General features: G+C 65.7%; 95 protein-coding genes, 1 tRNA gene, 3 pseudogenes and 1 riboswitch (2 of these 100 running past the window's edge). Of the genes and pseudogenes, 45 read left to right on the top strand and 54 right to left on the bottom strand.

The features are described 5' to 3' along the window. Both PKKP23_RS10815 and PKKP23_RS10810 read right to left on the bottom strand, forming a co-directional pair. Positions 1 to 1070, bottom strand: partial view of a beta-galactosidase gene (locus PKKP23_RS10815; protein ID WP_126876861.1) — the 5' portion only. Its footprint begins 937 nt before the window's first position; the window shows 1070 of its 2007 coding nt (coding positions 1–1070); it begins with the start codon at positions 1068 to 1070; the stop codon falls past the left edge of the window. Positions 1071 to 1158: 88 nt separating this feature from the next. Then, positions 1159 to 2334, bottom strand: a complete 1176-nt coding sequence (locus tag PKKP23_RS10810) for an ABC transporter ATP-binding protein (protein WP_126876860.1) — start codon at positions 2332 to 2334, stop codon at positions 1159 to 1161. Between the two features lie 191 nt (positions 2335 to 2525). Between PKKP23_RS10810 and PKKP23_RS10805 the strand changes: the two genes are divergently transcribed. The 5 genes from PKKP23_RS10805 to PKKP23_RS10785 all read left to right on the top strand — a co-directional run bounded on the left by PKKP23_RS10805 (position 2526) and on the right by PKKP23_RS10785 (position 6142). Then, positions 2526 to 3596, top strand: a complete 1071-nt coding sequence (locus PKKP23_RS10805) for a LacI family DNA-binding transcriptional regulator (RefSeq protein WP_126876859.1) — start codon at positions 2526 to 2528, stop codon at positions 3594 to 3596. A 256-nt stretch (positions 3597 to 3852) separates the two neighbouring features. Continuing rightward, complete coding sequence (locus PKKP23_RS10800; protein WP_126876909.1) at positions 3853 to 4113, top strand: YXWGXW repeat-containing protein; 261 nt, start codon at positions 3853 to 3855, stop codon at positions 4111 to 4113. 440 nt (positions 4114 to 4553) lie between these two features. Continuing rightward, complete coding sequence (locus PKKP23_RS10795; protein WP_126876908.1) at positions 4554 to 5138, top strand: RNA polymerase sigma factor; 585 nt, start codon at positions 4554 to 4556, stop codon at positions 5136 to 5138. A 9-nt stretch (positions 5139 to 5147) separates the two neighbouring features. After that, positions 5148 to 5600: a hypothetical protein gene (locus PKKP23_RS10790; protein ID WP_126876858.1), complete on the top strand. Its 453-nt coding sequence runs from the start codon at positions 5148 to 5150 to the stop codon at positions 5598 to 5600. Continuing rightward, the gene (locus PKKP23_RS10785) at positions 5597 to 6142 is read left to right on the top strand and encodes a periplasmic heavy metal sensor (RefSeq protein ID WP_126876857.1); all 546 of its coding nucleotides are present in this window, start codon (positions 5597 to 5599) and stop codon (positions 6140 to 6142) included. The genes PKKP23_RS10790 and PKKP23_RS10785 overlap by 4 nt, the downstream gene beginning before the upstream one ends. Before the next feature lie 96 nt (positions 6143 to 6238). Here the strand turns inward: PKKP23_RS10785 and PKKP23_RS10780 are convergent, their stop codons facing one another. Both PKKP23_RS10780 and PKKP23_RS10775 read right to left on the bottom strand, forming a co-directional pair. After that, complete coding sequence (locus PKKP23_RS10780) at positions 6239 to 8893, bottom strand: penicillin-binding protein 1A (RefSeq protein ID WP_420873213.1); 2655 nt, start codon at positions 8891 to 8893, stop codon at positions 6239 to 6241. Positions 8894 to 9025: 132 nt separating this feature from the next. Further along, on the bottom strand, positions 9026 to 9427 hold the full coding sequence (locus PKKP23_RS10775; protein ID WP_126876855.1) for a GFA family protein: 402 nt from the start codon (positions 9425 to 9427) through the stop codon (positions 9026 to 9028). 262 nt (positions 9428 to 9689) lie between these two features. On the opposite strand from PKKP23_RS10775, the gene PKKP23_RS10770 reads away from it, so the two are divergent. From PKKP23_RS10770 to PKKP23_RS10760, 3 genes are all read left to right on the top strand, one after another. Continuing rightward, positions 9690 to 11261, top strand: coding sequence for a DUF1800 domain-containing protein (locus tag PKKP23_RS10770; RefSeq protein ID WP_126876854.1), 1572 nt, complete (start codon positions 9690 to 9692; stop codon positions 11259 to 11261). A gap of 5 nt (positions 11262 to 11266) precedes the next feature. Beyond that, positions 11267 to 12439: a DUF1501 domain-containing protein gene (locus PKKP23_RS10765; protein ID WP_126876853.1), complete on the top strand. Its 1173-nt coding sequence runs from the start codon at positions 11267 to 11269 to the stop codon at positions 12437 to 12439. Between the two features lie 124 nt (positions 12440 to 12563). Beyond that, positions 12564 to 12803, top strand: coding sequence for a YXWGXW repeat-containing protein (locus tag PKKP23_RS10760; RefSeq protein ID WP_126876907.1), 240 nt, complete (start codon positions 12564 to 12566; stop codon positions 12801 to 12803). Positions 12804 to 12911: 108 nt separating this feature from the next. Here PKKP23_RS10760 and PKKP23_RS10755 read toward each other — a convergent pair. Further along, positions 12912 to 15564 (bottom strand): annotated as a pseudogene (locus tag PKKP23_RS10755) (penicillin acylase family protein). Between the two features lie 34 nt (positions 15565 to 15598). Beyond that, positions 15599 to 15865 (bottom strand): hypothetical protein, encoded by a 267-nt coding sequence (locus PKKP23_RS10750; RefSeq protein ID WP_017772951.1) that lies wholly within the window; start codon positions 15863 to 15865, stop codon positions 15599 to 15601. A gap of 353 nt (positions 15866 to 16218) precedes the next feature. Between PKKP23_RS10750 and PKKP23_RS10745 the strand changes: the two genes are divergently transcribed. Beyond that, positions 16219 to 16656: a carboxymuconolactone decarboxylase family protein gene (locus PKKP23_RS10745; RefSeq protein ID WP_126876852.1), complete on the top strand. Its 438-nt coding sequence runs from the start codon at positions 16219 to 16221 to the stop codon at positions 16654 to 16656. Positions 16657 to 16781: 125 nt separating this feature from the next. On the opposite strand, the gene PKKP23_RS10740 is transcribed toward PKKP23_RS10745, so the two are convergent. Both PKKP23_RS10740 and PKKP23_RS10735 read right to left on the bottom strand, forming a co-directional pair. Further along, entirely contained in the window at positions 16782 to 17414 is a 633-nt protein-coding gene (locus tag PKKP23_RS10740) for a hypothetical protein (RefSeq protein WP_126876851.1), read from the bottom strand. A gap of 240 nt (positions 17415 to 17654) precedes the next feature. Next, positions 17655 to 18035: a DUF5594 family protein gene (locus PKKP23_RS10735; protein ID WP_126876850.1), complete on the bottom strand. Its 381-nt coding sequence runs from the start codon at positions 18033 to 18035 to the stop codon at positions 17655 to 17657. Positions 18036 to 18445: 410 nt separating this feature from the next. Between PKKP23_RS10735 and PKKP23_RS10730 the strand changes: the two genes are divergently transcribed. Both PKKP23_RS10730 and PKKP23_RS10725 read left to right on the top strand, forming a co-directional pair. Further along, entirely contained in the window at positions 18446 to 18910 is a 465-nt protein-coding gene (locus PKKP23_RS10730; RefSeq protein ID WP_126876849.1) for a VOC family protein, read from the top strand. 177 nt (positions 18911 to 19087) lie between these two features. Further along, a complete protein-coding gene (locus tag PKKP23_RS10725) occupies positions 19088 to 19564 on the top strand; it encodes a VOC family protein (RefSeq protein ID WP_126876848.1) in 477 nt (158 codons plus the stop codon). Between the two features lie 70 nt (positions 19565 to 19634). Here PKKP23_RS10725 and PKKP23_RS10720 read toward each other — a convergent pair whose 3' ends face one another. The 9 genes from PKKP23_RS10720 to rarD all read right to left on the bottom strand — a co-directional run bounded on the left by PKKP23_RS10720 (position 19635) and on the right by rarD (position 29052). Further along, the gene (locus tag PKKP23_RS10720) at positions 19635 to 20075 is read right to left on the bottom strand and encodes a copper chaperone PCu(A)C (RefSeq protein WP_176048923.1); all 441 of its coding nucleotides are present in this window, start codon (positions 20073 to 20075) and stop codon (positions 19635 to 19637) included. Positions 20076 to 20204: 129 nt separating this feature from the next. Then, positions 20205 to 22388 (bottom strand): TonB-dependent receptor family protein, encoded by a 2184-nt coding sequence (locus tag PKKP23_RS10715; RefSeq protein WP_420873217.1) that lies wholly within the window; start codon positions 22386 to 22388, stop codon positions 20205 to 20207. Then, complete coding sequence (locus PKKP23_RS10710; protein ID WP_126876847.1) at positions 22385 to 22957, bottom strand: YcnI family protein; 573 nt, start codon at positions 22955 to 22957, stop codon at positions 22385 to 22387. The genes PKKP23_RS10715 and PKKP23_RS10710 overlap by 4 nt, the downstream gene beginning before the upstream one ends. A gap of 136 nt (positions 22958 to 23093) precedes the next feature. Beyond that, positions 23094 to 23690, bottom strand: coding sequence for a DUF2946 domain-containing protein (locus tag PKKP23_RS10705; protein ID WP_126876846.1), 597 nt, complete (start codon positions 23688 to 23690; stop codon positions 23094 to 23096). A 65-nt stretch (positions 23691 to 23755) separates the two neighbouring features. After that, the gene (copC, locus tag PKKP23_RS10700) at positions 23756 to 24118 is read right to left on the bottom strand and encodes a copper homeostasis periplasmic binding protein CopC (RefSeq protein ID WP_026121066.1); all 363 of its coding nucleotides are present in this window, start codon (positions 24116 to 24118) and stop codon (positions 23756 to 23758) included. Positions 24119 to 24411: 293 nt separating this feature from the next. Further along, positions 24412 to 24831: a DUF2946 domain-containing protein gene (locus PKKP23_RS10695; protein WP_126876903.1), complete on the bottom strand. Its 420-nt coding sequence runs from the start codon at positions 24829 to 24831 to the stop codon at positions 24412 to 24414. Positions 24832 to 24992: 161 nt separating this feature from the next. Beyond that, complete coding sequence (locus tag PKKP23_RS10690) at positions 24993 to 27245, bottom strand: xanthine dehydrogenase family protein molybdopterin-binding subunit (RefSeq protein ID WP_205703001.1); 2253 nt, start codon at positions 27243 to 27245, stop codon at positions 24993 to 24995. A 226-nt stretch (positions 27246 to 27471) separates the two neighbouring features. Continuing rightward, a complete protein-coding gene (locus tag PKKP23_RS10685; protein ID WP_126876845.1) occupies positions 27472 to 27930 on the bottom strand; it encodes a (2Fe-2S)-binding protein in 459 nt (152 codons plus the stop codon). A gap of 231 nt (positions 27931 to 28161) precedes the next feature. Continuing rightward, positions 28162 to 29052 (bottom strand): EamA family transporter RarD, encoded by an 891-nt coding sequence (gene rarD / locus PKKP23_RS10680; RefSeq protein ID WP_017772937.1) that lies wholly within the window; start codon positions 29050 to 29052, stop codon positions 28162 to 28164. A 230-nt stretch (positions 29053 to 29282) separates the two neighbouring features. Here rarD and PKKP23_RS10675 point away from each other — a divergent pair, with 230 nt between their 5' ends. Further along, entirely contained in the window at positions 29283 to 30071 is a 789-nt protein-coding gene (locus PKKP23_RS10675) for a sulfite exporter TauE/SafE family protein (protein ID WP_017772936.1), read from the top strand. A gap of 103 nt (positions 30072 to 30174) precedes the next feature. Here the strand turns inward: PKKP23_RS10675 and PKKP23_RS10670 are convergent, their stop codons facing one another. The 5 genes from PKKP23_RS10670 to PKKP23_RS10650 all read right to left on the bottom strand — a co-directional run bounded on the left by PKKP23_RS10670 (position 30175) and on the right by PKKP23_RS10650 (position 36203). Then, entirely contained in the window at positions 30175 to 30420 is a 246-nt protein-coding gene (locus PKKP23_RS10670; RefSeq protein WP_017772935.1) for a hypothetical protein, read from the bottom strand. A gap of 275 nt (positions 30421 to 30695) precedes the next feature. Next, complete coding sequence (locus PKKP23_RS10665) at positions 30696 to 32762, bottom strand: D-(-)-3-hydroxybutyrate oligomer hydrolase (RefSeq protein WP_126876901.1); 2067 nt, start codon at positions 32760 to 32762, stop codon at positions 30696 to 30698. 706 nt (positions 32763 to 33468) lie between these two features. Beyond that, positions 33469 to 34170, bottom strand: coding sequence for a Vgb family protein (locus tag PKKP23_RS10660; RefSeq protein ID WP_126876844.1), 702 nt, complete (start codon positions 34168 to 34170; stop codon positions 33469 to 33471). 86 nt (positions 34171 to 34256) lie between these two features. Continuing rightward, entirely contained in the window at positions 34257 to 35495 is a 1239-nt protein-coding gene (locus PKKP23_RS10655) for a helix-turn-helix domain-containing protein (RefSeq protein ID WP_126876843.1), read from the bottom strand. 348 nt (positions 35496 to 35843) lie between these two features. Further along, complete coding sequence (locus tag PKKP23_RS10650; RefSeq protein WP_126876842.1) at positions 35844 to 36203, bottom strand: BON domain-containing protein; 360 nt, start codon at positions 36201 to 36203, stop codon at positions 35844 to 35846. Positions 36204 to 36974: 771 nt separating this feature from the next. Between PKKP23_RS10650 and PKKP23_RS10645 the strand changes: the two genes are divergently transcribed. The 3 genes from PKKP23_RS10645 to PKKP23_RS10635 all read left to right on the top strand — a co-directional run bounded on the left by PKKP23_RS10645 (position 36975) and on the right by PKKP23_RS10635 (position 40615). Beyond that, on the top strand, positions 36975 to 38657 hold the full coding sequence (locus PKKP23_RS10645; RefSeq protein WP_126876841.1) for a TAXI family TRAP transporter solute-binding subunit: 1683 nt from the start codon (positions 36975 to 36977) through the stop codon (positions 38655 to 38657). A 157-nt stretch (positions 38658 to 38814) separates the two neighbouring features. Continuing rightward, positions 38815 to 39489 (top strand): 2-hydroxychromene-2-carboxylate isomerase, encoded by a 675-nt coding sequence (locus PKKP23_RS10640; RefSeq protein WP_126876840.1) that lies wholly within the window; start codon positions 38815 to 38817, stop codon positions 39487 to 39489. A gap of 151 nt (positions 39490 to 39640) precedes the next feature. Further along, positions 39641 to 40615, top strand: coding sequence for a LysR family transcriptional regulator (locus PKKP23_RS10635; protein ID WP_126876839.1), 975 nt, complete (start codon positions 39641 to 39643; stop codon positions 40613 to 40615). Here the strand turns inward: PKKP23_RS10635 and xdhC are convergent. From xdhC to xdhA, 3 genes are all read right to left on the bottom strand, one after another. Next, entirely contained in the window at positions 40554 to 41096 is a 543-nt protein-coding gene (gene xdhC, locus PKKP23_RS10630) for a xanthine dehydrogenase accessory protein XdhC (protein WP_126876900.1), read from the bottom strand. The genes PKKP23_RS10635 and xdhC overlap by 62 nt on opposite strands. 107 nt (positions 41097 to 41203) lie before the next feature. After that, positions 41204 to 43612 carry a xanthine dehydrogenase molybdopterin binding subunit gene (xdhB, locus tag PKKP23_RS10625; RefSeq protein ID WP_126876838.1) on the bottom strand — a complete coding sequence of 803 codons (2409 nt, stop codon included), beginning with the start codon at positions 43610 to 43612 and terminating at the stop codon, positions 41204 to 41206. Between the two features lie 96 nt (positions 43613 to 43708). Further along, positions 43709 to 45250 carry a xanthine dehydrogenase small subunit gene (gene xdhA, locus PKKP23_RS10620; RefSeq protein ID WP_126876837.1) on the bottom strand — a complete coding sequence of 514 codons (1542 nt, stop codon included), beginning with the start codon at positions 45248 to 45250 and terminating at the stop codon, positions 43709 to 43711. A gap of 319 nt (positions 45251 to 45569) precedes the next feature. Here xdhA and PKKP23_RS10615 point away from each other — a divergent pair, with 319 nt between their 5' ends. Further along, entirely contained in the window at positions 45570 to 46781 is a 1212-nt protein-coding gene (locus PKKP23_RS10615; protein WP_017772923.1) for an MFS transporter, read from the top strand. 24 nt (positions 46782 to 46805) lie between these two features. Here PKKP23_RS10615 and PKKP23_RS10610 read toward each other — a convergent pair whose 3' ends face one another. After that, the gene (locus tag PKKP23_RS10610; RefSeq protein WP_126876836.1) at positions 46806 to 48035 is read right to left on the bottom strand and encodes a pyridoxal-phosphate-dependent aminotransferase family protein; all 1230 of its coding nucleotides are present in this window, start codon (positions 48033 to 48035) and stop codon (positions 46806 to 46808) included. A 326-nt stretch (positions 48036 to 48361) separates the two neighbouring features. Here PKKP23_RS10610 and PKKP23_RS10605 point away from each other — a divergent pair, with 326 nt between their 5' ends. Further along, entirely contained in the window at positions 48362 to 49369 is a 1008-nt protein-coding gene (locus tag PKKP23_RS10605) for a 2-hydroxyacid dehydrogenase (RefSeq protein WP_017772921.1), read from the top strand. Here PKKP23_RS10605 and PKKP23_RS10600 read toward each other — a convergent pair. Further along, on the bottom strand, positions 49354 to 49875 hold the full coding sequence (locus tag PKKP23_RS10600) for a plasmid fertility inhibition factor family protein (RefSeq protein WP_126876835.1): 522 nt from the start codon (positions 49873 to 49875) through the stop codon (positions 49354 to 49356). The genes PKKP23_RS10605 and PKKP23_RS10600 overlap by 16 nt on opposite strands. 282 nt (positions 49876 to 50157) lie before the next feature. Between PKKP23_RS10600 and PKKP23_RS10595 the strand changes: the two genes are divergently transcribed. From PKKP23_RS10595 to PKKP23_RS10585, 3 genes are all read left to right on the top strand, one after another. Continuing rightward, positions 50158 to 50967, top strand: a complete 810-nt coding sequence (locus tag PKKP23_RS10595) for a crotonase/enoyl-CoA hydratase family protein (RefSeq protein WP_126876834.1) — start codon at positions 50158 to 50160, stop codon at positions 50965 to 50967. A 266-nt stretch (positions 50968 to 51233) separates the two neighbouring features. Further along, a complete protein-coding gene (locus tag PKKP23_RS10590; RefSeq protein WP_126876833.1) occupies positions 51234 to 52415 on the top strand; it encodes an MFS transporter in 1182 nt (393 codons plus the stop codon). A gap of 54 nt (positions 52416 to 52469) precedes the next feature. Next, the gene (locus PKKP23_RS10585; protein WP_126876832.1) at positions 52470 to 53627 is read left to right on the top strand and encodes an MFS transporter; all 1158 of its coding nucleotides are present in this window, start codon (positions 52470 to 52472) and stop codon (positions 53625 to 53627) included. A gap of 143 nt (positions 53628 to 53770) precedes the next feature. On the opposite strand, the gene fahA is transcribed toward PKKP23_RS10585, so the two are convergent. From fahA to PKKP23_RS10570, 3 genes are all read right to left on the bottom strand, one after another. Next, entirely contained in the window at positions 53771 to 55129 is a 1359-nt protein-coding gene (gene fahA, locus PKKP23_RS10580; protein ID WP_161978094.1) for a fumarylacetoacetase, read from the bottom strand. Then, positions 55126 to 56454, bottom strand: a complete 1329-nt coding sequence (hmgA, locus tag PKKP23_RS10575; protein WP_126876830.1) for a homogentisate 1,2-dioxygenase — start codon at positions 56452 to 56454, stop codon at positions 55126 to 55128. Before hmgA ends, fahA begins: the two co-directional genes overlap by 4 nt. 100 nt (positions 56455 to 56554) lie before the next feature. Continuing rightward, positions 56555 to 57940, bottom strand: a complete 1386-nt coding sequence (locus PKKP23_RS10570) for an MFS transporter (RefSeq protein ID WP_017772914.1) — start codon at positions 57938 to 57940, stop codon at positions 56555 to 56557. Between the two features lie 309 nt (positions 57941 to 58249). Here PKKP23_RS10570 and PKKP23_RS10565 point away from each other — a divergent pair, with 309 nt between their 5' ends. Then, positions 58250 to 59080, top strand: a complete 831-nt coding sequence (locus PKKP23_RS10565) for an EAL domain-containing protein (protein WP_126876899.1) — start codon at positions 58250 to 58252, stop codon at positions 59078 to 59080. A gap of 154 nt (positions 59081 to 59234) precedes the next feature. On the opposite strand, the gene PKKP23_RS10560 is transcribed toward PKKP23_RS10565, so the two are convergent. Next, positions 59235 to 60035: an IclR family transcriptional regulator gene (locus PKKP23_RS10560; protein ID WP_126876829.1), complete on the bottom strand. Its 801-nt coding sequence runs from the start codon at positions 60033 to 60035 to the stop codon at positions 59235 to 59237. Between the two features lie 171 nt (positions 60036 to 60206). Here PKKP23_RS10560 and PKKP23_RS10555 point away from each other — a divergent pair, with 171 nt between their 5' ends. Further along, positions 60207 to 61397 (top strand): acyl-CoA dehydrogenase, encoded by a 1191-nt coding sequence (locus PKKP23_RS10555; protein WP_126876828.1) that lies wholly within the window; start codon positions 60207 to 60209, stop codon positions 61395 to 61397. 156 nt (positions 61398 to 61553) lie between these two features. Here the strand turns inward: PKKP23_RS10555 and PKKP23_RS10550 are convergent, their stop codons facing one another. After that, positions 61554 to 62192, bottom strand: a complete 639-nt coding sequence (locus PKKP23_RS10550) for a peroxiredoxin (RefSeq protein WP_126876827.1) — start codon at positions 62190 to 62192, stop codon at positions 61554 to 61556. Between the two features lie 325 nt (positions 62193 to 62517). Between PKKP23_RS10550 and PKKP23_RS10545 the strand changes: the two genes are divergently transcribed. The 3 genes from PKKP23_RS10545 to PKKP23_RS10535 all read left to right on the top strand — a co-directional run bounded on the left by PKKP23_RS10545 (position 62518) and on the right by PKKP23_RS10535 (position 63959). Further along, positions 62518 to 62820 (top strand): ElaB/YgaM/YqjD family protein, encoded by a 303-nt coding sequence (locus PKKP23_RS10545; protein WP_026121058.1) that lies wholly within the window; start codon positions 62518 to 62520, stop codon positions 62818 to 62820. 114 nt (positions 62821 to 62934) lie between these two features. After that, positions 62935 to 63321 (top strand): phage holin family protein, encoded by a 387-nt coding sequence (locus tag PKKP23_RS10540; protein WP_017772908.1) that lies wholly within the window; start codon positions 62935 to 62937, stop codon positions 63319 to 63321. A gap of 176 nt (positions 63322 to 63497) precedes the next feature. Next, a complete protein-coding gene (locus PKKP23_RS10535) occupies positions 63498 to 63959 on the top strand; it encodes a DUF3318 domain-containing protein (protein ID WP_126876826.1) in 462 nt (153 codons plus the stop codon). A gap of 136 nt (positions 63960 to 64095) precedes the next feature. Here the strand turns inward: PKKP23_RS10535 and PKKP23_RS10530 are convergent, their stop codons facing one another. From PKKP23_RS10530 to glyA, 7 genes are all read right to left on the bottom strand, one after another. Beyond that, positions 64096 to 64527, bottom strand: coding sequence for a type IV pilin protein (locus PKKP23_RS10530; RefSeq protein ID WP_126876825.1), 432 nt, complete (start codon positions 64525 to 64527; stop codon positions 64096 to 64098). A gap of 18 nt (positions 64528 to 64545) precedes the next feature. Next, the gene (locus tag PKKP23_RS10525) at positions 64546 to 65145 is read right to left on the bottom strand and encodes a pilus assembly PilX family protein (protein WP_240658883.1); all 600 of its coding nucleotides are present in this window, start codon (positions 65143 to 65145) and stop codon (positions 64546 to 64548) included. Further along, positions 65142 to 65993, bottom strand: coding sequence for a PilW family protein (locus PKKP23_RS10520; RefSeq protein ID WP_126876824.1), 852 nt, complete (start codon positions 65991 to 65993; stop codon positions 65142 to 65144). The genes PKKP23_RS10525 and PKKP23_RS10520 overlap by 4 nt, the downstream gene beginning before the upstream one ends. Before the next feature lie 8 nt (positions 65994 to 66001). Then, on the bottom strand, positions 66002 to 66436 hold the full coding sequence (locus tag PKKP23_RS10515) for a type IV pilus modification PilV family protein (protein ID WP_240658882.1): 435 nt from the start codon (positions 66434 to 66436) through the stop codon (positions 66002 to 66004). Then, positions 66433 to 66993, bottom strand: coding sequence for a GspH/FimT family protein (locus PKKP23_RS10510; RefSeq protein ID WP_126876822.1), 561 nt, complete (start codon positions 66991 to 66993; stop codon positions 66433 to 66435). Before PKKP23_RS10510 ends, PKKP23_RS10515 begins: the two co-directional genes overlap by 4 nt. A gap of 177 nt (positions 66994 to 67170) precedes the next feature. After that, positions 67171 to 67662: a transcriptional regulator NrdR gene (gene nrdR, locus PKKP23_RS10505; protein ID WP_017772901.1), complete on the bottom strand. Its 492-nt coding sequence runs from the start codon at positions 67660 to 67662 to the stop codon at positions 67171 to 67173. A gap of 6 nt (positions 67663 to 67668) precedes the next feature. Next, positions 67669 to 68916, bottom strand: coding sequence for a serine hydroxymethyltransferase (glyA, locus tag PKKP23_RS10500; RefSeq protein ID WP_114809115.1), 1248 nt, complete (start codon positions 68914 to 68916; stop codon positions 67669 to 67671). A 161-nt stretch (positions 68917 to 69077) separates the two neighbouring features. Continuing rightward, a riboswitch (ZMP/ZTP riboswitch) is annotated at positions 69078 to 69178 on the bottom strand. 172 nt (positions 69179 to 69350) lie between these two features. On the opposite strand from glyA, the gene ydfG reads away from it, so the two are divergent. The 9 genes from ydfG (at position 69351) to PKKP23_RS10450 (ending at position 76003) form a co-directional block, all read left to right on the top strand. Then, a complete protein-coding gene (gene ydfG, locus PKKP23_RS10490; RefSeq protein WP_126876821.1) occupies positions 69351 to 70097 on the top strand; it encodes a bifunctional NADP-dependent 3-hydroxy acid dehydrogenase/3-hydroxypropionate dehydrogenase YdfG in 747 nt (248 codons plus the stop codon). A 115-nt stretch (positions 70098 to 70212) separates the two neighbouring features. Next, the gene (ybgC, locus tag PKKP23_RS10485; RefSeq protein WP_126876897.1) at positions 70213 to 70692 is read left to right on the top strand and encodes a tol-pal system-associated acyl-CoA thioesterase; all 480 of its coding nucleotides are present in this window, start codon (positions 70213 to 70215) and stop codon (positions 70690 to 70692) included. A 155-nt stretch (positions 70693 to 70847) separates the two neighbouring features. Beyond that, entirely contained in the window at positions 70848 to 71525 is a 678-nt protein-coding gene (gene tolQ / locus PKKP23_RS10480) for a protein TolQ (protein ID WP_017772897.1), read from the top strand. Positions 71526 to 71541: 16 nt separating this feature from the next. Continuing rightward, positions 71542 to 71994 carry a protein TolR gene (tolR, locus tag PKKP23_RS10475; protein ID WP_017772896.1) on the top strand — a complete coding sequence of 151 codons (453 nt, stop codon included), beginning with the start codon at positions 71542 to 71544 and terminating at the stop codon, positions 71992 to 71994. Further along, positions 71991 to 73004, top strand: coding sequence for a cell envelope integrity protein TolA (tolA, locus tag PKKP23_RS10470; RefSeq protein WP_126876820.1), 1014 nt, complete (start codon positions 71991 to 71993; stop codon positions 73002 to 73004). The genes tolR and tolA overlap by 4 nt, the downstream gene beginning before the upstream one ends. A 109-nt stretch (positions 73005 to 73113) precedes the next feature. Continuing rightward, a complete protein-coding gene (gene tolB / locus PKKP23_RS10465) occupies positions 73114 to 74406 on the top strand; it encodes a Tol-Pal system beta propeller repeat protein TolB (protein WP_026121052.1) in 1293 nt (430 codons plus the stop codon). Positions 74407 to 74423: 17 nt separating this feature from the next. Further along, positions 74424 to 74936, top strand: a complete 513-nt coding sequence (gene pal, locus PKKP23_RS10460; RefSeq protein ID WP_017772893.1) for a peptidoglycan-associated lipoprotein Pal — start codon at positions 74424 to 74426, stop codon at positions 74934 to 74936. A 24-nt stretch (positions 74937 to 74960) separates the two neighbouring features. Next, positions 74961 to 75710, top strand: a complete 750-nt coding sequence (gene ybgF, locus PKKP23_RS10455; RefSeq protein ID WP_026121051.1) for a tol-pal system protein YbgF — start codon at positions 74961 to 74963, stop codon at positions 75708 to 75710. Positions 75711 to 75927: 217 nt separating this feature from the next. Then, positions 75928 to 76003: transfer RNA gene (locus tag PKKP23_RS10450), tRNA-Lys, on the top strand. 389 nt (positions 76004 to 76392) lie between these two features. Here the strand turns inward: PKKP23_RS10450 and PKKP23_RS34985 are convergent. Then, positions 76393 to 76611 (bottom strand): annotated as a pseudogene (locus PKKP23_RS34985) (aminotransferase class III-fold pyridoxal phosphate-dependent enzyme); the annotation flags it as partial. 359 nt (positions 76612 to 76970) lie between these two features. On the opposite strand from PKKP23_RS34985, the gene speB reads away from it, so the two are divergent. The 6 genes from speB (at position 76971) to PKKP23_RS10410 (ending at position 82356) form a co-directional block, all read left to right on the top strand. After that, complete coding sequence (gene speB / locus PKKP23_RS10435) at positions 76971 to 77963, top strand: agmatinase (protein WP_126876819.1); 993 nt, start codon at positions 76971 to 76973, stop codon at positions 77961 to 77963. Positions 77964 to 78023: 60 nt separating this feature from the next. Further along, complete coding sequence (locus tag PKKP23_RS10430) at positions 78024 to 78920, top strand: LysR family transcriptional regulator (protein WP_126876818.1); 897 nt, start codon at positions 78024 to 78026, stop codon at positions 78918 to 78920. Between the two features lie 346 nt (positions 78921 to 79266). After that, the gene (locus PKKP23_RS10425; RefSeq protein ID WP_126876817.1) at positions 79267 to 80124 is read left to right on the top strand and encodes a transporter substrate-binding domain-containing protein; all 858 of its coding nucleotides are present in this window, start codon (positions 79267 to 79269) and stop codon (positions 80122 to 80124) included. 49 nt (positions 80125 to 80173) lie between these two features. Beyond that, positions 80174 to 80836: an amino acid ABC transporter permease gene (locus PKKP23_RS10420; protein ID WP_126876816.1), complete on the top strand. Its 663-nt coding sequence runs from the start codon at positions 80174 to 80176 to the stop codon at positions 80834 to 80836. A gap of 21 nt (positions 80837 to 80857) precedes the next feature. Further along, positions 80858 to 81511 (top strand): amino acid ABC transporter permease, encoded by a 654-nt coding sequence (locus tag PKKP23_RS10415; RefSeq protein ID WP_126876815.1) that lies wholly within the window; start codon positions 80858 to 80860, stop codon positions 81509 to 81511. After that, positions 81508 to 82356: an amino acid ABC transporter ATP-binding protein gene (locus PKKP23_RS10410; RefSeq protein WP_126876814.1), complete on the top strand. Its 849-nt coding sequence runs from the start codon at positions 81508 to 81510 to the stop codon at positions 82354 to 82356. Before PKKP23_RS10415 ends, PKKP23_RS10410 begins: the two co-directional genes overlap by 4 nt. Before the next feature lie 267 nt (positions 82357 to 82623). Here the strand turns inward: PKKP23_RS10410 and PKKP23_RS10405 are convergent, their stop codons facing one another. The 8 genes and pseudogenes from PKKP23_RS10405 to PKKP23_RS10365 all read right to left on the bottom strand — a co-directional run bounded on the left by PKKP23_RS10405 (position 82624) and on the right by PKKP23_RS10365 (position 100787). Further along, positions 82624 to 84588 carry an SPFH domain-containing protein gene (locus PKKP23_RS10405; protein WP_126876813.1) on the bottom strand — a complete coding sequence of 655 codons (1965 nt, stop codon included), beginning with the start codon at positions 84586 to 84588 and terminating at the stop codon, positions 82624 to 82626. 117 nt (positions 84589 to 84705) lie between these two features. Then, positions 84706 to 86136 carry a hypothetical protein gene (locus PKKP23_RS10400; protein ID WP_126876812.1) on the bottom strand — a complete coding sequence of 477 codons (1431 nt, stop codon included), beginning with the start codon at positions 86134 to 86136 and terminating at the stop codon, positions 84706 to 84708. 81 nt (positions 86137 to 86217) lie between these two features. Next, complete coding sequence (locus PKKP23_RS10395; RefSeq protein WP_126876811.1) at positions 86218 to 87087, bottom strand: peptidylprolyl isomerase; 870 nt, start codon at positions 87085 to 87087, stop codon at positions 86218 to 86220. Between the two features lie 10 nt (positions 87088 to 87097). Next, the gene (locus PKKP23_RS10390) at positions 87098 to 88888 is read right to left on the bottom strand and encodes a ShlB/FhaC/HecB family hemolysin secretion/activation protein (RefSeq protein ID WP_126876896.1); all 1791 of its coding nucleotides are present in this window, start codon (positions 88886 to 88888) and stop codon (positions 87098 to 87100) included. A 62-nt stretch (positions 88889 to 88950) separates the two neighbouring features. Next, on the bottom strand, positions 88951 to 91032 hold the full coding sequence (locus tag PKKP23_RS10385) for a two-partner secretion domain-containing protein (protein ID WP_240658876.1): 2082 nt from the start codon (positions 91030 to 91032) through the stop codon (positions 88951 to 88953). 66 nt (positions 91033 to 91098) lie between these two features. Next, positions 91099 to 91505: pseudogene (locus PKKP23_RS34980) on the bottom strand (contact-dependent growth inhibition system immunity protein). Positions 91506 to 91749: 244 nt separating this feature from the next. Next, a complete protein-coding gene (locus PKKP23_RS10370) occupies positions 91750 to 92352 on the bottom strand; it encodes a hypothetical protein (protein WP_126876808.1) in 603 nt (200 codons plus the stop codon). A gap of 17 nt (positions 92353 to 92369) precedes the next feature. After that, positions 92370 to 100787, bottom strand: a complete 8418-nt coding sequence (locus tag PKKP23_RS10365; protein ID WP_126876894.1) for a two-partner secretion domain-containing protein — start codon at positions 100785 to 100787, stop codon at positions 92370 to 92372. Between the two features lie 474 nt (positions 100788 to 101261). Here PKKP23_RS10365 and PKKP23_RS10360 point away from each other — a divergent pair, with 474 nt between their 5' ends. The 5 genes from PKKP23_RS10360 (at position 101262) to PKKP23_RS10340 (ending at position 108223) form a co-directional block, all read left to right on the top strand. After that, entirely contained in the window at positions 101262 to 101477 is a 216-nt protein-coding gene (locus PKKP23_RS10360; RefSeq protein ID WP_126876807.1) for a hypothetical protein, read from the top strand. A 759-nt stretch (positions 101478 to 102236) separates the two neighbouring features. Then, positions 102237 to 102749 (top strand): hypothetical protein, encoded by a 513-nt coding sequence (locus tag PKKP23_RS10355; protein WP_126876806.1) that lies wholly within the window; start codon positions 102237 to 102239, stop codon positions 102747 to 102749. A gap of 215 nt (positions 102750 to 102964) precedes the next feature. Then, entirely contained in the window at positions 102965 to 104335 is a 1371-nt protein-coding gene (locus PKKP23_RS10350) for a UDP-glucose dehydrogenase family protein (RefSeq protein ID WP_126876805.1), read from the top strand. A 447-nt stretch (positions 104336 to 104782) separates the two neighbouring features. After that, positions 104783 to 106792 (top strand): hypothetical protein, encoded by a 2010-nt coding sequence (locus PKKP23_RS10345; RefSeq protein WP_126876804.1) that lies wholly within the window; start codon positions 104783 to 104785, stop codon positions 106790 to 106792. A 39-nt stretch (positions 106793 to 106831) separates the two neighbouring features. Then, the gene (locus PKKP23_RS10340) at positions 106832 to 108223 is read left to right on the top strand and encodes an O-antigen ligase family protein (RefSeq protein ID WP_126876803.1); all 1392 of its coding nucleotides are present in this window, start codon (positions 106832 to 106834) and stop codon (positions 108221 to 108223) included. Positions 108224 to 108328: 105 nt separating this feature from the next. On the opposite strand, the gene PKKP23_RS10335 is transcribed toward PKKP23_RS10340, so the two are convergent. The 6 genes from PKKP23_RS10335 to rfbA all read right to left on the bottom strand — a co-directional run. Beyond that, a complete protein-coding gene (locus PKKP23_RS10335; RefSeq protein ID WP_126876802.1) occupies positions 108329 to 108907 on the bottom strand; it encodes a hypothetical protein in 579 nt (192 codons plus the stop codon). A 189-nt stretch (positions 108908 to 109096) separates the two neighbouring features. Continuing rightward, a complete protein-coding gene (locus PKKP23_RS10330; protein WP_161978092.1) occupies positions 109097 to 111358 on the bottom strand; it encodes a polysaccharide biosynthesis tyrosine autokinase in 2262 nt (753 codons plus the stop codon). A 13-nt stretch (positions 111359 to 111371) separates the two neighbouring features. Further along, the gene (locus tag PKKP23_RS10325; protein ID WP_017772886.1) at positions 111372 to 111836 is read right to left on the bottom strand and encodes an arsenate reductase/protein-tyrosine-phosphatase family protein; all 465 of its coding nucleotides are present in this window, start codon (positions 111834 to 111836) and stop codon (positions 111372 to 111374) included. After that, entirely contained in the window at positions 111833 to 113062 is a 1230-nt protein-coding gene (locus tag PKKP23_RS10320) for a polysaccharide biosynthesis/export family protein (protein ID WP_126876800.1), read from the bottom strand. The genes PKKP23_RS10325 and PKKP23_RS10320 overlap by 4 nt, the downstream gene beginning before the upstream one ends. 66 nt (positions 113063 to 113128) lie before the next feature. Continuing rightward, complete coding sequence (gene rfbC / locus PKKP23_RS10315) at positions 113129 to 113677, bottom strand: dTDP-4-dehydrorhamnose 3,5-epimerase (protein WP_017772884.1); 549 nt, start codon at positions 113675 to 113677, stop codon at positions 113129 to 113131. Beyond that, positions 113674 to 114491, bottom strand: partial view of a glucose-1-phosphate thymidylyltransferase RfbA gene (gene rfbA, locus PKKP23_RS10310; RefSeq protein ID WP_126876799.1) — the 3' portion only. The gene runs 94 nt beyond the window's last position; only the last 818 of its 912 coding nucleotides appear in the window; its start codon lies beyond the right edge, outside the window — the gene reads right to left on this strand; its stop codon occupies positions 113674 to 113676. The genes rfbC and rfbA overlap by 4 nt, the downstream gene beginning before the upstream one ends.

Below are 114491 nucleotides of genomic sequence, written 5' to 3'. Positions count from 1 at the left end.
GGCGCCTGGCGCCAGCGGAAGTACGACACGCAGCCCGCGCCGTGCGCAAAGGCTTCCCAGCTCCAGAGGCGCACCATGCCCGGCAGCGGTGCGGGGTTCCACTGCGCCCAGTTCACGGGACCGGGCTGCTGCTCCATCACCCAGAACGGCAGCTTCGACATGCCGCGATACACGTCGTGATTGAACGACGCGAAATCGGGATGCCCCGTGCGCAGCCAGCGCGCCTTCAGTTCCGGCGCGAACCACAGTTCTTCGAGCGCGCCGAGCGGATAGCTGTCCCACGTCGCGACGTCGAGGTCCGCGGCCACCTTGTAGTGATCGAACTCCGTGAAGAGCTGCATGAAGTTGTGCGCAACGGGCCGCCCCGGCGAATGCGCACGGATGATCTCCACCTGCATGCGGTTGTAGCGCGCCACTTCGTCCGACGCGAAACGGCGATAGTCGAGCCGGTGCGACGGATGCGCTTCGGTGACCGTACCGATGGGCGCGTCGATCTCGTCGAAGCTGCGGTACTCCATGCTCCAGAACACGGTGCCCCAGGCGCGGTTCAATGCGTCGACGGTGCCGTAGCGCGCGCGCAGCCACTCGCGAAAACGCGCCACCGCAGCAGGCGAATAGCTGACCACGGTCTGGTGGCAACCAAACTCGTTGTCGGTTTGCCAGTACGCCACGGCGGGATGCTTGCCGTAGCGCTCGGCCACCGCCGTGCAGATGCGCTGCGACGCTTCGTAGTACGACGGCGACGAGAAATCGTAGTGACGGCGCGAACCGAAGCCGCGCACGCGACCATCGGCGCCTACGGGCAGGATGTCGGGGTGCCGGTCGATGAGCCACTTCGGCGGCGTTGCCGTGGGCGTGCACATCACGACCTGCAGGCCCGCTTTGCCGAGCACGTCCACGGCGCGGTCGAGCCAGCCCCAGTCGTATTCGCCGGGGCTCGGCTCCATGCGGCTCCAGGCGAACTCGGCGATTCGCACCTGGCTGATGCCGAGCGCCTTCATGCGACGGGCGTCGTCTTCCCACATCGATTCGGGCCAGTGTTCCGGGTAATAGCAGACTCCAAGGCGCATTGCGTTTGTCTCCTGGGTGTTCTGTGTGCTGGTTGGCAGGTGTGTGCGTGCGGGACGATCAGGGACGGTGAGGGACAGTGCGGCGCGGCTAGGCCACGTGCTCGGCGGTCTGGAGCAGCGGCACGGCGCGGCCGTCTTCGGTGAACAGGTGGCAGGCGGCGGCACTGGCTCGGAACGTGACGCGATGACCGCGGTCGATCTGCGCGCCGCCCGGCACCTTCGCGATCAGCACGTCGCCGCCGGGCTGGTCGAGATGCACGTAGCTGTGCTCGCCCAGGCGCTCCACGAGCACGACGCCGCGTGTGAGCGTGACGCCTTGCACGTCATGACCGGCTTCATTGCCCGCAGCGGACTCGCCCAGCGCAAGTTCGAGATGCTCGGGACGCACGCCGAACGTGACCGGCTGGCCTGGCTGCAAAGCACTGCCGTCTACGGCCACGCTCACGCGTTCGCCCGTGTGCGCGAGCGCGACGGTGACACCTTGCGGGCCGATGCCGGCGACGGTGCCCGGCAGGAAATTCATGCGCGGCGAGCCGATGAAGCCCGCCACGAAGCGGCTGGCGGGACGGTGATACAGCTCGAGCGGCGCGCCGCTCTGCGCGATGCTGCCGTAGCGCTCGGCGTCGGCGCCCGCGTGCAGCAGCACGACGCGGTCGGCGAGCGTCATGGCTTCGATCTGATCGTGCGTCACGTACACCACGCTCGCCTTCGCGAACTGCCGGTGCAGACGCGCGATCTCGATACGCGTCTGGCCGCGCAGCGTGGCATCGAGATTGGAAAGCGGCTCGTCGAACAGGAACACGCCGGGCTCGCGCACGATCGCGCGGCCAATCGCCACGCGCTGACGCTGGCCGCCCGAAAGCTCCCTCGGACGGCGTTGCAGCAAGGCGTCGAGCTGGAGAATGCGCGCGGCTTCGTTGACCTTGCGGGCAATCTCGTCTTTCGGCGTCTTCGCGATCTTGAGACCGAAGGCCATGTTCTCGAACACGGTCATGTGCGGAAAGAGCGCGTAGCTCTGGAACACCATGGCCACGCCGCGCTGGGCCGCGGGCACGTCGTTGACGACACGCCCGCCGATCCACACCTCGCCGTCCGTCGCGTCCTCCAGGCCCGCGATCACGCGCAGCAGCGTGGACTTGCCGCAGCCCGACGGCCCGAGGAACACGCAGAACTCGTTTTCGCCAATGTCCAGATCGACATCGCGAATGACGGGCGCCGCGCCGTCATAGGCCTTGCGCACGCCTCTCAACGAAATGCTCGCCATTGCATCGACTCCGTGATTTAATCGCTCGAAGTCGGAGATTAAGCGCTTAATCAACCGTCCGAAAAAAATTGACCGCGGGTGCGATCAATGGCCGGCTGTTGTCTCCGATATCGTTTTTGGGTGGAGCAATAGTGCCGTCCAAACAGCGATGACGCAAACATTGAACAGGCGTCCCAGATAATGGAAGCCCCATGCCCACACTCAGCGAAGTCGCACGCCACGCAGGCGTGACGCCCGCCACTGTCTCCAACGTGCTGCGCAGCCGGGGCCGCGTGGGCGAAGAAACGCGCCGGCGCGTACTGGAAGCCGTGGAGGCGCTCGGCTACCGGCCGCATCTGGCAGCGCGCGCGCTGGCCGAAGGCCGCGCGCCCACCATCGCGCTGATGGTGTCGAGCATCGCGAACCCGTTCTATCCCGAGTTCGCGCTCGCCGTGGAGCGCGCGGCGCGCGCGAGCGGCCACTTCCTCATCATCTGCAACACGAATGAGGATCCGCTGGTGGGCCGCGCGTACCTGGAGCAGATCGCAGGCACGCTCTCCGAGGGCGTGCTCGTCACCAATGCGAACCTCGACTTCGCCGACCTGCGCCTGACCGAAGCGCGCGGCGCGCCCGTCGTGCTCTGCATGTGGGAGCGGCCGAACGAGCCGCCCGGTCTGCCCTGCGTGGCTGTCGATTTCCGCCTGGCCGGGCAACTGGCGGGCGCGCATCTGATCGAGCTGGGGCACCAGCGCATCGGCGTGATCGTGGGCAGCAAGGTCTCGGGCATTCACGCGGCCCGCTACGACGGCTTCGTGGATGCCGCGCGCGCCGCCGGCATCGAAGTGCCCGCGGCGCACGTGCGCCAGGCCGCGGACACGGTCCACGGCGGCTATACGGCTACGCGCGATCTGCTCGAAGGCGACCCGTCCATCACGGCGATCTTCGCCACCAACGACCTGCCCGCGCTGGGCGCCATGCAAGCCGCGGCGGACCTCGGGCTCGAGGTGCCGCGCGACCTCTCGGTGGTGGGCATCACGGACATCCTGCCGGCGCGCGAATCGCGGCCCGCTTTGACGACCGTCGCCGTGCCCACGGTGGAAGCGGCGGAACTGGCGGTCACGCTGCTGCGCGAGTTGATCGAAGGCGCGCCGCGCGAGGTGATAACGGGAACCGACCAGGCCGGCACCGACCAGCCCGCGCCGCGCATGTGTCTTGCCTCGGCGCCGAAGCTCGTCGTGCGGGCCTCCACGGCGCCGCCGCGCGTGGCGTCATTCATCGCGTAATTCGCCGTAACGCCCGCGCGCGACGGATTCCCGCCCGGCGCCCGTTCAAACAGAAACGGAACCCATCCGCTGTCTTGAACGGGAGAAACCTCTTATGAAGTTCCTTGGCGTCCTTCGAGCGCTTTGCGCCACACGTTTTGCCGCACGTTTTGCCGCACGGTCCGCCACGCGTTCCAGTGCACGCTCCACTGCAAGTTTTCCTGCACGCGTTCCTGCACGCTCGGCAGGCCACGTCCGCCTCGCCGCCGCGGCCGCCATCCTGCTGGTCGCCCCGGCCGCCTTCGCGCAGGCCGTCATCATCGCGCCGGTCGCGCCGCCGCCTCCGCGCGTGGAGGTCATGCCGGCGCCGCGGGTCGGCTACGTCTGGGACCAGGGCCGCTGGCGCTGGGCGCACGGCCAGTACGTCTGGGTGCCCGGCCACTGGCAACCCGTGCGCGTGGGGTATCGGTGGGTGCCGGGCCACTGGGTGCGGCGCGGGCCGAACTGGCGCTGGGTGGAAGGACATTGGGCGCGTTGAAGTCTCTCGCCCTTCGACGGACGCAGTTATCCGATCAAGCGAACCCGCCCAACGCGAATGGTGAAGCCATGAAGACACTTCTGATCCTGACGCTCGCCGCGGCCACGCTCGCCGGCTGTGTGGTCGTGCCCGCGCGGCCCGCGTATTACCGTCCCGCGGTCGTCGTATATTGACGACCGAACGGGGCACACGCCGCTGCCGAAGCAATGCAGGTCGAAACCGAAACGCCCGCACGTTCGCCGCTTGCGCCCCGCGCAGCGCAGACGCAAGCCATGCCGCGTGCCGGCACCGCCAACGGACCATCCGATCCGCAGGGAGCCACTCCAGGTGAAAACGATTCGTGCCCGCAGACACGCTTCGGCGACCTCACGGGCTCAACGCCGGACCGCACGGAACAACGCCCCTTGAGCGAAAAGCGACCGTCGAGCGAAGAGCGGCCCTTGAGCGTAGCGGGCCGCTTCGATACGCGTGACCCTGAACGCGACCCCGACGCGGACCTCCTTGCGCGGGTCGGCCGGGAAGAGCCTGCGGCCGTGCGCGCCCTCGTAGCCCGCAAGCTGCCGCGGCTGCTTGCGCTCGCCACCCGCATGCTGGGCGACCGCACAGAAGCCGAGGACGTCGCGCAGGAAGCGTTCGTGCGCATCTGGAAGCAGGCGCCGCGCTGGCGCGAAGGCGAGGCGCGCTTCGACACGTGGCTGCACCGCGTCGCGATGAACCTCTGCTACGACCGGCTGCGCGGCCATCGCGAGGACCCCGTGGACGAGATACCGGACGAGCCCGATCCCGCTCCGCTGCCCGACGCGCGGCTCGAAGCGCGTGCGCGCGACGCGCGCGTGCAGGCCGCGCTGGCGGCGCTGCCGCCGCGCCAGCGCGAGGCGCTCGTGCTCAACTACTACCAGGAACTCTCGAACATCGAGGCAGCGGCCGTGATGGGCATTTCGGTCGATGCGCTGGAGAGCCTGCTGGCGCGCGCACGGCGCAACCTGCGCGCACAACTGGCCGGCAGCGGCCCCGAAACAACGTGAGGACATGCCATGACACCTGAGAGATTCCGGGCCATCGTCGAGGCATACGGCGCCGAGCCGCGCCGCTGGCCCGCAAGCGAACGCGCCGACGCGCAAGCCTGGGCCGACAGACACCGTGCCGAAGCGGATGCGCTGCTCGCGAAGCAGTCGAGCCTCGACACGTGGCTCGAAAGCCACCTCGTCGCGCCGCCGGACCACGCGCTTTACGAACGCGTGATGGCCTCCGCGCCTGCGGCCTCGGCTGCGGGCAGTCGAAAACGCGGGCGGCCGCGCTTCTTCTGGCAGCGCTCGCCACTCTGGTGGTCGGGCGCCGCGATTGCGGGCGTGGGGCTCGCGGGCGGGCTGGCCGGCGCGTTCGCCGTGTCGTTCTTCCTCGTGACAGGCGAGCCCATGCACGAAGCGAGCGGGCCTTCCATGACGACGAGTTTCGGCGGATCGTCCGCGGACTGGAGCGGCGAATGAGCGAGCGGTCCTGGAAATTGACGCTGGTGGGCTCGCTCGTGCTCAACGCGTTCCTGCTGGGCGCGATTGGCGGCGGCGCGATTCAATGGTTCAGCACGCGCGGCGAAACCCACGCGGCAGCACGCGTGCAACCCCCGACGGCGCTGCGCTTTGCCGCGAACGAACTGTCGCCCGAGCGTCAGCAGCAGTTTCTCGATGCGTTGAAGCGCGCGCGGCGCGAAGGCCGCGACTTCGCACTCGAAGGCCGCGAAGCGCGGCATCAGGTGCTGGAACTGCTCGCGGCACCGCAACTGGATCGGCCGGCACTCGACGCCGCCCTCGCCCGCACGCGCGCCGCGGACACTGCGCTGCGCACCCACATCGAGCAAGGCGTGGCCGACTTCGCCGCGACGCTCACGCCCGACGAGCGCGCGAAGTTCGCCGAAGGACTCAAGCGCCGTGGGCAATGGCGGCTACCGCTGCAGCAGCAGAAGGCTCAGCAGCAGAGTGAACAAGGCAGCGAACAAGGCAAGGCGCAGGAAGGGCAGGCGGCCAGCGAGTGAAGTGGCCTTTCAGCCCTTGGGCTGCTTGCTTCTGACTACCGCTGCGTATTGGCCAGCCCCAAGCCAGGGCAGGCGCGCTCGCGAGACTCAGTGCCCCTACTGACTCTGCCCCTGCGCCGCTTCGCCGCTTGTGCCTGAACTCGAGCCTGAGCCTGAGCCCGCGCCCGCTCCGGCGCCAGGCTCCGTCACATCGGGTGTAGGCGTCGGCGACGACGGCGGCTGCTCCGACGGCAACGCGCCCGGCGCACGAATGATGGGCGGCACGCCGAACGGGAACGTCGGTGCGCCCGCACCCGACGCAGCCACGGCGCCGGAAGCCGCAACAGCCCCCGAAGCCGGCACGGCCGAAGCCGCCGTCGATGTCGAAGCAGCGGATGCAGCCGAGGCAGCCGAAGCGGCCACCGCGCCAGAAGCCCCGGATGCCCCGGACACCTCCGACGCCGGCACCGCCCGTGGCGGCGTCCGCTTCACCGGCGCCACCACTTCCGTCTTCTTCGTCGACGGGAACAGATGCTCGATCCACGCACGCAGCTTCTCGCGGAACACGTCGAACCAGCCCGGCTGCACCTCGGTCGTGAACTTCGCACGCGTATCGACGATGCGAGTGGACAGCGCCCGCGAAAAGAAGTCGCCGACAATCGGCAACGCGCTGTGGGCGCCCTGCCCCCAGTAGTCGCTGCGCAGCGTCACGCGTCCGTCGTCGAAGCCTACCCACGCGCCCGCCACCAGTTGCGGATGCATCAAGATGAACCAGCCGTCCGTGTTGCCCTGGGTGGTGCCGGTCTTGCCCGCCACGTCGGCGCGAATGCCGAAGCGCGTGCGAATCGCCGAGCCTGTGCCGCGGTTCACCACGTCGCGCATCACGTCGATGAGCGTCTTGTCCGCGGCCTCGGGCAGCGCCTGCTCCGGCGAGGCCGGCTCGAATTCGGCCAGCACGTTGCCGTCGTGATCTTCGATGCGCGTAACCATGCGCGGCTCGTGATAGGCACCGTCGTCGGCGATGGTCGCGTAGGCCGACACCATCTCCTTGAGCGTGACCGGGCTCGTGCCGAGCGCGAGCGACGGCACCGTTTCGAGCCGGCTGTCTCGCACGCCCATGGCGCGTGCGAGACGCGCCACGCGCTCCGGTCCCACCGTCTGCATCAACTGCGCGGTGATGCGGTTGCGCGAGTACGCGATCGCGTCGCGCAGCGTCATGGGACGGCCGGTTGGCGGCACGTCGTCGTCGGGGCGCCAGACCTCGCCGCCTGCTAGCGGGATCTCGACGGGCTGGTCGATGAAGGTGTCGGTCGGTTTTGCGCCCTGTTCGAACGCGGCGCCGTAGACGAACGGCTTGAACGTGGAACCCGGCTGGCGGCGCGCCTGCTGCACGTGATCGAAGGGCTCGTCGGTGAAGTCGCGGCTGCCCACCCACGCCTTGATCTGGCCGTTGCGCGGGTCGATGGCGAGAAAGGCCGCTTCGATACGCGTCTTGTCCTTGCACAGACCGCGCATGAACGAGCGGTCCGCGGCGAGTTGCTTGAGCGCCGCTTCGTCGGTCTGCCCGGCGTCGCGCGCGGCGCGATAGTCGGGGCTCTCGCGCATGAAGGCGCGGAACGGGTCGCTGCCGGCCGAGCAGCCGTCGCGTCCGCTCCATGCGCCGTTCGCGATGCCCTGCAACTGGTTGCCTTGCCGCGCGAGCGCCTGGGTCGCCATGGCCTGCAGGCGCGAATCGATCGTGGTGCGCACCACGAGGCCGTCCGAATAGACGTTGTAGTCGTTGCGGTCGGCCCACGCGATCAGCCACTTGCGCAACTGCTGCGCGAAATGCGGCGCGGGGCCGGGCGGCTCGGTCTGCCGCTCGAAGTCGACACGCAGCGGTTTGCGTTTCAGGCTCTGGAACGCGGCGGGGCTCAGCTTGCCGTACTTCACCATCTGCGCGAGCACGGTGTTGCGCCGCTCCAGCGCGCGCTCGGGGTTCAGCACGGGGTTGTAGTAGCTGTTGCCCTTGAGCATGCCCGTGAGCGTGGCGGCGTCGAGCACGTCCAGTTCACTCGCCGATTTGTTGAAGTAGGTGCGCGCGGCCATCTCCACGCCGTAGGCGTTGTAGAGGAACGGCACCGTGTTCAGATAGGTTTCGAGAATCTGGCTCTTGCTGTAGACCGCTTCGATCTTGAACGCAGTGATGGCTTCCTTGAGCTTGCGCGTGAGCGTGGGCGCGCGGCCAATCTGGTCGGGATAGAGATTGCGCGCCAGTTGCTGCGTGATGGTGGAGCCCCCCTGGCGGTCGCCCGAAAACGTGTGCAGCGCCGCGGACGCCGTGCGCCGCCAGTCGAGCCCGTGGTGCTCGTAGAAGCGGTGGTCCTCGGTCGAAATGAGCGCATCCACCATGTGCGGCGAAATCTCGGCGAGCGGTACCCACTCGCGGTTGGATGGCTTGAACTCGGCGAGCAGCTTGCCGTCGGCGGAGAGAATCTGCGCGGGCTGGTCCACGCGAGCCTTGCGGATGTCGCTGATGCTCGGCGTGAACGGAATCAGCACGAGCACGTAGAGCGCGAAGAGCGCGGGCACGGCGGCCACCGCGAGGGCCACGCCGCGACGCGTGGGATACCGCAGATGGAACCACGCGGCACCGGCCAGAAAGCGCACCGTGGCGAGTGCACGGGCGGCCAGCGGCGCCGCAACGGACCTCGTCTTCGTCACGGCAGGCTTGGCGTGGGCCAACCAGCGAGCGCAGCGCTCGCGGACAAGGGAAACGAATCGGCGGTTCACGCGGGAAGGGGAGCGGCTGGAAAAGCGTGCATCGTACCAAAAGTGTCAAACGGGGCGGGGTGTGCGGCTGGACGTGCGGCTGGATGCGCGGCGGGAGCCGGTGGCGCGCGGCATGTTCGCGCCAGACCGCGCTCAGCCGTCTGTGGCGTCCTGCGGATAGCGCGGCAGGCCATCGGCCACCACGACCCACGGCAAGCTGTCCGACGTCCACGTGTGATGCATCGGCGGCACCCGCGCAGGCGCATCGAGGCTGCAGGTGGCGACGTCGATTTCATCGGGAAAGTCGCGGTGCTGGTAAGTGAGCGACGTGCCGCATTCGGGGCAGAAGGTGCGCAGCACCGGCTCGCTCGACGCATAGCGCTTCGGCTCGCCGCTCACGAAACGGAACGCCGTGCGCGGCACGCTGAACCAGGCAACGACGGGCGCGGCCGCCACGCGTCGGCAATCGGCGCAATGGCAGACAGTGGAATCGAAGGGCTCGCCGTGCACTTCGTAGCGGACCTGTCCGCAATGGCAACCGCCTCTGAGCAGCATGGTTCCTCCTGGCTTTCGCGTTGAAGAGCGCCCCGCGCCGTGTGGCTCAGCGCGCGTGCCTTGCATTATAGAAACGCTTGCTGGGGGCCGATTGGGGCCCATCGGGTGCGGTTAGGCCCGATTGGTGTGGTTAGGCCTGGTTGGCAGGCACGGGCGGCTGCGCCCGATCCGCTTTTTTTGGGCCGACCGCGCCGACGAGCGACGGATTCCCACCGCGAGCGCCGTTCAAGAGACATCGCAGTCATCGCACGAGGGACTCCGCATGGTCACGTCCTCCGCTTTCAATGCCGCCCCCGCCACGGAGGCCGCCGCCATCGCGCTCAACCGCTTCGGCCTGGGCGCGCGGCCCGGCGACGCGCCGCCGCGCGAGCCGAAGGCGTGGCTCGTCGAACAGCTGAGCGCTTATCAGCCGATGCCGGCCGCGTGGTCGGGGCTGCCCTCGTCGGTGGCGCTCGCGACGGACTTCGCACAGCGGCGCGAGCAGGTGGTCGCGGCGCGCAAGGCAGCGGAGTTCGCTAACGCGTCGAATACGAAAGCCGGCGGCGTGCCGCCGCAAGCGGCGGACGAGCAGGCCCAAGGCCGCGCGGGTCGCGGCAACGCCAGCGACATGACCCTCAATGCGGCCACGAATGCGCCTCCCACCGCCCCGCTCGCCGACAAACAGCAAGCGGAAAAGGCCCTGCGCGCCGACGTGGTGAGCGCCTACCGCGCCGCCGTCAACGCGCGCGTGACGAGCGCGCTCGTCACGCCGACGCCCTTCGTCGAACGGCTCGTGCACTTCTGGGCCAACCACTTCGCGGTGTCGACAGAAAAGCCCGCGGTCGCCGTGCTTGCCGGCGCCTTCGAGGCCGAAGCGATCCGCCCGCACGTGCTGGGCCGCTTCGAAGACATGCTAGTCGCCGTCGAGCGGCATCCCGCGATGCAGGTTTTTCTCGACCAGACGCGCTCGGTGGGTCCCGACAGCCTCGCCGCGATGCGCGCCGACGCGCGCGACCCCACGCACAAGCGCGGCCTCAACGAGAACCTGGCGCGCGAGATCATGGAACTGCACACGTTCGGCGTGCGCAGCGGCTACACGCAGCAGGACGTGACCGAGTTCGCCCGCGCACTCACGGGCTGGAGCGTGGCGGGCGTACGCCCGAACCCGCGCATGGCGCCCGCCCAGCCGGGCACGTTCGTGTTTCGCACCGCGCTGCACGAGCCGGGCACGCGCACCGTGATGGGCCGCAGCTACAGCGAACCCGGCGAACAGCAGGCGCTCGCGATCCTGCACGACCTCGCCGCATCGCCCGCCACCGCGCGGCACATCGCGGGAAAACTCGCGCGCCACTTCGTGGCGGACAACCCGCCGCCTGCCGTCGTCGATCGCCTCGCGAATGCGTTCATGCAAAGCGGCGGCGACTTGCCCACGGTCTACCGCGCGCTGATCGACTCGCCCGAGGCCTGGTCGCGCCATGCCGCGAAATTCAAGTCGCCGTGGGAGTGGGCCGTTTCGGCCATGCGCGGACTCGGCTGGCAAGACCTCGGCGCCTTCCAGGCCGCGCCGCTGCTCACGCAGCTGGGCGAGCCTGTCTGGCGGCCCGGCTCGCCAGCAGGCTACGACGACATCGCGGCAAGCTGGGCCGCGCCCGACGCGCTCGTGCGCCGCGTCGAAGCCGCGCAACGGTTCGCGGCGCACGCGAGCCCCGACCTTGACCTTGACCCGCGCACGCTCGGCCAGCAGCTTTTCGCGGGCACGTTGAGCGAACCCACGGCGCTCGCCGTCTCGCGTGCGGAAAGCACGTCCACGGCGATCGCGCTGCTGCTCGTCTCACCCGACTTCCAACGGAGATGACCGCTATGCTCACTCGCCGCCGCTTCATGCGCCTTGCCGCCGCCGGCGCAGGCGCGATCCTCGTCGCGCCGCGCATCGCGTTCGCGAGCGTCGCGACCGACCGCCGCTTCGTGTTCGTGATCCAGCGCGGCGCCGCCGACGGCCTGCACATCGTCGTGCCCTACGCCGACCCCGCGTATGCCGCGCTGCGCGGCGCGCTCGCCGTGGATGCGTCCACGGCCACGAAGCTCGACGGCACGTTCGCGCTGCATCCGTCGCTCGTGCAGACCGCGCAGATGTACGCCGCCAAAGAAGCGCTGTTCGTGCACGCCGTGGCCTCGCCCTATCGCGACCGCTCGCACTTCGACGGACAGAACGTGCTGGAAACGGGCGGCAGCGCGCCGTACCAGGTGAAGGACGGCTGGCTCAATCGACTCGTCGGCCTGCTGCCGCCTTCGCGGGCAAACGGGCACGCGAGCGCGATTGCGTTTGCGCCCACCGTGCCCGCGGCGCTGCGCGGCAAAGCCGACGTGACGTCCTACGCACCTTCGGCCTTGCCGCCCGCGCCCGACGATCTGCTCACGCGCGTCTCGCAGCTTTACGAGCACGACGCGCAACTTCATCCGCTATGGCAGGAAGCCATGACCGCGCGCGGACTCGCGGGCGACGCGAGCGCCCGCCAGGATCCGGCGAGCCTCGGCAAGCTCGCGGCCAGTTTTCTGGGCCGCGACGACGGCCCGCGCATCGCGATGATCGAGACCGGCGGCTGGGACACGCACAGCGCGCAAAACCCGCGCCTCGCCAATCAGCTGAAGGCGCTCGACACGATGCTCGCCGCGCTGCGCGACGGGCTCGGTGCGCAGTGGGCGAAGACCACCGTGGTGGTGGCCACCGAGTTCGGCCGCACCGCCGCGACCAACGGCACGGCGGGCACGGACCACGGCACGGCGTCCGTGGCCATGCTGATGGGCGGCGCCGTGGCGGGCGGACGCGTGGTGGCCGACTGGCCCGGGCTGCGTCCGAACGATCTCTACGAAGCACGCGACCTTAAACCGACCGCGTCGCTCGATGCGTTGATTGCGGGCGCGGCGGCGGAGAGTCTGCGGCTCGATCCCGAGCGGACGGCGCGCACGCTATTCGCGCAGAGCGGTGCGGGTTCGCTCGCGCAGCGGCCGATGACAGGGTTGATTCGCGCGTGATGCGTCTGCGGCGTTGCTTTGGCGTTGCTTTGCCGTTTTTTTGGCAGCTCATGCCGTGTCTGTGCCGCGCCTGTGCCGTGTCGGTAACTCGATTCACCACAACCTCAAACAAAGGGAGCTCATGATGAAAAGAACCTTCGGAACGTTCGGCCTTGGCGGTCTTCAGACGATGTCAGCGGCGTTGGCGTGCGCCGCGCTGCTTTCAGCGTGCATCGTGGAACCGGCGCGACCGCCGCGGCCCGAGCCGATGGTCGAAGTGGTGCCCGCTGCGCCGGGGCCGGCGTATCACTGGGTCAAAGGACACTACCGGTGGGAAGGCAACCACTGGCAGTGGGTGCCGGGGCATTGGGTGGGGGGGTATTGAGGGGAGCGAGCCGGCCGTGAATTACGGCTTGAACTCAAGCCTGGGGTCATAGCCTGGGCCTACAGCCCGGCCTCACAAGCTGGCTCGCGGCCCTGCTCTCAGCGCGGATCATGGCCCCGTCAACACCAACCGATGCACCGTCTCCCCTGGCAAGAACGGCACCGCCTCACCCCGCACCCACGCCTCATGCCCCGCAAGAAAGTACGGCGACAGCGGGTGCCCCGACTGCCCGCCCGGCATGTCGAAGATGCCGTCCTGCTCGCGTCCCGGCGAGACGATCATGCGCTCCGATGCCCCGAACGACGGCGCCTGCACGCGCGGCATGTTGATGTCGCCGGGCAGCGGATCGTGTGGCGCGCCAAGCGCGCCGCGCACCCACGGCAGCCACGCGGGAACGAGCCGCGCGAACGGATGCTCGATGGACGCGCGATTGCGCTCGCCCCAGCGGGCGTTATCGACCGTCGTGCCTTTCGGCAGTTCGCCGATCGCGTGGTCGATGCGATCGAGCACGAACGCGCGCCAGTTCGTCTCGTCATCGGGCACCCAGGCGTGGTTCGCGGCGAGCGTCTCCATCACGGGCGCGTAGCGCGAACTCGCCATGCGGTAGCTCCATTGCGGCGCAGAGCCTGGCAGTCTGTCGGCGAAACTCGCGGCGAAACTCGCGGCAAGACTCGCATCGAGCTTGCCGAACCAGCCTTCGTACATCGAAAAGAAAAACCCGCGCACGAGCCGGTAGCCGACGGCGTCGGCATCGGCGCGGCCGTTCCACTGTTCGAGCTGGCGACGAAAAGCGGCGCGCTGCGGATGGTCCTTCAACGCATCGGCATCCAGCGCGTCGAGCGCCACGCGGCGCCAGCGTTCGATCCACCGTGCGCGGTCGTCGGTCTGGATAGCGAGCAGGTCGCGCTCCGTGGCGTGCGGCAGCGCGAGCAGGTCGTCGCGAATCTGCGCGGCACGCGCGCCAGGATCCGCGCCCGCGTCGCCAATGCGGCGCTGCTCGTCGAGCGGCAGCGCGCGATTGTTGGCTGTCCATAACCGCCCGAGCGACGGATCGATTCGCGCGGGATACGCGTCGGGCGGCAGGTAGCCCTGCCAGCCCACGTAGGTGGACGACTTGAACGGCAGGTCGCTTGCCGCGGCGCCGGACGACGTCGCTTCATGCCGCGGCAGCGGTCCCGCAAGCGTCCAGCCGATGCTGCCGTGCGCATCCGCCACCATGATGTTCTGTGTGGGAATGCCGCTGGTTTGCGCGACGTGCAGCGCGTCGGCCACGTTCTGCGCGTCTTCGAGTGCTTGCAGGTGCAGGTTGACCGCCTCGCGGTCGTGCGCGACCCAGCGCAGCGCGTATGCGTGCGTGCCGACTACCCACTCCGGTCCCCAGTGCGTTTCGATAACCGGCAGATCGACAGGCGCGCCGCCCTTCACGTCGATACGTTCGTGGACCACCGTCGCGCGCGCCCAGCCGCCGGGCACGCGGTAGCGCAGCGGGTCGGCCGGATCGCGTTCGAGATCGATGAGGTCGATGAAACGTCCGTAGCTGTTCGTGAAGCCCCACGCGACGTGCCCGTTGCTGCCCGCAATCACGAGCGGCGCGCCCGGCAGGCTCACGCCGACGACGCGGTGCAGCGTGCCTTTGCTGCTCTTCGCGGCGTTGGCCTCCTTTGCGGCCGGCCATTGCAGCGCCACGCGGTACCAGATATTCGGCAGCGAAAGGCCAAGGTGCATGTCGCTCGCGAGAATCGCGCCGCCGTGTGTGCTGGCCGCACTGTGTGCACCATCGACCACCCAGCCGTTGCTGCCCACCGCGCCGCTTTCCGCTACGAGCGGATCGTCGAGCGAGGCCAACGCTCGCGCGTTGGAGGGTTGGATGGTCGTCGAGGTCTGCGAAGCCTGCGAGGCTTTCGAAGTCTGCAGCGCCTGCGAGGCTTTCGCGGTCTGCGCAGACCGCAGCCAGTCCGGCCGCGTGGATGGCACAGCGGGCGCTGCGAGAGAATCCGCAGCCGCAGCCGGCGCCGACGCCGCATCGAAAGGCGCGTCCCACTGGCTCGCCTCGGGCAGCAGGAACGCGAACAGGTCGGGCGGCACGCGCTCGCGCAGCGCGGCGCGCGCGAGAATGCGGCGCGCCTCCTGCAGTTGCAGATCGAGGTACATCGCGTAGACGACGAGCGCCGTGTCTTCGGGCCGCCACGCCGCGGGCCGCGTGCCGCGTGCCGAGCAGCCAGTATTCGGGCGGCCGCGACGCGAGCGACGAGAGACCGTCGTTCACGCCCGCGGTGTAGCGGTCGATCAGTTCGCGTTCCGCAAGCGGCGCTGCTTCCACCAGTCTGCGTGCATGCTCGCGAAACCGATGAAGCCGGTTGCGCCGATCGAGATCGAGCGCGGCGGGGCCCACGAGCGCACTCATTTCACCGGCCGCCACGCGACGCAGCAGATCCATCTGGAAGAAGCGATCCTGCGCTTGCACGAAGCCGGTCGCGTAAGCCACGTCGCCACGGTTACGGCCTGTGATGGTGGGCACGCCGAGTGCGTCGCGCTCGATGGTGACGGGCGCGGTGAGCGCTGCCGTGCGATTGGCCTGCCAGGCGCCGTCAAGCTGCGGCAAGCTCGCGCGCAGCACGAGCCAGCCCGCCACCGCGACGCTCGCTACGAGGGCTGCAATGAGCACGACTGCAGCCACGAGCGTCGTGCGCCAGCGCGACCGACGCCAACACCGCACCGGCGACGCATCGCGCCGCTGCGAGGACGTGTCGAGATCGGTCATCGGCGAGCGCGCAGTGAGCGCACCAAAGCAGCCGTCAAAGATCCGCGGGCGAAAGCGTGATGCGTGCGCCTGGCACCGTCGCGCGGCTCTGCACGGCGCGCAGAATGCGCGGCCGGTTCAATTCGAAGGCGAGCTTGAGCTGGTGATCGCTTTCGTTGCGCGCGCCCAGTTGCCCGCAGACCGTCTCCACCGGCAGCGCGAACGCCTGGTAGCCCCAGCCGAAGCCGTAGGCGGAGAACCACACGGTGGCGTTGTCGGAGAGGATGGGCAACGTGACGTCGGTGCAGGAAGGCGTGTTCATAGCGTTGACCTGTTGTAGCGGGAACGGGTGGCGAAATGGCCGAAAGGTGGCACGGCGGGAAAGATCCCGCGCGCAGTCTCGCACAATGAGATGACAAAAGCAGACGCGCGGCGGTGCGGCCTTGCGGCGACGCAGGGATTTCCGGTTCGCCCGGCAGGTTTTCGAATCTCTGCGCAGCGGACGGCATGGTCCAAAGTGGTTACCTGAAAATACCAAAAATCGGATATTCACCGAAGCCACTCCGGCGCCTAACCTTGGCTCTGTCGCGCTACCGGCAGTCCACATCGAGGCTCGCCGTCACGCCGAACCGCAGTCTCAAACCTCAACCCGATGCGCACTCACGGAGAATCGTCATGCAAGCTCGTCTCGACTTCTACAAAGCCAGCCCCAACGCCGTCAAAGCCATGCTCGGACTCGAAGAGCGTATCGCGCGCTCGTCGCTGGAAAAGCCGCTGGCCGAACTCGTGCGCCTGCGCGCTTCGCAGATCAACGGCTGCGCCTTCTGCGTAGACATGCACACCACGGACGCGCGCAAAGGCGGCGAATCCGAACGTCGGCTCGCCACGGTGGTGGCGTGGCGCGAGACGCCGTTCTTCACCGAACGCGAACGCGCGGCGCTCGAATGGACCGAAGCGCTCACCCTCGTCTCGCACGACCGCGTGCCCGACGCGGTGTGGGAGGCCGTGAAGCCGCACTTCACGGAGGAAGAACTGACCGACCTCACCTTGCTCGTCACGGCCATCAACGGCTGGAACCGCTTCGCTATCGCGTTTCGCAAGATGCCCGAATGAGGCGGCGGGCCGAGCCGGGCCGGAATGCGCCGATAAGCGTTTGTCTATCCGGCGCGGCGGACTGATTCGGGCCGCCTGCTTCGGGCTGACGGATTCAACGCCTGTTGATGCGGGCGCGAACCCGCTCAGATAAGAAGCGAAATGATCCCGCCGACGGTGACGGCCGCGGCCAGCCACCGGCCCGCGCTGTAGTAGCTGTCCTTCTGCTCGGATTGCTGCTCGGGGCTTTCGAGCCCCAGCGTGCCGTAGGTGAACGACTTGATCGGCGATGACGATTGGGCCGGCTTGCCCGTGGATGCATCGGTCGATGGATCGGTGGATGCATCGGTGGACTGGCTCGCCGGGAGGTCGTGGTTGGACGCCGCGCGGGTGGTCTGTGCGTCGCCGCTTTGCGGGTCCGCTGTGGCTTCGTTGCCGGCTTCATTACCTGCCTCATTGCCTGCTTCGCCGCTTGCGTGTGGGCTGCCAAGCTGCGCGTTCGCATCTTGCGTACTGGCTGCCGGGGTCTCGCTGGCGAGGCGCCCGGACGCGCCGTACAACGGCGAATCGTCGGTGCGCCGCGCCGGTTCGCCCAGCCGCACTTTCACACCGGTTTCGGAGGAAGCGGGCGCATCGGCACCGGATGCGCCCGCGTTCGCCGCGTTAGCCGAGCTGACACGCGCCGCCGCATCCGTCTGCTGTCCACCGCCCTGCTTCGCCGACGCCGCGCGATAGAACGCCGGATCGACGGCCTCGCCGCCCGAACCGGAAACCTGCATGGCTGAGTCCTCCCATCGTCGTTGATGCGCTCTCCCGCAGAGCGCCGCAGAGCGCCCGGCGCAGGCGCCATCACGAGCCGGGCAGTTGCTATATCGACCGCTCGCGCGCGGGCTTGACGGCCGGTAACGCGCGGGAAGAATTGGGAAAGGGACCGGGAAGAGACTGCCGACTGCGGCGCAACGGCGGTCGACCCAACGCAGCGCGAGTCGCCGCGCAGAACCACTGCCACACGCGGCGCGTCAAGGCTCGAAGTCGAGCCCGCCAATCAGAATGTGCGGTTCGCCCTGGCTGCGCGACGAAAGATCGACCTCGCGCGCGGCTTCCCACGCGTGCATCTTGCGGGGAATGGCATCCAGATAGCAGTCGAAGCGGGCTTCGCCGTCGGACTCCATGAGACGCAGAATTTCGTCGCTGTCCCACGTCAGCGAAAGGTCGAGCGGATGCGCGTACACATGCCGATGCTCCCCCGGATGGCCCGTGAGCCGCACGCGCGTGGGGTGCCCGCGGCCCTCGCGAGGAATGACCTCGATCGTCACCGCGTCGCCCACAAGATGCCCCAGCCGTTCCACGATACGCGGGACAAAGGCCCGCTCGAACCGGTCCGCCGCTTCGTTGTCCATGCGTGAACTGCTCCGTCGAATGTCGCTGTCCTGATGTTGGAAATGCTTAATGGTGCCGCGTGGTGCGAGGATGGTGCCGGCAGCGGCGCCCCGCAAGCACGGTGCCCATGTCGCACGCAGGAAGAGAAACGCAATGTACACCGCCATGTGCCGGCGCGGCGTCGGTATGTGCGAACAGCGCCGCGAGTCATCGCGGCCGCTCCAACGCTCCGCCGCTCCGGCACGAAGCCATGCAAGCCGATACGAAGCTGCCGCCCGCCAAACCACCCGCGACGCGAAAAAATCCCGCTGCAGTTGTCGATTCCGCGCCAGCCCGTTCGTCGTCGCTACGAGACGGCTGCAAGACGTGCAATACGTCCGATACGTCCTCTATGCCGCTCGCCCGCGCGAACATTCCCAAGGAGCCCACCATGTCCAGTTCTGCTGTGAATCCCATCCCGCCCGGCATGCACACCGTCACGCCGCACCTCATCTGCGAGGGCGCCGCCGAGGCCATCGAGTTCTACAAGAAGGCGTTCGGCGCCGTAGAGGCGTTCCGGCTCGACGGGCCGAACGGCAAGATCGCGCACGCGTGCATCCGCATCGGCGACTCGTCGGTCATGCTGGTGGATACGCAGCCCGGCTGCTCTGACAGCCCGGTTTCGCTAAAAGGCTCGCCCGTCACGATCCATCTGTACGTGGAAGACGCGGACGCCGTGATGGACCGCGCCGCCGCCGCGGGCGCGAAAGTCACCATGCCCGCGGCCGACATGTTCTGGGGCGACCGCTACGGCCGGCTCGAAGATCCGTTCGGACACCAATGGTCCGTTGCGACGCACAAGCGCGACCTCACGCCCGAGCAGATCCGCGAAGGGATGATGAAAGCGTTCGGCTGAAGACAGCCGGTCAATCGACGCAAACGCATCGCCGCACGCGCGCCTGCCCCTGACCGGTAACCGACACCCGATACCCGGTACACGGCAACGCGACGCGTGCTTCGCCCTCCAGCCACGCGCCTCGCGCGGCAAGGCGCCCTCGCGCCTGCCCGCAGGCCCTTCACGAAGGGATCCACCATGCAAAAGATCGCCCCGTTCCTGTGGTTCAACGGTCAGGCCGAAGAGGCCGCGAATCTCTACACCTCGATCTTCAGGAATTCGCGCATCACGGAAATACAGCGCTACGGCGAAGCGGGACCGGGCGAAACAGGATCGGTGATGTCCGTGTCGTTCGAACTGGAAGGTCAGGCGTTCATCGCGCTCAACGGCGGGCCGGCGTTCACGTTCTCGCCGGCCATCTCGTTCTTCGTGCACTGCGAGACGCAGGACGAAGTCGACGCGCTATGGACAAAGCTCGGCGAAGACGGTGGAGAGCCCCGGCAGTGCGGCTGGATCAGCGACCGCTTCGGCGTGACGTGGCAGATCGTGCCCACCGCGCTCGGCAGAATGCTGCGCGACAAAGATGCCGGGAAGTCGAAGCGCGTCATGCAGGCGATGCTGAAGATGGTGAAGCTCGACATCGCCGCACTGGAAGCGGCGTACGAAGGGCGCTGAACGCCGCACGTTTCGCACGGCGCAGCGCCCGTTTCATCCGCTCCTCAGAAGCGACAGAAGCTCCCCAGGGCTACCGCGCCGGCTGCCCTGCATACGAAGCCGGCTTCACGTCACACGTGGCGCTCGCGTGCGAACCGTCGGCGAAGTTGAACGTCATCGGGATGCGGCTGCCGGGCACAGGCGGCTTCACCGGCTGTTCGAGCATCACGTGGTACCCCTTCGGCGCGAACACGAGTTCGCCGTGCGCGGGTACCTCGGCGGAGTCGATGGCCACCATCGTCGACGTGCTGCCGTTCGATTCCGTCCGGTGCAGCATCGCCATGCCGAACGCGGGTGTGGCCACGCCGGTCAGAGACGCGGCCGCGTCGCCGCTGTTCTTCAGCGTGAAGTAGCCCGACGACGGCACCGAGGCCGGCATCGCGCGAACCCAGCAGCCGCTCACCTCGACCTGCGAGGCGGCCTGCCCCGCGGCCTGTGCGCCTGTCATTGCACCTGTCATTGCCCCTGTCATTGCGACTGCCAGACAGCATGCGAGCGCCACCTTGCGCGCGAACACCGCGCCGTTGCTCATCCTCTTTGAAGCCTTCATACCTGCCCTCCTCGTTCACGATTGAAGTGATGGAACCCATGGAAAAACGCGTCAAAACGCGTAGCGCATGCCGGCGAAGACACTGCGTCCTTCGCCGGGATAAAAGATCGCAAGACTCGATGCCGTGCGGGCGTCGGCCACCGTGCTGATGTCGCTCACGTAGCGCTTGTTCGTGAGGTTGCGTGCGTCGACGAACACGGACACGCCATTGCGAAAGTCGTAGCCCGCGTTGAGGCCCACGAGCGTGTAGCCCGGCACGCGCAGCGTGTTGGCGTCGTCGGCCCACGCGCCGGCGGGCACCCAGTCCACCGTGGCGGCCATGTGAAAACCATCGGGCCGTGCGTAGCCGAGCGATGCGCGCAGCACGTTCACGGGCACGCCCGCGATGCGGTTCGAGCCGTACTGCGGGTCGTTCCTGAAACGGAAGTCGCTGTAATTCCACAGCCCCGAGAGCGTGATGCGATCGCCCGCGCCGGATCGCACGATATCGCGCAGCAGATCCACGGACGCCGCCGCCTCCACGCCTTGCAGCACGGTGCGATTCGCGTTGAAGGTGGACGCGGGAATGTCGGGGTTCGTCGTGTACTGCAGCAGTTGATCGCGCACCATCGACCGATACGCCGTGAGGTCCCAGCTCACGCGTCCGCTGCTGCCGCGCGTACCGATCTCGAGCGTCCACGCGTGCTGCGCCGCGAGCGGCGTGAACTGCGTGGTGCGGCTGAACGTCTGCGTGAGGTCGGTGAAGTCGGGCACGTCCTGGCTGCGCGTGATATCGACGAACGCCTGAATATCGCGCCGCGGTTGCCAGAGCAGACCCAGCTTCGGATTCGCGCCGCTGTAGCTCTGGCTCGCCGACTTGTAGGTGGGATCAGCCGCGAGCCCGCCGTGGTCGATGTACTGGCGCACGTCGTGCAAGAACTTCACGCCCGTCATGAGCGCAAGCGTGGGCAGGAAGAACAGCCGGTTCTCGACGTAAGCCTCGTAGTTGTACGCGCGCTGCGTGGAATCGAGCGTCTGCGTGCCGCGATTGCCGTTCACGTTCACATACTGCTTCGCCTGCGTATTGCCGCCGAACACGCGCGCCCCCGCGATCACGTCGTCGCGCATGCCGGCCACCTCCAGCGTGGCCGTGTAGCGCGGCGCGAAGCCGTAGGTCCAGCCGTCCTGGTCGATCACCTGGAAGATGGGGTGATAGAGGCTCTTGTGGATAGCCCACGTATCGAAGTCGAGCTGCCCCACATCGAGCTTCACCGTCGTGCGGTTCGCAATGCGTTCGGTGCGCGTGTTGCGCGCCTGGTCGCCTGCAATGGCGCTCGCGGCGGCCTTCGTGGGATTGTTCAATGCGTCCGTGAGCGAGAGCGTGCCGGGCAGCTTCTGGTCCACGACATAGGCGCCCAGGTAGAAGCGCGTCTCCACGCGCGGGCTGAAGCGGTAGCCCACGTTCGCATTGAACTGCTCGTACTGCCCACGCTCGTGAGCGCGAAAACCATCGGCATGATTCACCGAAAACGTCGCGAGGAAATCGAGCGGCCCGATCACGCGCGAGAACTGGGCGCTCGTGCGCAGCGTGCCGTAGCTGCCGCCTTCGAGCCGCACGATGTTCGGCGCAAGCGCGGTGTAGGCCGTGGGCGTGAGAAAGTCGATGGCGCCGCCCAGCGTGGACGAGCCATACGCAAGCCCGTTGCCGCCCTTGTAGACCTCCACCGACTGCAGCGCGAGCGGATCGATCTGGTAGTAGTCGCCGCTGCCGTCTGCGAGATTAGTCGGTATGCCATCCTGAAGAATTTCGAGTCCGCGCGTGTGATACGAACGCGCGATGCCCGAGCCGCGAATGGAGAGCCTCAGCTCCTGCCCGTAGCGGTTCTGCACGAACACGCCGGGCACGTCCTTCAGCACGTCGCGCAGCGTGAAGGCGTAGGTGTTCGCGTACGTGCTGCTATCGACGAAGCCGACTGAGCCCGCCGTTTCGAAGAGCGTGCGGCGTTGCTCTTCGACGGTGGACGAAGTGAGCGATTTCGAGGCGCTGTCGCGCACGACGATGACCGGCAAGACGTTTGTGGCAGGCGCGTCCGTCGTGGCAGTCGTGGCGGTCGTGGTGGCCAGAGGCTGCGCGGCTTGCGCGAAGGCGTGGCTCGCGAGCATGGCCGCAAGGCCCGGCAATAGGCGCCGAGGTTGGAATGTGTAGCCCATGATGGTCTCTTTGTGCGGTTGTTCCTGGGGTGCCCAGTGCCTCAGTGCTCGTGCACGTGCGCAGCGGGTTCGGGCGCCGTCACGCGCACGAACGGCGCGGGGCTGCGCAGCGCATGCGGGTCCGCGCCTTCTGCAGGAATCTCGGTCCATGCGCGGCTGCCGCGCTCGCAGGTCTGCTCGACAGGGAAGAACAACGTGCGGCCCGGCGTGGCGGGCAGTTTCATGACGAGGCCGAAGCGGTCGTAGAAGGCATCGGGCAGCGGGCCGCCGCGCCACTCCACGGACTGCACCGTGCTCGTGATGACGGCGCCGTTCTCGCCCGCAAGCGGCGGATCGACGGGGCGCGTCGCGATGCGCACGGTCCAGCCCGGTTTCATCTGCGGCTTCACGGAGGTCACGCCCTCCGGAATCGTCACGCGGATGGCGACGGTGGCAGCGCCGTCGCAACCGTGCGGCACCTTGAGCGAGGTTTCGAAGTACGAGCCGGCCACGCCTTCGTTGGGCGCGGTGGTGATGTGGGCAGCGGCGCGCCCGGCGACGGACGCGAGCGCGACGAGAAGGGAAACGGCGAGCGCGCGACGGCGCGGCGCACGGCCGTTGAAAGCGATGAGCATGACGGTTGTCCTTGAAGAACGAGATCGAATGACGTGGCCGGCGTTCGTCGCGGCGCGTTGCGCGTGAACGTGAGCGCAGGGAAGCGTCGAAGGACGAAGCAGGCCGCTAAATCGGGTTCGGCGTGTTCAGTGCCGTTCAGGCAACCGTCTGCGGGGGGCCGCGCGGCGTGGCAAGCGCGAAGCGCGGCAAGGGCAGCACGTGCCGCACGCGAAGTGCGAGGACTCGCTGCGAAGCGACGAGCGACACGACGGCGACGAACGCCGCGCCGCCAATGGGCGGCGCGTGCGCGAGCAGATTGCAGTAGCCGCACGCCTTCGCGTGATGATCGTCGTGAGAAGGCGAATGGGGGCCGAGAACGGAATCGCGTGCGGGCTCGTATAGAGGCGATGCGCGAGCCTCGAGCGGCAGCGCGGCGTTGTGCGCGGAGCACAGCGCCGCGCGAAGTTGCGCGCGCACGTCGGCTGGCGCCGACGCGGGCGCAACCGGCTGCGTCGGCAGCAGCTGCGTGACCACGGGCGCGACGATCGCCAGCCACATGGCGAGCAGCCCGACCCAGGCTGTGAGCCGGGCGCGATGCGCGCGCCGCCGGGCACGCGGCGGCTGATCGCAGCGGCCTGACGACTTGGTTCGCCTTGCTCGCTGCTGCCACACGCGCAGCGTCGACGCGCGCGGCCACACAGGCGCCACCCAAGCCGCCGACATCGCGTCGAGCAAGCCGCGCAGGCTAGCCATTCCGGCAAGCCTGAGCGACCCCAAGCACACGCACGCGCATGGCGTTCATCGGCGTCACTTCGCCGTCACTTCACCGTGAACGTGTAACGGCCCTGCGTGCGATGGCCGTCGGCCGCCAGAGCGATCCATGCCACGCTGTACTGGCCCGGCGCGAGCTCACGCAGCGCGACGGTCATGCGCTTGTGGTTCGCCGCATCCACCGCCGATTTGGCGGCGGCCACGCTCTGGCCGTGCGCGTCGGTGACGTCGATGGAACTGAAGGCGGGTTCGAGCGCGTCGTCGAAGACGATCACGACTTCGTGAGGCGCCGCGACGGTGGCGCCGGCAGCCGGCGTCTGCTGCTTCGGATGTGCGTGCGCGTAGGCGAACTGGGCGAGGACGAGCGCGAAGGCGGCAACCAGGCCGCGGGCGAAGAAAGCGGTTTTCATGATGAACCTGAGGTCGAAACGATTGAACGGAAAGCGGAAAGCGAACCGATATCGCCGCGCGAGCCGCCAGGCGCGATGCCATCGCGCAGGCGAAGGCATCGCGTGGGCCTGCCGTGCCCGCATCGCATATCGGGTCGCGAGCCGCTGTGCCCGCACGAAGGCAGACCGACAGAAGCTCACGCGTCCCAGCGAGACAAGGCACCGGCGGCAAGCCGCACGAGGCGATATCGAACGAAAACGAAAGAATGCGAACGAAACCCGACGGCGAAAAACAAGCCGACGAATTCAGTCGATCACGAGAAGAGAGGAGGGGCGCGAGGCTGCGCGGCAGTGAGCGCGAACGCCCGGCGCAGACTTTCGAAGCGGGTGGCGACGCGGTGCGCGATGGCGCGCACGGTGAGCACGAACATGGCCTGCGCGGTGGGCAGGGCCGGCGTGTGAGCAAAGAAGCCGCAGTACCCGCATGCCTGCAGATGGGCGAAGAGGCCGTGCGAAGCGGAATGCGTGGACGAGTCGGGCAGCAGCGCCGTGCTCTCCGGCGTCGCCTGCGTCGAGCACAACGCGAGATCGAAGGCCCGCGTGTGCGCTTCGCTGCTGAACTCCATGCGGCCGGCCGCGGCCCGCATCTGCGAGATGGCAGGCGCGAGCGTCAGCATCAGGATTGCAAGCAATCCGAGCAGACAGCCGGTTTTCCGCTGGAGGCGATTGAGCATGCTGGCGAGGGAAGGCATACGGAGAAGCGATCCGCCGTGCGGCGAATCGATCAGCCGCGATTATGCCATCCGCCCGCCGGCGCTGCCCGGGCCTTCCTGGTTCGAGCCTTCCTGGTTCGAGTCTTTTGCGGCGCCCGCCTCCCGGCTCGCGCCGGTTGCGCTCAGGTCTTCACGAGCGGCGTGCGCACAGGCAACTCGCGAATACGAACGCCGGTGGCCGCCGCGAGCGCATTCGCCACCGCGGGCGCGACGGGCGGCACGCCGGGTTCGCCCACGCCCGTGGGCGCTTCCGCCGAAGGCACGATATGCACCTCCACCGCCGGCATTTCGTCGATGCGCAGCATCCGGTAGTTGTGGAAGTTCGACTGCTCGACCTCGCCGCCGTTGAGCGTGATCGCGCCGTAGAGCGTCATGGCGAGCCCGAAGCCGATGCCGCCTTCCATCTGCGCACGCACCACGTCTGGATTGATGGCGACGCCGCAGTCCACGGCGCACACCACGCGGTTCACCTTGAAGGTGCCGTCGGACTTCACCGTGACTTCGGCCACCTGCGCGACGTAGGTGTTGAACGCCTTTTGCAGCGCGATGCCGCGTCCGCGCCGCTCGCCCGCTGCACCCAGCGCAAGCGGCTGGTCCCAGTTGGCCGCTTTCGCTACCGCGTCGAGCACGCCCCGCTCGCGCGGGCTTTCCGTCAGCAACGCGCGGCGGAATTGATACGGGTCCTTGCCGGCTGCGTGCGCGGCTTCGTCGATCAGCGTCTCGGTTGCGAAAGCCGTGTGCGTGTGGCCCACGGAGCGGTACCACTGCACCGGCACCGTGACGTCCTCGGGAATGCGCTGCTCCACGCGCAGGTTCGGAATGGCATAGGGCAGATCCGCCGCGCCTTCGACGATCGTGCCGTCGATACCGTTCTGGATGAACGCCTCCAGCCCCGAGCCCTTCAGGAAAGACTGGCACACGATGCGGTGATGCCAGCCCGTCAGCTCGCCGCTGCTGCTCACGGCCGCGCGCAGACGATGCACGTTGAACGGGCGATAGCTGCCCGCGCGCATGTCGTCCTCGCGCATCCACACGAGCTTGATGGGCGCTTTCACGCCCTGCTGCTGCGCGGCCTTCACGATGGCCGCGGTTTCGCAGAGATAGTCCGAGGTCGGGTTTGCGCGCCGCCCGAAGCTGCCGCCCGCATAGACCTGGTTGATCACCACCTGCTCGGGCGCGAGGCCCAGCACGCGCGCCACGTTGATCTGGTCCATGGTCTGCCATTGCTCGCCGTTCCAGATCTCGCAGCGGTTCTTCGTGACGTGCATCGCGCAGTTCATCGGCTCCATCGACGCATGGGCCAGATACGGAAACACGTAGTCGGCCTCGATGATCTTCGCGCCGCCCTCCGGCTGCAGTGCGCGGTCCACGTCGCCGCGTTTGGCCGCGACATCCGCGGGCTGGCCCGCGAGTTCGCGGTAGTGCGCGAGCATCTGCTGCGTGCCCATCGTGAACGCGTGGCTCTCGTCCCACTCGACACGCAGCGCGTCGCGGCCCTGACGCGCAATCCAGGTGTTCGCCGCGAGCACCGCCACGCCGGGCGCGCTGTGGCCCGTGCCCGGATACTGCACCACCGCCACCACGCCGCGAATGGCGCGCGCCTTGCTCGCATCCACGTGCTTCACCGTGGCGCCGAACTTCGGCGGACGCGCCACGCTCGCCACCAGCATGCCGGGCAGCTTCACGTCCTGAGTGAAGACGGCTGTGCCGTTCACCTTGGCCGGCGAGTCTTTGCGATGCACGCCGGTCTTGCCGATCAGCGTGAACTGCGACGGGTCTTTGAGCGGCACGTCGGCGGGCGGCGTGACCTTCGCCGCGGCGGCGGCCAGTTCGCCGAAACCGGCGCTGCGGCCCGACGCGGCGTGCGAGACCACACCCTCGCGCACGGTGATGCTCGACGCCGGCACGTTCCAGCGCTCGGCCGCCGCGCTCACGAGCATGGCGCGCGCGGTCGCGCCGGCCTTGCGCATCTGCTGCCACGACGCGGCCATTGCCGTGCTGCCGCCCGTGCCCTGGAACTTCATCTTGCCGAAGGCGAGGTTGCTGTAGCGCTCACGGTCCGCGGGCGCGGCCACCACCTTCACCTTGCTCCAGTCGGCATCGAGTTCTTCCGCGGCGAGCGTGGCGAGACCGGTGAAGGTGCCCTGCCCCATCTCGAGATGCTTCGATACGACGCTCACCGTGCCGTCCGTATCGATGCGAATGAAGGCGTTGGGCACGAAGGCGGCGTGGCTGGCGGCTGCGTTGGCGGCGGCGTTGACTGCCGTTGCGGATGCGGCGGCTGCGGCCTTCGGCGTCGCGGCGCCTGCGGCAGTTGCGGCGCCGGCGAGCGGCGCGAGACACACGCCCAGCGCGAGGCCGCCCGCCTGCTTCATGAAGCCGCGGCGGCTCACGTTGAGCACGACGCCAGGCGCGGCATCGGCGGCGTCTACGGTTGCATGGGAAATGGTGGCAAGGCTCGCGTCGCGCGCGGCCAGATGCCGGGGGTTATCGCGTTTCATCGTCGTCCCCTACGGATGGGCTGCTTCGTTCGTTCGGATGCTCGTTCAGCGGTTCGCTTCGCGGCGTATCGAGTTCGAGCACGAGGCTCGATCACGCGGTTCAGCCCAGCGTGCCCGCCGCCTCGTGGATCGCCGCGCGAATGCGCACGTAAGTCGCGCAGCGGCAGACGTTGCCGTTCATCGCGGCGTCAATGTCGGCGTCGGTCGGCCGCTCGTTCTGCGCAAGCAGCGCGCTCGCGCTCATGATCTGGCCGGACTGGCAGTAGCCGCACTGCACGACGTCGATCTTCTGCCAGGCCTCCTGCACGGCCTTGCCGGCCGGCGTGGCGCCAATGGCTTCGATGGTGGTGATGTGGCGGCCGTCGGCGGCGCTCACGGGCGTCACGCACGAGCGGATGGGCGCGCCGTCCAGATGCACCGTGCATGCGCCGCACAGCGCCATGCCGCAGCCGAATTTGGTGCCGGTGAGGCCGGCTTCGTCACGCAGATACCAGAGAAGCGGCATCGCGGGGTCGCCCTCGAAAGTGCGAGGTTGGTCGTTGACGATGAGATGGATCATGACCGCTCCTGTGGGTGGACCGTATGAGCAACGCATGCGGCGCGCTCGTTGTCTCGCGGATTGTGTCGCGGGCTATCTCGCGAGTTGTGTCGCGGGTTGTGTCGTTATGCGATGAAGCGCATCAGGATTGCGCATTTCGACGCGCATTGCCAGCGCGCAGCTTCGCATCCACAGGAACAGGCATGAAATACACAGAATCAGGCTAGGGCCGGTTCACATCGGGCACAGACTCTAGGGCGTGCTGCGCTGCGGCCGCCGCCACGTGGCCTGCCACAGCCCTTCGAGCGAATAGACGGCGAGCGCGAACCAGATCGCGCCGTAGCCGATCAGTTGCACGCGGCCGAAGGGTTCGCCATACAGCAGCACGCCGAGCAGCAGTTGCAGCGTGGGCGTCACGTACTGGATGAGACCGAGCATTGAAAACGGAATGCGCCGCGCGCCCGCCGCGAAGAGCAGCAGCGGAATCGCCGTGATGGGACCGGCCGCCGCGAGCAGCAGTTGCACGCCGAACGGCGCGGCGGCGAAGCCGTTGGCGCCGCGCGAGGCAAGCCACAGCAGATACAGCAGCGCCACCGGAAAGAGCAGGATGGTCTCCAGCGTCAGGCCTTCCAGCGCGCCGAGCTTCGCCGTCTTGCGCAAGAGCCCATAGCCCGCGAACGTGAAGCCGAGCGCGAGGCTGATCCATGGCGGATGCCCGTTCTGCCACGTGAGCCACACCACGCCCACGCCCGCGATCGCCACGGCGAGCCACTGCCCGCGACGCAGCCGCTCGCCGAGAAACACGAGGCCGAACAGCACGTTGATGAGCGGATTGATGAAGTAGCCAAGGCTCGCGTCCACGATATGGTCGGCGTTCACGGCCCAGATATAGATGCCCCAGTTCGCCGAGAGCAGCACCGCACTCGCCGCGAAGCGCGCGACGAGCGGCCGGTCGCGCAGCACGGGCCCGAGCCAGCGCCACTGCTGCCGCACGGTGAGCACGGCCACGAGAAAGAGCAGCGACCACGCCATGCGGTGCGCGAGCATTTCGAGCGCGCCGATCTGATGCAGCGTCTTGAAGTAGACCGGAAAGAGGCCCCAGAGCGTGAAGGCGAGCAGTGCGTAGAGAATGCCGGGATTCATTGATTGTTATGTGGGTGCGAGAGGCGGGCAGTGGCAAAGACAGGCGCGGCGCGATACGGTGCCAGGCGCCTTTGGAGGCAGCTGCGCCCGTTTTTGCGACAATATCGGATTTTGCCGTCCGCACCGGCTGCTGTCCATGAAGGCCCGGGCAGCTCGTCCCCTCCGGGGGAAGCCTCGCGCAAGCCTCACAACCGGGAACGCCCAAGGAAGCCGCAAAGGTCCACCCAGCGATGTCATTACCTCATATCGACCTGCTCTACTCGCTCTCCGGCCTTTGCGTCGGCTTTCTCGTCGGCCTGACAGGCGTGGGCGGGGGTTCGCTGATGACGCCGATTCTCGTGCTGCTGTTCGGCATTCATCCGGCGGCGGCGGTGGGCACCGACCTGCTCTACGCATCGGCGACGAAAACGGCGGGCACGCTCGTGCACGGGCTCAAGGGATCGGTGGACTGGCTCGTGACGCTGCGGCTCGCCGCGGGCAGCGTGCCGGCGGCCACGATCACGCTGCTCCTGCTGCATCGCTACGGCATGGATACGCCGCACGGCAGCCAACTGATCCAGATGGTGCTGGGCGCGGCGCTCCTCATCACGGCGACGGCGCTCGTGTTCCGCCCACAGCTCGCCGCGTTCGCGGCACGGCATCGCAAGGAGCAGACGCAGGCGCGCACCATGACGCTCACCATCGTGACGGGCGCGGTGCTGGGGGCGCTGGTGACGCTCACGTCGGTAGGCGCGGGCGCGATCGGCGTGACGGTGCTGTTGCTGCTCTATCCCGCGCTGCCTGTCTCGCGCATCGTGGGCTCGGACATCGCGCACGCAGTGCCGCTCACGCTGCTTGCAGGCGCGGGACACTGGCTGCTGGGGTCGGTGAACTGGTCGCTGCTGCTCTCGCTGCTGACGGGGTCGCTGCCGGGCATCGTGATTGGCAGCCTGCTCGCTTCGCGTGCGCCCGAAGCGCTGCTGCGCAATCTGCTCGCGGCCACACTCACGCTCGTGGGCGTGCGGCTGGTGCTGGCCTGATCGCCAGCCTCGATTAGCCTCGGGTCAGCCCGAACGCCTGCCGTCTCGGCAAGGCGATCTCAACGTTCAGCTTTCGTCCGGCGAGCGCTCTGGCGCCCGCTGTTCAGCGGAAGAACCGGCAGTTCAGGTCGGTTTCGAACTGGCGCACCCACTGCCCGCCGGTATCCATTCGATACGACTGCGCCCAGCCGCCGCGGCGCACGGTCACGAGCGACCCATGCGCGGCGTCGAACGGATCTTCGTCGCCCGTCACGTCGAAGTGCGCCGGCGCGAAGCCGTGCCGCGCGCACACCAGCTCGAAAGCGGCCCGGTCGCCGATGGGCAGGTCGGTGTAGGTCAGGTGTCTCATTTCGCTCACCTCGCGCTCGCCTCGCGTTCTCGTGTGCACGTCGCTGCTGCCGGCAGCGTTCCCGACGCGCACCCGCACACGCTACACCGCCGACAGGGAAAGTTGTGTGTCAGCACGCACACTGAGCTTTCGGTGAAACGACGTTGCAGCCGCGTTGAACCTTCGCTGAATCTTCGCCGTGCCCTCGCTGAACCCTCGCTGAACCCTCGCTGAATCGTCGCCGGGCCATATCTAGCCCGGCATCGCGGGCGCGTCCCCTGAACACGCGCCCCGCCTTACTGCGGCACGTTCACCACGCCGCCGTTCACGCTGATCACGTTCGCGCCCGGGTCCGCCGCAATCGCCGGCAGATTGGCCGTGGTGAGCGCCGGCGCCTGGCCCGGCGTGCCGCCGCGCGGCACCGTGCGCACCACCTGCGACGGCGGCAGCGGCGCGCCGCTCTTCAGATGGTTCCACATGAGATTCAGCGCCTGCAGGTTGTAGTAGTGCACGGGAATGAAGCGCGTATCGAAGCCCGCGATGGGCAGGGACGCGTCGAAGTGCTGGCCGTTCGTCACTTCGTAGAACGAGAGCTGGCTGCGTTTGCCTTCCGCGAAACTGTTCTGCGCGAGGTACGCGCGCGAGGCGTGGTTCACGGGCACGAGCGCGTCGCTGCGTCCCTGCACGATGATGGCCGGCTTGCCGTGCAGGTCGCCGTTCACGCGGATCGCCGCCACGCTCGCGGCCATCGTCGCGTTGCCGTTGGTCCAGAGTTGCCGCAGACAAAGCGCGCCGGTATAGCTCGCGTCCGAGGTGGCGAGCCGGTGGTCCGCGGCGCCCGCACTGCCGTTGTTGTAGACGAGGTTGATGCCGTCTGTGGGCGGCACGCCGTTGCCGAGGCCGAAGACGGTGGACATCGGCGAGACGGCCGGCGCCACGCCCGCCGCACCCGTCGCGCCGGTCGCACTCGTGGCGCCGAAGCTGAAGGCGCAGAGGTTGTCGGTGACGCTCGCGCGCGTGTACGCGTTCGCGTAGGTCACGGCCACCGCGGGCACCGCCTGCGAGTCCCACATGGGCGCCTGCAGGAAATCGGAGTCGCTCTCGTAGCCCGCTGCGTGCAGTTGCGCGAGTGCGCTCGCGGCCTGGCTTTGCAGATCGCCGCCGCTGATCACGCCGCCCGCCGCAAGCGAAGCGCAGCGCGCCGAGCGGATCGACTGCGTGGTGGCAAGCGGCAAGCCGCTCAGATACGGCGCCGTGGCCAGCTGGCTCGCGGCCGCCGCGCACGGCTCGAGCAGGTTCGCGAGCGTCATGTAGTCGGCAAGCGGCTTGCCTGCCGCACTGATCGGCGCGCCGCCTTCCTGCACCTGCGTGCCCGCGTTCATGGCCACGTTGACCTGCGGTTCGCCCACCACGACCGCGGTAATCCAGCCCTGCGTGTCTTCTTCGGCGGCCTCGATCGACGCGCCCCCGCCATTGCTCACGGACGCCGCAATCGTCGTCACGCTGCCCGGCTGGTAGCGCACGCCGTGCTGCGAGCCGGCGACCACCGGCGCGAACTGCTGGTTGAGCGCCCAGTAGGCGAACTGCACGGCTTCGAGCGTGTCCTTGCCCCAGCTCTGTTCGGGGTTCTGCTGCGAATGCGCGTGCTTGAAGGCGTAGCGGTACGGGAACGTCTGGTTGAAGGTGGCGAGCGTCGCGGCCGGCACGTTCGCGGTGAAGAGACTCAACCGCCCCGCGGCGCTTGCGCTCGCCACGGTGCCGTCGATGAGCGTGACCGTATCGGTCGCGAGTTCATGGGCGCCGTTGCCCGTGCCCTTGTCGGTGTAGGCCACGGCGCAGCCGCGCTTGAGGCCCCACTCGCCCGCCGCCGAGATCGCGCCATACACGCCGCGCGAGCCCGACGACGTGGCCGTGACGATGCACGGATGGTTGGCGTCGAAGCTCGCGGGCACCTGCACGAGAAGGCTCACGTTTTGCGTGCCGCTGCCGTCGTCGGCGTAGGCGAGGTATTCGGTGCCGGCGATCTTGCCTTCGCCGAGCGTGTCGTTGCCGTTCAGGTCGACGTTGGGCCCCCAGAAGCGTCCGTAGCCGCCGTTCGCCGACATATCGACGAGCGCGCGGTAGTTCGACCAGATCGCGAGGCGCCGCAGCTCCGCGGCGGTGGGGCTCGACGGATTCGCGAACGCGGGCGCCGTGGACGAGCCGATGCCCGTCTTGCCGAGACCGGCGGTGAGCAGGTCGTCGGTGTTGCCGTCGTAGCTCGTGATGCGCACGCTGCCCGCCACGAAGGCGGGCAGCGCGTTGGTCTGCGGACCCGAGCTGCCGCTGCTCGTGCCGTGGCACGCCGCGAGCGCGGCGAGCATCCATGCTGCGTAGGTGAAACGCGGCGCAAAGGTCGGTCGGAACGGCAAGGTGCGTGTCATCGTCGTCTCCATGCTCGAAGGTTTGTTGTGTCTTCTATGCTCTTCTATCCGGAACGCCATGCCAGCAGGCCGACGCGGGAATGCACGTTCTGCGCCTACGAGGAGCCGCGGTATTCATACGGCATGCGCCACGCGGCGCAGACGCGAGACCACGGGCGTGACCGTCGGACTCGCGCGCGAGCGCGGGCGCGCGGTCGTGCGTTGCGGGTGGCTTCGGTGTGCGTTTTACGCGCGGTCCTTGCGCGTTCGTCCCGATTCGTAGACGACGTTGTCTACGTCAGGCGACCGGGAACGCAAAGAAGTGCTGACGACGCCGGCAACGACGTCTACGAGTATGGACACGGGCCTTGCGGCAGCCAAGGACATTGCGCGAAGAGCCGCACGGCGTACGGCGAAGCGCAAGAACAGAGGGAGCATCGCCGATTTGAAGCGATGCAGATCAATACCCGCCGAAACGCCGCCGGAACCGAAGTTCGGCGGCGCGAGAAACGTGGAACGTGGGACGTGTTGAGGCGGTGCGCGGGGACCGCGGCGTCTGTCCGGTAGCGGGTTACCTGGGCGCTCGTAGGCCAAGAGCCAGCAGCGCGGCCAACTGTTCACCAACGCACCTGTTCGCCCGACATCCCATCCGACATCCCATCCGGCATCACTCCGAAGTCGTGCCCGACGTTACCCCGGACGTTACCGCCGCCCCCGTACCCGCGGTCGCCGCATCCCGACGCGGCCGCTGCACGACCCTCACCTTCCCGCTCGATCCGCCGCCGCAGAAGAACTGGCCCGCGCCGTCCGATTCGATGCCCGACAGGCTCACGCCCGCCGGCATCGCGATGCTTTCCAGCACCTCGCCCGTGGCCGGGTCGATGCGGCGCAGTTCGCTCTCTTCGCCTTCCCATGTGCCGTGCCACAGTTCGGCATCCACCCAGGTCACGCCCGTCACGAAACGGTCGGACTGGATCGTGCGCAGGATCGCGCCGGTCTGCGAATCGATCTGATGGATCTTGCGCTCCTGGTACTGTCCGACCCACAACGTGCCCTCGGCCCAGGCGAGCCCGGAGTCGCGTCCGCCGCCAGGCGCCGGAATGGTAGCCAGCACGCGGCCGCTCACGCGATCCACCTTCTGGATGCGGTCGCCCGCAATCTGGAACAGATGCCGGCCGTCGAAGGCCGTGCCCGCGTGGGCTTTGACGTCGAACGTTTCGACGATCTCGCCGCTCGCGGGATCGAACGCGTTCAGCGATTCGCCCGCGCCGAACCAGACGCGCTGGCCGTCGTACGTGAGTCCGTGTATGCGTTCGATGCCCGGGAAAGGACCGTATTCGCGAAGAATGACTGCTGCCGTGGGTTTCATGAGGGTGTCCTCGGTTCGTTGACCGCCGCGTCGCTCAGGGACTGTCGTCGTTGCAGGCCGGTCAGGTGTGGATGGGTGAAGCCATCCTACTCACCGGGCAGCGGAGCGGGGAGTAACAAGACCGTCGTGAATCCGGGCATGGGCGGGGTCGTCCAGCGGCGCGCGCGGCCGTGGCCGAACCATTGCACCTTGCCGGCGGCCGCGAGCGTTTCCAGCGCGCGCTGCACCGTGCGCTGGCTCGCGCCCAGCGCCAACGCGAGGGCCGAACTCGACCACGCTTCACCGTCGGCGAGGCAGGCGAGCACCGCCGCGTGCTGCTCGTCGAACGGCTGCGCGAGCACAACGGCTTCGCGCGCGTCGCGCGGCACGAGGGCAAAACCGCGCGGGGTCGCCGTGATGTCGGCAAGCGCTCGCAGCGCGGCGCGAAGCCGGCCCATTTCCACGCGCAGCCGGGCGCGGTACGACTCGTCCGCGCGCTTCGCACGAAACGCGCGCGCGACGAGGGCGTCGCGCGGCACGTCGTCGGGCCACGCTTCGGCCAGCGCGCGGGCCAGCATGAAGAGCACCGGGCGCCTGGCGAGCGACACCACCGTATGCGGATCACGCACGGCGTGACGGCAGGCGTCGATCACGAGCGCATCCGACTTGAGCAGCGCCTCGACCTCGTCGGGCATCAAGAGCCGCTGCTCGCCGCGCACGACGAGGCGCGCAGCCGGCGTATCGAGCACCCGCGCGGCACACTCCACTTCGGCAACCAACGCCGGGATGCCGGCGTCGCGCGCCGCCTGCGTGGCGCGAGCAAGCGCCATGCGAGCGGCTTGCGTCTGAAGACGCCGCATCGCGAGCCCCGCCACGACGAGTTCGTGAGCCACCCTCGCGGCCGGGGGCAGCGACGGAATGCCGCCTGGGTCGCGTACGCCGAGCACGCCGAGCACGCGTTCGGCATCGTCGAGGCGGCCAGTCAGCAGCAGACGCCGCGCCTCCAGATAGCGGGCATGCGCGGCGTTCGCATAGTCGCCGTGCGCGTCGAGCGTCGCGCGTGCGGCGTCGAGCGGCTTCGCCGGCCAGCCGAGGTCGCGCGAAGCAAGCGCGATCTCGGCCTCGGCGACGATGCACCGCGCACGCGCCACGGCTTCGCGCGGCCCGAAGGCACGCGCGGCGCTGCGCACCAGCGCTCTCGCACGCACGAGGTCGCCCAGCTGCGCCATCGCAATGCCGCGCAGTGCAAGCGCCGGGGCGTCGTTGCGCAGCGCGACGCAGTTGAGCGCGCGAAGCGGGTCGCCTGCCGCAAGCGCGTGCGCCGCGGCGGCGATTAGCGAATCCATTGGAATGCCGCCACGCTTGTCACTCCGTGGGTTTCAAGGACGAGGCGAATCTTGGGGAAAAGCCCGGGGCAATCTATCACGCGCGTTCATTCACGCGGCATGCCTGCGCGCATCACACATCACGCGTCAACGCACATGCACCGGTGGCAAGACAGGGAGTTGAAAAGCAGAACCGAAAGACAAAACCAAACCGGGGCGTGACGGCATGCATGCCGACACGCCCGGCGTGCCGGGCAGACGAAGCAGCACGGCACACGACCGACCCTCCAGCGACACGCAGAAACTGCGCGCCGCCGTCCCGCTATCTGGCACGACAGCGGCGGAAAGACCGGCCGGCCGAAACGAGGCTTACTGCTGAACCTTCGTCAGCTTGTTGGTGACCGAGGTCACGCCCGGCACCGACTTCGCGACTTCTTCGGCCTTCGCAATCTGGCTTTCGTCGGGCACCGAGCCCGTCAGCGTGATGGCACCGCCGCGCGAGCGCACCGTGATGTTCGACACGTCGACGCCCTGCGACTTCGAAAGCGCCTTGCGCACCGTATAGCCGAGCTTGCGGTCCGCCTTCTTCGTCGCCTTCTTGGCAGCCGGCGCCGACATGGACGCGTCACCGCCCGCAGCCGCCGCATCGCTCGACTGCGCGTACGCGCTGCACGCAATCGTCATGCACAGCGCAACGCCCAGCGACTTCAGCAAATTGACCGATTTCATGATTTCTCCTTTTTTCACCGCGGATAGGACCGCTTGTGCCCGTTGGCCGGTCTGGCAGCCGCGATGCGGCTACCGGCTGCGGGGCAGGCGGCTTCGTTACGACTTCCGGCGGCCGTGCGCCACGCGCGCGACGAGGCGGCGCAGCGGGCGACGGCCGGCTATGGCTTCGAACACGGTGTGCGAGAGACGGAAGGCAAAGGCTGCGGCAGCGTGAAGCTGTGCACCGCGAGCCTTGCCGTCACGGGGCTGCAGCGCGCCAGATCTTCGTGGCGTGGACCGGCTGCGCGAGTTGCGCCCTCTGGTTGTGACGGCGACCCACAATTTAGCCTGGACGCGCACGAAGCGCAAAGGATTTAGCGAAGCACCGCAAACGGTTGCGATGCCGCGTGGGAGCGGCATTCCGGGGGGCTTGGGGCGAACATCGTGCGAACTTCGGGCGAACTTCGGACCCTTGCCGGCGCGAGCCTCGCCACACTGCCGGAGCAGACTCCTGGCCTGCCCAGCGCGCTTTCACCTTTGGTAACACCTTTGAGGGCGCAAGCATCCGCCGCAAGCGACGCCGTGCCGCGAATCTCATGTACCATCGGCCCGGTATGTGGCCGCGGCATGGCGGATACAGCGCCTGTACGTCGTGCCGTCAATGCACGCCCGCCGTCCGGCCGGCGCGTTCTGCGTGGCGGCGCCGACGCCGCGAGGCAGAACGCGCCGGCAGCTCGATCCGGTGAAGTCCGCAAGCTCCGTTAAACGTCTGCTGTATCCCGCTCGTCCTACATGAAGTTACGCTCCGGCCGCAAACGTCCTCGCCTCGTCGCCCGCTTCGTTGCCATTTCATGGCGCGATCTGGCGGTGTCGTTCGGACCGATCCTGCTGGTGAGCGCGGCCGCCATCTGGGTCGCCGTGCGGCTCATCCAGCCCGCCCCGCCCGACACGCTCACCATCAGCGCCGGCCCCGCAGGCAGTTCGTTCTGGACCGCGGCGCAGAAGTACAAGACGATCCTTGCGCGCAACGGCATCAAGCTCAATGTGCTGGTCTCCGAAGGGTCCGCGGACAACCTCAAGCGCCTCACCGACCCCGCGAGCCACGTCGACGTCGCCTTCGTGCAGGACGGCATTGCGGGCAACGCCGGCAGCGCCAATGGTCCCGACGGTGCGAGCAGCGCCAGCAGTGCAAGCAGCGCCAGCAGTGCGAGTGACGTGAGCGGTGCAAGCGGAGCGAGCAGTACCAGCGGCACGAACGGCAACAGCGCCCTGGAAGGCCTCAACTCGCTCGGCAGCGTCGCCTACGTGCCGCTCGCCATCTTCTATCACGGGCCCACGGTCGCGCGGCTCTCGCAGTTCAAGGGTGAACGCATTGCGATTGGCGCCGAAGGCAGCGGCACGCGCCAGCTCGCGTTGGCGCTGCTGAAAGCAAACGGCATCGAACCCAACGGACCCACAAAGCTCCTGCCCCTCTCCGGTGAAGAGGCGGCGCAGGCGCTCGTGGCGGGCAAGATCGATGCCGCGTTTCTTGCCGGAGATTCCGCCCAGCCGCCCGTGATGGGCCGGCTTTACCGCACGCCCGGCGTGCAGTTCTTCGACTTCGCCCAGGCCGACGCCTACACGCGGCGCTTTCCGTATCTGACGCGTGTGGACATTCCCGCAGGCGCGTTCGACCTCGGCAAAAACCTGCCGGCGACCACCATCCATCTGCTCGCGCCCACGGTGGAGCTTGTCGCACGCGATTCGCTGCATCCCGCGCTCTCGGACCTGCTCATCGAAGCGGCGAAGGAAGTGCACGGCAAGGCGTCCATCATGCAGCGCGCGGGCGAGTTCCCCGCCCCGCGCGCGCAGGACTTCCCCGTCAGCGACGACGCCGCGCGCTACTACAAGTCGGGCAAGAGCTTCCTGTACCGCACGCTGCCGTTCTGGCTCGCGAGCCTCGCGGACCGGCTCATCGTGCTGCTGGTGCCGATCATCGTCGTGCTGATTCCGGGGCTGCGGCTCGTGCCGTCGCTCTATGCGTGGCGGGTGCGCTCGCGCATCTACCGGTGGTACGGCGCGCTCATCGCCATCGAGCGCGGCGCCCTGAACGAGAACTCCACGCACGAGCGCCGTAAGCTGCTCGACCGGCTCGACGCCATCGAGGAATCGGTCAACGCGATGAAGATGCCGCTCGCCTATGCGGACCAGTTCTATGTGTTGCGCGAACATATCGGCTTCGTGCGCTCGCGGCTCGCGCACGAGCGCGGCTTGGCGGCGAACGACGAAGCGGAAGAAGCAGGGGAAGCGGCGGAAGCGAACGAAGCGGCCACGTCGGCCAACGCCAACGCCACCGACGCCGACGCCGACACGACAGCACAACCAGCCGACACAGCAGAAGCAGACGACGCCAACGAACCGGATGAAAGCGACCGCGGCAGCAGCGACGCGCAGCGAGCCGGGGAACGCAACGGGCACAAGCACGCCGGCACATGAAGGCGCCTGAGCAAGCCAGCGCATGAGCACCGCGAAGCCGCGAACCCCGCGCACGCACCGTGCACCTGCACAGACCTTTGCGTAACATCCAAACGATAATCGACGGGCAAGCGCCGAGCGGCGGCCGCATCGAATACGGAAAACCGGGAGAGACACAATGAACAACCAGGACATCAACATCAACGGCGTCGACGTGCGGCAGCCCCTATGGTTTTACGACTTCGTCTCGCCGTTCTCCTATCTCCTGCTCGAGCAGCACGACAAGTGGCCCGGTTTCGACTTCGTCCTCACGCCGGTTCTGCTTTCCGAGTTGTACCGTCACTGGAATCAGACCAGCGTCTACGAGATCCCGGCCAAGCGCATCTTCACCTACCGCCACGCGCTCTTTCGCGCGGAGCAGCTCGGCATTCCGTTTCGCATGCCGGCGGCGCACCCGTTCGATTCGATCAAGCCGATGCTGCTCGCCATCGCGGCGGGCGGCGACCTCGCCTGCGTGCGTGAGATCTTCCGCTTCATCTGGCGCGACGGACGCGACCCGTCGAGCGACGAAGGCTTCGAGGCGCTCTGCGACCGCGTGGGCATTTCGCACGGCACGTCGCTGATCGAGCGCGAGGAAGTGCGCGCGCAACTGCGCCGCAATACGTCCGACGCGATCCAGATGGGCGTGTTCGGCGTGCCCACGTTCTGGCTCAACAAGCAGCTTTTCTGGGGCGAAGACGCGCTGCCCATGGTGCTCTACTGCGCCCGCACGCCGAACTGGCTCGACTCCGCCGAGGTCAAGCGCATCAGCAATCTGCCCTCGGGACTGCCGGAAGGCCGCATCCGCAAGTAGCGGGCAATCGCAACGGCGCGCGAGCGTGGCACACCCATGAGCCGTGATGCCCGCCATACCGCGTCCGCTATGGCGGCCGTGCACGATGGGGCCTAAGGTTATGGACGTCGCGCCCGCCGCGCCCCGCCGGCGCCTCTTTGCCCGAACCGACATGGACCCGAACGCCGCTTCCCTCGATATCTGGCTCGTGCGCGTGCTGCGCACGCTGCTGGTCGAGCGCAGCGTCACACAGGCCGCGCTGCGGCTGAACCAGACGCAGCCCGCCATCAGCTCGGCGCTGCGCAAGCTGCGCGAAATACTCGGCGACCCGATTCTGGTGCGCGGCAAGGCCGGCATGGTGCCCACCGAATACGGCGCGTCGCTGCTGCCGCACGCGCAGCGCGTGCTGCGCGACGTGGACTTCGTCGCCACGCCGCACGGCGACTTCGATCCGGCGCGCTCGCGTCGCGCGTTTCGTATCGCGGCCCCCGACTATCTCAACGACTTCTTCATGCCCACGGTGATCGCGCGCTTTCGCGACGCGGCGCCGTACGCGCGGCTCGAAATCCACTCGCTGAGCCCCACGCTCGACCACGAAGCCGCGCTCGATGCCGGCGAACTCGATCTCGTGATCGGCAACTGGCCGAAGCCCGACGCGCGCTTCGCACGCAGCGACCTGTTTCAGGACACGGTGGTGTGCATGATGCGCGCCGACCATCCGCTGGCCCGTGCGCCGCTGACGCGCGAGGCGTATCTGAACGCGGCCCATCTCGCGCCCACGCATTACACGGGCGCGAAGGCGAGCGTCATCGACGTGGGCCTCGCGAAGGCAGGCGCGGCACGCCGCGTGGTGGCGACGCTGCCCTACTTCGGGCTTGTGCCGCAGGCGCTTCTGCAGTCGGATCTGATTTTCACGACGACGCGTCGTTTCGCGCTGCACTACGCGAGCCTGCTGCCGCTCGCGGTGCTCGATGCGCCCATCGCGTTTGCGCGCATCAAGTGCTATCAGCTCTGGCACCCGCAGCCGGATCGGCCGAGCGATCTCGAATGGCTGCGCGCGCTGATGGCCGAAGTGTCGGACTCGCTTACTGCGCCGCGTAATGTGCGACAAGCAGTGCGACAGGCGGTGCGGCAGGGAGTGCGGTGACGGGTGTAGAGGCGGGTTTAGCAGCGGCCTCGCAACGCACCTGCATGAGCTGGGCGCACACGGCTACCGCAATGGAAGCCGGCGCCTTGTCCACGATGCCCGGCACGCCGATGGGACAGACGATCTCCGCGAGCCGCGCGGGGTCCAGCCCGCGCGCGACGAGGCGCCGCTCGAACTTCACGCGCTTGGTCTTCGAACCGATCAGCCCGAACCACGCAACGTCGCGGCGTTTCATGATGCGTTCGGTCAGCGTGAAGTCGAGCGCGTGGTTGTGCGTCATCACGATGAAGTACGCGCCCGCCGGCGCGCGATCGACGATGACCTCGGGCGTATCCGTGGCTTCCACCTGAACGTTGCCCGGCACCTCGTCGGGAAAGCACTCGTCGCGCTCGTCCACCCACTGCACGACGCACGGCAAGTGGCCGAGCAGCGTGACAAGCGCATGCCCCACGTGGCCCGCGCCGAACAGCACGATGTGCATGGGCGGCGTGGGCAAAGATGGGCTCGCTGCCACGCTCGGGCTCCCGGCATGCGGCGAAGGAAGATGACTCGGACTCATGGTGCTGTGCTCCCTCGTACTGCCTCGCGTTACACCGCTTCGTGCGGCGCGTCTGCGGCGCTTTCGCTTGCCGCGCTCGCCACGCTTGCCACTGCACCGCCGCGCACGGCCCGCACCGCCTTGAGAATTTCCTCTGCCGTGGCCGGCGCGTTGAGCGGCGGATTCGTCTTGTAGTCGTCCACGGCGGCCACCGCATCGCGAATCGCGAAGAACACCGAGAACGGCAGCAGCAGCGGCGGCTCGCCCACCGCCTTCGACCGATGGATGCTTTCTTCGGCGTTGCGGTTCTTGAAGAGCTGCACGCGGAAATCGGCGGGCATGTCGTTCACGGTGGGAATCTTGTAGGTGGACGGCGCGTGCGTCATGAGCTTGCCGTCGGGCTTCCACCAGAGTTCCTCGGTGGTGAGCCAGCCCATGCCTTGCACGAACGCGCCCTCCACCTGGCCGACGTCGATGGCGGGATTCAGCGACGCACCCACGTCGTGCAGCGCATCGGCGCGCAGCACGCGCATTTCGCCCGTGAGCGTGTCGATCACCACCTCGGAGACTGCGGCGCCATACGCGTAGTAGAAGAACGGCCGCCCCTGGAGCTTCGCCTGGTCCCAATGCAGTTTCGGCGTGGCGTAGAAGCCGTCCGACCACAGCTGCACGCGCGCAAGGTACGCCTTCGCCACCACGTCGTCGAAGGGCAGCACGGACTCGCCCACCACGATGGTGTCGTTGGCGAAGCACACGTCGGCGGCGCTCACGCTGCCCGCGCCGTAGCGCTCCGCGGCAAAGGCCGCGAGCCGCGCGCGCAACTGATGCGCGGCGTCCTGCGCGGCCTTGCCGTTCAGATCGGAACCGGTGGACGCCGCTGTCGCCGACGTGTTCGCCACCTTGCTGGTATCGGTCGCCGTCACGCGCACGCGCGCGAAGCTCACGCCGAGTTCGTGCGCCACCACCTGCGCGACCTTCGTGTTGAGCCCCTGGCCCATCTCGGTGCCGCCGTGATTCACGAGCACCGATCCATCCGTATAGATGTGGACGAGCGCGCCGGCCTGATTGAAATGCGTGACGTTGAACGCAATGCCGAACTTCACGGGCGTGAGCGCAATGCCTTTCTTCAGTACCGCGTTGCGCGCGTTGAACGCCCGCACGGCTTCGCGTCGCGCACGGTAGTCGCTCGACGCCGCGAGTTCGTCGATCAATTCGTGGATGACGTTGTCTTCCACGGTCTGGCCATACGGCGTCACGTTGTTGTGCGTCTTGCCGTAGAGATTGCGGCGGCGCACGTCGAGCGGATCGAGGCCGAGATTGCGCGCCACGTCGTCGATGATGTATTCGATGGCGAATGCGCCTTGCGGTCCGCCGAAGCCGCGGAATGCCGTATTCGACTGCGTGTTGGTCTTGCCGCAGAAGCCCGCGATGGAGACGTCCGGCAGCCAGTACGCGTTATCGAAGTGGCAGACGGCGCGCGTCATCACGGGACCGGAGAGGTCCGCCGAAAAGCCGCAGCGCGAGGTCATGTCCACGGCCACGCCTTCGATCAGGCCGTCGTCGCCGTAGCCCGCTTCGTAGGTGTAGTGGAAGTCGTGGCGCTTGCCCGTGATCATCATGTCGTCGTCGCGATCCGGGCGCAGCTTCACGGGGCACAGCAGCTTCCATGCGGCAAGCGCCGCGCAGCACGCGAACAGCCCCGACTGCGATTCCTTGCCGCCGAAGCCGCCGCCCATGCGCCGGCACTCCACGAGCACGTTGTGCGACGGCACGCCGAGCAGGTGCGCCACGAGGTGCTGCATTTCGCTCGGATGCTGCGTGGAGCACCACACATGCATGCCGTCGTCGTCTTTCGGCACGGCGTAGGCGATCTGCCCTTCCAGATAGAACTGCTCCTGGCCGCCCAGCGTCATCTCGCCCGCCACGTGATGCGCGGCGCGCGCGATCTTCGCGCCCGAGTCGCCGCGCGCGAGCTTCATCGGCGGCACGACGTACTGCTGCGCCGCGCGCGCCTGCTGCGCGGTGAGCACGGCAGGCAGTTCCTCGTAAACGACTTCCGCGCGGCGCGCGGCAAGACGCGCGGCTTCGTGCGACGTGGCCACCACGATGAACATGGGCTGGCCCGCGTACTGCACGACGCCGTCGGCCAGCACCGGATCGTCGTGGACAATCGGGCCGCAGTCGTTCACGCCGGGGATGTCTTCGGCCGTGAACACGGCCACCACGCCGGGCGTCGCGCGCACCTTGTCGAGCGACATCGAAACGATCTTCGCGTGCGCCTTTTCCGAAAGCCCGAGCGCCGCGTGCAGCGTGCCGGCCACGAGCGGAATGTCGTCGGTGTAGGTGGCGCGGCCGCTCACGTGCAGATGTGCGGACTCGTGCGGACGCGAGACGTGGACCTGCGCGAATTCCGCGAGATCGGCGGGCTCCTTCAGGAACGGTTCGGCTTGCTGGTTCATTTGGTGAATCTCCGTATCCCGGGATAGCTGTCGGTTTGTTGGGTGCGGGTGGGGTTGGGCACGCGACGGGTTGAACGGTGGTTTTCCCACTACGCTTCAGGCCACCCCTTCGGCCGCGCCTTCCGCCACGACCGCGCGCACGTCCAGCGCGCACTTCGGCAGCGGATCGTGCGGCCGCGTTTCGAGCCAGAAGCGGTACAGCGTGTTCTTCGCGGCTTCGAGCCGGTAGTCGCTCGTCGCGCGCATGTCGGTGAGCGGCGCGTAGTCTTCGGCGAGCGCGAGCATCGCGGCCTGCGCGGTGGCTTCGTGCCACTGGGCATCCGCGAGCACCCCTTCCGCCCGCGCGGCGCGCTTCGGCGTAGCCGCCATGCCGCCGAACGCGACGCGCGGCTCGCGAATCGTGTCGCCGTCCGCGATGAAGGCGAACGCGGCGCACACCGCGGAGATGTCGGAGTCGAAGCGCTTCGAGAGCTTGTAGGTGCGAAACCGCAGATCGCGCCGCGCGCCCGTACGCGTGGGCACCTTGAGCGCGGCCACGAATTCGTGCGCGGCCATGTCCTTCTTTTGATACGCGAGGTACAGGTCTTCGAGCGGCAGCTCGCGCGTCACGCTGCCGCCGCGCAACACCACGCGCGCGCCGAGGGCGATGAGTCCCGGCATCGAATCGCCGATGGGCGAGCCGTTCGCCACGTTGCCGCCCAGCGTGCCCGCGTTGCGGATGGGCAGCGACGCGAAACGCAGCCACATCTCCGTGAGCTCGGGGTAATGCTTTGCGAGTTCGGCATAGGCGCGCTCAAGGGTCGCGCCCGCGCCGATCTCGATCCATTCCTCGGACACCGCCATGCGCTGCATCTCGCCCACCTGCCCCACGTAGACCACGTCGCCCAGCTCGCGCATCTGCTTGGTGACCCACAGGCCGACGTCCGTGCTGCCGGCGAGAATCCGCGCCTCGGGCCGTGCGGCCTTGATCTGTGCGAGGGCGTCGACGGTGCGCGGCGCGTCGAACCGCTGGCCCGCGTGTTCGTACTCGAAGGTTTGCGTGCGCGCGATGAAAGCAAGCGTGCGCGCAAGCGCGGCTGCATCGACGGGCGCCTTCGGCGGGTCGGCTTCGAACATGCGTTCGGCCGCCTCGATGATGGGGCGATACCCCGTGCAGCGGCAGAGATTGCCCGTGAGCGCGTTGGCGATTTCGTCGCGCGTGGGCACGGTGGCCTCTGCGGTTCGCGCGGCACACGCGGCCTGCTCGTGGCCGTGCTTCTCGTAAAGCGCCCACATCGACATGACGAAGCCCGGCGTGCAGAAACCGCATTGCGAGCCGTGGCAATCCACCATGGCCTGCTGCACGGGGTGCAGCGAGCCGTCGGGCTGGCGCAGGTCTTCCACGGTGAAGAGCGCCTTGCCGTCGAGCGTAGGCAGGAACTGGATGCAGGCGTTGACCGCCTTGAACGCCACGCCGCCCGCGCCGTCCGGCTCGCCGATCACGACCGTGCAGGCGCCGCAGTCGCCCTCGGCGCAGCCTTCCTTGGTGCCGGTGCAGCGCGCGTCTTCGCGCAGGTACTGGAGAACGGTGCGGGTGACCGGCGCGTCGCTGACTTCGCGAATGGCGTTGCGGTGATAGAAGCGGATCGGCTGACTCATATTTCGTGGCTCGTCGAATGGACCTGGTCGGGCAGACCCGGTCGGGCAGACCCGGTCGGGCAGACTGGGCAGGCAGGCGCCGCTGCTTGCGGGGGACGGTTCGAACGCTATCACCGTCAATATTGGCAACCCATAGCGGCAGGAGCATGGGCGGCATATCGCGGCACCGATAAGTGCGCCGATAGGCGATTCATGGGCGGGCGCAGGCGCGGCAAAGGTTCCGGGATCAGGGGGAAAAATAAAAAGGGCACGCCTGCAAGAGAACCGGTTCCATGTGACAATCACGCCTTTGCGCCGTTTTCAACCCCTCGTTTTCCCCATGTCCACCGATTCAGCGCGTCCTCGCAGCGAGTTTGCCACGACCCTGCGGATCATTCCGGTCGTCTCTTTCACCTTCCTCTGCTACCTGACCATCGGCATTCCGCTCGCGGTGCTGCCCGGCTACGTGCACGACGACCTCGGGTTCAGCACGATCCTCGCGGGCGCCGCCATCAGCGTCCAGTATTTCGCGACGCTCGCTTCCCGGCCGCTCGCGGGGCGCTCGGCGGACACGCTGGGGCCGAAGAAGACGGTGTCGATCGGGCTGATCGGCTGCGGCACGAGCGGCGCGCTGCTGTTGCTCGCCGTGCTCGCGGGACACTGGCCCGCGGTGAGCCTCACGCTACTCGTGCTGAGCCGCCTCGTGCTCGGCTTCGGCGAAAGCCTGGTGGGCACGGGCGCGATTCTGTGGGGCATCGGGCGCGTGGGCACGACCAACAACGCGCGCGTGATTTCGTGGAACGGCATTGCCACCTACGGCGCGCTGGCGCTCGGTGCGCCGCTCGGCGTGGCCATTGCGCACACCGTGGGGTTCTGGTCGCTCGGCCTCGTCGTGATCGCGCTGGCGGCGCTGGGCTACGCGCTGGCCCGGCCGATGGCAACCGTGCCGATCGTGCACGGCGAGCGCATGTCGTACCGCAGCGTCTTCACGCGCGTGCTGCCGCACGGTCTGGGGCTCGCGTTGGGGTCGGCGGGCTTCGGCTCCATCGCGACCTTCATCACGCTCTTCTACGCCGCGAAGCACTGGCCGAACGCGGCGCTCTCGCTCACGGTGTTCGGCACGCTCTTCATCGGCGCACGGCTGCTGTTCGCCAACACCATCAAGACCTATGGCGGCTTTCGCGTCGCCATCGTCTCGTTCTCGTGCGAATGCTTAGGGCTTGTGCTGCTGTGGCTCGCGCCCGTGCCGCACGTCGCGCTCGTGGGCGCGGCGCTCACCGGCTTCGGCTTCGCGCTGATTTTCCCGGCGCTCGGCGTGGAAGCCGTGGCGCTCGTGCCGCCCGCGAGCCGCGGCGCCGCGCTCTCGGCGTACTCGGTGTTTCTCGATCTCTCGCTTGGCGTGACAGGACCGCTCGCGGGCTACGTGGCGGGCGAGTTCGGCTATGCGACGGTGTATCTGTTCGCGGCGCTCGCAGCCGCCGGCGGCGTGGCACTGGCGGCGATGCTCAACTCGCGCAACGCCAAGGTGCCGAACGCGCCGGCTGCCACCTGACGTTGCCACCTGAAGCACGCCCGTTTATTGGCGCGCCGCTGTCCGCGCGCTTCCCGACAGCGACTTCTCCAGCGCCGCGACGCCCGCGGGCAGATCCACGGGCGCGCCCAGTTCCATCATCGTGCGGCCCAGCGCGTGCAGCGTCCTGAACAGGTTGTGCTCGCGGCACTGCTCGCCCATCTGGCCGATCCGCACGATGGGCAGGCCGAACGAACCCGAAATCTCCACCTGATGCTGGCGTGAGATGTACGCGCAGATGTCGCCGGGGCTCAGGCCCTGCGGCACCTCGATACCCACCACCGAACTCAGCCGGCACGCCGCGGGCGTGTACAGGTTGAGCCCCAACGCGGTCACGCCTTCCTGCAGCGCCACGGAACATTTGTGGTGACGCGCGAAGCGCTTCTCCAGCGTCTCCGCACAGACCAGCCGCAACGCCTCGTGCAACGCGAGCACACCCGAGACCGGCGCCGTGTAGTGATAGCCCGCGTTGTGCCAGAAGTTTTCCGCGAGCGATGCGTCGAGGCACCAGTGCGTGTTCGGCGTGTCGCGGCCCTTCATGCGCTGCCAGGCGGCCTCGGAGAATGCGATCAACGAGACGCCCGGGATCGACGACAGGCCCTTCTGGCCGCCCGTGATGACGGCGTCGATGCCCCACGCGTCCATCTCGAGCGGCATCGTGCTCAGCGTGCAGACGGCGTCGACGATCACCAGCGCGCCCTGCGCCTTCGCGAGCGCGGCGACGTCTTTGAGATGCCGGTTCCACACCGTGTTCGAAGTCTCGCCCTGCACGATCGTGACGATCTCGGGCCGTTCGCGGCGCAGCGCCGCTTCCACCTGTTCGAGCGACACGATCTCGCGATCGGGCACATCGAGCGTCGCAACCTGCGCGCCGACGCGGCGGCCCATTTCGGCCATCCGCGCGCTGAAGAAGCCGTTCTGGATGGCCAGCATGCGCGTGCCGCTCCAGGCGAGGTTGCAGATGGCCATTTCCATCGCGGCGGAGCCGGGGCCCGCCACGCCCAGCACCCACTTGGAGCGCGTCTGGAAAACGTAGCGCGCCATCGTCTTCACCTGGTCCACCACCTTCGCCATCGTGCCGCCCAGATGGTTGATGACGATGGCGTTGGCCTTGGCGACGGCCGCCGGAATCGGCACGGGACCGGCGCCCATCATCAGAAGCGGCTCTTCGGGAAGGATGGCGTCGAGCGATTCGACGTCGGGACACGGTACGGAAGACGATGACGGAGTAGACATGATGTTGGCGATGGGGAGATGAAGCGCTGCGGGTTGAAGCAGACGACCGAAAACAACCGGAGCAAAAGATGATTCTCCCATTGCCGGGATAGCGCAAGCTTTTCGGCCGTGCGCCGCCCGTTCGCGCAAGAACCGCATGCGCGCCCTGCCCGGCGTCGCGGCGTCCGCGTTTGCATTCGCGCGACAACGCTGGCACGCTCGCCATCGCTGTCCGAGGCGCGGGTGCGCCTGCCTCGGACAGCTTCATACCGCCGACACCGACCCGCCATCGCGCCTGCCCTGCCCGCCGGCACGGCGCGACGATCTCACCCAGCCGGAGCATCACGATGCGCATGATCCTCTTCAGCAGCCGCCAGTACGACATCGATACCTTCAACGTGGCGAACGCGGCCAACGCCGCCTTCGGCTTCGATCTTCACTTCCAGGAGTCGCACCTCGACGCGGACACTGCCGTGCTCGCGCGCGGCTTCGACGCGGTGTGCCCATTCGTCAACGACACACTCGACGCCGCCGTGCTCGAACGGCTGCACGAAGGCGGCGCGCGCTTCATCGCGCTGCGCTCGGCGGGCTTCAATCATGTGGATCTGGCGGCGGCCGCGCGTCTGCAACTGCCCGTGGCGCGCGTGCCCGCGTACTCGCCCTATGCCGTGGCCGAACACGCGGTGGGGCTGATTCTTGCGCTGAACCGCCGGCTGCCGCGCGCCGTGGCGCGCACGCGCGAAGGCGACTTCTCGCTGCACGGGCTACTCGGCTTCGACCTGCACGGCAAGACGGTGGGCGTGATCGGCACGGGCATGATCGGTCGCGTGTTCGGCCGCATCATGGCGGGCTTCGGCATGCGCGTGCTCGCCTATGACCCCGGCACGCCCGCCGCCGACCTGCTCGCGCTCGGCGCGCAATACGTGCCGCTCGACACGCTGCTGGCCGAAGCGGACGTGGTGAGCCTGCACTGTCCGCTGCTGCCCTCCACGCATCATCTGATCGACGAAGCCGCCATCGCGAAGATGAAGCGCGGCGCCATGCTCATCAACACGAGCCGCGGCGGACTGGTGGAAAGCAACGCGCTGATCGGCGCGTTGAAGAGCGGCCAGTTGGGCCACCTGGGGCTCGACGTCTATGAGGAAGAAGGCGGCCTCTTCTTCGAAGACCATTCGAACCGCCCGCTGCAAGACGACGTGCTCGCGCGCCTTCTGATGTTTCCGAACGTGATCGTCACGGCGCACCAGGCGTTCTTCACGCGCGAGGCCATGGACGAAATCGCCCGCACCACGCTCGCCAACCTCGCGGCGTGGCGCGACGGCGAGCCGCGCAACCTCGTTCAGCTGCCGGCCTGACCGTACAGCACGAGTTCCGGTGCGGGCTCGGGCAAGCCGCAATACTCGCGCAGCAGCCTGGCCTCGCGCTCGTGCACCTCGACGGGCAGCCACTCGGCGCCGGCATCGGCGAGATAGCGCGCACGGTGCTGGCCGTTGCGAAACGCCACCACGCCCACGTGCTCTACGCCGATCCAGCCGAGAAAGCCCGGCGAGCGGCGCCGCGTGACGGTCACGTAGGGCATCTCCGGAATGCGCTCGTTGTCCGGATCGAGGAACTCGCGGATGCCCCGCTCCTTACCCACGTGCCACTCGTGCACGGGCTTGAGCACATAGTCGGTGTCGTCACGGTCCGCGCACTGCAGCAGCTTGCGCACGTCGACGATCACCACCTCGTGGCGCGAACCGTCCGACGTGAACACGCGCTTCAGACGCACGTAGTCGTAGTGCCGGTGATTGGCCAGAGGAATGGTCCAGAGCGGCTCGGTGAAGCCGCGCGGCACAGCACTCGAATCGGACATGAGCATGACAAGACCAGAACCAGAGATCAGAACTATTCCAACGACGATCGCCCCAGGGGTGATTTCAATTCTCGCCGCACACGCGGCCACGGCCGCCGCAGCTTCGCGGCCTCAAAAAAGCGCCTAAGCTACGAGCGGCCGGTGAAACGCGTGTGACACGCAAGGCATGCCTGCGCAAGCTCGCACGCGCCTTCGCGAAGCCCATGCGAGGTGCATGGGAGCCGCAACGCAAGCAAAGATGCACCGTAGAAGCAAGACGCATACCGCAGTCCATACATGGAGAACGGCATGATCTGCGAAACCTTCAGCGAATACGTGCGAATCGAAGCGACCGATGCAGTGGCCACGATCGTGCTGGACCGTCCCGCGCGCCGCAACGCGGTGGACCGTCCGACCGCCGAGGCGCTCGCCGCCGCGTTTCGCCGCTTCGAGGCAAATGCCGCCTGGCACGTGGCGGTGCTATTCGGCGCAGGCGGCACGTTCTGCGCCGGCGCGGATCTCACGGCGCTCGCCGACGACGCGCGCCGCAACGAGATTCATGCCGACGGCAGCGGCCCCGGCCCGATGGGGCCCACGCGCATGACGCGCTCGAAGCCCGTCATCGCCGCGATTACCGGCTACGCGGTGGCGGGCGGGCTCGAACTGGCGGTCATGTGCGACTTGCGCGTGGTGGAGGCCGACGCAGTGCTCGGCGTGTTCTGCCGGCGTGTGGGCATTCCGCTGATCGATGGCGGGACGGTACGACTGCCGCGGCTCATCGGGCTCTCCCGCGCGCTCGATCTGATCCTGACCGGCAGGGCCATCCACGCCGATGAAGCGCTCGCGTTCGGGCTGGCGAATCGCGTCGTGCCGAAAGGCGAGGCGCTCGCAGCGGCCCAGCAACTCGCGGCGGAACTCGCCGCCCTGCCGCAAGGCGCCTTGCGCGCGGACCGCCGCTCGGCGCTGGAAAACAGCCCGCTCGACGACATGGCCGAAGCACTGCGCCGCGAAGGCGCCGGCGGCTACCAGGCGCTGATCGAAGAAGGCGCGGCCGGCGCGGCACGCTTCTCGGCAGGCGCGGGACGGCACGGCAAAGAGTTCGATGACAAAGGCCCGTGATCGGGCTGCGGCGGTCGAGGTCCCTGGCCCTGGACAGCCGCAGCCCGAATGCCGGAAGGCCTGTGAAAACCCTTTCCGATGAATGGATTAGGTGAAAAACAACAGTCTTCAGCCGCCGCTTCAACGTGCGCTTCAACGTGTTTTCGGCTTAGGTAAAATCCCCTACTGATTTTCACCTGGCCGTCGCCCGCTTCCTTGTCCCGAGAACGCGCGAGCGCCCGCCTCCCCGCAACTCCCACGCACCCCACGCCCACGGCCGCGCCATCATGCCCTTGCCCCTGCTTGCTCTTGCCGTTGCCGCATTCGGCATTGGCACCTCCGAGTTCGTCATCATGGGGCTCCTGCCCGACGTGGCGCGCGACCTCGCCGTCTCCATTCCGGCCGCGGGCATGCTCGTGTCGGCCTATGCGCTCGGCGTGACGATCGGCGCGCCCATCGTCGCCATCGTCGTGGCCAACATGCCGCGCAAGCAGGCGCTCATGCGGCTCATCGGCATCTTCATCGTGGGCAATCTGCTGTGCGCCATCGCGCCCGGGTACGCGGTGCTGATGGCCGCACGCATCGTCACGGCGTTCTGCCATGGCGCGTTCTTCGGCATCGGGTCCGTGGTCGCGGCGGGGCTCGTCGCGCCGAATCGCCGTGCGCAGGCCATCGCGCTCATGTTCACCGGGCTCACGCTCGCCAACGTGCTGGGCGTGCCGCTCGGCACCGCGCTGGGTCAGCTGGCCGGCTGGCGCGCCACGTTCTGGGCCGTGACGGGCATCGGCGTGGCGGCGGCCATCGCGCTTGCCGTCTGCCTGCCCGCGAAGATCGAAATGCAGAAGGCGAGCCTCGTGCACGAGTTCACAGTGCTGAAGAATCCGCAGGTGCTGATGGTGCTCGGCATCAGCGTGCTGGCGTCGGCGAGTCTCTTCTCCGTGTTCACCTACATCACGCCGATTCTCGAAGACGTGACAGGCTTCACGCCGCACGCCGTCACGCTCGTGCTGCTGCTCTTCGGCCTCGGGCTCACGGTGGGCAGCACGCTGGGCGGCCGGCTCGCGGACTGGCGGCTCATGCCGTCGCTGCTCACCGTGCTCGTGTTGATCGCGACGATCGAAACGGTGTTCGCGGTGACGATGCATTCGGCCGTCGGCGCCATGGCGACCGTGTTCGTGTGGGGCGTGCTCGCGTTCGCGATCGTGCCGCCGCTGCAGATGCTGATCGTCGATCGTGCGAGCCATGCGCCCAATCTCGCCTCCACGCTCAACCAGGGCGCCTTCAACCTGGGCAACGCGACGGGCGCGTGGCTGGGGGGCGCCGCCATCGGCGCCGGCGCGCCGCTCACTTCGCTGCCGTGGGTGGGCGTCTCGATGGCGGTGGGGGCGCTTGCGCTCACGTTCGTTTCGGCGACGCTGGAGCGGCGCGCGCAACGGGTGCCGGTTGCCGGGCCGACTACCTGCGCGTAGCGGACAGCACCCGCCGCGGGCCTCGCGCCCGTTCCCGTAGTAGCATGCCGCCCGATGAAGGCGATCCTCACTCGCGATTTCTTCGCGCTCATTCTCAGCGTGGCCGTGGTCGGGCTCGGCTCCGGCGCCACGCTTCCGCTCACCGCGCTCGCGCTCACCGACGCGGGCTACGGCACAGACGTCGTCGGTCTGCTCACCGCGGCCCAGGCCGGCGGCGGTCTGCTCGTGGTGCCCGTCACGGCCTGGATCACGCAGCGCTTCGGCGGACGGCAGGTGATCTTCGGTGCCGTGCTCGTGGTGGCCGCGGCCACGGCGCTCATGCAGGCAACGCCCGACCTGTGGGTCTGGGCCGCGCTGCGCGCGCTCTGCGGCGCGGCGCTGATGCTGCTCTTCACGATCGGCGAAGCGTGGGTCAACGAGCTGGCCAACGACGCCACGCGCGCCCGCGTGGTCGCCGTCTACGCCACCACGTTCACGCTGTTCCAGATGGCGGGGCCGGTGCTCGTGAGCCAGATCGCGAATCTGACGGCGTGGCGCTTCGTGCTGTGCGGCGCGATCTTCGTGACCGCGCTGCCCATGCTGGCCACCATCCGCGCCACACCGCGGCAAGCGGGCGGGCACGAGCCGCACGGCACCTGGCGTCACGTGCTGCCGCTCATGCCCGCGCTCGTACTCGCCACAGCGTTCTTCGCGCTCTTCGACACCCTCGCGCTTTCGCTGATGCCGCTCTTCGCGATGGCGCACGGCATTCCGGGCGGCGTGGCGGTACTGTTCGCCTCCGTCACGCTCGCGGGCGACACGATGCTGCAATTTCCGATTGGCTGGCTCGCGGACCGCCTGGGCCGCGAGCGCGTGCATCTCGGCGCGGGGCTCGTGGTGCTGCTGCTTCTGCCGCTGCTGCCCTGGACCGTGGGCGCGTCGTGGCTGCGCTGGCCGCTGCTGTTCGTGCTGGGCGCGGCGGCGGGCGCGGTCTATACGCTCGCCGTGGTCGCATGCGGCGAACGCTTTCGCGGCGGCGCGCTGGTGTCCGCGAGTGCGCTGCTGGGTGCCACGTGGAGCGCGGCGAGCTTTGGCGGCCCGCTGATCGCGGGCGCGCTGATGAAGCGCGTGGGCAACGACGCGCTCATCGGCGTGCTGTTCGCGGGCGCCCTGGCGTTCCTCGTCGCAGCGGTGCTGGAGAAGCGGCGCGGCGGGGCGCAGGTCGCGCAGTGAGGTGAGGCGGCGGTGGGGCCTCGATTGGGTCGAGGCGATGCTGTGGTGAAGCCTCGATTGGCTCGAGGCAATGCCAGCGCGGAGCCGAGCCGCGCAGGCCCCACGCATAGATTGCAAGGCGAGGCAAAACCCCGCCCCGCCGCTTACTGGCCCACAGGCAACGCCGGCAAGATCATCCCCACGCAGGTGCCGAAGCCGACGCGATACCCTTCGCCCTCGCACCAGCCCGCCAGTGTGAGTTCGTCGCCGTCTTCGATGAAGCTGCGCGTGCCGCCTTCCTTCAGCGCGACGGGCCGCTGGCCGTTCCACGTGAGTTCCAGCAGGCTGCCGGAGGAGTCCTCAGTCGGCCCGCTGATCGTGCCCGATCCCATCAGATCCCCCACGCGCATGTTGCAACCGGCCACCGTGTGGTGCGCGAGCTGCTGCGCCATCGTCCAGTACATGTGGCGGAAGTTCGTGCGGCAGATCGTGGTGGCCTCGCGCGCGCCCTCGGCACGCAGCCGCACTTCGAGCGCGATGTCGAATGCGTGGCGGCCGCCGTGGCGCAGGTAGGCGAGCGGCTCCGGCTCCTGAGCGGGCTGCTGGACGCGAAACGGTTCGAGCGCGTCGAGCGTCACGACCCACGGCGAGATCGTCGTCGCGAAGCCCTTCGAGTTGAACGGACCGAGCGGCACGTATTCCCACTGCTGAATGTCGCGCGCGCTCCAGTCGTTGAGCAGCACCATGCCGAAGATGTGGTCCTCGGCAGTCTCGCATGCGATGGGTTCGCTGAGCGCGCTGCCGCAGCCGATGAAGAAGCCCGTTTCGAGTTCGATGTCGAGCTTGCGGCACGCGCCGAATACGGGGCGCTCTTGCTCGGGCAACTTGAGCTGGCCGTTGGGGCGGCGCACCGGCGTGCCGCTCACCACCACCGACGACGCACGCCCGTTGTAGCCGATCGGCATTTCGAGCCAGTTCGGCAGCAGCGCGTTCTTCGGATCCCGAAACATGGCCCCGACGTTGGTGGCGTGCTCCTTCGACGAATAGAAGTCCGTGTAGCCCGGAATGTCGACGGGCAGATGCAGCGTGGCGTCAGCCATGCGCACCAGCACGCGCTCGCGCAAAGCGGCGTTGTCGCGCAGCGCGGCGTTGTCGTTATCGCGCGCGAGCAGGTCGCTCAGCTGGATGCGCACGCTGCGCCATACGTCGCGGCCCGCGGCCATGAACGCGTTCAGCGTGGCGGCAGCCAGAACCTCGCGCGCCGCATCGGCCGACAAGCCTGGCAATGTGAGCAAACCTGCGTCGTGGAGCGCGGCCAGATCGACGATGGCGTCGCCAATCGCCACGCCCACGCGGCGCCGGCCATTAAGTGCGTTGCGTGCGTCGCTGAACACGCCGAACGGCAGGTTCTGGATGGAGAAGTCGCACAACGGATGGTTAGCGCTTTCGATCCAGCTCTTTCGCGAAGGATCGAGCGTCGCCTTGAGGGCTTCCGCGGCGGCGGACGGTGTCGCGTAGGTCATCGTTGCTCCGGGTTGAAGTGCTTCTTGAGGCCTTGCCAGCATTCGAAGTAATGCGCCTGCAACTGCGCGGTCTCCAGCGCGAAACGCGTCGGGCGGATCAGCGTGCGCGTTTCGAACATGAAGGCCATCGTGTCAGCCACCTTGTTGGGCTTCGAGGTGTCGATGGCCGAGGCTTTTTCGAACGTCTCGGCGTCCGGCCCGTGGCCCGTCATGCAGTTGTGCAGGCTCGCGCCGCCCGGCACGAAGCCTTCGGCCTTCGCGTCGTAGACGCCGTGCACGAGGCCCATGAACTCGCTCGCCACGTTGCGGTGGAACCAGGGCGGACGGAACGTGTCTTCCGCGGCGAGCCAGCGCGGCGGGAAGATCACGAAGTCGATTGCATCCACGCCGGGCGTGTCGCTCTGCGACTGGAGCACGAGGAAGATCGACGGGTCCGGGTGGTCGTAACTGATCGAGCCGATCGTGTTGAAGCGGCGCAGATCGTATTTGCACGGCGCGTAGTTGCCGTGCCATGCAACGACGTCGAGCGGCGAGTGTCCGATGTCCGCGCGCCACAGGCGGCCATCCATCTTCGCGACGAGTTCGAAGGCGCCCTCGCGGTCTTCGTAGGCCGCGTGCGGCGTGAGGAAGTCGCGCGGATTCGCGAGCCCGTTCGAGCCGATCGGCCCGAGATCCGGCAGGCGCAGCAACGCGCCGAAGTTCTCGCAGATGTAGCCGCGCGCCTCGCCATCGGGCAGGCTCACCGTGAAGCGCACGCCGCGCGGAATCACGGCGATCTCGAAGGGCTCGATGTCGAGCCGGCCCATTTCCGTGGCGATGGCGAGGCGACCTTGCTGCGGCACGATCAGGAGTTCGCCGTCGGCGTCGTAGAAATAGCGGTCTTTCATCGAGCGGTTCGCCGCGTACAGATGAATCGCGCAGCCGCTCATCGCGTTGGCCGAGCCGTTGCCGGCCATGGTGACCCAACTGTCCACGAAGTCGGTGGGCGCGGTGGGCATGGGCAGCGGGTCCCAGCGCAGCTGGTTCGGCGAGGTGGGCGGCACCGTGCCGAAGTCGGCGACAAGACGCTCCGACGGCAACGCCGTGAACGGCTGGTGCATCGCGGCGGGACGGATGCGATACAGCCACGTGCGGCGATTGTGCGAGCGCGGCGCGGTGAACGCCGTGCCCGAAAGCTGCTCGGCATAGAGCCCGTAAGGCGCGCGCTGCGGCGAGTTGCGGCCCGCAGGCAACGCGCCGGGCAGCGCTTCGGTGGCAAATTCGTTGGCGAAGCCGGACTGGTAGCCCGGTTCGATCTCGTGTCGAAGCGGTTGAGCTTGGGTCATGGGAACGGTTCTCCCTGGAACAATGAAAATTCAGGCGATATGGGTCGGGTTCAGGCCGAGGGTTCAGGCTGCGGGATCAAGCCGAGGGTTCAAGCGAAAGTCACGCGGCGTCCACGGCGGCACTCGTGCCCGGCCGCGACAGGCTGGCGAGCACGACCACGAGCAGCGCCGAGCACAGCACGGGCACAGCCGCGGCATGGAACAGCGCCGCGTTGGACCAGTTGAGCGCAATCAGCTGCCCACCGACGAGCGGCCCGATCACCGAGCCCACGCGTCCAATGCCGAGACTCCAGCCGATGCCGGTGGAGCGCAGCGTGGTGGGGTAAAAGTGGCCGGCGAGCGCGTTGACGGCAGGCTGTCCGCCCACCACGCAGAAGCCGCCCGCGAACACGGCGACGAGCAGCCAGGGCAGCATGTGGGCCACGCTGCCGATCGCGCCCACGAACACGGCCGCACCCGCGAAGCACGCAAGCAGCACGCGCACGAAACCGAACCGCTCGATGAACCAGCCGAGCAGCAGCGTGCCGATCACACCGCCCGTCTGCAGCACGGTGCCGACGATCACCGCCGTGGAAGGCGTATAGCCCGCTGCGCGCATCACGGTGGGCAGCCAGTTCGAGAGGAAGTACAGATCGATCAGGTTCATGAAGCTGATGCCCCAGAGGATCAGCGTCACGGGCGCGCGGCCGGCGCGAAAGAGTTCGGCCACGGGCGCGCCGGCATCGGCCTTCTCGCGCACGACGAGACGGGTTGCCTCGGACACGGCGAGCGTCGGGTCGAACTTCGCGAGCCAGCGGCGGGCCCGCGCAACATGGCCCTTGAGCACGAGGAATTGCAGCGACTCCGGCAGCACCGCCACCATCGCGATGGCAAGCAGCAACGGCACGACACCGCCCACCCAGAACACCGCGCGCCAGCCATAGGCGGGAATCAGCGCGGCGCTCACGAAGCCGCCCAGCGCCGCGCCCACGGTGAAGCCGCAGGAGACCAGCATCATCCGCTTCACGCGATGCGCGGGCGTGGAGAACTCGCCGACCAGCGCCATTGCGTTCGGCATGATGCAGCCAAGGCCAAGGCCCGTGACGAAGCGCAGCACCATGAGCTGGGCAATCGTGGTCACGAACGGCGTGGCAAGCATCGCGGCGGCGAAGAACGCCGTGGCGCCGATCAGCACCGGACGCCGTCCGATACGGTCGGCCAGCACGGAAAGCCCGAGCGCGCCGAGCAGCATGCCGAAGAGGCTCGCGCTAAAAACCGGGCCCAAGGCGGTCTTCGAAACATGCCATTCCCCAATCACGCTGGGCGCCACGTAGCCCATGGCCTGCGCGTCGAAACCGTCGATCACGAGACACAGTCCGCACAGCACGAGCAGCAAGACCTGGAAGCCGGGGCGATGCGCTTCGGCAAGCACGCGCTCCACGTCGAGCGTTGCGGCCGGAGCCTGCGATTGCCGTGGCGCGGGGGAAAAGCCGGGGGTGGGGGTCATCGATGCGTCTCCTCGCTTCGGGGGCTTTTGTGGGGGGCTTTTGTGGAGTCTCTCGGGTGCGCCTATGTGTCGCAGCGGCGCAATTTACGCATAGTAAAACGAATTACGTTTAGTGAAATCAACGTAAACCCTGGCCTGCACCCGGAAGGCCGCGACACCGATATGGATATGACCAATAAGTCCATGTGCCGCGAGCGCAGACTGCTACCATCGACGCATAAAGCGGCCCGTCCCGCGGCCCAACCGAGGGCCCTGCTGCGCGGCCCGAATGCGCCTCACCATGCGCCTTTCAAGCCCACACCCACCACGATGATTGCCCTCACCACCTCAGAACTTGTCGCCCGTGCCGCGGAGCATCCATTCCTCGGCGAGCACCTCGCCATGGGTACCGGCGCGCACGAGGGGCATGCGGTCGCGCACTTCGGCGGCGTGGAGATCGGCAGCGCCTACGAGCCCATCTTCGACATCAGCGTGCATGGGCTCGCGCAGTCGCTCTCGTCCGAACCGGAGAGCGCCGACCGGTTCGGCGACGAACTGGGCTTTCAGGCCATCACGAAGCGCACCGATGGCGAGCGGCCCGAGCCATTCGAGCCGCTCGACTACGCGACCGACGACCAGCAGCTTGTTGCGCTCGACCGTATGGCGCGCGCGATGCACGCCATCAATTTCTTCGGGGCGCAGCAACACGGACTGCTGTTCCTGCGCGTGCACGAGCGGCTATTGAAGAGCGTGAAGTACGACCACGGGCGGCACTTCTCGACGGTGCTCGTCTCGTTCGGACTGAATCCGGCGCGCGTCGTGATCGAGCTGCCGCCCGCGGCGGTGGCGCACAAGACGTTTCTCGGCTATCTCACGAAGAGCTATCAGCTTTACGGGTTCAAGGTGGCGGGCAATCTGCCGAACGCCGGGCAGATTCTGTCGGTGTCGGACATGGCGCGGCTCGACTTCATCAAGATGGACGCAGCCGCGGCGTTGCGCGATTCGATGGTGAAGCCGCTGGTGGGCTACGCGGGAAAGCTGCGCATTCCGCTCATTTTCAGCGGCGTGCGCGATGCGGCGCAGTTCGATCTGCTCCAGCAGTACGACGTCCGCTTCGTGCAGGGGCCACTCTTCGCGCTGCACAGCAACAAGGCCGTCTGAAAGGGCGAGCCGTTTTCTTCTTCGTGGCGTCTTTCGGGCGCACGTATCGCACGTATCGCACGTATCGCACGTATCGCACGTATCGCACGTATCGCACGTATCGCACGTATCGCACGTATCGCACGTAACGCACGTGCCGCAGGTGTCGGACGTATCAGCCCGTCGCGCCGAGTTTTCGCGCCAGCGCCTTGAGTTTCGGCGCCACGCGCGTGCGAAACACCGCCTCATCCATCGACGACGCCGGGCCGCTGCAACTCAGCACGAGCAAGCGACCATCGCGCGGCTCCCGCAAAGGCACCGCGACGGCGTTGACGTCGTCGTGCCAGTCGCGAAACGAATAGCAGCAGCCCTCGCCCGCAAACGCGTCGATCTCGTGCTGCGCGGCCGCGACCTGCGCCGCCCCGCCCTTGCCCGCCGCCTTCTTCAACTCCACGAGCAACGACGCGCGCACGTCCTCCGGCTGCACGGCGAGATACGCGCGGCCCATGGAGCTCGTGAGCATCGAGAGCCGCGAACCCGGCGCGAGCCCGAGCGTGAGCGCCGTTTCGCTGCGAATCGTGTCGAGATAGATCATGTCGAGGCCATCGCGGCAACCCAGCGAAACCGCCGCGCCCACCTCGCGTGCGAAGGTGCGCATGTGCGGCCGGGCGAGTTCGAGCGTGTCCGTGCCCGAGAGCAGCGCGAAGCCGAGCGAGAGCACGCCGGCATCCAACGCGTACTTGCCCAGCGCCTCGTCGAAACGCAGATAGCCGAGCACGGTCAGCGTGTAGGCGAGCCGGTTGACGGTGGCCTTGGGCAGCCCCGTGCGTTCGACGAAATCGCGATTGCCGAGCAGCGTCTCGCCCGGACGGAACGCGCGCAGCAGATCGAGCCCGCGGGCAAGCGCGACGACGAATTTGCGCTCGTCGATGGGGGCGGAGGAATCGGGTGCGGTGATGTCGGACGAGCTGGACATGGCGGCGAGCGATGAATGCGGCGGATGCAGGAACAGGGGTCTGGCCGGTCAACGTCAGGTAGCTGCATAGGCCGCACAACGCGTGTACACTGAGCGCTGATTTGCAAAACATTGTTCCGCATAGCGGAACTTCAGTCAAGCACGATTCCAGCCAGATCGAGGAGAGACGTCATGGCCGATACCGCCCGCTTCCACTGGGACGACCCGCTGCTCATCGACCAGCAGCTCACCGAGGACGAGCGCATGGTGCGCGACGCCGCCCAAGCCTACGCGCAGGACAAGCTCGCGCCGCGCGTGCTCGAAGCCTTCCGCCACGAACGCACCGACGCGGGCATCTTCCGCGAGATGGGCGAGCTGGGCCTGCTCGGCCCGACCATTCCCGAGCAGTACGGCGGCCCCGGCCTCAACTACGTGAGCTACGGGCTGATCGCACGCGAAGTGGAGCGCATCGATTCGGGCTACCGGTCGATGATGTCGGTGCAATCGTCGCTCGTGATGGTGCCGATCTTCGAATTCGGCTCGGACGCGCAAAAGGAGAAGTACCTGCCGAAGCTCGCCACGGGCGAATGGATCGGCTGCTTCGGTTTGACCGAGCCCAACCACGGCTCCGACCCGGGCAGCATGGTCACGCGCGCGAAGAAGGTGGACGGCGGCTTCTCGCTCTCGGGCGCGAAGATGTGGATCACCAATTCGCCGATCGCGGACGTGTTCGTGGTCTGGGCGAAGCTCGAGGAAGACGGCCAGGACACCATCCGCGGCTTCATTCTGGAGAAAGGCTGGAAGGGACTTTCGTCGCCGGCCATTCACGGCAAGGTGGGGCTGCGCGCGTCGATCACGGGCGAAATCGTGATGGACGAAGTGTTCGTGCCGCAGGAGAACATGCTGCCCAACGTGAGCGGCCTGCGCGGCCCGTTCACCTGCCTCAATTCGGCCCGCTATGGCATTGCGTGGGGCGCGCTGGGTGCGGCGGAATCGTGCTGGTACACGGCGCGGCAGTACGTGCTGGACCGCAAGCAGTTCGGTCGTCCGCTCGCCGCCAATCAGCTGGTGCAGAAGAAACTTGCCGACATGCAGACCGAAATCACGCTCGGCCTGCAAGGCGTGCTGCGCCTCGGACGCATGAAGGACGAAGGCACGGCGGCCGTGGAGATCACCTCGATCATGAAGCGCAATTCATGCGGCAAGGCGCTCGACATCGCGCGGCTCGCGCGCGACATGCTGGGCGGCAACGGCATCTCGGACGAATTCGGCGTGGCGCGGCATCTGGTGAACCTCGAAGTCGTGAATACCTATGAGGGCACGCACGACATTCACGCGCTGATTCTCGGCCGCGCACAGACGGGGATTCAGGCATTTTTCTGAGTTGAAGGCCCGTGCGCGAGCGTGTTTGCGGGAGGTTCGCTCGTGTGGTGTGGTGGTGGGCCACCGCGTTGCTGATGCGTCGTTAGTAGCAGCATAGAAAAAAGCCACGCCGGTTCGCCGGCGTGGCTTTTTCATTGTGATGCGCGGCCTTGTCGCTTACTTGTTCGGCTGCGGCGTCAGGCGCAGGTAGGGACGCAGCGCCTTGTAGCCCTTCGGGAATTTCTGCTTGATCACGTCCGGATCCTGCAGCGACGGCACGATCACCACGTCTTCGCCCTGCTTCCAGTTGCCGGGGGTGGCAACCTGATAGTTGTCGGTGAGTTGCAGCGAATCGATGACGCGCAGCACTTCGTCGAAGTTACGACCCGTGCTGGCCGGATACGTGATGATGAGCCGCACCTTCTTCTTCGGATCGATCACGAAGAGCGAGCGCACCGTGAGCGTTTCGTTCGCGTTCGGATGGATCATGTCGTACAGCTGCGAGACCTTGCGATCGCCGTCGGCCAGAATCGGAAAGCCGACGCTCGCGGCCTGGGTTTCGTTGATGTCGTTGATCCAGTCCTTGTGCGACTGGACGTTGTCGACGGAGAGCGCGATCGTCTTCACGTTGCGCTTCTCGAATTCGCTGGCGAGCTTCGCGGTCAGGCCGAGTTCCGTCGTGCACACCGGCGTGAAATCGGCGGGATGCGAGAACAGCACGCCCCAGCTATCGCCCAGCCACTCATGAAACTTGATGCGGCCAATGGTCGAATCCTGTTCAAAATCGGGCGCGATGTCGCCAAGACGTAGACTCATGATGCGGCTCCTTGATGGGTTCGTGCCCGTCCAGGAACGCCCTGGGCGGACTGATAAATTTACAGCATACGAGCGCCGACCCGCACCACGAACAAACATCGCGTCACTACTTTATGAGATTTTGTAATTTCGGGCGCGATGAGGGAAACTTTGCGGGACAGATCCACTCCGTCATGGGATCATCAATGGTCAACGGTGGACCGGGCAGCCTGTGGCGGCAGGAACGGATCCTGCGTCGCCCCCGGCACGTGCCGTGCGGCTTGCTCGCCACCGATCGTTTCTTTGACTACGATTCATGCGTAGCGTGACCCGAAGGGAGCTGTCAATGTCAGAAGTCAACAAGGAGAGACTGATGTCGGATATCAAAACTGTTCTCGCGGACGCTGAAGACCTGCTGAAGCAGGCCGCGAGCGCCACCGGCGAGCGAGCCTCCGAACTGCGCGAGACCGCGCTCACCCGTCTGAAACAGGCGAAGGAAAAGGCCGCCGACGTCCAGGTCGTGGTCATCGAGAAAGGCAAGAAGGCGGCCCGCGCCACCGACGACTACGTGCACGAACATCCGTGGTCTTCGATCGGCATCGCCGCCGGCGTCGGCGTGCTGATCGGCCTGCTGATCAACCGCAAGTAACGCACGGCGTGGCCGCCGGAGTTTCGCTCCGGTGCGCCGCCGCGCTCTCGTGCCGGCCGATTGCGCGCCGGTCCGCATCTTCTCGCGCCCAGACGCGCGCAACGCACTCTCGCCATGACGACAGATACTCAATCGCAACGTGCGGGTCACGGTCCGGTGCGCCGCATAGTCGGCTCCATATTTTCCATCCTGCATACTCGGCTCGAGCTCATCAGCATCGAGCTGGCCGAGGAGAAAGATCGCCTGCTCGGCGTGCTGTTCCTCGGACTCGCCGCAATGATGCTGGCCACGATGGCCTTGATCGCGCTCACGGCACTGGTGGCCATCGCGTTCTGGGACACCTGGCGCTGGCAGGCGCTAGCCGCGATCACGGCGGTGTACGCAATCGCCGCACTGTTCTGCGCGCTCAAGGCGCGCAACGGACTGCGCAACGCGCCGCTCGTGTTCGAATCCACCCTCGCCGAGTTCGAAAAGGACCGCGAGTTGTTCAGGAAAGACTGAGGGCGGGTGCGTGCGCTCGCCCTGGCCTTCATGTGTTGCGTACTGCATTGCGTCCATGTGTTGCGTTCGCGCGTTGCATCGGCGCTGGCGAGGCCGCCGTCTCGCCAGCCGCCTGAACCGGTAGCCGGGTCCGCTCCTGAATCCGTCGCCTCAACTTTTTTTCCTCCGCCCTCGCCATGAGCCAGAACCGACCGGACACCGCCTTTCGTCCCAAACGTCCTCCGCCGAAGGACCTCTCCGCGCCGCAACTGCGGGCATTGCGCAAAGAACTGTTGCTCGTGCGTGCCGACGTGGAGCGCATGGAACTCGCCGAGGCGACGTTCGAACTGAAACACGCCGTGACGCACTTCCGCTGGCTGCGATTCCTCTTGCCGATGTTCGGGCAAGGCGGCGCAAAAGGCGCGGGCATTGGCCTGCTGCTGCGGGACCATCCGCTTGTCGGCTCGCTCCTTTCGCTGCTGCTCGCCAAGCCGCTCCGTGCGGGCATCGCCAAGGGCGCAAAGCCGGCGCTCAAGTGGGGCGCCGTCGCGCTGGGTGCGTGGGAAGCATTCCGCATCTGGCGGCAGATCCAGGCGGAAAAGCGCGAAGCCGAAGACTCGGCCGACGCCGCAGACGGTGATGTGGGCCTTGCGGAATAGCCTGGCGTCGCCCCTGCGTCTGCCTGGGCGACGCTGCTCACGGGCATAGGCTCGCCGCATTCCCTGCCCGCGTTCATCGGCGGCAGAGGATGCGGGCGAGACACCGTTTCCGCCCATGCCTGTTCGTATCGTGGGCTCATCTGGCGCTCCAGCAATCATCCGTGCTAGTCGTGCCTGTTCCCGGCCCGCCATGATTCGACCGACGGCCCGTTGCTTCCAGCGCGAAGGTGCCGCACGCGTCGCCGTGCATCGGCCCTGCGTCGGCCGGCTCCGCTTCGATCGCGTAGCCTCCATTGGTGTTGTCGGCGGCCAGCAGGCGAAGCTTGTAGATTGCAGCACCCGACGACGGCGCCTGATCCAGGCCCGCGGGCAATTCCTGAATGCTGGCCGGTGCCGCTGCTTCGACGAACTGTGCAGCGCGATACAGCGCTGCGGCCGCATCAGCCCGATGTGCCCTTGCCACCTGACTTCGGTACGAAGGAATCGCGAATGCAGCGAGCACCCCGGCAATCGCCAGCGCAATGGCAAGTTCGAGCAGCGTGAAGGCACGTACTGCGTTCGGTCTCATCCCGCTTGTCTCCTCCGGTTAAAACGGCCGCGCGGCAATACGCCGCCAGTGCCGCTCCACGTGGCCATCCTCGATCACGAGTTGCAGTTGAAGCCACGCCTGGGTCTCGCGCGTTGCGCCATATCCCCTCGCCGTGACGGCGAATGCCTCGGCCTGCGGACGCGAGGGAATGGACCAAGCTTCAACCGCACACTGCGGCGGTGTGACCGACCCCGGCCACTGCGGGACAGGTGCGAACGCATTGGACTCGAACCACGTCTCGCTCTTCCAGTTTTGCGGGTCGCTTTGCGCAAGGCTCGCTCCGAGCGTTGCGTCGCCATTCGCGCGACGACTTGAAACGAGTCTTCGCGCGCAAACCGTGAGCGCTGCGTCCGCAGCGTGAAACGCCTGGAGATGATCCGCAACCGCGCTCGCCTGTCGCGAAGACATCAACGACATCTCGAGCCATGCCGCGGATGAAACCAGCATGGTCGATATCACCACCAGCACGACGGGCAACGCTGCGCCACGCTTTGACCCGTCGGCGCGGCAGACCCGCGTTGCCGCATAGGCGGAACGCGGCGGGTTCGCAGACTGCGTTTGCCGCTGCAGGCATGGCATGCGAGAGCGGTTCGTCATGGCGATTTCGCCGGACTGTTGCGAACCGTCACGTAACGCGAAAAGGTGGTTCGCGCCCGCCCGTCCGAGGGCTCAACCGGAACGCCATCGCAGTCCACATAGCGCACGCGGCGTCCGGTCGAGCTGCCACGCACCTGTGCGCACACATCCACGCCGACCACGCGGCTCCACTGATCACGCGCCACGGCGGAAGCCTCGACCGCCTCCTGCACACCGGCAAGCCAGTAGCGAACGCGTAGTCGTTCCACACCCTCGACGAGAGGCTGAGCAACGCCTGGTCTTCCGGTCCCTTCGCAATAGAGTTCCGGCTCGCCGGTCGAACTGCTTGTCTTCGCGTAGTAGCGGTTGACGATCGTGGCGGAACCCGCGTTGAGCCCAGCTTCGGAGTCCGCCACGGACTGGCCCAGACAGTCGGTCGGCTGCCCAGTCGCCGAAGGCCACGTCGATACCCCGTCGCCGATGTAGCGCACAGCGAGACCGTCCGAGCTCGCACTTCCCGGTAGCGCCTCGCAGGCGAGCGCGTCGTCGGGGCCGATGGGGCGCGCACCGGCACAACCGAATAGCGGCATGGCCACCTGGCCCGTAGGCGTGGGGGCAGGCACGAAGCCCGCCATCTGGATCTGATCGCCAATCAGCACGAGTGCCGCCATGCCGGCTTCGCGCATTCGCTCCTGATCTGCGGCTGCGGTGAACGCCGCTCGCTGCGACCGGTACAGCGCAACGGCGCCCATCGTGATGGCGAGACCAAGCGCGATCGCGATCGTTAGCTCGAGCAACGTGTGGCCCTTCGGACGACTCTTTGTGTGGACCTTGGCCGAGCCTCGTGCGTGGTCGCCAATACGGTGCATGGGCGGCCTCATTGCGCAAACGCGATGGCCACGCACGCCATGCCCGGCGGCGCTGGCGCGTCGCCGCACTCAGTGGCCGGATCGATGATCTGGCCAGCGGCTGACGCGTTTCGGATAGCGGGCCACATGACCATTGCAACAGACGCGTTGCCGCTCGGCAGAACAGATACCGCCGCTCCGGGCGCGGTGTCTGCGCCGCGACGCTTCCATTGCTCAACGGCCGCTCTATTGATGGCATCCGATGCGTCGGACGAATGCGTGGATTCCGCCACCGCATCGGCGATCAGGGCCGCACGCTCGTGTAGTTCCGAGTCATGCCCATGCCGCGCAATCCACAGCTGCGTCGCCATGAGCCCGAGTGCCGAGACAGCGGTGAGCGCGACGGCAAGCATGACTTCGATCAGCGACGTCCCGCGGTTGAGTGCTCTTCGGGCCGAATTCACGACGATGCTCCGCACGCGCCCTCAGTCATCCGCGCGCGGCCGCCTGCCGCTATGCGAATGCAGCGCCGCCAACGGTTGCCACTCGTTGCAGCTGTTGTGGGTCGAGGAGAAAGTTCGAAGTTGCGCAAGCTGCCGATCGCCTGCCCTGCCGGTGGCGTAAATGCAATCGCCGTCAGTGCGCCACTCACACTCACGGACGGCAAGCCAGCCTGAATGCGAAGCGCCGACACGGCTCCACCCTGCGTCACCGTCACGGCCCAACCGCACGACCAGTCGGCGGCGCCTGAGGGACAAGCCGCCCCTGCGGCAAGACAGTTGCCGCCGGCATCCGCGCGGCAAACCGTGACGCGTGCGCCTCGCCGGACCGCTTCGCTGCGTGCGTAAGCAAACGTGCCAAGCAAGACCCGCGCACGCGCGTCTACCTGATCGCGCGCCCGCCAGGCGACGATGCCGGGGGTCGCCGCAACGGCAAGCACGGCAAGCAACACCACGACAACGAGCGTTTCAGTCAGCGTGAAGGCGCGAGCCTGAAGAAAGTGAGTGGCGTACCGATTCATCCGCAGTCCCCACAAAAAAGGATGCAGTGAATCTAGCGGCAGACGGACACACGCCACAATCGGCCGAACGGCCAGGTGGTAAGCAGGCGACCGACGCACAACAATGTGTGCTCATGCCGGTAGCGTCGGCCGGCGCCAGAGAAGAGAGAGGAACTGCGAATGAGGAAGGAAGAACCGTCAGCGCTTGCGACCAGGCTTGTCCGGCGCAGCCGGCCCAGCCATCCGGCGAAACTCCTCGATCACGTCCTCGAATTCGGACACGTCTTCGAAGCGCCGATACACCGAAGCGAAGCGCACGAACGCGACCTTGTCGAGTTCGCGCAACTCGTTCATGACCAGTTCGCCAAGCCGTTCGCTGCGCACTTCGCGTTCGCCACTGCCGAGCAGTTGATATTCGATACGGGCCACGGCGGCGTCGATAGCGTCCGCGGAGACGGGACGCTTGCGCAACGCCAGCTTCATGCTGGCAACAATCTTGCGCCGGTCGAATTCAGTGCGGCTGCCGTCCTTCTTGACCACCGCCGGCATCGCCAGCTCGACCCGCTCGTACGTCGTAAAACGTTTGTCGCAGGCCGAGCAGCGACGGCGCCGGCGAATGGCAGCGCCATCTTCGGACACGCGGGAATCGATGACCTGCGTGTCTTCATGACGGCAGAAGGGGCAGCGCATGACCGATCAGCGGTAGACGGGGAAGCGCTTCGTCAACTCCGCCACCTGGGCGCGCACGCGCTCGATCGTGGCCGCGTCTTCCGGATTGTCGAGCACGTCGGCAATCAGGTTGCCTACCTGCTCGGCTTCCTTCGCGCCAAAGCCGCGCGTCGTCATGGCGGGCGAACCGAGGCGGATGCCACTCGTCACGAACGGCTTTTCCGGATCGTTCGGAATCGCGTTCTTGTTGACGGTGATGTGTGCCGCGCCGAGCACGGCCTCCGCCGCCTTGCCCGTGATGTGCTTGGGACGCAGGTCCACCAGCATCACGTGGCTTTCGGTGCGGCCCGACACGATGCGCAGACCGCGCTTCACGAGCGTTTCGGCCAGCACGCGCGCGTTTTCCACCACCTGCTGCTGATACGCCTTGAACGAGGGCGACAGCGCTTCCTTGAACGCCACGGCCTTCGCCGCAATCACGTGCATCAGCGGACCGCCCTGGATGCCGGGGAAAATCGCCGAGTTGATCACCTTCTCGTATTCCGCCTTCATCAGGATCACGCCGCCGCGCGGGCCGCGCAGGCTCTTGTGCGTGGTCGTGGTCACGAAGTCGGCGTGCGGCACCGGGTTCGGATAGACGCCCGCGGCGACAAGACCCGCATAGTGCGCCATGTCCACCATCAGCCAGGCACCCACGCTCTTTGCGATCTTCGCAAGACGTTCGAAGTCGATGCGCAGCGCGAACGCCGATGCGCCGGCCACGATCAGCTTCGGCTTGTGCTCGTTCGCGAGTTTTTCGGCGGCGTCGTAGTCGATGTCTTCCGCTTCGTTCAGACCATAGCTCACGACGTTGAACCACTTGCCTGACATATTGACGGGCGAGCCGTGCGTGAGGTGGCCACCGTGCGCGAGGCTCATGCCCATGATCGTGTCGCCCGGCTTCAGCATGGCGAAGAACACGCCCTGATTGGCCTGGGAACCCGAATTCGGCTGCACGTTCGCGGCTTCGGCGCCGAAGAGCTGCTTCACGCGGTCGATCGCGAGCTGCTCCACGATGTCCACGTACTCGCAGCCGCCGTAGTAACGCTTGCCGGGATAGCCTTCCGCGTACTTGTTCGTCAGTTGCGAACCTTGAGCGGCCATCACCGCCGGGCTCGTGTAGTTTTCCGACGCGATCAGTTCGATGTGGTCTTCCTGACGGCGGTTTTCCTGTTCGATCGCCGCCCAGACTTCGGGATCGACGTTGGCGATGGTGCTTTCGGCTCTGTCAAACATACGGGTTCCGTTAAGTGTGTTCAGGTTGACCGGATTTCGCGCGAAACGCGTAGCGGGTACGCGGCGCTGCTGGCGGAGGAGCCAGCCTTGACGTGGCGGATGAAGAGGTGCCACACACGAGGCAGGACAGCCACCGGCAGCGCATACATCGGCGCGCGGATCACGGCTGCCCAGGCGAACGGCAAAACGGCTCCCTGCGCTTCACGGTGGGTCGTTCCACCTTGAACCCTGAAGGGTTCTATCGCCAGTCACGCAGGGTCGAGCGCGTTAGTTTATTGGAAGCGCCGGCAATAGGCAACCGAGGGTGTCAGCGCGCTTTTCACGGGCCGTGAGCGCCGCCGCACCACGCCCGACGTGGCCTTTATTGCCGCAGCGCGGCATTGGAAGTAGGCTTTGGCCTTCGTTAATTCGTCCTATATCGACGAGGAGCAGCCATGATCGTGTTCGTTACCGGGGCGTCCGCAGGATTCGGCGCCGCCATCGCCCGCGCCTTTGTGAAGGGTGGTCACCGCGTGGTAGCCGCCGCGCGCCGCAAAGACCGCCTCGACGCGCTGTGCGCCGAGTTGGGCGACAAGGTTCTGCCGTTCGAGCTCGACGTGCGCGACAGCGCAGCGGTCGCAGCCGCTCCGGCTGCCCTGCCCGCTGAATTCGCCGCGGTCGACGTACTCGTCAACAACGCCGGCCTCGCGCTGGGGCTCGAGCCGGCGCAGCGCGCCCTGCTCGACGACTGGCAAACCATGATCGATACCAACTGCACCGGCCTCGTGCACGTGACGCGCGCCTTCTTGCCCGGCATGGTCGAGCGCAACCGCGGCCACGTGTTCAATCTCGGCTCCGTGGCGGGGACCTGGCCGTATCCCGGCGGCAACGTGTACGGGGCCACAAAAGCCTTCGTGCGCCAGTTCAGCCTGAATCTGCGCGCAGATCTTGCGGGTACGGCGGTACGCGTCACCGACATCGAACCGGGTCTGTGTGGCGGCACGGAGTTCTCCAACGTGCGCTTTCGCGGCGACGACGAGAAGGCCGCGACCGTCTACAAGGACGTGCAGCCGCTCACGCCGGAAGACATCGCGGATTCGATCTACTGGATCGCAACGCGTCCGGCCCACGTGAACATCAACACGATCGAGTTGATGCCGGTCGCTCAATCGTTCGCCGGGCTCACGATCCACCGCGGATAAGGCACGAAGGCGCAGCGTGGAGGCATGTCACTGTGCTGGCCGCTCCGGCAGACGCAAAAGCGGCATTCCGGGCGGTTTGCAGCGAAAAAGCAACATGCCTCTTCGTTCCGGTAGAATGCGCGGCATGAATATGTCGACCAGCCAGTCCGGTACAGGGACCGGTTTTATGTGGCCGATCCGCGTGTACTACGAAGACACGGACGCGGGCGGCATCGTGTTCTACGCGAATTACCTGAAGTTTTTCGAGCGAGCCCGCACCGAGTGGCTGCGCGCATGCGGCGTGGACCAGCACAGGCTCGCCGAAGAAGCCGGCGCGCTTTTCATCGTACGCAGCACTGCCGTCGACTACCGGGCGCCGGCCCGGCTGGACGACGTCATCACGACCTTGAGCCGTATCGAGCGAATCGGCCGCGCCTCGGTCGACTTCGCACAGGAAGCGTGGCGCGACGGCGCGCTGCTCGCCACGGGCAACATCCGTGTGGGTTGCGTGGACGGCGCGACCCTTCTCCCGGCCGCTATTCCCCCGCGTGTGCTCGACGCGCTGCGGCGCGGACCAGCAAAAAGCATAGCCGGCTCGTCAACGGCTAGCGCCTGAGCACCGTTGTTACGACGCCAGTGAACTCACATCGGCCAAACCATGCGGAAGCCATGCTGCACAAGGCTTTCAGCGACGCTTCCGGTTAGCCGACAAAACGCTTTGGGACGCCTTGCACCCGGACGCCCCTCTGGGGAACGCCAAAACGAACCTCTATGAACACTACACAAGATCTCTCGATCATTTCTCTCGTTCTCAATGCGAGCCTGCTGGCACAAGCAGTGATGGGGCTGCTCCTGTTGCTGTCGCTGATGTCGTGGACGTTCATCTTCCGCAAGTGGTTCGCGATTCGCCGCGCCCGCGCGCAGACCGAACGCTTCGAACGTGATTTCTGGTCGGGCGGCGACCTGCAGGCGCTCTATCAAAGCGCCGCGAACAACCGCCACACCATCGGGGCGCTCGAACGCATTTTCGAGTCCGGCATGCGCGAGTTTCTGAAAGGCAAAGAGAAGCGGCTCAACGATCCGGGTGCAATTCTCGACGGCGCTCGCCGCGCGATGCGCGCAGCGTTCCAGCGCGAAATGGACGCGCTCGAAGCCAATCTCGCGTTCCTCGCTTCGGTGGGTTCGGTAAGCCCGTACATCGGTCTCTTCGGCACGGTGTGGGGGATCATGAACGCGTTCCGCGGTCTCGCCAACGTGCAGCAGGCCACGCTCGCGAACGTCGCGCCGGGCATTGCGGAGGCCCTCACGGCAACCGCCATCGGCCTCTTCGCGGCCATTCCGGCTGTGGTGGCCTACAACCGCTACGCGCACGACATCGACCGGCTGGCAATCCGTTTCGAGACCTTCATCGAAGAGTTCTCGAACATTTTGCAGCGCCAGGCGCACTAAGCATCAGGAGTCCACGATGGCCGGTTCAACCCCCGTTCGTTCCAGCATGCGTGGCGGCCGCCAGCGCCGCGCGATGTCCGACATCAACGTCGTGCCGTACATCGACGTGATGCTGGTGCTGCTCGTGATCTTCATGGTGACCGCGCCGCTCGTCGCGCCCTCCATCGTGAACCTGCCCACCGTCGGCGGCGCCGCGCCGCAGCAGCAAACGCCGCCCGTGGTCGTCAACATCCGCGCGGACGGCAACATGAGCGTGCGCTACAAGGACGACAGCGGCGCCACGCAGCAGGAAAACATGGCCCGCGCCGATCTGAACAGCTTCATCGTGGATCGCGAACAGTCGCATCCCGATCAGCCGGTCGTGATCGCCGCCGACAAGACCGTCAAGTACGAAGCCGTCATGAATGTGATGTCCGACCTCAAGGCTCGCGGCGTCAAACGCGTCGGACTGCTCGTCAAATCGCAATGATCCGCAGGACTTCAAGCTATCCGCTCCGGCCCCCGCGCGAACGCGGCACGGGTCGAGCGTTCCTGCTCGCTTTGCTGATGCATGTGTTGCTGGGGTTCTTCCTGTACCACGGCATCCACTGGCAAAACAGCACGCCCGCCGGCGCCGAGGCGGAGCTTTGGACCGAGGTTCCGAACCTCTCGACGCCGCAACCCGCGCCGCCGCCTCCGGCTCCCGCCGCGCCGGCCCCGCCGGTACGCGACGAAGAAGCCGACATCGCGTTGCAGGAAAAGAAACGCAAGCAGGAAGAGGCGGCGCGTGCGGCGCAGCTTGCTGAACAGCAGCGCCTGAAACTACAGCAACAGCAAGAGGCCGAAGCACGGCGCCAGCAGCAGCTCGCAGCTGAACAGGCGGCGCAACTGGCCGCGCAGAAGGCCGCAAAGCTCAAGCAGCAGCAGGAACAGCAGGCACAACAGGCCGCCGAGAAGCTCAAGCAACAGCAGCTCGCGGAACAGAAAAAGCAGCAGCAACTCGAGCAGCAGAAGATCGAACAGCAAAAGCAGGCGCAAGCTGAGGCGCAGAAACAGGCCGCCGCAGCAAAGGCGGCTCAGGCGAAGGCCCAGGCTGAAGCGCAGGCGAAGAAGCTCGATCAGGAACGACGCGCGCGCATTGCGCAAATGCAGGGCATGGCGGGCGGCGGCGACAGCGCAAGCGGCAACGGTCTCGCGAAAAGCGGCACCGGCAGCGGCGCAGGCGGGACTGCGGCGTCGCCCGGCTACGCCGAGAAGGTGCAGCGGCGTGTGCGTCCGAATGTCGTGTGGTCGGGTGAAACGCAGGGCCTCGAAACTGTGGTCGCGGTACGCTGCGCGCCGACGGGCACGCTGCTCTCTGCGACCATTACGCGCAGCAGCGGGAACGCGCAGTGGGACGACGCCGCGTTGCGGGCCGTCCAGCGCTCGGACCCGATGCCGCTCGATACGAACGGCAAGACGCCGCCAAGCTTTACGATTACCCTGCGACCGGCCGGCTGATGGCCCTGCGGCCCTGCGGCACGGCAACAAGCGGGAACGATTCTGGCTACAGCCGGTCTCTTTGCTGTTACAAAGTGTTGAGAATTGACTTTTCGGGAAGCGACACAGCATGAGTTTGATGACGAAGCCTGGCCTGCGGACCCTTTTCGCGTCGTGCCTCATTGCCGCCTGCGGCGCCGCTCACGCGCAGCTCAATGTCCTCGTGACGGGCGTCGGCTCCACGCAGTTTCCGATCGCCACGGCGAACTTCGCCAATGAGGCGAGCGCGCCGCAGCAGGTGAGCACGATCATCCGGCAAGATCTGCAACGCAGCGGCAAATTCAGCAACATCGACGCGGGCAGCACGCCTGTCTCGGAAACCGACTCGGTCGATCTAGGCGCCTGGAAGGCAAAGGGCGCAGACGCTTTCGTGTCCGGCAGCGTGAACCGCCTGCCGAACGGCCAGTACGAAGTGCGCTTCCGGCTGTACGACACGGTCAAGCAGCAAAGCCTGGGTGGCCTCGTTCTCGTCAGCCCCGAAAGCGGCCTCAGAATGAGCGCCCACAAGGTGGCCGACTACATCTACGACAAACTGCTCGGCACGCGGGGCGTGTTCGCCACACGGCTGTCGTACGTCATCAGGACAGGCGGCCGCTATCAGTTGCAGATTTCCGATTCCGACGGTCAGGACGCGCACATCGCGCTCTCCAGCCCGGAACCCATCATCTCGCCGGCATGGTCGCCGGACGGTACCAAGGTCGCATACGTCTCCTTCGAAAAGAAGAAGCCGATCGTTTATATCCATGACCTGCCCACGGGCCGCCGCGTCATCGTGTCCGACCAGAAGGGCAACAACAGCGCGCCCGCATGGTCGCCGGACGGCCGCACGCTCGCGGTCGCCCTTTCGCGCACCGGCAACACGCAGATCTTCGCCGTCAACGCCGACGGCACCGGCCTGCGCCGCCTCACGCAAAGCAGCGCGATCGACACCGAACCCACCTTCTCGCCTGACGGCAAGTGGATCTATTTCACGAGCGATCGCGGCGGCCAGCCGCAGATCTACCGCATGCCGGCTCAGGGTGAAAGCGCTGGCGCGGCACAGCGCGTAACCTTCACCGGCAACTACAACACCAGCCCTCGCGTCAGCCCCGACGGCAAACAGCTCGCGTACATCTCACGCGTGGGCGGCGCATTCAAGCTGTATGTTCAGGACCTCGATTCCGGTACGGCCACAGGCCTGACCGACACAGTGCACGACGAATCGCCGAGCTTTGCGGCGAACGGTCAGTACATTCTTTACGCCACACAGGTGAACGGCCGTGGCGTGCTGGCGGCAGTCTCGACCGACGGTCGTGTTCGCCAGGTGTTGTCCGTTCCGGGCGGCAGCGTACGCGAGCCGTCCTGGGGTCCTTTCATGCAATGACACTTAGGAGAGCAATAATGATGTCGAAAAAGTTCCGCTTGGGTTTGGCCGTACTGATGATTGGTGCACTGGCCGCCTGTAAGTCCACGCCCCCCGTCAATCCCAACGCGAACCAGGGTGCGGTGTCGGGCACGCAGCCGAACCCGAACGCGGTCGCACCGGTGACGGTGGATGAGCTGAACAATCCGAACAGCCCGCTCGCCAAGCGCAGCGTCTACTTCGACTTCGACAGCTATTCGGTGAAGGACGAGTACCAGCCGCTGCTGCAACAGCACGCGCAATACCTGAAGACGCACCCGCAGCGTCACGTTCTGATCCAGGGCAACACCGACGAACGCGGCACGAGCGAGTACAACCTCGCGCTCGGCCAGAAGCGTGCCGAAGCCGTGCGTCGCTCGCTGTCGCTGCTCGGCGTACCCGACTCGCAGATGGAAGCTGTGAGCCTCGGCAAGGAGAAGCCGGTTGCGCTCGGTCATGACGAAGCATCGTGGTCGCAGAACCGTCGTGCCGACCTCGTGTACCAACAGTAACGAACGCATGGGATGAAGGGGCGTATGTCACACCGTATCTCCTGGCTGCGGTTCGCCGCAGCTGCCTCCGTCGCCGGCGCCGCCTTTGCGGCGGCACCGGCGCATGCTGGCCTCTTCGACGACAACGAAGCGCGTCAGGCCATTCTCGACCTGCGCACCAAGACCGATAACCTGACCAGCCAGCTGTCCGCGGCACAACGCACGATCCTCGACCAGTCCAACCGTCTCGACCAGCTCAACCAGCAGGTGGCGACGTTGCGTGGGCAGAACGAAGACCTGGCGAATCAGTTGTCCATCCTGCAGAAGCAGCAGAAGGACTACTACACGGACCTCGATGGGCGGCTCAAGAAGTTCGAGCCGCAGCAGCAGACCGTCGATGGCGTGCAGGGAATCGTGCAGCCCGGCGAAACGGATGCGTTCAACGCCGCCTCGCAGCAGTTCCGCAACGGCGACTTCAAGAACGCGGCAGCATCGTTCCGCAGTTTCATCGCGAAGTACCCGCAAAGCCCCTATCAGCCAAGCGCGCAGTACTGGCTCGGCAATGCGCTCTACGCGCTCAAGGACTACAAGGGATCGACGTCCACGTGGGACGGCGTCGTGAAGAACTACCCGCAGAGTCCGCGTGCGCCAGAAGCGCTGCTCGCCATCGCGAACAATCAGCTCGAGCAGGGCCAGAAAGCAGCGGCCCGCAAGACGCTCGAACAGATCCTCGCGCAATACGGCAGTTCCAGCGTCGCGCAGTCGGCACAAAGCAGGCTTTCGCAAATCAAATAACAAGGCAGCCCCGCTGCCAAGCAAAGCAACGCGCACCGCATCACAACGCTACGCGCGCCTCTCGACGAAGAGCCCGGAACACGAGGTGTTCCGGGCTTTTTCGTATTCGCTTCTGCCGCACGTGTTTTACGTACGACGACGGGCACCTCGCGCAACGTTCCCGACGGCGCGGCGGATTGACAGGCCTGGGGGGCGCCGGTACAATCCCGCTTCTTTCGGGTCGTTAGCTCAGCTGGTAGAGCAGCGGACTTTTAATCCGTTGGTCACTGGTTCGAATCCAGTACGGCCTACCACCTACCCTATCGGGTGTGTACCGAAGGAAAATCAAGCACTTACGCGAAAGCGTCAGTGCTTTTTTTTCGCCCAAAGATGGGCCGGCGATGTCTAAAACGTACCCTTTGCCGGAAATTTGCCGGAACGGAGAATCCAGACCAAGCGACCCGAACCTTTCGCCTGGAGTCTCTGGATGGCATACATCAGCCAGCGCGGCGCCTACTGGCGCGCCGAAGTCCGCAAGCGCGGACACAAACCTATCTATCGGACGTTCGATACCAGGCAGCTGGCCCGCGAGTGGGCCCAGCGGATCGAGGCGGAAATCTCCATCGGCATCTTCGTTGATCGCACGGAAGCCGAGCGCCATCTTCAACGCCGTGTCGACCGACTCCGAGCCGGAGTTCGTGAAGAAGATCCGGTCGAGGGTCTCCGGCATGAAATCCGCAATTCGGGCCGCTGCTTCGAACGCAAGCTCGTGCCCCATCTGGAACGTCGGCGCGTAGTCCATGGTTCTGAGCTGAGCGGCGACGGCCTCGATGATTTCCGGACGACCGTGACCTGCGTTGACGCACCACAGGCCAGCCGTTGCATCCAGCACGCGACGGTTATCGTCCGTTATGTAGTACATGCCCTTCGCGGACCTGAACATGCGCGGCGCGCGCTTGAACTGCCGGTTCGCCGTGAACGGCATCCAGAAGTTCGACAGAGTGGCGTCGCTGATCGTTGTGCTCATCGAGAAATCCCTCCTGAAATAGGTAGCCGGCTGCATTCCGAATGCCACAGGCGTGGCTTCAATGTATTCAGGCAAGGATGCCGGTTCAATGTCGCATGAAGGAAGTCGACTTCGCGCAACCGAAAAGCAATCCGGTGAGTCAGGCAGAGAAGTTCTGGTTTCGCGAAAGTTGACTTGCGTGTTTGGGGAATTTCAGCGCGGGCGCCAGGTGCTACCGTGAAGGCCGTTCTCACCAGTCTGTCGAAGGACCACACATGACCAGCAGCCTGCCGCAACCCGTCGACGCCGGACTTATTCCTCGATTTGCGGGTCTTTCCACGTTCATGCGCCTTCCTGCCGTATCGAACTTCGCGGACGTCGATATCGCGCTGATTGGCGTCCCCTGGGACGGCGGCACCACTAACCGGGCCGGAGCACGGCACGGGCCGCGCGAAATTCGCAACATGTCGAGCCTCATGCGCAAGGTCCATCACGTCAGCAGGATCGCGCCGTACGATCTGCTGAGAGTGGGCGATGTCGGCGATGCCCCGGTCAATCCCATCGACCTTCTCGATTCGCTGCGGCAGATCGAGCATTTCTACAGCGCCGTTCATCGTGCGGGCGCCATTCCGATTTCGGCAGGCGGCGATCATCTGGTGACGCTGCCCATCTTTCGCGCCATTGCGAAGCACCGGCCCATCGGGATGATTCACTTCGACGCCCATTCCGACACTAACGACACCTATTTCGGCCACAACCCGTATACGCACGGCACGCCGTTTCGCCGCGCAATCGAAGAGGGGCTTCTGGACCCGAAGCGCACGGTTCAGATCGGCATTCGCGGCTCGGTGTACTCCGCGGACGACCTCGACTTCGCAAGAGATGCGGGCGTGCGCATCATCGAAATGGAAGAATTCACCGCGCTGGGCGTTGCCGGGACGATTGCCGAAGCACGGCGCGTCGCAGGTACCGGACCCGCCTACGTCAGCTTCGATGTCGACGCACTCGACCCTTCCTTCGCCCCGGGTACCGGCACACCGGAAATTGGCGGCATCACGACACGAGAAGCGCAGCAGATGATCCGCGGGTTGCGCGGCCTGCACCTGATCGGCGCCGACGTTGTGGAAGTGTCGCCCCCGTTCGATCCCACCGGCGGTACGGCACTCGTGGGCGCAACCATGATGTTCGAACTGCTTTGCGTGATAGCGGAAGCTCAGGCCCAGTATCGTACAATCGCCGGCGAACGACGTACTGTCGTCACAGATTGAGGTGCGTTTCCTGAGGTACCTTTGCGGCCACCGCTCCGAAGAAACCCGGCGAGCTAGACCATGCTTGGAAACCTGTCAGACGTGGATCTGAAGTCGCTTCGGATCTTTTGCACGATAGTTGAAGCCGGCGGGTTCACTTCTGCACAGACGGTCCTGAATATGGGCCTGCCGCGCCTGAGCATCACTGTGCGCGATCTCGAAGTACGGCTCGGCACGACGCTATGTCACCGTGGGCGCCAGGGGTTCCAGGTGACCGAAGAAGGGCTTGCGGTCTACGAGGCCGCACGCGCGCTTTTCTCAGACGTAAGCCGTTTTCTGGACGCCATCGGCGCTTTGAGCGGTCAGCCCAAAACGCGGCTTGAAATCGGCTTTGTCGACGGTCTGCTCTCCTTCCCCGGCACGCCTACCGTCACGGCGCTGCAACGCTTCAGGGAACGCTCCGCCAGCACGCATCTCACCGTCCATGTGATGCCCCCGGGCGACCTTGAAAAGGCGGTGCTGGACGAGAAGCTGAACCTCGCGGTAGGCGCGTTTCACCACCATCTTTCAGGGCTCGTCTACACGCCGCTCTTTTCCGAAGAGCAGGGACTCTATTGCGGCCGCGACCATCCGCTGTCGACTGCAACCGGCGTAAACCTGATGGAAACCATCGAGGCCGCCCCGTATGTCGAGCGCGGGTACCTGGCCGAAAGCCACAAGCCGCATCACGTCAATCTGAATCGCGCTGCCACGGCGTTCTCGATGGAAGCGACGCTCACCATGCTGCTGACGGGGACGTACATCGGGTACCTTCCAACGCACTTCGCGAGGCGCTGGGAAGACGAAGGGCGGCTGTTTGCGCTCGTGCCGTCTGCCTTCACCTACCGCTCTCTTTTCAGCATCGTCACGCGTCAGGGCAAAGCCCTCGACGCGACCACACAGATGATGCTCGACAGCTTTCCACGCTCGGCCGAGTAATCCGCGAGCGGCTTGACCATCGCCCGCGGCGCGGGTGCGTCGACCACTTCCCTCTTCTGCGCAGTTTCACTTCGCGTTCACTTCGTGTCGTGATTCCGGTCGCGTGGCAGGCGGCCTCGGCACCCCGCTGCATGCTTTCCAATCCCCGCAAGTTGGGTTTTTTTGACCAGCATTGATGCACCAACAGGCCCCTCCTACATTGAGGTCACGGCAATTCGATCGTGAGGGAGGTGGCAACACAACCCGACCGGAATCGCCCGACGCCTGTTTCCTGAATTGAGAGGCTGCCCGTATCGCAGCCTGCCTATCGTTATCCCTTCGAGGCGCCTGCGCCGATGGAAATATCATGCTGAGATCCTTCCGTACCCTCCTCCTGTCGTTGGCCGGCGCGTGTGCCGTCCTCGTATCGACACCCAGCTGGTCCGAGAGCAACGATCTGCTGTCCCGTATCAGAACCAACGGCCAGATCACCATCGGCACCGAAGCGCGTTATGCGCCGTTCGAGTACATCGAGAACGGCAAGATCGTGGGCTACGACGCGGACCTGATGCAGTACGTGTTGAAGCCGCTGCAGGGCGTCAAGGTGGATCAGCTCGATCTGCCTTTTCAGGGGCTTCTGCCTGGCCTCGACGCGAAGCGCTTCGATATCGTCGTGACCGCCGTCACCATCAACAAGGAGCGCCTCGAGCACTTTGCGTTCACGTTCCCCGTGGCCGACGCAACGACCGGCGTACTGCTGCGCTCCAATGAGCCGTCCATCAAGAAGCCCGAGGACCTGAACGGCAAGATCGTCGGCACCCAGGCAGGCACCGCACAGTTGCAGGCAGCCATCGCGCTCGACCAGAAGCTGAAGGCCGCGGGCGGTTCCGGACTCAAGGAAATCAGGCAATACGTCGCCTTCGACGAGGCCTACGCCGACCTGGCCGTGGGACGTCTCGATGCCGTTGCGCAGTCGCTTGCCAACCTTGGCCCGCTCATGAAATCGCGCCCCGGGGTTTTCGCCATCATGCCGGAAACAATTGGTCCGAAAACGTACTTCGCCTGGGTGGCCCGCAAGGACGCTGACAGCGCCGCGCTGGTCAAGCTGTTCAGCGACGGCATCGCGCGCGCCAACCGCGACGGCACGATGAAACAGCTCCAGCTGAAGTGGTTCGGTACGACCATGGACGTGCCGGCCCAGGCATTGACCGCACCCGCCATGTAACGAAGCGGCGCCAGCGACGGTCCCGCCCTACCACGAGCGTTGAGACGACATGAACGAGCCAACCTTCCTCACCCGCAGCCTGGACTACCTGCCTCCTCTGCTCGATGGCGCGCTCACGACCCTGGCGTTATCGGCCATTGCCGTTCTGTGCGGCTTTTTCGCCGGCGTCTTCGTCTACACGATGCTGGCGAGCCGGAACCGCTGGCTGGCTGCGGCCGCGCGCGTGTACGTGAGCGTGTTCAGGGGCACGCCCATGCTCGCGCAACTGCTGGTGTTCTACTACGTGCCCGCCGCGCTCGGGCTCGGTTTGCCGAGCCCCGTCGCCGCAGTGATCGGACTCTCGCTCAACACCGCGGCCTACCAGTCGCAGATTCTGAGCGCCGGCTTCCATTCGATCCCGAAGGGTCAACGCGAGGCAGCCGGCGCGTTCGGTCTCACGCGGTGGCAGACGTTGTGGCACGTCGAGGTTCCACAGGTCGTGGCCGCCACCTTGCCCGCGCTCGTCTCGGAGATGATCGATATCGTGAAGGCGTCGGCCGTGATCTCCGTGATCTCTGTTACCGACCTGATGCGCGTCAGCCAGCAACTCGCTTCCGCCACTTACCGGCCGCTTGAAACCTACACGCTTGGCGCGCTGATGTACCTCGCCATCACGACGCTTCTCTCGCTTGCGGGGCACCGCTACGAGCGACGCATCAGCCGGCGCGCCTGACACGAAGGACGGCAAATTCAGATGAACACCTTGTTTTCCCTCTTGCCGCGCTTCGCCGCGGGCATGCTCGTGACGCTGGAAGTCAGCCTGCTCGCAGCGTTCATGGGCATGATGGGCGGCTTTGCGCTCAATGTGCTGCGCCTGCGCTTTCCTCAGGTCGTGGCCACACCGTACCGCCTGTATGTCTGGCTCGTACGCGGGATGCCGTACCTGTCGCAACTGGTGATCGTCTACTTCGGCTTGCCAGCGCTCGGTCTGACCATGACGGCGGTACAGGCAACCGTCGTCTCGCTTGCCATGTACTCGGCGGCGTACTTCGCGGAGATATTCCGCACATCGTGGGCGAGCATTCCGCGCGGACAGATGGAAGCAGTGAGAGCGTTCGGCATCGGGCGCTGGGCGTCGTTTCGCGCGATCGAGTGCCCGCAGGCCATTGCGTTTGCCGTACCGCTGCTGACCAACATGGTCATTCTCGTGATCAAGGAAAGCTCCGTCGCGTCCATCATTACGGTACCCGAATTGACGATGACAGCGAGTGACCTGGTCTCGTCGACGTATACGTATATCGGCCCATACGCGATGCTGATTTCGTGCTACTGGCTGCTGACCCAATCTGTCGCGCTGCTGGCTAGACGCATGGCCGCACTGACTCCACTCCTAAGGAAAATGTCGTGAGCGATTCCCCCATTCTCCAGCTTCGCCGCGTCGGCAAGTCATACGGCGAACTGCGCGTCCTGAAAGGCTTCGATCTCGATGTGATGCGCGGCGAAATCGTCTCGCTGATCGGCCCCTCCGGCTCCGGCAAGACGACGGCATTGCGCTGCATGAACTTTCTGGAGACGTATGAAGAAGGCGAAGTGCGAGTGAAGGGCAGGTTGCTCGGCTACCGTGCATCGAACGGCAACGGGCGTGTGCGCGATACCGACGCGAACATCGCCGAGGTACGCCGGCCCATCGCCATGGTGTTTCAGCAATTCAATCTGTGGCCGCACATGACCGTGCTGGCCAACGTGGCGGCGCCGCTCGTGCTTTCGCGCAAATGCAGAAAAGCCGAGGCCGAGCAGAAGGCGAAGGCCGCACTCGATCATGTCGGACTCGCCCGCAAGGCCCAGGCGTACCCCGCACAACTGAGCGGCGGTCAACAGCAGCGCGTCGGCATTGCGCGGGCACTTGCAATCGAACCGGAGGTCATGCTGCTCGACGAACCAACATCGGCACTCGACCCGGAACTGGTTGAAGAGGTGCTGAGTGTCATCCGCATGCTCGCGCAGGAGGGCCTCACGATGGTGATGGTCACTCACGAAATGAGCTTTGCAGCCAAGATATCGAACAAGGTGGTGTTCATGGAGGCCGGCCAGATTATCGAAACGGGATCGCCGGCACAGTTGTTCGGCAATACCCGTACGCCCCGACTCCGGCAATTCCTCAAGCCATGGCTTGACCGTAGTCTTTCGCTCGCAGAGGGAATGGCGCGACCGGGGCACGAGGTGATGTCGTCGAACCACGTACCCCTGTCATGAGCGAAGCGGTCAGCTACGCCGTGCCAACAACCACCGGCTCATTGCTATAAGCGCCACCGGCGCACGCGCTGACAAGAACCGGCACAGGCAGAAGGAGCGGCAACAGAAATCGCCGTAGCCGAACGTTCAATACGCCATCACTCATTTCGTTTTCCTGTTTCTCTTGCAGTCAGTCACATCAGGTCACGCCGCAGCATAGGGTTCTGCCGGCCCGGCCGCGTTCAATGCCCCGGGAGATCAACCCCACGGGCGACCGGTACCGCCGTGTCAGGGCTTCGGCTCGCCAGCGACTGCCCCGGGGCGCCCCTGTGACTGCGAAAGCTCAAGTGCCTTGAGCGAACCCATGAGCGACATCAGGGTGGAGAACGCATTCCCGTCGCTACCACCGCCAAGCTGGATCTGTGGAACCAGCGGCACCTTCGCGGTTTCGAACGCCTCGGCCAGCCGCAGCATGACGGTCTGCATCAGCTGCTTGTCGGCGCCCTCTCCCTGAAGCGCTTCGGACTTCGCCTTGATGGCGGATGCCTCCGCCTCACCCACCGAGCGGATCGCCGACGCACGCCCCGAGCCTTCCATTTCCTGCCGGAACTTCTCTGCCTGCGCCAGCGCCTCGATTTCCTGCCGACGCTTCTCGGCTGCCTTCACGCTCGCGGAACCCTGGTTCTCCTTGATGCTGATGTCGACCAGCGAGCCCGTCAGTTCCTTCTGCTTTGCCGCCCGCTGCTCTGCCTCGTTCAGCTCGCGCTGCTTGTCCGCTGCGATCTGCTTCTGGGCAAACGTCTCCACCTGCTCGCGCGCGATCTGCCGGTCGCGCAGCTGCGCCATGATGTTCTCGATCTGTACGTCACCGACCTGCGCCCTGGGCGTGCCGATCAGCACTTCCTCGAACTCGAGCGAATACGCCTGGAAGCGTTCGCGCATGTCGTTCGATGCATTGACCTGCAGTTCGCTGCGCGACTGGATCAGCTCGATGAACGTCTTGGTCTGCGACACGTTCTTGAAGTACGACGACACCATCGGGTCGAGCGTCTGCTCGACGAGCTGCTCAATGTTGCCGAAGCGCTGCACGACCATGGGCGCTTTCCGGTAGTCGATGTGCACCACGACTGAGAGCGGCAGCAGTGGCTCGAACGCATCCTTCGTGATCAGCGTGATTTCGCGCAGGTTCGAATCGAAGCTCGATCCGCTCTCACCCGACTTCCACATCAGTACGAAGTTGGTGGTAGGTACGAGTTCGATCTTGCCGGCATAGGTGTTGAAAGCGTACTTGCCCGGCATCAGCGGATCACGCCAGACGCCCCGGCAACCGTTCTCGACCAGTTCGCCGTGGCTGTAGTCGCTGCCGGACAGGTCGTCACCGCGACGCCCGGTGTACGAAACCACCACGCCCACATAGCCGACCGGGATCACCGTCTTGCGGATGAATTCGACCGTCGCGAAGAGGCGGTTGATGTACCAGGTGCCTTCGACGAGGACACGCTCCTGCCGGCCGCGGCGGCCACCAGCAGCAAGGAACTTCTCCGGCTCCTGATACGAGTTATGGACGTCGCCGACATCGGGCGCGAGCAGCTCATCCTTCGGCAGTGCGGGTCCGTCCTGGACCGTTACGATCGCCAGCAGGTCGGAGTCGTGCTCGCCTTCCGCGCCCTTGATGACGACAGGCGAGAATCCGCCACGCTCATCCAGAAGTGCGCGCATCGTCTCGTAATACGCCTTTTCCTGGGAGTTGAGCGACAGGGAATACGTTGCTTCCTCCGTCATCACCACGAAGAGCGCGGGGTTGAGAATGTGTGTGCCCTCGCGCAGTACCTTGCGCTGGGGTCCCTTCTCGCCTCCCTTTTCCAGAAATGCCCGAACATCCCGGAAATCGTCGACGTTGGCATTGTCAGCGAGTGTCTGGCCGGCGGGCAGATCGCGGCCGTCGCGGGCAAACACGTACCCGATCTTGCCCTGCGTTACCGAGACCATCGGGTGGATATGCACGCGGTACTGGAACGGCGCGAAGAAGTGGAAACCACCCCGCAGCAGTTCCGGCTGGAAGCCGGCTTCGCCTGCCAGCGCAAGCAGCCCCGACTGTACCGAGCCGCTCAGGCTCCACAGCTTCTCCACCACCCCGACCCGGTCGTTAGGTATGTAGCGGATGATGCCCGATGCCCAAACCAGCACCGCAACTACGAGCAGCACTGCCAGACCGATAGCGATCGTTTGCCCCACCTGCATCAAATGGTCCATATGTGTTTTCCCCTTCTTCCAGTTGCCGGGCCTTTCCTGCTGTGGCGTCGTAATGCCACCGCAGATGATCGATTAGCCCCATCGCTCACCCCAAAAGCTGGCACATTTGTCGTAGTCTCATTGAAGGACCCGCTTGCCGTAGATCCATTCGATACTGCCGTAAGGCGCAAGCAGATCCATGATGCTCAACCTGCTTCGCCCTTCGGCGGCATCGCCCTTGACGAACTTCGCATACGCGCCGAGATAGAACTGCTCTTCTGCTTCCGCGTCCTGACGTTCGTCACCCGACAGCCCGGCATTGATGATCGAAAGCTCTCTCACGATATTTTCGCCTTGCCATGCGCGCAGCAATGCGCCGTACTGGTTCTTGTCATTCGCAGCGTAGTAGCTCGCGTCCCGTTCGAGTTGCGGATTCGTCAACGAGGCATCATGGGCTCTGGCCATGATGTAGCGGTACACGAGCGCCCGGTACGCATAGAAGCCCGGCCCCTCCAGCGGCGACTCGGCATCTGCCAGCGTATCGATCGCCGCCTTCCATTGCTCCAGTTGAATATGGGCGAAAGTGGCTGTGACGAATCCTTCGGTGTAGGTACCCAGGACACCAGCGCGCGTGAGCTGGGGGTTGTGAGCGGCAAACTCGCGGATCTTCCCGATTTCCGGAGCAAGGAGCGCAAGCGCCTGCTGCGGGTTGTTCAGCGAGAACTCTATGCCCGCTTTTGTGGCAATCAGATCCTTGCTTCTGGACGGATCGGCCAGTCGTAAGGCGTCGTCGATCCGGGCAAGAGCCTCATCCGGTTTGCCAAGGGAATCGAGAGCGGCAGCCTCATCCTGCAATGCAGATGCTCTCTCGAATGGCGACGTCGCTGCGGCCTCCTTCTTCCGTGCCGCCTCGAGGTCTTGCTCGTGTTTCGTTCTGAGCGGATTGCCGGTAACAGTCGCTGCCATGTCCCGCAGACCGCAATAAAGCGGGCGTCCGACCGAAACAGGGTGGTCGTGAACCGTGATGTCGGTCATGCTCTGCGAGCAGCTCTGCGTACCGTTGAACGCGAAATTTACGTGGTAGGTATGCCCCTTTTCAGGGACGAAGGACGTGACGAACGGGCCACACGAAGCCGAATGGGAATCCATGTCGTCACCGTAGAGTCCCTTTACCTGTAGCTGCATGCCGGGCTCGACGCTCACGGTTCGCGACGTCTCGGCTTTCATGACGGCCTTGTTGAGCTTCTCGGTCAGGCGCGCAATTGACGGCAGCAGTATTCCACGACCGCTATCGAACACGCTTCCGACTCTCTGGAATCCGGTACATGCTTCGTCCGATGTACTTGTTGAGAAATTCACCGGCATAGGCATCCCGCTGGTTGTGAACACAACCTTTGCACCGTCTTTGGGGGCGTCGGCCACGATCTCCGTCCGCGCGACCTCTTTTTGCGCTTCCTGCTCCCCAGCCCTGTGTGATGCCGCGTGCCTGGTTGCGCACCCCGCGATCAGGAAAGTCGACGCAAATATCGCAAAAATGGTTTGTGCTGGAGGTATTTTGGCTGTATGCATTTGATTCATTAAGTTCCGATATGTCTTGTTTCAGCGCGGCTCGTCAGGTCAGACGGTACACATCTCATGGCCATGGGCTGCCTACTGCTGGACCGTCGCGCCCTTCAGCAGCCCGGCCGTGAAGTCAGCCGCGGCCTTCTCCAGCGCCAGCGCCTCAAGCTGTTTGCGGATCGTCTCCTTCACCGCGTCGAACGCGGGAATCTGCGTCGGCCGCTTCGCATCGAGCTTGACGATCAGGCGCACGTTGCCCACCGGAATCGAGTCCGGTGTCACGCCTCCCACCGGCAGCTGCGTGATGGCCTGAGCAACAGGCAGCGGCAGACCCTGCGTCTTGCCCTCGGTGACGGGCGTCTTGAAGCTCACCCACGGCAGCTCACCACCATTCGCCTTGCTGGGCGCCACGCTGTACTGCTGCGCCAGCACGTCGAACGGTTTGCCCGACTTCAGCTCGCTGAGCACCGTCGCCGCGGTCATCGCGTCGGGTACCGCAATCACCCGCGGCTTGTACTCCTCCTTGCCGAGCGACGCCACGATCTGGTCGTAGCGCGCCTTCACCTGTTCATCGGTCACCGGCGCGGCATGGATGCTGTCCTTCAGGTACAGCTGTGTTTCGGCGTTGGTCTTTGCCGCTTCCATCGCCTGCTGCACCTCGGGCTTCGAACCGTAGCCCGCCTTCTCCGCGTTCTGCCGGAACAGCTCGCGCGCGATCAGCTGCTGTTTGAGCGCCTGGCGCAGCTGGGGTGTGTCGGGCTGGTGCGCCACCTGGGCCGCGATGCGTACCGCTTCATCAAGCTGCGACTGCGGGATCGCTATGCCATTGACGGCGGCCACCGTACCGACGGGCAGCGTGGCAGCGGGGGCAGACGCGGTCTGCGCCATTGCGGGTGCAGCGATGCCGGCCGCAAACATAAGGACGGCAGCCGCAGTGATCCGCAGGGAGATTCTGTTCATCGTTGTGCCTTCAGTAGGTCCAGTTGAGTGTTCCAAGAACGAGGGTCGCCTTCGGCCCGAGGACGGCCGGCTGCGTGAGTGCGCGTCCGGCAAGCAGTTCACCCGACAGCATCTGTTTATGCCACTGCCACTGCGCGCGCAGGCCCGCGCCTACCCCTACCAGCGACGGGAAACCGGGCACCGCGACGAGATTCGCCTTGCCCGCATCGAGAAACACGTAGGGTTCGACGCGGCCATCGTGCCACGCGGGCGCGTTCACCCACGCGAGTTCGTTGCGCGACCAGATGCCCCGGTCGCCCGCAATCTCGCCCGAGCGGAAGCCGCGGATCGTGTCCATGCTGCCCAGGTACAGCTGCTCCGAGCCGAACAGCGCCACGTTCGTGTACTGGCCGCCCAGCGCGCCGCGGTACGCCAGTTGCATCCGTGAGAAGGCCGGCAGCGGCAGCGTGTAGGTGGCCGTCATGTCGAACTTCGTGAACTGGCTGTGCGCATCGGTGCGCGCGATGCCGTGTGCGTCGTGATCGGCTTCCAGCCACGGCAGCCCCTGCGATACGCCGCCATCGAGCGTGACGTTGCCCGCCGATCCGTTGAGCGCGAATTTGTGCAGCCAGTTCGCGCCCGTGCGCAGCACCGCAATGCGCTGCGGGTTCAGGTCGATGCTGCCGTTCAGCTCGCGGTCCGTGCGCCGCCACGACAGCGTCGCATCGAGGTTCACGATGTCGGCCTGCGAGCGCAGCAGCGTGTAGTTCCAGCCCAGGATGTGGCTCAGCGTGCGGCCCCACAGCAGCGCGGTGGTACCCACTACCTGCTGGTATTCGGAGTCCGACAGCGTGTAGCTGAAGGTATGTCGCCCGAACGGGATGGCGAGCGACCCCACGAGCGCGTTGCTGTCCAGGCTGTCGATGAAGTTCAGGCTCAGCGACTCCTGCAGGCCGGTCAGGTTGTCTGCCTCGACCCCGGCCCGGTAGCGGGTCACGCCGGTCGTGGAGCTGCCGTAGTTGTCGACACCCAGGCTGTAGTAGAGCCTGTCACCAGACCGGTTGCCGACCGCCACCACCGACTCGCCGGGACTCTGGCCCGGCAGGATCTGCACCTCGGCCTGGTTGCGGCGCAGCCGGTTGATCTGCGAGACGCCCTGGTCGATGTCCTCCAGCCGCAGTGCGTCGCCGGGAGCAGCGGGGAAGGCGTTTTCGTAGCCGGCATCCGTGAGCCAGCCGCCGCCAGCCGCCTTCTCGTTCTTCTTCAGGCGGTGGACCGGCTCGCCGTTCACCCTGAAGCCGCCGATGCGGCCCACCTGGATGGTCACCGTCAGCGTGCCGGAGCCAAGGTTCTGCGGACCAAGCAGTGCGCGTGTGGTGACGTAGCCTTCGGCGACGAAGGCGTCGGTCAGGCGTTTCAGCAGCACGTTGACGCGGTGCGAGCCCAGCGCATGGCCGGTGAACGGCGCGACGATGGCGTCGAGCTTCGCGCGCGGCACGCCGGGCAGCGGCGTGTACGGTTTGCCGTCCTGTTCAGCGAGCACGATGCGGCTGACCGGGAAGGTGGGACCGGTCTCCACAATCTGGTCGACCGGCGTGTCGACCGGGATGTCGAGCGTCGTCTCCGGCGCCTGCGGCGCCACCGAGATCGACGCGGGCGGCTGGGTGAGCTGGCGCTGGCGCGCCTGTTCGCGCTGCTCGTCGATCAGCTGCTGGCCGGGGTCCTGGATGGGCCGCGGTGCCGCGCCGGGCGGGAGTGCCGGAGGAGCCGCCGGCGGCGTCTGTGCGAACGCCGGCAGCGCCACGAACAGGATGGGCAGCATGGCCAGCGTCACCAGCAGGATCAGGTACCGGTTCTGCCGGCTACGTGCACGCATGGCCAGCATCAGTATCCGATCCACGTCGTCAGTCCCAGGTGCTGGCCGATCTGCACCGGCGTGCGCGACGGCGCGCGCACCGTCGTGATGGTGCCGGTGGCGGAGACGCCTTTCTGCGCGCTGATCGAGCCGCCGTCGATGATCGCGTCGCCCGTCAGGTGCACGGCGCCGTTCGCGGCGAACCCGCCCCCGACGTCGGCCGCGATGATCTGCGCCCACGTACTGCCGAAGAACGCCTTGAAGCCGCGCTGCTGGCTGATCGCCGAGTAGCCCGTCACGCCCTGCGCGTAGGTGACGGGTGCGGTGACGTCGATGTCGCCCTGCGCGAACACGTTTCCGCCGATGTTGCGCGCCACGCTCCCCGCGGTGATCGCGATGTTGCTGCCCGACTGGATCGTGCCGCCATACGGCTGCACCGTGCTCGATGCACTCGCGTGGCAGAAGATCCAGCAGCCTCGCGAGTAGCTTGCCTGCCCGGAGAACACGGCGGCGTTGGTGAAGGCATCGTCCGCGTGGATCGTGATGTCGCCGCCGTTCGACTGGATGATGCCGCCCGAGTTGGTGACGTTGTGCCCGGAGATCGTGACGGGCCCCGCCGTCGAGGCGATGTACGCCAGCTGCGACGGCTCGGTCACGGTGCCGTAGTCAACGTCGAAACCGCTGGTGGTGTGGGTCAGGAACAGGAAGCTGCCGCCCTGACGTGAGTACGCGACGGGCTGTCCGCCATTGGTGCCGCCCGTGTGGTCGATGATGTTGAGCACATCGCCCTGCGCGGCGAGCGTCACGCCCTGGTTGGAGAGGATGCGGGCGTTGTCGTTGACGATGTCGCCCTGGGCGGTGAGCTGGGCATCGCCGTTCGCGGCGAAGACGATGCCGAGGTTGTCATGCGTCGAGCGGTTCGTGATGCTGCCGCCCGCGGTGAGCGTGATGTTGCCGCCCGTGGCCGTACCGTCCGCCGCGACGCCGCCGGCCTGGATCACGCTGCCGGTGTTCGAGATGTCACCTGTTGCGGTGAGGCTGACCGATCCGGCTGCGGCGGCCAGCGTCGAGGGGCCTGTGGCGTCGTCGGAAAGCGCCATCGAGCCGGTCTTCACCGTGATGCTGTTCGCCGCGGTCATCTGCGCGCCCTGCAGCGAGACGGTGCCGGGCGTGGTGAGGGCGACGTCGTGTTCGGCCCGGATGGAGCCGTCCACCGTGGTGATGTCGCCGGTGCCTGAGACCACCACGTCGCCCGCGCTCGCGTACAGTTTGCCGAGATTGCGCACCCCAGCGCCCTGGTCGGTCACGATGAGCTGCACGCGGCCGCCCGTCAGGCCGCCGGCGGCCGTGATGTCGACGGCAAGCCCCGAGCCCGCGCTGCCCGGATTCGTGGTGCCGATGAGCCAGTCGTGGCCGTTGTCCGAAGGCGAGAAGCCGGTATCCCAGGTGGTCGTGCTGCTGCCGATGGTGGCGCGCACGCCGCCCGCCGAGCTGGTGAAGTCGTTTGTGACCGGGCCGTTGACCGCGAGGCGTTTCGCCACGAGATCGAGGTTCACCAGCGTGCCGGACAGGCCTCCGGGACCGATCGTGATGGTGCCGCCGCTGGTGGCGAGCACGACGTTGCGCTGGATGTTGCCCGGCGAGAGCGTGAGGTCGCTGAAACTCACCTGCCCCGTCGACAGCACCACGTGGCCGGCGTTCACGAAGCTGCCGCCATCCACGGTAATGCCGCTGGGATTCGCCAGGATCACGTTCGCGCGCGGGCCGAGCACGGCGATCGCCCCCTGGATGAGCGACGGGTTCGTGCTGGTCACCTCGTTAACGATCGTGCGGGCGTTGATGCCGGTGTTGTTCAGGTCGGCGCCGGCGGACGACACGTTGAACGACGAATAGGTGTTGTGCGAGACGCCGCCTGTGGCGGGGGCGATGGCAACCGTCTGGTGGCCGTTAGCGGCTGTGCTCACCGAGGTCGCAGTGCCGCCGTCGGCGACGATGCCGGCGGCCTGTGCGATGCCCGTCAGCCACAATGCGCCCGCCCACAGCAAAGCCACTACCAAGACGCGGCGGGCGCCGTCCTCTGGTGCCTGCCCCGTTTGTTTCATTTTTTTCATCCGTTCATTTCCTGCTACTCCGCCGCGCCGGCGTGCCGTTACTTCAGTTGGCTTAAGGTAACGCGCCTAACCAGTGCATCGACTGAAAGCAAGACGAAGTGCCGCTCCAACATCAATTTCAGAACTATCGGCCGGAATAACCACATCCTCAATGCCGTCGACCTTACTCCGACTCCAACTATCCAGGCGATTATGATGAGATGGAGATATCACCAACACCTTATCTTTCTTGACAATATTACAGCGCCTCATTTTTTAAATAGCGCCTGCTTGCTTTTATAGTTGTAACGAAGCATCAAGCGCTCTATCCACTGGGGATAGAGCGAATCCGCTATTTCCTGAAAGCCACGCGCCTCTTCAAGCGAGAGAAATCTACTTTCAGCGATCGCTCCTTTAATTGCATCACCAACCGCGTCGTCACCAGCATGTGGCGCTAGCAAACGCTCCGTAGCCAATAGATCGAGCACAGCCATCCGATATCCAGATTGTGGCGCGATCCATATGAACTTTTCATTGACACTCGCCATTGCCCGGCTATGCCAAATAGGTTCGCCTGTCATCATTTCATCGGCACAACGATTAATTGAATACCGATACCTTCCCACATTAAATCGTTTTACTATCCTGACCCGCCCATTTCGCGCCGCACACCTTTTGTTCTTTTCATCAGGCAGCAGGACGCACTAAGACCTTTTGATGGAAATTTACAGTGGATTATCATTGATCGTTGCGCTGCTGGTCGTTTCCATAGTTGTCGAGCAATCCTTTTCGCCACTTGGGCACCAAGTGATCAAATGGAAACAGCGGTGCGCCCCCCCCATCGACCAATTCTTCAATGGGTTTTGCCCAAAGACGGTCTAGCGCATCACGAAATCGCTTGTAATCCGCATCGTTGCGTAATGCGATTACCGCAACATCGTTGCTCTTCTCGCAATAAATGCACCATGCGCCAACGTCAGAAGCACAGGCATATCGGTCTACTCTGTAAAGCCACCCACTCTGCGGACCGCCTGAACGTAGCGCCGCACTATATTCTTCGTTGGTTGTAGCTTGATCTATGTAGATCGCTGCAGTGCTCTCGAATGCAAAGACAGGCGTCAAATCAAGATTGACCAGGCACGAAACTGACGCGCCCTCCAGGCGCATGAGCTCGTCGACTGCCCCGATAAAATGGTTACCAAAGATACGATCCGATTCAAAAAAAAGAAATCGGCACCACACTCCAGCGAAGACAAGCTCCGGCAATAGAGTATCGCAGCTAATCGATCTTTTTGTGTTTCCAAATGCAGCCAATCGTGCGCCCATATCCATCGTCACCATTTCAATAAATCCGCCGGCTACTGCGGCTTAAAGGAAATCTTTGCCGACACGCCTCCAGGCCCAAAATATTGCGCTCCGGCTTTGCCGGTCGTCGTGCGTGTGTAGACCGTATATGTCGAAGCGCCATTGTTGAGGACGGTGAAAGGGCCGTTCTTGTTGACGCCTTGACTCATAACGCTATACCCGTTCGAAATCAGATTCGCTTGGAATTGATCTGCAGTCACGTTCGTCTCTACGTTCAGGTATTCGCTTCCTCGCTTTGTGATGGACGTATCGTACGTCGATATCGGACCGTCTGCGATAATTGCAGCGTCTCCGCTACCAGGAGATGCGTACGACTGCGTTCGCGGAGCCTTGGCGGGCTGCCAGCCCGCCAGTCCGGCCGCAATGCCATCCAGCGCAACGCCGAGCTGGGAGCCGTAGTAGGCGTTCGTCGGCGATCCAGTCGCGTACATCGCCCCGCCAATAATCGCCGCGAACGGACTGCCCAACATGTTGTTCAGGGTTGCAGCCGCCATGGGTGAGGGCTGCGCACCACTGGCAGTAATCGCCGGCCCATTGGGATCGAAGGCATAGGCCGTCCCGTTAAGGAACTGGACGTTATTTCCCCCTGCGAGCGCAGCGATCACCTGTGTCTGACAAGCAGCGCTACCAAACCCTCCGGCGCACGCGCTGGCAAGGTCGGCATCCCGTTGCTGCGATAGTGCGTCCAAGCTAGCCACTGTTGATCGGTCTCCAGCAGCAACGGCATTGTTGTACCGCTCCTGCTCGGAGTAGAACATCGGGTTGGTTCGGACGTGATTCAGCCAGTTGTTCAGCGTCTCGTTCTGCGCGGCCGTCATCGATCCCTGAACATTAAAGCCAAACGCACCCGCGATGCTGCCACTTACCATCGTTTCGATCGCCGTCAATGCGGCCGCCGGGATATCCCCCTTTGCATCGATGATCGGGTTCAGCCCGGCCGACACGGCTCCGCCAATGGCACCGCCCGCGCAGCCGGTGCCCTCTGCCGCGCTGGCCGCGCAGCCCAATGCGGCGTGGGCGAGCCAATAGCCAGGCGTGCCGACAGCAATCGGGGAACCCTGTACGTTGGCGGCATTACCTATACCGTAGGCCGCTGCGGCCGCAAGGTCACTCACCGCGGAGTTGCGCAGGTTCGTAAGGAAGCTGCCGCCCTGGATGGCGGTCTGCACTCCCGCCTGGATCGTGGCTTCCGCTCCCATCGCCACAGCCACCTGACCGATGGTCGATGCCGTCGTGGCGCCTGCCTGAGGGACAAGCACGCCGCCGACGTTCTTCACTCCAGCCAGCGCCGACAGGCTGTTGTCGCTGATCTTCGCACCAAGCCCTGACCAGCCAAAGCCATTGTCGGCGGAATACGTGATGCCGTTCGTCAGCCCCGCTGTGACGGCTCCCACCGCTCCGCCTTCCAGCGCCGTCGTAAAGCTGAACTGACCGGTACTGGCCTGCGACACGGCGCTGCCCACGAATCCCGCGGCGCCAGCAGAGACCATCGAGCCGCCCACCGTGCCCGCCATGGCGGGACCCATCATGGCACCCGCCAATCCCGCCGTGATGAACGACGCCACGACAACCGTGACAGCCATGCCTATCATCTCGAACGCACCCGGGCTGTCCGCGAGCGACGTGAAGCTTGTGTGGAGGTCGTTGCTTGCAGTGCCCTGCACGAAGCTGCTGCCAAGCTCCGCCTTGAGCGCTGCAAGCTGCTGGGTAGTGCCTGCCGTATCGATCGAACCATCGGACGACAGCTTCTGGAGTGCACCGCCGATCTGTTCCAGCCTGTCGACGTTCAGATCGTAATTGCCGGCGGACATAAAGCCGCCCTGCTGGGTGACGGTTCCCGTGGTCGTGAGAAGCCCGTAAGGGCCGACCATCGTGTACTGCGTACCGATGTCCGTGGAGCGTTGCTGGTTTGTCAGCGTTCCGGCATTGACGCTCAGTGAATCCGTCGCCGTGATAGTGCCGGTGTTGGTGATCGTGCCGCCGTTGCTGGCTGTGAGCGTCACGTTCTGGCCGGTAATCGTGCCGTCGTGCTCGACGACGGCATAGTTTTGCGGCAGGTAGACCTGCGGCATCAGCGCGTTCACGGTCGGGCAGCTGACGGTGCCCGTTGCCGTGCATCCCGGCTCAGGCACTGTCTCCTCGACGTACCAGAGCATGGGCGCGTCCAGCGACGCGATCTGCTGCTGTGAGAGCGCCGTACCGAGAGCAACGTTGTGCGATTCGGCGTACTGGATCGCGTTGGCGTACAGGACCGACTTTTCCTGATCGGTGACCGACTTCTGGTTCTGGCTGTCGTACGTGAGCCCGCTGATGAAGCTGGCCTGCCCCGTCTGGTTGAGTGCAGCCTGCTGGAGGACCTGGTCCTCGGTGAACGGATCGTAGTAGAAGATGCTCGACGATGGCTGCAGGTTAGCCGGCAGATTCGCGATTAATTGCGCCGGCCCCATGCTGGCGATTACCTGCGAAGCAGGATTGTTGACCAGGTACGTAGGGGAAACAGCGACCTGGCCATTCACCGTCTGCACACTGCTCATCGACGGCACGCCCGCACGGGAGACAGCGGGCGAACCGGGCACGCCAACGGACTGACCGGCGATCGCCGTGCCCGCGCTCAGGCCCACAGTACTGCGTATGGAGGACGGCTGGAAAACCGCACCGTTGACGCCATTAGCACCATTCAGTGCCGCGCTGGCAAGCACCGGCACGCCGGGCGGACCGAGCGGAATGACCTGCTGCGATGCAGTCGGCTGCGGCGTGTAGGCACCGGGCGAGGTCAGGCCGTTGACCAGTGACGCACCGGTAAGCGAAACCTGCTGCCCCATCACGTTGCCGGAGTTCTGCAGGGCGCCGCCAGCCGTCACCGTGAGCGACGACGCCTGGATCGTGCCGGGCAGGCTCTGGTACGGTGTGGGCGGCTGGACCCCGTCGCCCGAGCGATACGCGCTGCCGAACAGGGTTGAGCAGTTGCCAGACGTGCCGCAGCCGAAGTTGTCTGGCGGCATTGAGCCACCGACCACGCCACCGTAGAAGGCATCGTGCCAGTACGCGTTCAGCGTCTGGTCCTGGTTCGTGATGCTCGAGGAGGCCGTGACCGTGGCCTGGCTGCCCGCCGTGATCAGGCTGCCGGTATTCGTCACGGTACCCGCGCTGATCGACAGGTTACGGTTTGCCGTGATCGTGGAGGCATCGCCCGACTGCACATCGACGAATGCATCACAGACGTCATATGACGCACCACTACAGCCATAGCGAGCCGTGGTCCCGTAGTTCTGGTAGATCTGGGCTGGCGCAGAGAGCGTATTGACAAGCGAGGCAACGGCAAGCGCCATGTCGCGCCCCGCCTGGATATTCCCCGAGCTGTTCGTCAGGCTGCCAGCCTGCGTAAGCGTGGTCTGCGGGCTGGCCGGATTGGTGTTGTCGCGCGAAGTGCCCGAACCGCCGATCACAACGTCGCGCCCCGCCAGCAGATTACCGTACGTGTTGCTGACCGTCGGGGCGGTGATGATCAGGTCGCGCCCGGCAAAGACGGTGTTGTTCGTCTGCGTGTAGCTGTAGCTCTGCGTGCTGGTCTGGTCTCCATAAATCGCAGAGCCATCGTTGCCCGGCACCCAGCCTCTGTAGTTGCTGCCAAAGACGTACTGCCGCTGAAAGCCGACGGTATACGGATTGGTGAACACCTGACCCGGGCGCTGGAAGGTCCACGGCAAGCTGGTAAAACCGTCCAGGTTAGCTCCAAACATGCCGCACTGATCCTGAGAAACGCCTGCGGCACATCCCGCAGTCGATGTCAGGTTACTGGTGTGATAACCCTGATTCGTAAAACTGCTGGCGCTGATAACCAGATCCTGGGCCGCGTACAGATTGCCCGCGTTCGTAAGCCCGCCGCCCGTGCCCGTGAGCGAGAGATTGTTGCCGGCGACAATCTGCCCGGCGTTCTGGCTTGTCCACGTCGTCAGGGTCGATGTCTGCCCAGCTGGCGGAGGAGTATTTGTGAATATGTTCAGCGTTTCAGTGAAAGCGTCGAATTGCGCCCCAAGGGAGTAGCCCGGCCCAGTCGGACCGTCCAGCGCCTGCAGAGTCCCTGCCTGATATGCCGCCTTCAGCTGCGTGAGAAACGCCGCATACGATGCCGCGTCGATACTGTCCGTAATGGTCGTCACGCCTGGGTCGCCGCCGTTGTCCAGCGATGCGACCTTCAGCGTGACATTGTTGCCGGCTGAAATCGTACTTCCATGGTTGTTCAGGTTGCCGGTCGCAATCGAAAGATCATGGCCCGCCGCAATCACACCAGCAGCCCCAGATGGCTGCGTAGTGGTGATGGTCCGCGTAACAGTGGGCAACGCGATACCGTAAAGCGTCCCGGCGCTCAGATCGGGGGCCGTTGTCGTGGTAGTCCCCGCCGGCTGCAGATCCCCGACCCGCCCCGTAATTACCGCACTGTTGTCGACTGAAGAACCGTCCTGCCCCGTCCTGAAGTCATCCAGCGTGAGGGACCCAAGCGGAGCACTAAGCAGTACCGCGCCAAGGCCAGCTGCATTAATTGTCGTCCCAATGGAGTACGTGGTCGTGCTGTTCGCGCCCGCACGACTGTTCAGGACGTTCGCGGCATTGATGGTGACGTCGTTCTGTGCCGTGATCGTGCCACCAATATTGGCCAGATCGCCAGACAGGTTCGCGCTGAAGTTGCGGCCCGCAGCGGTCACCGCACCACTGTTGTCGTAGCTGCTGCCGTTGACGTTCACATCCCGTACTGCACTGACCGTTCCGGCATTCGTGGTCACACCGGTGAGGTTCACGTCGTTGTCGGCATGTATCGTTCCGCCCGCCTGATTCACAACGGTGCCGGACAGGTTGACGTTGTTGCCTGCGGTGATCGTGCCGCTGTTGGACAGCGTGCCGGACGTCGACAGCGTGATGTCACCGGACTTGCTGATCGTGCCCGTGTTCGTGAACCCCTGCGCAGCGTTGATCGACACATTGTTGCCCGGCATCGCCCAGGTGCCAGAGTTGTTCAACTGCTGGGCGTTGATGGTGAGCACATTGCCGAGGTTGAGCGTGCCACTCGCAGCTGCGGACGGATCGAATGCCTGGTTGGGCAGGTTGAGCGTCAGGTTGTGCTGCGCGAGAATCTGGCCATTCGTGTTGTTGAATGTGCCGTTGCCCCCATTCACGGTTACGGTTACATCGCCCGCGGCGGCGCCAGGATTGTTCACGTCCCCCGTGTAGATCAACCCGCTATTGTTGTTGAGCGCGCCCGTTACGAGATTGAGCGCACTCGTCGCCAGCAGTCCGCCCGTGTTCGTGGTGCCACCGCTGACATTGATCGCGCTAGTGGGGCCGTAGATCGTGCCGGTGTTAGTGAGGTTTGCAGCGTTGACAGTCGTTGTGGCAAGCGACGACAGCGAACCCTGGTTACTGACGTTCGAGCCGGAGACGGTCAGATTACCCTTCGCCATCTGCGAGCCAACGTTCGTCACCGTGCCGCCGGCGAGCGTCGCGTTGCCCATGTACGCCGCGGTACCGCCCGTCGTCAGGCCTGTGGTGCCGGTCGCGCTGTACGTGCCGCCGATGACCGCGTTGGCCGTGGTGACGTTCGCACCCTTCAGCGTCGCGTCGCCGTTCACACTAAGTGCCGGCGCGCTCGAGCTGTACGTGGCGTTCAGCTGCCCCGCTGACGTGTTGAGGTCCTGTGTAGCGGTCGCGTTCAGGTTGCCGCCCACCGCCACACCCTGCGTGGTGATGTTCGCGGCCGTGAGCGTGGCATCCTTCGAGACGGTGGTCTGGCCGTTCAGGTTCAGGGTGCCGCTGGTGTTGAGCGTGGCATTGCCCGCTGTCGACACCGCGCCGGCGGCGGTCAGGTCACCGCCCTTCGCGTTCATGGCGAGATCGCCCAGACTCTGAACGCTGCCCTGCGCGCTGATGCCGGTGCCCGCCGTGACGTTCATCGCTCCGCCGGACAGCGCGTTGCCTCCGAGGGTCGCGCCGCCGTTCGTGGCCGTCAGCGTTTCGTTGCCGACCGCGGTGGTCGCGCCCACCGACAGGTCCGTGCCCGCCGTCGCCGCGAGGTTGTTGCCGGTCTGGATCGCGCCCGTGATGCCGATGTTGCGGCCCGCCGAGAGCATCGTGTCGTTCGCGACGCCGACCGCGCCGCTGCCCGTAATGTCGCGGCCTGCGGTGACGGTCGCATTGCTGGTGCCGTCGGCTTCGAGCCCGCCGTTCAGCGTCACGTCGCGCGTGGCCGTGATGGACGTGCTGCCGCCGCTGTGCGCGTTACCCGAAACCGTGACGTCCTGCCCGGCGCTGATGGTGGCCGTGCCCGGTGTCGTGAGTGTCCCAGCGACTGTCACGCTGCCCGCGCTGGAGCCGATCTGCGCATTGCCCTGGCTGGAGACGTCCCCACCGAGATTCACGCCCTGCTGGCCGTTTGCGGTGAAGTTGCCGAGCGTCGTCACGCTACCGGTCGTGGAGAGCGTGCCGCCGTTCGCGGCGAGGCTCATGTCGCCCACCGACGCGGCCGATCCACTGATGGCCGTACTGCCACCGGATGTCACCGTCAGCGTGCTGCCGCTGGTCGCGTTGCCGCCGAGCGTGCTGTTCCCACCCGCGGTCACCGAGATCGCTCCCGGCGCCGTCATCGTTCCGCCAAACGAAGCGTTGCGACCGGCGTTTGCCGTCACCGTGGTGCCGGCCTGCACCGAACCCGTGAGCCCGATGTCCTGCCCCGCCGTGATCGAAACCGCATCGTTCGACGAGGCGACGTTGCCGCTACCCGTGACCGAGCCTGACTGCGAGCTGATCGTTACCGGTCCCTGTGCCTGGGCCGTGCCGCCCAGCGTCGTGCCCTGTGCCGAGGAGACGGTGAGTGCACCGTTGCCTGTCGCGCTACCGGAAACGTTTGCGGTGCCGGCCTGCGCAATGATCGCCGTGTCGCCTACGCCCGACACCGCGCCATTGATGGCCGCGTTGCGCGCGGCAGTGAGATCCACCGTGCTGCCACCATTGACCGCACCGTTCACAGTGAGGTCGCGGCCCGCGTTCGCTGCGATCGTGCCGGGTGCCGTGAGTCCCGAACTGACCGTGATGTCGCCGGTGGTGGTTTTGAGCGAAAGGTTCTGGCCGGAGACCGAACCCACCGTCATCGAGTTGCCGGCCGTGAGTGTGCTGTTGCCGTTGGCCGCAACCGATGCGGCATTGAGATTACCGCCCGCAGAGAGCGTGGCGTCCTGTCCGGCCGATGCGCTACCCGTTACGTTGATGTCGCCCGTCGCCGAAACGGTGTAGTTCTGGTTCGCGACGCCGGTGCCAGAGACCGTGCTGTTGCCCTGGCTCGCGAGGCTGACGTTCCCGGTCGCGGATGTGCCGCCCACCACAATGTCGCCGTTCGAGGTGACCGTCACGTTGCCGGCAGTCGCAGCAAGCGACCCCTGCATGTTGACGCCCATGCCGGCTGCGGTGGACACGATATACACCTGTCCGGAGGTTACCGAACCGTACCGGCTCGCATCGATGGCGACGGCGCCGCTGCTGGTGGCGGTGTTGGCGCTGCCGTTCGATGAGGTGGCCCAAGTGGTGCCGGTCGTACCCGAGGAGGTGGGTGTGACAAGCTGGTCGCCCGTCACGATGTTGACGCGGTTGTTCGCGTTCAAGGGCGCGGACAGTGAAACCGTTTCGCCGATCAGATCAATGTTGCCAACAGTGCCCTCGATGCCCGCACCGGGCGTACCATCGTTGCCCGGTGGCCCGTTGATGGAAATGTTGCCGCCGTTCACGCTCCATGCGAGCGCGCCGGCGTGGGCGAAGTCGGTCGGCGTGCCGCCTGCCGCCGTGATGAACTGCGGCGTGCCGGTGGTGAGCGTGAGGTTCGAGATGTTGGTGAGCGCCGTGCCGCCTGGTACGCTAACACCGTTGGGGTTCGCGATGATAAGGGATGCAGAATTCCCGAAAATCTCCAGTGGTCCGGCAATTACGGAAGCGTACTGGCTACCGGTTGAGGTGACCTGCGCGAGGATGATGGAGGCGGTGCGCCCACCCAGGTTCGGGTTCGCGCCGACCTGGCCGCCGATGAGCGACGTCCCCGGAACCAGGCTGTTGTTGAAAATCAAACCTTCACTGCCGACCGACAGGTTCTGGAACTGCGAGGCCGAAATGCCCTGCGAATTGGGTGCGGGAATGTTGATAACCGGGACGCCCGCCGAACTCTGCGTGATGGTGGGCTGGAAGGCGATGGGGGCGCGCGGGTCGACGATGGGCGCGGCATGCGCCGTTGCGTCGGCCGAGAACACTGCAGGAGCGAAGTACGTCACCACGACCATGACGGCCGCCGTGACCCTGCGCCACAGTGCGGGCCGCGCCGTGTTTAGGTCTTCAGCGCACGCGAAGCGCGCACTGTCCCTTGCCGCCGTGCGCTGCATCGCGCGGCGGAGGATGTCTTTCCCCGTGGTTCGCATGGTTTCTGTAAGCTGCTTGTTTTTTCTTACCGGCTCTTACCGCACGGCAGCAAATTTACAGCCAAAACCGCCAAAACACTGTCGGGAAGGGTCACCGATGGTGTTTTTACAACGCCCCGCGAAGAATATGCTTGATAGGTAAAACAATAGCCTGCGACCTCCGAGCAGAAGCCTCCGCGCTATATGTCCGTAGCGTGGTATATCTCTGCCCCACGCTCAGTCGCGATTCCGGAATTCTTGCGCCACATATCACGCACCCGGGCGCGGCCATTTCCGGTAGCTCTGCCGTCTCGCCGTTGCCAACATCGAGCAGGCCGTTCCTGCCGACAAATCCCGTGATGAATGGGTTGGTGTGAATATGGCAGCGAAAACCTCCGGCATCGGCTTCGACGATTGGATGGCGTTGCGTTTGACGTGGGCTGTAACCTCCAGTTCTGCGTGGACATCAACAGACTGCTCGCCTCCACCGCCGATGGAGGCGCTGCTCGCGATTACACGGCTGCCGTCAACGAATTTGCCACGCTCTATGCGAACGATCGATTCGATTATCCCTGCCAACACACTTTAAAGAACATGGCGAAAATAGTCTTCAACGCTTTGCACGTGGTTAAGGAGCTCATCATCTTCACACCACTCACCCACCACATGGCTTAAACCCAAACCAGCCCCCGGCCGTGTTTCCCCTCGTGAAGGTCTACGCAACTTATCCGCTACTGCGGTGTCGCGCAAGTCGGTTAAATTCTTTATAAGAGTATCGTACGACCCTATTTGCCAGTCTGCACCACTGCTGGACATAAATTTCCTCCTTTTTTCGTTCATCATCGAAATCACACTCTCTAGCCGGCGCACAAACTCTTCTAGATTCGCGTCAGAGGTAATCATGGGATCTGCCCAGTTTCAACGATCCAGGAAAGATCAAAATCTTTAAATCGATATTGCAGGCCCTGACCGAGGAAACGGTCACCCGTTTTGCCCCCCTGTTCAGCGGCATACCTAACGTACGCCGTAATGTCGGCGCCTTTGGGTATAGTCAATCCGCTCTGGATGCTTCTTTGGAAGTACTTTTATGCCGTCTTCCGCAGGCTTTGTATTCTCGACTGCTTAGCCGCCCGCGACACATCAGCTGTTCCTTCAGCCATCTGACTGCCCTGGCGCCCACAGCCGCTGCGTCCGCGACCTCTCCTGTTTTGCCTGCGATATTCGCAATCTCGGTTGCTTCTCCGGCTTTTGCGGCAACATTCGCGACCTCACCAGTCTTGCCTGCAACGTTTGCCGCCTCTCCGACCTTGCTCGCTAAATTCGCCGCTTCACCCGCCTTTCCTGCTGCGTCCACTCCACCGACAAACAGGCCTCCTACGTCAATTGCACCGCGCCCCGGCGGCTCGCTGCAATGTCCGTGCACTGAGAGTCGCATTGAAGTTCGCAGCGTTCGTCGTCATCGTCGCCGGAATGTATGCCGCGTTTCTGTCAATAGGCGCCCAGAAAATCGACGCGGACTTCAGCGGCCGACTATCGTTTGCAGTCGAGGTGCTGCTGTCTGCGAAGGACCTGGTCCTCGGCGTGGGGCTTCTGCCGCCCGGAGGCAATCTGATTGCCGATAACGCCTCGCGCGGCGCGGGCATCGACGGGCTCTACACCAACCTGATCTATGGCGAAGGCTACGTGGGCCTCGCGATCTTCGTGATCGCGATGCTCGGCTTTCGTCGTGTGTCGGGTAAAGACGCGCGTTGCGGCGCCTTCTTCGGCGTCGCGCTCTGGAGCGGCCTTCTGTTCGGCGTGACGGAGTCGCATTTCTGGCTGCTGGCCAGCCCGTTGACGGCCCTCGTGGCCGTGCTGGCCGGCACGCTCGGCACACAGTTCGGCGGCTATAGCGTGGTGCGCCCTGCCCTTCCCGAACGCGGGACATTGCATCATGCCCTCCGGTAACTTCATTGCATCGAGGTGCGGTTCGGGTCGTCAGGCAAGCCGCGCCACCGATGTCCAAAACGGAGAATATCTGGTCATCTCACGCCAGCTTCGCCCCACGGCGTTGGAGCGAGTCAATCATGCAGTCCTGCCGTCGAGAAACCGTGTCGAGGTCTGTTCCCCGCACCTCGCGGCAAACATCGCTTGAACCCGCTTGAATCTTTTTACCCAGAGCCATGAAAGTCACGATCGTTGGAACAGGATACGTTGGACTCGTCACCGGGGCGTGCCTCGCGGAACTCGGCAATCAGGTGCTCTGCCTCGATGTCGATGCCTCGAAAATCGACCTCTTGAACAGCGGCGCCGTGCCCATCTACGAGCCGGGGCTCACCGACATCATCGCGCGCAACCGGGACGCAGGGCGTCTGCTCTTTTCGACCGACATCGCGCACGCCGTCGCGCACGGCGATATCCAGTTCATTGCCGTGGGCACGCCGCCGGACGAAGACGGCTCGGCCGATCTCCAGTACGTGCTGGCAGCCGCGCGCAACATCGGGCGGCACATGACGTCGTTCAAGGTCGTCATCGATAAATCGACCGTGCCGGTCGGCACCGCCGACAAGGTGCGCGACGCCATCGCGGAAGAACTCGCGCAGCGCGGCGAACACACGGAATTCGCCGTGATTTCCAATCCCGAATTCCTCAAGGAAGGCGCGGCGGTGGAAGACTTCATGCGGCCCGACCGCATCGTGATCGGCTACGAGCCGGACGTTCCGGGGCTGCGCGCGAAAAGCCTGGTGGACCAGTTGTACGCGCCGTTCAACCGCAATCACGAACGCACGCTGCACATGGACGTGCGCTCCGCCGAATTCACCAAGTACGCGGCGAACGCCATGCTCGCCACGCGCATCTCGTTCATCAACGAACTCGCCAATCTCGCGGACCGCGTGGGCGCCGACATCGAGCAGGTGCGGCGCGGCATCGGCTCCGACCCGCGTATCGGCTACAGCTTCCTCTACGCAGGCTGCGGCTACGGCGGCTCGTGCTTCCCCAAAGACGTGCAGGCGCTTGTGCGCACCGCAGCCGAGTACGACATGCAGCTCGACGTGCTCGCCTCGGTTGAGCGCGTAAACGAGCGGCAAAAGAGCATGCTTTTCGACAAGATCCACCAGCACTACGACGACAAACTCGCGGGGCGACGCTTCGCGATCTGGGGTCTCGCCTTCAAGCCGAACACCGACGACATGCGCGCGGCGACCAGCCGCGTGCTGATTGCCGACCTGGTTCGATCGGGCGCGATGGTCAACGTCTACGATCCCGTCGCGCTGGAGGAGGCGCGGCGCGTGCTGGCCGACGATCTGGGCCCGGACCTCTTCGAGCACGTCCATTTCTGCCGGGAGCGCGACACCGCGTTGCACCATGCCGATGCGCTCGTAATCCTCACCGAGTGGAAGGAATTCCGCAGCCCGGATTTCGAGCAGATGCGAAGCGCGCTCGCCGAGCCCGTGGTGTTCGACGGACGCAATCTCTACGAGCCGGCAGTCATGCGTGAAAACGGTTGGCGCTACTACACGATCGGACGGGACAAGGCCAGCGCCGCTGTTTAAGCGGCTCAGAGGTGGTGCCGTTGGCGGTGCGACGGTCGAACATCGCCGGGCGCGGCGCCAGATCGTCTCGCCGCAAAAACGCGCGCCACGTCGACTGCACGACGTTCAGCTTGCACCCAGCCACTTTGTCCGATTCGACAGCGACAGTGTCGGAATACGCCATTGCGGCTGTCATACGCTACGGGCACGATGGAACTCGCCAACATGCCTATGTCCAGGATGCATCGCTCGACGTTCGAATCCGCGCTTCCGGTGAATCGGCGCACCCGCGCCGCGCTCCGGCGCTTGATGCTCGTGTTGCTACTCCTTTCAAGTGGATGGAGCTTCGCAGCACAACCCTCATTTTTCCGCTTCGACATTCCGCAGATCGCAGCTGCCTCAATCGCCGACTTTGGTTCGCTCAACACCCCCCTGCAAACCGGCGATCGACTGAAAGCATGCGGCCCCGTGCTGTGTACAGTCAGCTCGCCCACGTCGGTACGGCTCTTTGGCGTCAATCTGCTGTTCGGCGCCGCGTTGCCCGATGCCGGGCAAGCCGCGCAACTCGCACGGCGTTTGCGGGCCCTGGGTGTCAACCTCGTTCGGTTGCATGGGCTCGACGCCCTCTCATCGGCGGGTGACGCCGGACCCACCGGCCTGCTCACGTCCGGCCCGTTTCCGACACTCGACGAGCAAGCGGTCGATCGACTGCGTAACTTCCTCGAGCAACTGCGGGAAAACGGCATTTACGCCGACCTCAATCTCCACGTCTCCTATCAGTTCCGGCCGGCGATCGATCACACGCAAGCGCTACCGAACGGCGGACCGTGGCCGAATCAGTCGAAGCCCCTGTTATTGATCGACGAAACGGCGATCGCACTCCAGGCTCGCTACGCGCAAATGCTTCTCGAACGTCTGCGCGGCGCGGACGAACCGGCGCTGGCACTGGTCGAGATCAACAACGAAAGCTCACTGGTCTATCACTGGATGGACGGCACGCTCGAACGTCTGGTGACCGGTCGGCTTCAGGCAACGCTGGTTGCCGAGTGGCGCCGATACTGCCAGGCGCACGGCGTCGCACGCTGCACCGAGGACAACGGCATCGTTCCGTTCAATACCGCCGACTCATCGAAGGCTGCGGCGTTCCTGCGGTTCCTCAGCGAAGAAGACAAGCAATACGTCGACACGGTCGCGGCCGCGGTGAAGCATGTCAATCCCGATCTGCTGGTGATCGGCTCGCAGATGAATTTCGGCAGTCTCGCCAATTTCCGCTCGTTCTCTGCGATGGACGTGCTCGACGATCACTTCTACGTGGACCAATATCAGTTCCCGCGCGGCATGTGGCGTTGGGACAACTGGCAGATCACCGACCGCTCGGACATCGCGACAGGTCTTGTGCCCCTGCTGGGCGCTGCCTTCTATCGGTCGTTCGACAAGCCTTTCCTGATTACCGAATTCAATCAGCCATGGCCGAACCGTCAGTCGTCGGAGATATTGCCGGAGACCGTCGCGTTTGCGAGTCTCCAGGACTGGAGCGGCCTGGTTTTCCACGATTACGCGCAGACGCGCGACACCTACACCACCGACTCCCCGCTTGAGTTCAGCCTTGTCGGGGACGCTACGAAGCTCGTCCAGTTCGGCCAGGCCGCGTGGATCTATCGCACCGGCGCCATTGCGCGACTGGATGCCGTCATGCCTTATGGCATTGACGACGCCCTGATCCTCGACGCCACGCGAGCGAGAACAACCGATGGACTCGCCGCACTACTCGAACAACACGGCGTCATCAACGCATCGAGCCCATTCTCGGCACGCGTGGGCTACGCCGCTGACGCGCCCGCCACCCAAACGACCGCCCCCACGACCGCTCCCGCAACCGAACCGCGCGCGCATTTCGATCTTCGTGCGCGGAACGTCGTCATTAACGCGCCCGGCGTCGAAGGCGTGAGCGGCTATCTGCAACCGGGCCGGCGCTACGACTACGGCACATTTCAGATCAAGCTCGATCCCGCCGCGCGCGGCTTCATCTCGCTCACGCTTTCGGCTCGCGACAATCGCGAGATTCGACAATCGCGATCGCTGCTTCTCACCGTACCCGGCTATACGGTGGGTTCGGCCATGTCGAGCCGAGGTCCCGTCCCGCTGGATCTCTCGGGCACGTCGGCGCCGCTCGACTATTCGCTCAAGCACGTATTCGAAGCGCCGTCGCCACGCTGGACCCTGTTCGCACCGGCCACCCACGAGATCGTCAGCCTTCGTGCGGTCAAACCGCCGGTGTGGATGGAGCGGGTGCCGTGCACGCTCTCGTTTTCTTCCAGTGCCGCATCGCTTCGCGTCTACCCACTGGACACAAACGGACATCGTCTTGCCGCGCTCGACCCGCGCTTCGTCAGAAAAACGCGTGACGGCTTTGCGATCGACCTGCAAGCCCCCGCGCAAACGCCCTCTCCATGGTTCGAGCTTTCCGCGTCGGACTGACGCGACACAGACCGTCCTTCAGGAACAACCTCTTTTCCGATGAACTATCTCATTTCTGTCTGGTGCCTGTCGCTCGCACTATTACGCCAGCGAAAAATGGCTCTACTCTTTCCCATTCTCTGTTTCATCACACCCAAAGGCTTCGGACTGGTCGACGTCTCCAGCCTGCCTTATCTTTCAGTGAACCGGGCAATCGTCTTGTTCATGATCGCGTGCTTCGCTCTGTATGTGATGGCGTGCAATTTCAAGATCAAGAATTCCCGCTTTCCACTTCGAACCGCATTCACGCTTTTGGGCCTTTCGTACTTTGGATCGTTGGCGGCCAATCCGGCAACCTGGTCTTCGGATGCCGTTACGACGTTCATGCTCTTCTCCGAGATATTTTTCCCGTGCTATCTGATCTGGCGGTTTTGCGACTCGCCGGCACAGGCGGAACGCACACTCAAACTGGTCTACATCGCCGGGCTCATCGTATCCCTTTACGGAGTCGTAGCGTTCCTCACGCACTTCAATCCATTCTTCGATTACATCAAGCTCACGACACCCACCGGTCGCGTGCAGGCAGCCGATTACAGCGGTTCCGTGCGTGGCGCCCGCGCTGTCGGCACGATGTCCAATGCCATCACGTTCGGCGCGTTTCAAGCCATCACTTTTCTGGTTGGCATCTTTCTGCTGCGAGCCAATCGATCCACCTCGCGACTACTCTGGTACGTGTGTGGCCAACTCATACTGCTCGTCGGAATCGTCGCGACGAGTTCGCGCACGCCGCTGGTCTTCGTGTTGTTCTCCATGTTGACCTTCATTACGTTTGCGCGCACCCGCGACAAGGTCGTCGTGGTTCAGGTCGGTGTAGTGATCTGCGCATTGGCCAGCGTGGTCGGGCTTCAATACATCGAGAAGGTGATGAACTTCGCGCTCTCGGTATTCAGTCAAACCGACACCGCCAGTCAGACGGGAAGCTCTCTCGAGATGCGCATCGGGCAGGCGCTCATCGCTTATCGATTTTTTTCCGATGCGCCATTTTTTGGTGGCGGCGTCTCCATGACGCGCTCCATTCTCAGCTCCGGCGCATACCCCGACTTCTACGGTGCGGAAAGCGCGATATTCCAGTGGGCAATCGACATGGGTACATTTGGGTTGATCGCGTTCTCCGCCCTGTTCGCGAAGATCTTCGCCACCGCGAGGCGCCTTGCGGACCGATCCGCCAGAGCCGTCGTCTACGGCATGACGGCGGGTTATATCGTCTTCGTGATCTCGACAGGCGTGCTTGAAACGATGCAGTTTTTCCTGATCGTCGTCGTGTTGATGTTCATCGCCGAAGGACCTGGAAATCGCGTTACCGCGAGGGAACTTCCGCGCTACCTGGCGCGCTCTCTCGTGAATACGAACACGGCCGCTGGGCCCGACCACGATTTCGGTCTGCCCAGGTGACGACGAGTCGATACCAGTGGTGAAGCTCGCCGTTCGATGCACTGCCTGAACGAACAACATCAGTCGTTCAGATCGGTCTTGTACGCTTGTGCGGCGCACTCCCCGCTATCGACATCCCCCGCCCGCCACGCCGATCCCCGCGAGCGACCCCGAGCACCCGGCCCCCGACACCCCGACCGCCATCCCCGGCATCCCGAGCCTCCCCGCGCCAGGCACCACGCTCATCGACCGACCCAACGCCGCGGCATTCGGCGCGCCAACCTTGAACCCGCTCGCCGTCGGCATCACGCCCGCCGGCACGCCGGCCTCTGCCGCTACCTGCCCGATCCCCAGCGGATCTCCAGAAACGCCCATGCGCATACCGGCACGTGGCGACGGCGTCGGAGCAGTCAACGCGGCCGCCGACGTCGCCGCAGAATAAGGATCGCTACTCGCCTGTAGACGGCGCAGATACGCGTCCGGCGAACTCTGCTCGATCAACGCGATGTACGGATCGCTCGAACGGTGCAGACGGCGCCGGTCGCGCTGCTGGCTCGTTTGCAGCAGCGACGACGTAAGCGGTGAGCGAAACACATCGCCGATCATCTGCGCCTCGGCGGCTGGTGCGCTGAGCAGCGCGGCAGCCGCCGAGGCGCAGACCATCGACAAAAAGCCGCGCCGCCAAAGACACGCCGAGGAATTCATAGTGATCTGCCCCAACAAAAAAGGGCCCACCGCACTGAAGCGCCCGGCCCGTCGACAAGAACTGCATACAAGGCCGCACAAAAACCACGCCACGTGCAGGGCGTCCGGAACCCAACCTGTTGCGTCACGTTCATGCGACGAAGCACACCCACACGTCGCCCACCGAAGCGCATGAACAAGCCCGCGCCCTCAGGCTTGCGCCTGATAGCGATAGCCGTATCCGTACCCGTAGCCATAGCGCGTCGTTTGCACGCCGTTGAATACCTGGCCCGTCACGCGCACGCCGGACTGGCTGAGCCGCGTCATCGTCTCCGCGAGTTGATGGCGGTTCGTCGTTTCCGCGCGAGAGACGACGAAGGTGGCGTCGCACACCTGCGCGAGCGTAATCGCATCGCTCACCGGCAGCACGGGCGGCGAATCGATGACGACGTAGTCGTAGCGCGCGGCGGCTTCCTTGAGCATGGCGGCAAACGCAGGACGTTCCAGCAGTTCGCCCGGGTTCGGCGGCAACGCGCTGCCGGCCGGCAGCATGTCGAGGCCGCGCAGGCCCGTCGCAATGATCGCCCCGTCGAGTGTCGCGTCGCCCGAGAGCACATTGGCGAGCCCCGCATACGCGTGCCCCAGCGTGAAGTAACGGCGTGCGCCGGCGCGCCGCAGGTCCGCATCGACGATCAGTACGCGCAGCCCCTTGAGCGCCAGCACATACGCGAAGTTGAGCGCCACGAACGTTTTGCCCACGCCTTCGGTCGGGCCGGTGAAGAGGATCGAGCCACCCGCCTTGCCCACCATCGAAAAGCGGAGCGCCGCGCGCAGCGAACGCAGCGCCTCCACGCTCGGGTCCGATGGGCTCTGGCTCGCCAGCAGCGCGGTCTCCTGACGTGGACCGTCCGACGCGCCACGACGCAGCTTCGCCACTTGCTGCTCGGTCGCACTAACCGGCACGACCGCAAAGATGGGTGCCTGGCCGACACGCTCGACGTCGAGCGGACTGCGCAATGCATCGTGCAGCGCGGCCATGGCCTGCGTGACGACGAACGCGAGGAACAGGCCGCCCAGCACGCCGCCCGCGAGCACGAGCGGCACGCGCGGCCACGCTGCGGAATCAGGCCGCACAGCGAAATCGATCACCGACACGTTGCCGGTCGTACCGGCCTCCGCCACTTCGAGTTGCTGGGCGTTGGCCACGAGCGCGGTGTAGAGCTGCGTATCCACGGCGACGTTGCGCGCAAGGCGCAGATAGTCCTGCTGCGTGGAAGGCAGCGCCTGCACCTGTTTCTCCACGTCGTGCAGCGCGCTTTGGAGCGCCGAGTCCTGCGCCTCCAGCGTCTGCACCGCCGGATGGCCCGGGCGGAACTGCTCGCGCGTGGCCTGCAGGTTCAGGTCGATGAGCGTCTTCTGCTTGGTCAGGTCCACCGCGCGCGTGAGCAAGGCCTCGGTCTGCTGCTCGATGTCGATGGTCTTGGTGCGAATGCGGAAGGCGTTGAGCCGGTCTTCGGACTGCGCCAGTTCCTCTCGAAATGCGGGCAGCTTGCGATTCAGGAACTCGAGACTCAACCGCGACTGCTCCGCGCGATGCTTGATGTTGAGCGCCACATAAGCGTGCGCAACTTCGTTGGCGAATGCCGCGGCAAGTGCAGGATCGCTGTTCTTCACCGAGAGCTGGATCATCGAAGAGCCCTTGGTGGTCTCTTGCACCGTCATGCGTTTGCGCATGGCGTCGATCGTGTCCTGCAACGACGCTTCCACCAGCTTGAACGACGTGCCCGGCCGCCCGCGCATCTCGCGAATCTCGATCACGCCGGGCGCGGGACCGAAGTCGGTCTGCACCGTGAACTTCACGCGCTCGTGCAGCCCGCCGTTTGCCACCGTTACGCCGTCCGGGTCTTCGAGTGTCCAGCGGTTGCCGGGCTGTACGCGCACGCGGAATTTCTCGCCGTAGAGCACGCGCGGTGCATCGAATGCGGCCACGGCAAGGCGTTCGCCGCCCCACGCGAAACCCGTGAGTCCCAGCGGCGCCTCGGCGAGCCCGTTCGGCGGCGTCTTGTAGCGGCCATACAGGCGCCCCAGCAGCGGCACGCGGTTCGCCACGAAGATGGTGGTGCGCGCCTGAGTGGCGTCAACCGCGGGCTCCAGCACCGCGCGCGAAGAGAGGATGTCGAGTTCGCCGTCGATCGGCTTGTTAAGGCTCAGCGCACTCGCCACGTCGGAGAGCGCGCCGAGCGCGGAGCCCTGTTGCTCATCGACCTGAATCAGGGCGTCTGCCTTGTAGACCGGCGCGGCGACGATCAGATAGGCCAGCGCGAGCGCAACGACGCCCGCAGCCACGCCGCAGAACAAACGCCGATGGCTCTGCACGTTGTGCCAGAGCGTCAACAGGCTGACGTCGTCGTCGGTTTGACCGGGGGCCGCGCCGTTCACCAGCATGTTGGGCAGTGTCGGTTCTGACTTCATGTCCATGGTCGGATCAAAGGGAAGGTTGCTGGGTGAGCACGGGTAGCCAACTCCTCGCACACAGTTCGATGAGGTTCAGCGCCGACTCGAAGCGCGCCAGGTCGCCGCCCACCGGGTCGTCGATCTCGCGGTCCATCCAGTGTCCGAGCGTCCACACGTTGAGCGCCGCGAGCGGAAACCGGCGAATGATCTCCAGCCGCTGGCCGCTTTCCATCGTGAGCACCAGGTCCGCCCAGTCGAGCATCGGCTTCACGAGCCGCATCGCGTTGGTGTCGCCGCGCCGGCCGTATCCGCGTGCGTCGAGCACCTCGCATGCGAGCGGATGCATCGGCACGCCGCTCAGCGCGGCGAGTCCGGCCGACTCGACCTCCGCTTCCATCACGTCGTCCAGCACGTGACGAAACACGCTTTCGGCCATCGGGCTTCGGCACACGTTCGCGTGGCAGACGACCAGCAGCTTCAACGGACGCCGCGTCATTTGAAGGCCTGGGCGCCGAGGTAGAGCGAACTCGCGAACGGCAACACCTGCGCGACGACGCGGTAAAAACGCGTCACGTGCGCGGCGTCGACAAACACCACGTCGCGCGGTTGCAGCTCGAAGCGGTCGCCCAGCACGAGCATGCCCGGCGAACTCGCGTCGAGATGGAACACGTCCACGGTGCGGTCTGCCCCTTGCCGGAACACGTAAACCTGCGAGGCGTTCGCCGACGTGCCGTTGAGACCGCCCGCGTCGGAAAGTGCTTCGGATAACGAAAATGGCCCGACCGGCATGATCTGCGAGACAGGCTTGTTGACCTCGCCCAGCACGAACACCTTCTTGAGCCGGCGCTCGGGCACGTTGATCACGTCGCCGTCCTGCAGCACCACGTTCTGCGAAACGTCGCCGCCGTAGAAAAAGGCGTACAGGTCAAGCGGATAGACCTTGCCGCCGCGATTGAGCGTGGCGCCGGAGAGATCGGCGCCCTCGCCGTAGCCGCCCGCGCCCGAGATCGCATCCGAAACGGTCTCCGGCGTATCCGTGAGCGAGATGGTTCCCGGCGCGCGCACGGCGCCCGACACGTAAATTTTCTGGCTGCGATAGGACGCAATCGAAACGTCGACCTGCGGCTTCGCAACCGACTTGTCGAGCCGCGTGAACAGATTGCGGCGGATCGCCTCGATGGTTTCGCCCGCCACCTTCACCTGACCGATGTACGGGTAGTAGATCGTGCCGTCGGCCTGCACGACACGGCCATTCGGATCGAGATTGCCGCCCGTCGTCGCGGCCGGCAAGGCGGTGCTCTGCGTTGCACCTACCGACACGATCGAGTTGTTCACCGACGAGAAGCCCGGATTGTTGAGTTCCGGATGATCCCAGACGATCACACGCAGCACGTCGCCGCTGCGCACGCGGTACACAGAAGACGCGACGCGCGGCAGTGCAGCGTCTTGGGGCGGCTGCGCTGCCGCCTGCGCAGCCAGTTGCGCGATGAGTCTGCCGTCGAGCGCATGCAGCCGGAACGTGATGCCGTTCTGCACGATCTCGGCGGGCTCCGCCTGCCCGTTGGCCTGCACCGTCGTGTCCTCGCGCGGCGCCACGCCCATGTAGGGCCCCGGTGCCAACGCACAGCCACCCAGCGCGGCCGTTGCCAACCACGCCCACGCCGTCTTCAATGCAACATGCGGACGGCCGCTGGAAATCCGGTTCGAAACACGACGCACCATGCTTTGCTCAATCAATTGGATGTCCTTCCATTCGCGGTCTGACGCGTGCGGACCTGCCGCCGCCGATCAATAGACTTCTGCGTTTGCGAGCGTTGCGCCCGCCGCGTCCTTCGCGGCCACCAGCGGCTCGCCATCGAGGCCCCAGTCGATGCCGAGCGCCGGGTCGTTCCACAGCAGCGTGCGTTCGTGCTCGGGGTACCAGAAGTCCGTGGTCTTGTAGAGAAACTCCGCGCGCTCGGAAAGCACCGCGAAGCCGTGGGCGAATCCGGGCGGAATCCACAGTTGCAGGCGGTTTTCGGCAGAAAGCCGCGCGCCTGTCCATTGTCCGAAGGTGGGCGACGTGCGACGCAGATCGACTGCCACGTCGAACACTTCGCCCGCTACGACGCGCACGAGCTTGCCCTGCGGACGCACCACCTGGTAGTGCAGACCACGCAGCACGTTGCGCGACGAAACCGAGTGGTTGTCCTGAACGAAGTGCAGTCCAGCTGCCACCTTGTCCTCGAATTCGCGCAGATTGAAGCTCTCGAAGAAGAGCCCGCGCGCGTCACCGAATGCAGCAGGCTCCAGCAGCTTCACCTCGGGAATGGCCGTCGGCCGCACGGTGATGGTCATGAGGCAACAGCGCCCAGCAGCGAACTGAGGTAATGGCCGTAAGCGGTCTTGCGCAACGGTTCGGCGAGGCGATTCAGTTGCTCCGCGTCGATCCAGCCCTGCCGGAACGCGATTTCCTCGGGGCTCGACACGAGCAACGCCTGGCGCTGCTGCACCGTGGCAATGAACATGCCCGCGTCGATCAGCGATTGATGCGTGCCCGTGTCGAACCACGCAAAGCCGCGGCTCAACGTCTCGAGCCGCAGGTCGCCGCGCGCGAGGTAACAGCGGTTGACGTCGGTGATCTCCAGTTCGCCGCGCGCCGACGGTTCGATGCTTGCTGCGATATCGCACACGTCGCGGTCGTAGAAGTAAAGCCCCGTGACCGCGTAGTTCGAGCGCGGTTTGGCAGGCTTTTCCTCGATCGAGAGCACGCGGCCGGCCGCATCGAATTCCACCACGCCATAACGCTGTGGGTCGTGAACGTGGTACCCGAACACGGTGGCGCCGGCATCGCGCCTGTCGGCGGCGCGCAGATGCGTGCCTAGATCGGCGCCGTAGAAAATGTTGTCGCCGAGTATCAGCGCAGAGGGCCGGTTGTCGATGAAGTCGCGCCCAATCACGAACGCCTGCGCGAGCCCGTCCGGCGACGGCTGCACCGCATAACGGATGCTCACGCCCCACTGATGCCCGTCGCCGAGCATCGCGGAAAAGCGCGGCGTGTCGGCGGGCGTGGAGATCAGCAGAATGTCGTTGATGCCCGCCATCATGAGCGTGGAGAGCGAGTAATAGATCATCGGCTTGTCGTACACGGGCAGCATCTGTTTCGAGATGA

Source organism: Paraburkholderia kururiensis JCM 10599 = LMG 19447, assembly GCF_003986935.1.
Taxonomy (GTDB): domain Bacteria; phylum Pseudomonadota; class Gammaproteobacteria; order Burkholderiales; family Burkholderiaceae; genus Paraburkholderia; species Paraburkholderia kururiensis.
Note: the sequence above shows the minus strand (reverse complement) of the source record. Positions and strands in the feature narration are given on the sequence as shown.

What these genes read in the sequence shown, in the direction of transcription:
- tolB (WP_026121052.1), top strand. Translation starts at nt 73,114, where the DNA reads ATGAGTTTGATGACGAAGCCTGGCCTGCGGACCCTTTTCGCGTCGTGC.
- PKKP23_RS10665 (WP_126876901.1), bottom strand. Translation starts at nt 32,762, where the DNA reads ATGCTCGCCGCGCTCGCGGCGTGCCACGGCACGAGCAGCGGCAGCTCG.
- PKKP23_RS10420 (WP_126876816.1), top strand. Translation starts at nt 80,174, where the DNA reads ATGAACGAGCCAACCTTCCTCACCCGCAGCCTGGACTACCTGCCTCCT.
- speB (WP_126876819.1), top strand. Translation starts at nt 76,971, where the DNA reads ATGACCAGCAGCCTGCCGCAACCCGTCGACGCCGGACTTATTCCTCGA.
- PKKP23_RS10605 (WP_017772921.1), top strand. Translation starts at nt 48,362, where the DNA reads ATGCGCATGATCCTCTTCAGCAGCCGCCAGTACGACATCGATACCTTC.
- PKKP23_RS10365 (WP_126876894.1), bottom strand. Translation starts at nt 100,787, where the DNA reads ATGCAGCGCACGGCGGCAAGGGACAGTGCGCGCTTCGCGTGCGCTGAA.
- PKKP23_RS10650 (WP_126876842.1), bottom strand. Translation starts at nt 36,203, where the DNA reads ATGAAATCGGTCAATTTGCTGAAGTCGCTGGGCGTTGCGCTGTGCATG.
- PKKP23_RS10525 (WP_240658883.1), bottom strand. Translation starts at nt 65,145, where the DNA reads ATGACGAACCGCTCTCGCATGCCATGCCTGCAGCGGCAAACGCAGTCT.
- PKKP23_RS10395 (WP_126876811.1), bottom strand. Translation starts at nt 87,087, where the DNA reads ATGAACAGAATCTCCCTGCGGATCACTGCGGCTGCCGTCCTTATGTTT.
- PKKP23_RS10750 (WP_017772951.1), bottom strand. Translation starts at nt 15,865, where the DNA reads ATGAACACGCCTTCCTGCACCGACGTCACGTTGCCCATCCTCTCCGAC.
- PKKP23_RS10530 (WP_126876825.1), bottom strand. Translation starts at nt 64,527, where the DNA reads ATGAGACCGAACGCAGTACGTGCCTTCACGCTGCTCGAACTTGCCATT.
- PKKP23_RS10585 (WP_126876832.1), top strand. Translation starts at nt 52,470, where the DNA reads ATGAAGGCGATCCTCACTCGCGATTTCTTCGCGCTCATTCTCAGCGTG.
- PKKP23_RS10600 (WP_126876835.1), bottom strand. Translation starts at nt 49,875, where the DNA reads ATGCTCATGTCCGATTCGAGTGCTGTGCCGCGCGGCTTCACCGAGCCG.
- PKKP23_RS10535 (WP_126876826.1), top strand. Translation starts at nt 63,498, where the DNA reads ATGAGCCAGAACCGACCGGACACCGCCTTTCGTCCCAAACGTCCTCCG.
- PKKP23_RS10325 (WP_017772886.1), bottom strand. Translation starts at nt 111,836, where the DNA reads ATGACGCGGCGTCCGTTGAAGCTGCTGGTCGTCTGCCACGCGAACGTG.
- PKKP23_RS10660 (WP_126876844.1), bottom strand. Translation starts at nt 34,170, where the DNA reads ATGAAACCCACGGCAGCAGTCATTCTTCGCGAATACGGTCCTTTCCCG.
- tolR (WP_017772896.1), top strand. Translation starts at nt 71,542, where the DNA reads ATGGCCGGTTCAACCCCCGTTCGTTCCAGCATGCGTGGCGGCCGCCAG.
- PKKP23_RS10590 (WP_126876833.1), top strand. Translation starts at nt 51,234, where the DNA reads ATGCCCTTGCCCCTGCTTGCTCTTGCCGTTGCCGCATTCGGCATTGGC.
- PKKP23_RS10555 (WP_126876828.1), top strand. Translation starts at nt 60,207, where the DNA reads ATGGCCGATACCGCCCGCTTCCACTGGGACGACCCGCTGCTCATCGAC.
- PKKP23_RS10370 (WP_126876808.1), bottom strand. Translation starts at nt 92,352, where the DNA reads ATGGTGACGATGGATATGGGCGCACGATTGGCTGCATTTGGAAACACA.
- PKKP23_RS10350 (WP_126876805.1), top strand. Translation starts at nt 102,965, where the DNA reads ATGAAAGTCACGATCGTTGGAACAGGATACGTTGGACTCGTCACCGGG.
- PKKP23_RS10340 (WP_126876803.1), top strand. Translation starts at nt 106,832, where the DNA reads ATGAACTATCTCATTTCTGTCTGGTGCCTGTCGCTCGCACTATTACGC.
- PKKP23_RS10760 (WP_126876907.1), top strand. Translation starts at nt 12,564, where the DNA reads ATGAAAAGAACCTTCGGAACGTTCGGCCTTGGCGGTCTTCAGACGATG.
- PKKP23_RS10705 (WP_126876846.1), bottom strand. Translation starts at nt 23,690, where the DNA reads ATGGCTAGCCTGCGCGGCTTGCTCGACGCGATGTCGGCGGCTTGGGTG.
- nrdR (WP_017772901.1), bottom strand. Translation starts at nt 67,662, where the DNA reads ATGCGCTGCCCCTTCTGCCGTCATGAAGACACGCAGGTCATCGATTCC.
- PKKP23_RS10745 (WP_126876852.1), top strand. Translation starts at nt 16,219, where the DNA reads ATGCAAGCTCGTCTCGACTTCTACAAAGCCAGCCCCAACGCCGTCAAA.
- PKKP23_RS10775 (WP_126876855.1), bottom strand. Translation starts at nt 9,427, where the DNA reads ATGCTGCTCAGAGGCGGTTGCCATTGCGGACAGGTCCGCTACGAAGTG.
- PKKP23_RS10635 (WP_126876839.1), top strand. Translation starts at nt 39,641, where the DNA reads ATGGACCCGAACGCCGCTTCCCTCGATATCTGGCTCGTGCGCGTGCTG.
- rarD (WP_017772937.1), bottom strand. Translation starts at nt 29,052, where the DNA reads ATGAATCCCGGCATTCTCTACGCACTGCTCGCCTTCACGCTCTGGGGC.
- PKKP23_RS10725 (WP_126876848.1), top strand. Translation starts at nt 19,088, where the DNA reads ATGCAAAAGATCGCCCCGTTCCTGTGGTTCAACGGTCAGGCCGAAGAG.
- PKKP23_RS10675 (WP_017772936.1), top strand. Translation starts at nt 29,283, where the DNA reads ATGTCATTACCTCATATCGACCTGCTCTACTCGCTCTCCGGCCTTTGC.
- glyA (WP_114809115.1), bottom strand. Translation starts at nt 68,916, where the DNA reads ATGTTTGACAGAGCCGAAAGCACCATCGCCAACGTCGATCCCGAAGTC.
- PKKP23_RS10385 (WP_240658876.1), bottom strand. Translation starts at nt 91,032, where the DNA reads ATGAAAAAAATGAAACAAACGGGGCAGGCACCAGAGGACGGCGCCCGC.
- PKKP23_RS10790 (WP_126876858.1), top strand. Translation starts at nt 5,148, where the DNA reads ATGACACCTGAGAGATTCCGGGCCATCGTCGAGGCATACGGCGCCGAG.
- fahA (WP_161978094.1), bottom strand. Translation starts at nt 55,129, where the DNA reads ATGACCTACGCGACACCGTCCGCCGCCGCGGAAGCCCTCAAGGCGACG.
- PKKP23_RS10565 (WP_126876899.1), top strand. Translation starts at nt 58,250, where the DNA reads ATGATTGCCCTCACCACCTCAGAACTTGTCGCCCGTGCCGCGGAGCAT.
- PKKP23_RS10540 (WP_017772908.1), top strand. Translation starts at nt 62,935, where the DNA reads ATGACGACAGATACTCAATCGCAACGTGCGGGTCACGGTCCGGTGCGC.
- PKKP23_RS10655 (WP_126876843.1), bottom strand. Translation starts at nt 35,495, where the DNA reads ATGGATTCGCTAATCGCCGCCGCGGCGCACGCGCTTGCGGCAGGCGAC.
- PKKP23_RS10720 (WP_176048923.1), bottom strand. Translation starts at nt 20,075, where the DNA reads ATGACAGGGGCAATGACAGGTGCAATGACAGGCGCACAGGCCGCGGGG.
- tolA (WP_126876820.1), top strand. Translation starts at nt 71,991, where the DNA reads ATGATCCGCAGGACTTCAAGCTATCCGCTCCGGCCCCCGCGCGAACGC.
- PKKP23_RS10765 (WP_126876853.1), top strand. Translation starts at nt 11,267, where the DNA reads ATGCTCACTCGCCGCCGCTTCATGCGCCTTGCCGCCGCCGGCGCAGGC.
- copC (WP_026121066.1), bottom strand. Translation starts at nt 24,118, where the DNA reads ATGAAAACCGCTTTCTTCGCCCGCGGCCTGGTTGCCGCCTTCGCGCTC.
- ybgC (WP_126876897.1), top strand. Translation starts at nt 70,213, where the DNA reads ATGCGCGGCATGAATATGTCGACCAGCCAGTCCGGTACAGGGACCGGT.
- PKKP23_RS10770 (WP_126876854.1), top strand. Translation starts at nt 9,690, where the DNA reads ATGGTCACGTCCTCCGCTTTCAATGCCGCCCCCGCCACGGAGGCCGCC.
- PKKP23_RS10685 (WP_126876845.1), bottom strand. Translation starts at nt 27,930, where the DNA reads ATGATCCATCTCATCGTCAACGACCAACCTCGCACTTTCGAGGGCGAC.
- PKKP23_RS10510 (WP_126876822.1), bottom strand. Translation starts at nt 66,993, where the DNA reads ATGAATCGGTACGCCACTCACTTTCTTCAGGCTCGCGCCTTCACGCTG.
- PKKP23_RS10550 (WP_126876827.1), bottom strand. Translation starts at nt 62,192, where the DNA reads ATGAGTCTACGTCTTGGCGACATCGCGCCCGATTTTGAACAGGATTCG.
- PKKP23_RS10320 (WP_126876800.1), bottom strand. Translation starts at nt 113,062, where the DNA reads ATGGTGCGTCGTGTTTCGAACCGGATTTCCAGCGGCCGTCCGCATGTT.
- PKKP23_RS10330 (WP_161978092.1), bottom strand. Translation starts at nt 111,358, where the DNA reads ATGAAGTCAGAACCGACACTGCCCAACATGCTGGTGAACGGCGCGGCC.
- hmgA (WP_126876830.1), bottom strand. Translation starts at nt 56,454, where the DNA reads ATGACCCAAGCTCAACCGCTTCGACACGAGATCGAACCGGGCTACCAG.
- PKKP23_RS10735 (WP_126876850.1), bottom strand. Translation starts at nt 18,035, where the DNA reads ATGGACAACGAAGCGGCGGACCGGTTCGAGCGGGCCTTTGTCCCGCGT.
- PKKP23_RS10425 (WP_126876817.1), top strand. Translation starts at nt 79,267, where the DNA reads ATGCTGAGATCCTTCCGTACCCTCCTCCTGTCGTTGGCCGGCGCGTGT.
- ydfG (WP_126876821.1), top strand. Translation starts at nt 69,351, where the DNA reads ATGATCGTGTTCGTTACCGGGGCGTCCGCAGGATTCGGCGCCGCCATC.
- PKKP23_RS10615 (WP_017772923.1), top strand. Translation starts at nt 45,570, where the DNA reads ATGTCCACCGATTCAGCGCGTCCTCGCAGCGAGTTTGCCACGACCCTG.
- PKKP23_RS10640 (WP_126876840.1), top strand. Translation starts at nt 38,815, where the DNA reads ATGAACAACCAGGACATCAACATCAACGGCGTCGACGTGCGGCAGCCC.
- PKKP23_RS10785 (WP_126876857.1), top strand. Translation starts at nt 5,597, where the DNA reads ATGAGCGAGCGGTCCTGGAAATTGACGCTGGTGGGCTCGCTCGTGCTC.
- xdhA (WP_126876837.1), bottom strand. Translation starts at nt 45,250, where the DNA reads ATGAGTCAGCCGATCCGCTTCTATCACCGCAACGCCATTCGCGAAGTC.
- PKKP23_RS10405 (WP_126876813.1), bottom strand. Translation starts at nt 84,588, where the DNA reads ATGGACCATTTGATGCAGGTGGGGCAAACGATCGCTATCGGTCTGGCA.
- rfbC (WP_017772884.1), bottom strand. Translation starts at nt 113,677, where the DNA reads ATGACCATCACCGTGCGGCCGACGGCCATTCCCGAGGTGAAGCTGCTG.
- PKKP23_RS10595 (WP_126876834.1), top strand. Translation starts at nt 50,158, where the DNA reads ATGATCTGCGAAACCTTCAGCGAATACGTGCGAATCGAAGCGACCGAT.
- PKKP23_RS10730 (WP_126876849.1), top strand. Translation starts at nt 18,446, where the DNA reads ATGTCCAGTTCTGCTGTGAATCCCATCCCGCCCGGCATGCACACCGTC.
- PKKP23_RS10560 (WP_126876829.1), bottom strand. Translation starts at nt 60,035, where the DNA reads ATGTCCAGCTCGTCCGACATCACCGCACCCGATTCCTCCGCCCCCATC.
- PKKP23_RS10695 (WP_126876903.1), bottom strand. Translation starts at nt 24,831, where the DNA reads ATGCTCAATCGCCTCCAGCGGAAAACCGGCTGTCTGCTCGGATTGCTT.
- xdhC (WP_126876900.1), bottom strand. Translation starts at nt 41,096, where the DNA reads ATGCACATCGTGCTGTTCGGCGCGGGCCACGTGGGGCATGCGCTTGTC.
- PKKP23_RS10805 (WP_126876859.1), top strand. Translation starts at nt 2,526, where the DNA reads ATGCCCACACTCAGCGAAGTCGCACGCCACGCAGGCGTGACGCCCGCC.
- pal (WP_017772893.1), top strand. Translation starts at nt 74,424, where the DNA reads ATGATGTCGAAAAAGTTCCGCTTGGGTTTGGCCGTACTGATGATTGGT.
- PKKP23_RS10645 (WP_126876841.1), top strand. Translation starts at nt 36,975, where the DNA reads ATGAAGTTACGCTCCGGCCGCAAACGTCCTCGCCTCGTCGCCCGCTTC.
- PKKP23_RS10415 (WP_126876815.1), top strand. Translation starts at nt 80,858, where the DNA reads ATGAACACCTTGTTTTCCCTCTTGCCGCGCTTCGCCGCGGGCATGCTC.
- PKKP23_RS10545 (WP_026121058.1), top strand. Translation starts at nt 62,518, where the DNA reads ATGTCAGAAGTCAACAAGGAGAGACTGATGTCGGATATCAAAACTGTT.
- PKKP23_RS10610 (WP_126876836.1), bottom strand. Translation starts at nt 48,035, where the DNA reads ATGTCTACTCCGTCATCGTCTTCCGTACCGTGTCCCGACGTCGAATCG.
- PKKP23_RS10520 (WP_126876824.1), bottom strand. Translation starts at nt 65,993, where the DNA reads ATGCACCGTATTGGCGACCACGCACGAGGCTCGGCCAAGGTCCACACA.
- ybgF (WP_026121051.1), top strand. Translation starts at nt 74,961, where the DNA reads ATGTCACACCGTATCTCCTGGCTGCGGTTCGCCGCAGCTGCCTCCGTC.
- PKKP23_RS10690 (WP_205703001.1), bottom strand. Translation starts at nt 27,245, where the DNA reads ATGAAGCAGGCGGGCGGCCTCGCGCTGGGCGTGTGTCTCGCGCCGCTC.
- PKKP23_RS10570 (WP_017772914.1), bottom strand. Translation starts at nt 57,940, where the DNA reads ATGACCCCCACCCCCGGCTTTTCCCCCGCGCCACGGCAATCGCAGGCT.
- PKKP23_RS10740 (WP_126876851.1), bottom strand. Translation starts at nt 17,414, where the DNA reads ATGCAGGTTTCCGGTTCGGGCGGCGAGGCCGTCGATCCGGCGTTCTAT.
- PKKP23_RS10335 (WP_126876802.1), bottom strand. Translation starts at nt 108,907, where the DNA reads ATGAATTCCTCGGCGTGTCTTTGGCGGCGCGGCTTTTTGTCGATGGTC.
- PKKP23_RS10430 (WP_126876818.1), top strand. Translation starts at nt 78,024, where the DNA reads ATGCTTGGAAACCTGTCAGACGTGGATCTGAAGTCGCTTCGGATCTTT.
- PKKP23_RS10390 (WP_126876896.1), bottom strand. Translation starts at nt 88,888, where the DNA reads ATGCTGCCCATCCTGTTCGTGGCGCTGCCGGCGTTCGCACAGACGCCG.
- PKKP23_RS10670 (WP_017772935.1), bottom strand. Translation starts at nt 30,420, where the DNA reads ATGAGACACCTGACCTACACCGACCTGCCCATCGGCGACCGGGCCGCT.
- PKKP23_RS10400 (WP_126876812.1), bottom strand. Translation starts at nt 86,136, where the DNA reads ATGCATACAGCCAAAATACCTCCAGCACAAACCATTTTTGCGATATTT.
- tolQ (WP_017772897.1), top strand. Translation starts at nt 70,848, where the DNA reads ATGAACACTACACAAGATCTCTCGATCATTTCTCTCGTTCTCAATGCG.
- PKKP23_RS10810 (WP_126876860.1), bottom strand. Translation starts at nt 2,334, where the DNA reads ATGGCGAGCATTTCGTTGAGAGGCGTGCGCAAGGCCTATGACGGCGCG.
- PKKP23_RS10710 (WP_126876847.1), bottom strand. Translation starts at nt 22,957, where the DNA reads ATGCTCATCGCTTTCAACGGCCGTGCGCCGCGCCGTCGCGCGCTCGCC.
- xdhB (WP_126876838.1), bottom strand. Translation starts at nt 43,612, where the DNA reads ATGAACCAGCAAGCCGAACCGTTCCTGAAGGAGCCCGCCGATCTCGCG.